Raw genomic sequence first — 115,343 nt, 5'->3', positions numbered from 1 at the left:
GACGTTCACCTTGTAATACGTGAATATCAACTGCTGGTTGGTTATCAGCTGCAGTAGAGAATACTTGAGATTTAGATGTTGGAATTGTTGTATTTCTTTCGATTAATACTGTAGATACGCCACCCATAGTTTCGATACCTAATGATAATGGTGTAACGTCAAGTAATACTACGTCTTTAACATCACCAGTGATTACGCCACCTTGAATTGCAGCACCCATAGCTACTACTTCATCAGGGTTAACACCTTTGTTAGGTTCTTTACCGATTTCTTTTTTGATTGCTTCTTGAACAGCTGGGATACGAGTTGACCCACCAACTAAGATAACTTCATCGATATCAGAATTAGATAATCCTGCATCTTTCATAGCTTGGCGAGTTGGACCCATTGTTCTTTCTACTAAATCGCTTGTTAATGATTCAAATTTAGCTCTTGAAAGTGTTGTTTCTAAGTGTAATGGACCATTTGCGCCACCAGAGATGAATGGTAATGAAATTTGAGTTGAAGATACGCCTGATAAGTCTTTTTTAGCTTTTTCAGCAGCATCTTTAAGACGTTGTAATGCCATTTTATCTTGTGATAAATCTATGCCATTTTCTTTTTTGAATTCTTCAACTAAATATTTAATGATAACGTCATCGAAATCGTCACCACCAAGTTTATTGTCACCTGCAGTTGCTAATACTTCGAATACACCGTCACCTAATTCAAGGATAGATACGTCGAAAGTACCACCACCAAGGTCAAATACTAATACTTTTTGATCAGTTTCAGTTTTATCTAAACCGTAAGCTAATGCTGCTGCAGTTGGTTCGTTAATAATACGTTCTACTTCTAAACCAGCGATTCTACCAGCATCTTTAGTTGCTTGACGTTCTGAGTCATTGAAATAAGCTGGAACTGTAATAACAGCTTTTGTTACTTTTTCACCTAAATAACTTTCAGCAGTTGATTTTAAGTTTTGCAAAATCATAGCTGAGATTTCTTGTGGTGTATATTCTTTATCTTCAACTTTTTCTTTATAATCAGTACCCATATGACGTTTAACTGATTGAATTGTATTTGGGTTAGTTACTGCTTGACGTTTAGCAACTTCACCAACTTGTGTTTCTCCATCTTTAAATGCAACAACTGATGGTGTTGTTCTGTTACCTTCTGGATTTTGGATTACTTTAGGTTCTCCACCTTCTAATACTGAAACTACTGAATTTGTTGTACCTAAGTCTATACCTATTACTTTACTCATAAGAATTATTCCTCCAATTTATTATTAATTAATCATCGAGTTCATTATTCGTTTACTTTAACCATTGCTGGTCTTAAAACACGATCTTTCAATTTATATCCTCTTTGTAACTCTTCAGTTACAACACCTGATTCAAAGTCAGGATTATTATCTTGCATAACTGCTTGATGTACATTTGGATCGAATGGTTGATTGTATGATTCGATTTCTTCTAAACCATTATCTTTTAATGATTTAAGTAAATCGTTATAAACCATGTCTACACCTTTTTTGAAAGTTAAGAAGTCTTCAGACTCACCTTCTTGTTTAAGTGCACGATCCATATTATCTAACGCAGGTAATACATCTGTAAGTACACGTTGTGCTTGATAATCTTTAGTAATGCTTACTTCTTGTTTCATTCTACGTTTATAGTTTTCAAACTCAGCATATAAACGTAAGTATTTTTCTTCTTCTTCATTTGCTTTTTGTTTAAGTTGTTCGAGTTCAGCTTCCGGAATTTCGACTACTTTATCTTGCTCAACCTCTTCAACATTCTCTTCAGTTTCATTTGCTTCTACTTCTTCAGTAGCGACAGATTGAGTTTGATCGTTTGTTTCATCGAATTGTTCATTTTGCTTTTCTTCCGTCATTTCATGCCCTCCATTTTCTTTCCTTATTTAAAAATGATTCAAAAGTTGAATCACTTTGTTATAATGCATTGCAGTTGGACCAATAACGGCTAAATGACCAGTTATATCACCAGAAATTTCATAATTGGTACTAATAATTGAAATACCATGTAAATCTTTATTAATTTCCTGTCCAATTTTGACACTTATCGAATCATTTGATGTTTCATTTAAAAATTGAGCGATACGTTCAGATTCAAGATACTTTAAAATCGATTGAATCATAGATACATTCGTTACATCTAACGCATCAATTAGGTGCATCTTACCACCTAGAAACATTTCTTCATTATGATCATTAATTTGCGTTAATAACGCTTGTTTAAAATTATTAATAAATTCATGATCAATGAATGACAACGATAATGATTCTAACGTTTTTATCATTGTAGTTAAAGTATTTTGCTTAAAATACTGGTTTAAGTAGTTCATAAATTTCTCAATCTGTAATTGATTTAAAGATTCATGAATTTGAATATGAACTTTCTCTACATAACCATCAGTAAATACAATGACGCCCATGAGATGAGTTGGGCTGACTCTCACAAAATGAATTTCAAATATAAATCTTGAAAATTTATTAGGTCCGAGTACTACAGTTGTATAATGTGATCGATTTGAAATTTCTAATGCTAACCATTTAAGCATTGCGTTTACATCATATTGATTTTTATCTTGAAAATGTTCAAACCAATTTAAGCTTTTCTTACTTTGAGATTTAGACTCAAGTAATTGATTAACATAATACTTAATTCCTTGTTCAGAAGGAATACGACCTGATGACGTATGCGTCTTCTCAAGAAGGTTCAAATCTTCTAATTGTTTCATTTCATTTCTAACTGTCGCTGGACTAATCGGCAATTGATGCCTTTCAATAATCGACTTAGAACCAATTGGTTGTCCTAACTCAACATAATCCTCAACAATTACATTCAAAATTTGTAATTGCCTCTCAGTAATCATGTCATCACCTCGATTAGCACTCTATCTTCCTAAGTGCTAATTATAATTTATCAAATTGGTCAAAGAAAGTCAACGTTAAAGCATTCAATTTTTATATCTTTTTTAAATACATATTTTTAGCTTAATAAAAACTTCTCAAACACTTCATTTCCGATTATTTGTCCGCGATTACTTAGGCGTAAATAGTCTTTCTCATCCAGTAGTAACTCTTGTTCGATGAGTTCTTTCACATGTTGACCAAATACATCTTCTATTGATTGGTCAAATTTATTCTGGAATTTAGTTTTGGACACACCTTTTGTCATTCTTAATCCAAGAAACATTTCTTCTTCCATTTGTTCTTTCAATGAAACTTCTGTACTTTGCAATACTGGCATTTTACCATTCATTAACTTCTTAATATATTGATTAACCGGATTAATATTTCCATAGCGCACACCATTAATATAGCCATGTGCACCTGCACCGAAACCATAATATTCTTCATTTTTCCAATATACTTTATTATGAAGAGATTCATGTCCTTCTTTCGAGAAGTTAGAGATTTCATATTGATTAAGGGTAGAGCCTGCTAATTTCTTTTTCAAATGTTGATACATTTCTTCACCTAAATCTTCATTAGGTAATTTTAAACGCCCTTTTCTATATAAATTGTAGAATTGTGTCTTTGGTTCAAGTATAAGTGCATAACTTGAAATATGATCTACATCAAGTGATAGTGCTTTATTGAGTGAATCATCAAATTGTTCTATTGTTTGACCAGGTAAGTGAAACATAAGATCTAAACTTACAGAAGGGATTTTATGTTTTCTAGATAAAGTAACTGCTTTTTCAATATCGTCACTATGATGAGTTCTTCCTAATACTTTTAACAATTCATCATCAAATGTTTGAACACCTAATGATAATCTATTCACACCATATTGTTTGAGTAATTTTATTTTTGCTTCTGTTAATTCATCTGGATTAGCTTCAAAAGTATATTCTTTTGTAATCACAAATAAATTGTTAATAGCTTGAAGTAATCTTTCAAGTTGTGCTTCAGATAATGCTGTTGGTGTACCTCCACCTACAAATACTGTCTCAACTTCTTTATCTTTTCTCGTTGACATCTCTTTTATCAAACAATCTAAGTACTCATCTACCGGCTGATTAGCAATATAGAACTTATTAAAATCACAATAAGTACAAATTCTCACACAGAAAGGTATATGAATATATACACTTTTTGCCATATAAACGCTCCTTTAAAAATAGAAACAGCTACATATTATGCAGCTGTTTCAAAATTATTCTTCATCCATTTTAAGCACGGCTAAGAATGCATCTTGTGGAATTTCCACATTACCTACTGATTTCATCTTAGCTTTACCTGCTTTTTGTTTTTCAAGTAACTTACGTTTACGGCTAATATCCCCACCGTAACATTTTGCTAAAACATTTTTACCCATAGATTTAATGTTTGTTCGAGCTACTATTTTATTACCAATTGCTGCTTGAACTGGTACTTCAAATTGTTGTCTAGGGATTAATGTTTTTAATTTATCTACTATTGCTTTACCTCTATCGTATGCAAACTCTTTATGGACGATAAAGCTTAATGCATCCACTTTATCTCCATTTAATAAAATATCCATTTTTACAAGTTTACTTTCTTGATACCCGATTAATTCATAATCAAATGATGCATAACCTTTCGTATTCGATTTCAACTGATCAAAGAAATCAAATACGACTTCAGATAATGGAATTTCATAAATAATATTTACACGAATATCATCTAAATAATCCATCGTCTTAAAGTTACCACGTTTTTTCTGACAGAGTTCCATTACAGCACCAACATAATCATTCGGAACCATCATTGTTGCTTTAACATATGGTTCATAAATTCTGTTGATTTTTTGTGGGTCTGGAAATTGTGACGGGTTATCAATTTGTAATTTTTCGCCATCTGTTAATTCACATTCATAAATAACTGATGGTGCAGTCGCAATAAGTTCAATATTAAATTCTCTTTCAATTCTTTCTTGAATAATTTCCATGTGTAGTAAACCTAAGAAGCCTGTTCTGAAACCAAAGCCTAATGCTTGAGAAGTTTCAGCTTCAAATTCTAAAGATGCATCATTAAGTTGAAGCTTTTCAAGCGCTTCTCTTAAATCATTATATTTACTATTATCGATTGGATATAATCCACAGAATACCATTGGATTCATCTTTTTATACCCTTTTAAAGGCTTCTCAGCAGGTCTGTCAGCTAAAGTGATTGTATCACCAACATTGGAATCTCCAACATTTTTAATTGAAGCTACAATGTATCCTACATCTCCGACAGATAACGTATCAACTGGAAGTTGTTTCGGTGTATTAATCCCCACTTCAGTAACTTCAAATGTCTTACCTGTAGACATCATTTGAATTTTGTCTCCAGCTTTAACTGAACCTTCAACAACACGTATAGAAGAAATTACACCTCTATAAGCATCAAAAGAAGAATCAAAAATAAGCGCTTGTAGTGGGTTATCTGGATCACCTTCTGGAGGTGGTACCATTTCTACAACTTTCTCTAATATGTCTTCAATTCCAATATTAGATTTAGCACTTGCAAGTACTGCATCACTTGCATCTAAACCAATTACATCTTCAATTTCTTGTTTAACACGCTCAGGTTCAGCTGCAGGTAAATCAATTTTATTGACAACAGGTATTAATTCTAAGTCGTTGTCTAAAGCTAAATATACGTTCGCTAACGTTTGTGCTTCGATACCTTGTGCAGCATCTACAACTAAAATCGCACCTTCACATGCTGCTAGTGATCTTGAAACTTCATATGTAAAATCGACATGCCCCGGTGTATCAATTAAATGTAAGATATATGTTTCCCCATCTTTAGCAGTATAATTTAATCTAACAGCATTAAGTTTGATTGTTATACCACGTTCTCTTTCAAGATCCATAGAATCTAATAATTGTTCTTTCATATCACGTGATTCTACACTTTTAGTATTTTCCAAAATTCTATCAGCTAACGTAGATTTACCATGGTCAATATGAGCAATGATAGAAAAGTTTCTAATTTTATTTTGGCGCTCTAGGCGTTTAGTTCTGTCCATTTGAACTCCAACTTTCTCGTTAATTTTACATGTATTAAATGTAAGTCGCATCTTTGATATGATACCGTCTTTATGAAATAAATGCAAACGTATTATCAAACTATCAATAAAGTGTTATGCTTTATAAGGAATGTGTAAATAATCATTGCACTTATGCCCTACATTTGATAAAATATTTTTTGTTGCAATCAAAAATTCTTTGATCACGGACAACATATTTAGGAGGTGACTCTCATGCCAAACATTAAATCTGCTATTAAACGCGTTGCTGTTACAGAAAAGAAAGACGCTGCTAACATTTCACAAAAAAATGATATGCGTTCAGCTGTTAAAGCTGCTAAAACTGCAATCGAAAACAATGCTGAAAACAAAGCTGAATTAGTTTCATTAGCTGTTAAAAAAGTTGATAAAGCTTCTAAAAACAATCTAATTCATTCAAATAAAGCTGATAGAATTAAATCAAGCTTAATGTCAAAAGCTAACTAATTATGTGAGAGCGTGACACAGAACATTCTGTGTCACGCCCTTTTTTTATGGAGTGAAAGACTGGCCATTACATCTTATATTTTTAAAATGAAAAGTTCTAGTATGAGCACTTTATCCATATATGAAGATTTCAATTGGTAATCTGTATCAGCACAAATATCGATAGTTGCTAATAATCGATCAAGTGATAGCTTTCTCGTAATACGAAGTGCCAGTTTAACCCTATATGGGTGTACACCAATCGTTTTAGCAATTTGTTGTTCGCTATAATGTTTACCAGCAAGAATTTTACATTGATAATACAAGCGATAATTACTTGTGATTAACGCTAAAAGCTTAATCGGCTCTTCTTTCATATTGATTAAGTCTTTCAGTAAATTAATAGATTTTTCTTTTTGACCTTTTTGAATATATTCCGTTAACAAAAATACATTCTGTTCTAGAGAACGACTTACAATTTCTTTAACGTCTTGTTTATTAATAACCGCTTCATCGCCAATAAATAACACCAATTTATCTAATTCTGCTTTAATAATGTTAAATTGTATACCTGTTAGTTCTAAAAATGCTATTAAAGCATCCTCTTTAATATCTTTATATTGTTCATGCAAATAAGATTTAATCCACTGTTTAATTTCTTGTTCGGTCATTTGGTCAATTTTATTAAGTCTTGCATTCTTCTTAACTGTTTTAACGAGTTTCTTTCTTTCATCTAATTTCTCATTAAACACATCAAATACGACTAACGTTTCACCATCATACTGTTCAATAAATTGAATTAATTGATCGGTATTTTGATTGATTTGAGTACTAACTTTTTCTCCTGTAAAAAGGTAAGCATTCTTAATATGTACGACTTTTTTGTCTGAGAGGAATGGTAAAGTTAATGATTCTTCTATCGCACTTGAAATAGGTGTTTCATATAAATCAAATTTAACATAGTTAAAATCGTCTCTTTCTCCATCTAAATATTGATTTATAATTTCGTCAGATTTTTTCTCAATAAGTGCATTTACTGCACCATAATTCAATACAATATTGTCTTCCAAAATAAGTCTCCCTCTCTTATAAAGTTCTAATTAAGTATAGCATTTTTAAGTTTAATATCATATAATGAAAGTAAGTATAGGAGGGAGTCATATGAACAGATTTGAAGGTGAAAATACTCAAGGGCGTAACAATGATGTTAAAGACTCTGGATTTGGATTTATAATTGGTTTCGTATTCTTAGCAGCAATTTATATTATTGCACAAGTATTCAGTCTACTACCAAACTAATATATCAAATCCATTTATATAAAGCTTACAAACGACTACTGTCGATTGTAAGCTTTTTTATTATGTTCTTGTAGTCCATTTGTCATAATCATATTATCTTTATTGATTTCAAATTGTACCATTCCGTAATCTTGTGTATTGAACACTTTACAATCGCTTTGTTTAAGTTTATTTACAATGGCTTCTTTTGGTAGCCCGTGCCTATTATGTCGACCAGAACTTATGACACAAATATGAGGCTTTGCTTTTAATAAAAAGCTATCACTTGTACTTGTTAAACTACCATGGTGTGCTACTTTTAAAATATTATAATTCCCTTTAAGTTGACTCAAAATACTATGCTCTACTTTTTCTGTTGCATCACCTGTTGTTAATATTGTTCTGCCAAACGTTGTGATCTCAGTAACGATTGATGTATCATTCTTATCTTCATAATTCAGACTATTTTGGTTAAAAAACTTATATGTCGATTCTCCAATCTTTAATTCATTCAAATTTGAACTATCTATAATTTGTGTGTTCGTTTGTTTAAGCTCTTCTAGCAAATGTTTTAATTCACGATTGTCCCAAGTCTTCTTGTTGATAATTAAATATTTAATCGATACTTTTTTACTTAAAGTAGCTAATTCTCCCATATGATCTGCATGTGGATGCGTGATGATTAAATAATCAATTTTTTGATAACCATTTTCTTTAAGTTCCGGCTCGATAATTGAATCTGTATAATTCGATATTTTACTTCTAGTTTGCCACGGTTTCTTCTTCAATTTATCTTTACCACCAGTATCAATCATCACAATTTGATTTACATCATGATGATAAGCAATCATAGCATCTCCTTGACCAATATCAAGAAATTTTAAAACAACCTCGTTGTGGTTAAAATGATATGTGATTGCAATGACTAACATTGTGAAAAGTAGTAAAGATTTTATATATTTCCTTTTAATAAATAACATTAACACTAAGACTACAATAACGAGAATGATAAAATATATCCATTCCGATAGATTTCTTACGATTAACTCATTTATGGGAATACGACTCATAACATCTATTAATTTAAAAGTTTGATTCATACAAATTTCTATTAACATTGTAAATAAATTAGGAACATTAGCAAAAGTGGCAAACATCAACATGAATAACATCACAAGTGGAAAAATAATTAATTCAAAAAGTGGAATAAAAAGAAAGTTTGTGATAAAACCTAGCCATTGAAAAGCATTAAAGTGAATCAGTAATATGACAAAGGAAGATAATTGAGATACGACATTAATCGTAATGATTTTGTGGATTGTATTGAAAGACTTTATAAGTGGTACACATAAAATGATAAACGTAGAGACGATATAAGATAATTGGAAACCAATATCGAAAATAATGTGAGGATTATAAATTGTATAAACAATGAAAGTGATAGATAGTATTTGTAAAGCGTCTATTTTTATGACTTTATTCAAAATCATATAAACCATTACTACCCCTACTGCTCTAAGAACACTCGGACTTAAACCAGTTAAAACAGCATATATTGGTAACATTATAAATATCATATTCTCGGCATGATGATATTTGATGTTCATTCTAAGTAATAATTTAAATAAAAATATATTTAACAATGCGACATGTGATCCACTTACAGCATATAAATGATATATACCTAATTTTTTAAGTTGATCTATTCTTTCTTCACTTAAATAACTTGTATCACCTAACGTGAGCGCAATAATATCATCAACACCATCTATATCAAGTTGTTTCATCTCATGAATTAAATTCGTTCGATATAGTTGAATACGTTCAATCATATTTAATGGTCGATTCGAACAAGTATTTAAAAATAAGTTTTCTATCTTAATAACACCTTTAATATCATGATTTTGCAAAAACTCAAAGTATTGAAATTTTAATGCGTTAGTATTAGGCAAAGTTGAATTAACAGAGTAAGTAATACGGCAATTTTTCAAATAAGGCATTTCCTTCAAAAATTTAAGCTTTTCTTTTTCACTTTTAATCGTATAAAAAGCTTTATATGTATGATTATGGATTTGCCCTTCAGCTTGAAAGCTGTCTCCATCAAGCGTTAACTTATCTCCAAACTGAATCATTTCAGTATAATTTTTATGATTTTTTGAAACATTAAATGATTCGTAATATTGCAATGGATCATTCGGATAAATTAAGCAACCTATAATAAAAAATATAAAGCTCATCACCAAAATTTTTAATGATTGCCATTTAATATAGCAACTTATAACTAAGATAATGAGCATGAATATACTTACATAAGGATGTACAAAGAAAATTAAACCGGACAATAAATAAAGTGCAAAATAAAACCACATCTTAAATATTAGTCCTTACTTCAAATATTTAATAATGTCTTCTGGATGGAAATTAATTTTTTCGTAGTGTACACCAGACTGTTCTAACAGTTGTATTGCATATGTATGATTATGATAATCGTCTGCATAATAAATTTGTTTAATACCAGCTTGTATAATTGATTTCGTACAGTTTAGACAAGGGAAATGTGTAACATAAATAGTTGCACCTTCAGAAGAAACTCCTAACTTAGCACATTGTATGATCGCATTCATTTCAGCATGAATGGTTCTAATACAATGACCGTCCACTACAAGACATCCATTATCTATACAATGTTCTTCTCCTGAAACAGACCCATTATATCCACCAGCAATCACTCTATTATCTTTAACGATTGTTGCACCGACAGATAATCTTTCACATGTTGACCTTAATGATAATAGATGACTTTGAGCCATAAAGTATTCTTTCCATTCAATTCTATCCATTACACATCGACCTACCTTTCATATATTCTTATTGTAAAATTTAACAAGTATAAATGCAATTCAATTTAAAACGATAAAATCTTTTAAACTTTCAACTGTTTTATCTCCGAATCCTTTTACCTTTTTTAAATCATCCACAGTTTTAAATTCTCCATTGGTTTCTCTATATTGAAGAATGGCATCTGCTTTACTCGGACCGATACCGGGTAACTTTTCAATTTCCGATTTATCTCCTGTATTAATATTGACTTCTACTTTATCATTTGTAGATTGGTTTGTATTAACACTAGGCACATGTTCGCCGTTTATTGGAACATATATATACATTTGATCTTTAAGTCTTTCTGATAAATTGATTTTAGACAAATCTGCATTATGCTTTGTTTGAGCTTTCTTTAATACATCATGCACGCGTTCCTTTGAAGACATTGTATATGTATTTGGAAAATTAACAGCTCCTTTCACATCTACTACTACGTTTCTATTAACATCTTTAGTAGATTTAGATTCATCTATCTTATCAACATCCTTCTCTTCTGAAGACCTTAGTTTAACTTCATTTGATGTATCTTGTTGATGAATGATAGCTTCATGATCATCATTACCAGTGAAAAGGCTATTACAAATGAAAAATAATACAACAATCATGATGATAGCAAGTTGGTAATTTTCTATTAACCAATCCTTACTTTTATGAATATATTTCAAAAAAACACCTCCTACATAATTAAACGTAGGAAGTGTTCTAAATTACTTTCGTGCAACTATAAAATGTCTATCGCCATTTTCATTAAATTGATCAATATTGAAATCAGTAAATACACTTTCAACTTTAAATCCAGCAAAATCTAAAAGTTGTTTATAAAGGTCGATTTCATATGTGACTTGATAATGTTCTTCATCGAATCGTTCATAAAGTCCATCTTCTCTTTCGATGAAAAATGACATTTGATGATATACACTGTTAGGTTCTTCACCAGCAATTGCTTGCCACGCTAAAGTTAATTGTTCTGTTTCATCAATATAGTTACGGTTATTAAATTGGTGATTCATCTTATATAGTGAGTGCACATCAAATATAAGTAATCCACCATCATTTAAAAATTGATTAACATAGTTAAATACTTGAAGAACTTCTTCAGGGTCTGTTATATAGTTCAAGCTGTCACAAAAGATGGTAATTACATTGTAACTTTGAGGTAAGTCCAAATCTCTCATATCTTGGCAATACCAATTAATATTAGGATTACGACTTTCAGCTACTTCTAACATCTCTTCACTTAAATCAAGACCACTTACGCGACCATATTCTAGTAATTGCTCTGTTAAGCGTCCTGTACCACAACCAATATCCAAAATATCGTTATCATTACCTGTAACATAATGACCAACAATCTGTTTCCATTTATCATATGGTTGATCTTCAGTTAGAAGGTCATAATAATGACTCATACGATTGTATGCCATTATTGTGCTACCTCATTTAGTGTAATAATTGGTGCGTCTTTATATAATCTTTCTAAGTCGTAGTAATCACGTTCTTCTCTATGGAATACGTGTACAACAACGTCACCTAAATCAATTAATACCCATCTAGCTTCATTAAAGCCTTCTAGTCTTTTCACTAATACTTCATTTATTTCAGCTTCATCTTTAACATTTCTTGCTATAGCTTGAACTTGTTTGTCACTATTACCATGACATACAACAAAATAATCAGCTATATCGCTAATACCTTTCATATCAATTGCAATAATATCTTCAGCACGTTTATCATCACATGCTAGTAACGTTTGTTTCATTAAATCATTTGAATTCATTTAACCATTCCTTTATTGTTCTGAATGCATATTATAATAATTTAAGCATTCTATAGTTTTTAAATGTACTGTTTTATCCTTATTAATTAAGTGTAACACTGTACGTTTTGATATTTCGTAAACTGCTTTATCCAAGTTGCGTTCTTTAAAGACAATATCTCTAATTTCATCTACACCTGGAGTTGTTCTTTTAGGTTCAATATAATCAGCTATAAAAATTATTTTTTCAGTCTTATTCATTTGTGCTCTACCAGTCGTATGACTATATATAGCGTAATAAATTTCTTCATCATTTATATCATATTGATCTTTAAGTCTTGCAGCAGCAACTGGTCCGTGTAATATTTCTGAGCCATAACTTAATAAATCTTGCCCTAGTTCATATTGCGTTACACTTTGATATAACGCTGAAAGTTCTTCATATTTACATAAATCATGCAGGATTCCTGCTAATTCAACTTTTTTAATATCACCATCAAAGATTTCTGCCATTTTCTTACCAGTTTCGGCTACTCTCATAGAGTGATTATATCTTTTTGATGGTAACGTTTCTTCAACCAATTTGACTGCTTTTTTAATTTTCATACAATCGTCCCCTTTTGATATATCTTTCAATTCGTGGCGTAACGAGCATCTTTATAGATTGACGATTTTTACATCTATTGCGAATGTCTGTTGAGCTTACATCAATTCTTGGAATGTGCAATGCTAACATTCCTTCTTTTACATCTTGTTTATCAACTTCTCTATTAACAACGACAAATGTTAACAATTCTTTTAATTCTGCAATGTTTCTCCATTTATGCAAATTCTCGTATTGATCTGAACCGATTACAAAATATATTTGATAATCAGGAAATTCTTGTTTAAATTCTTTAATCGTATCAAATGTGTAGCTCGTACCTTTTCTATTAAGTTCTCTCTCATCAACTTCACCGAATTGCAAATCTTCAATAGCTAATTCTAACATTTTCACACGTTCTGATTCTATTAAATAAGATTCGTTATGTTCTTTAAGTGGTGATTGATAACTTGGTAAGAAAATAAATTTATCAGGTTGAACAAATTGATATGCTTCACTTGCAACTAACATATGTCCAATATGAATTGGGTTAAATTGACCTCCATAAATCATGAGCTTTTTCATAATATTATGGTAGTTCTAATCTTTTATTTTCTTTAGATTCTTTATATAAGACAATAATATTACCGATAAGTTGTACGAGTTCAGCACCTGCTTGTTCAGCTATTGATTCAGCTACTTCTTTATGATCGTCCATATTATTTTGTAAGATATGAATTTTGATCAATTCTCTTTTTTCAAGTACGTCTTGCACTTGGTCTATCATATTGTCATTTAATCCGCCTTTACCAATTTGGAAAATTGGATCTAAATGATGCGCTTCTTTTCTTAAATATCTCTTTTGTTTACCTGTTAACATAATGATCTCCTTTTAAGTTCCTCTTGTACTTTATTTCTCATTGATTCTATATGAGCTTCTTGCCCAGTCCATATTTTAAAACTTTCTGCGCCTTGATAAACGAACATATCCAATCCGTTATAAATTGCAATACCTGCTTGTTCACATGCTTGCAGTAGCGGTGTCTTTTCAGGAATATAGATGATATCACAAACTAAACTATTTTTACATATCTTCTCCACAGGAATAATGAATTCACTATGCTGTGTATTCATGCCTACCGGTGTCGTATTAATAATAATATCAAATGTGTGAAGAACAAATTGAACATCTGTTAGACTTATTGCATTTATATCAATTTGCCAATTATCAAATCTAGACATCGTTCTATTTGCCACTGTTATTTTATGATTCGTAAACTTCTGCATTTCCGAAACAATACCTTTACTCGCACCACCAGCACCTAAAACTAAAATTTTTCGATCTTGAATGCTACCGTAATGTTCAATTAAACCTTTAACAAAACCAATACCATCCGTATTATAACCAATCCATTTATTATCTTGTATTAGAACGGTGTTAACAGCACCAATATGCTTAGCATTTGAAGATACTTCATCTAAATAAGGCAAGATGGATTCTTTATGCGGTATTGTAATATTAAAGCCGTCTAATGCTTTTTCATTTATGATTTCTTTAACATGTTTAAATTGTTCTGGTGGAATATCTAAAGCACCATATTCATCTTCCCTGCCTAATGCTTCAAAATTTGCTGCGTGCATAATCGGTGAAAGTGAATGGCTAATAGGATGTCCGATAACTCCAAACTTCATTTAATTCACCTCTTATAAAATAGATGTTCTTAATGTAACTTCGACTTCTTTTGGTGCAGTAACATGTATTTCTGCCCCTGCATCTACAGTTACAAATCCTAATCCTGAAATCATAACATCTTTTCTTTCAGATTCAGTTGTAATCTCAGTTGTTTTTAAGTTATCGAAGTTAAAGTTCGTTGGATCATATGGTGGTTTAAGAAGTTCACCAATTTGACGTTTCCATAAATCTTCAGCGTTTGATAACTTTGTTCTATGAATGTTTAAGTCGTTTGATACAAAACATGTTAAAGAACGTCTACCGCCACTTACATAATCTACTCTAACTAAGCCACCTAAGAATAAGCTTTGTTCTTCGTTTAATTGATAAACTTTAGGCTTAATTTCTTTTTTAGGCATTACAACTTTCAATTCTCTATCTGTAACGTAGTGCGTCATTTGATGACTTTGAATAATACCAGGTGTATCAAACATATATGAATCATCATCTAATGGAATATCAATCATATCTAATGTTGTACCAGGGAAATGACTCGTTGTAATAACTTCTTTTTCACCGACACTCTTTTCAATCAATCTATTGATTAATGTAGATTTACCAACGTTTGTTGTACCTACTACATAAACATCTTTACCTTCTCTAACTTTCTCGATAGTTGATAGTAAATCATCAATTCCTTGATTTTTATATGCAGAAATCAGTACAACTTCGTCAGGATTAAGTCCAAAATCTTTCGCACGATTTCTTAACCAAATTTCGACTCTTCTTTTATTAATGGCTTTAGGTAAGATATCCATTTTATTCGCAACAAGTACGACTTTTTTCTTACCTACTATATCTTTTAAGCGATGTATCATTGATCCTTCTAGATCAAATACATCCACAACATTGACGATTAGACCATCTTCATTGTGAAGAGATTTCAACATATTTAGAAAATCTTCACTTGTTAAATCAACATCTTGGACTTCATTATAATTTTTAAGTCTAAAACATCTTTTACAAATGACATCTTCTTTATTCAAGCTTGATTGTGGAACGTATCCAGCTTCATTCGGATTTTCAGATTGAAGTGTTGCACCACAACCAATACATTTAGCAAACTCTGTCAAATTTATTCCTCCCAGTTTATTAAACCTTTTCTCTTAAAGTAATTTAAAAATCTTCTTTCTATTAATCGATTGAATTTCGTCACAAAACCATCTGTCTTTTTCACAGGAACGACCATAATCGTATATAATCCGTTTCTATTTCCACCAAACACATCTGTTAACATTTGATCACCAATAACAACTACTTCAGACTTATTGACGTTCATTAATTTGGCTGCTTGTCTAAAAGCTTTACCACGTGGTTTACGTGCTTTAAAAATATAATCAATATTTAATGTTGATGAAAATGACGCAACACGTTCTTGATTATTATTAGAAACAATCGTAACTGTTATACCATTATCTTTCATATTTTCAAACCAATTTCTCACTTCATCAGTTGGATCTTTAACATCCCAACCAACTAATGTATTATCTAAGTCCGTGATAATTGCTTTTATATTTTTAGATTTTAAATGTTCAGGTTCTATATTAAAAACTGATTGAACATATTCATTTGGTAAAAAATATTTTGTAAATAATCCCATTATTACACCTCAATATTATCTTTTATTTTAACATAAATTATATTTACATTCCTTTTAGTTGAATACAAAATAAAAGTGTTGCAAATCACTTACGATTCGCAACACTAAATATTATTCTGTAATTTCACGGTCAGAAGATTTTTCAACTTCTGTATTCGCATAAATCACATAACCAACAAGTGCTGTAGCAATGACAGCGATAGCCATTAATATTAACATGAAACTGCCTCCTTATGCCACTCTATTTAATAATAATTTTACAATTTTACTAGAATTGACGCAAGCTACTTTTAAAAATTCTTCAAAAGTAACATCAGATTCTTTATCTGCTAAATCTGAAACAGCTCTTGTAACAATAATAGGCACATTATATTGGTAACAAGTTTGAGCAATTGCACCAGCTTCCATCTCTACGACACCCGCAGTAGGAAAGTTAGATTTAATCACTTTGCGTTGATCAATTGAGCCAATGAAACTATCACCTGTAGCAACTTCACCAACAATACCATTTAAATCAAGCTGTTCTATTGATGATTTAGCTAAGTCAATTAATTCCTTATCAGTTTCATAAAATTCTGGCATACTTGGTACTTGTCCCAATTTATAGCCAAATGCCGTTGCATTAACATCATGATAATAAACTTTATTACTAATAATGATATCACCAATATTTAATTCGCTATCAACAGAACCTGCTGAACCTGTATTAATGATTAAATCTGGTTTAAATTCATTGATAAGTAATGTTGCTGTAATTGCAGCATTTACTTTACCAATACCACTTTGTGCTAATACAACTTGTTTATCTTCTATATTACCTTTATAAAAAATAACATGTGCAATTTGGATTGTTTCTCTATTTTCAATAGATGACTTTAATATTTCTACTTCTTCTTCCATTGCTCCAATAATACCAATCATGCTTTATCACTCCATCATATTCATTCAATATTTATATTAACATAATTAGTATACTTTGAAATAAGTTTTTAACTATTCCACAAACTTTGTAAGCCTTGTAATGATAATACCCCTGCTATTAATGTTGTAAGAACAGCAACTATACCGAGTACAATCATCCATGTTGGATGTTTATAGTCACCAACGATACTTTTCTTCTTAGAAGCAATTAAAATTGTTCCTAAAGTTACTGGTAAAATCAAACCGTTCAATGCACCAGCAATAATCAATAATTTAACTGGCTTACCAATTGTTAAGAATACAATAGATGAAACGACTATGAAAATAATAATGACTAAGTTTCTATGATTTTTAATAGATGGGTGTAATGATTGAATGAATGTTGTACTTGTGTATGCACAGCCAATTACTGATGATAATGCTGCTGCAAATAATACAACACCAAATACTTGTTTACCGATAGGTCCTAATACATGTTCAAATACAGAAGCTGGTGGATTGTCTGGGTTTAAAGTGAACCCTGTAACAACAACACCAAGTACTGCTAAGAATAAAAATGTTCTCATAATACCCGTTGTTAATATACCTGAAATAGCAGCTCTATTTACAAATGGTATATAGCCTTTTCCAGTTATACCTGCTTCTAACAATCTATGAGCACCTGCAAATGTAATATAACCACCAACAGTTCCACCTACTAATGTGATGATAGGAACAATGAGTTTACTAATATCATCAGGTACAATCATTTTTTGTGCCGCTTCGACAACTGGTGGTTTTGTTAATACCATTACATAAGCAACAATAGCAATCATAAGTACACCTAATATTTGTGTAATAATATCTACGACTTTTTGTGCGTTTTTAACAACAAATATTAAAATCGCTAATACGCCTGTAATACCTGCACCAATTCTTACATCTAAACCGAATATCGCATTAAGTCCTAGCCCAGCACCTGCAACGTTACCGATGTTAAATGCTAGTCCACCAATAGCGATTAATATTGCGATAAATGTACCTAACCCCTTAAACACATCATTCGCGATATCTTGTCCACCTTTACCTACAACTGTGATAACACGCCAAATATTAATTTGTGCACCAATATCAATCAGTATAGATGCAAGAATTGCAAATGCAAAGCTTGCAAGAAATTGCTCAGTAAAAACTGCCGTTTGAGTTAAGAATGCTGGTCCAATAGATGAAGTAGCCATTAAGAATACTGCACCCCATAGAATTCTTCTATGCTTATTTGTTATTTCAAACGGTTGATTTAACTCCTCATACCCTTTATTTTGCTTCATACGCTTTCCTCCTATTTCATTGCAATAATTTCTATGCCTTCAGCTTTAAACTGTCGAATAATTTCTTGAACAAAATCTAAAGCATGTTGTCCGTCTCCATGTACACAGATTGTATCTGCTTCAATCGGAATTTCATTTCCATTTATCGTGATAACTTTAGATTCTTTAACCATTTTAATTACTTGTGCGACAGCTTGGTTTGTATCTTTTATAAGCGCGCCTTCTTTTTTTCTAGAAACTAGTTGGCCATTATCTTCGTATGCACGATCAGCAAATACTTCACTCTTATATGTTAAATTATGACGTTTACATGATTCGATCAATTCACTATTAGATAAACCAACAAATAATAATTGATTATCAAAATCTTTCACTGCTTTAACAATTGCATCGGCAATTTCTGGATCTTTAGCACCCATTTGATACAATGCGCCGTGTGGTTTAACATGGTGAATTTTTGTTTGATGTACTTTACAAAATCCAGCTAATGCACCTAATTGATAAATGACTAGATCATAAACTTCCTCTGGTGTAACATCTATGTTTCTACGACCAAATCCAATTAAATCTTGAAATCCTGGATGAGCACCAATATGTACATCATGTTGAACAGCCAATTTAACTGTTTCATTCATAACGTGTTGATCTCCTGCATGAAAACCACATGCTACATTTGCAGAAGTGATTAAAGGTAATATACTTTCATCATTACCAAGTTTATAGTTACCAAAGCTTTCTCCTAAATCACAATTCAAATCAACTTGTACCATAATACCATCTCCTTAAACGATTTTATGTTCATGTAGAAACTTAATTGTTATATCATTTTTAATATATGGTTCATAGCTCAACACGCGATATAAAAAGTCTAACGTTGTCGGAAAACCATCAATGACCGTTTCTTCTAACGTACCTTTCATTTTTTCAATTGCTTCAAGTCTATCTTCTCCTTTAACAAGTATTTTAGCGACTAATGAATCATAGTAAGGTGGAATTTGATAACCATCATATAACATACTGTCTACTCTCGTATTAAATCCATTAGGTAAATGTAATGCTTGAACAACACCTGCTGCTGGGCGGAATTGTTTTTCTGGATTTTCAGCATTAATACGACATTCAATCACATGCCCATCAAAATGGATATCCTCTTGTTTAATTGTTAACTTCTCACCATTAGCTACTAATATTTGTTGCTTTATTAAATCGACACCTGTTAATAATTCTGTAACTGTGTGTTCAACTTGAATACGTGTATTCATTTCTAAGAAATAATATCCGTCATCTGTTAATAAAAATTCAATCGTTCCAGCACTTTCATAATTACAAGCTTTAGCGGCTTTAACAGCATCAGCATGTAGTGAATTTCGCGTTTCTTGATCTAGTACTGCACAAGGTGCTTCTTCAATTAACTTCTGGTTCTTTCTTTGAATTGAACAATCACGTTCACCTAAATGAATCGCTTCACCATGTTTGCTCGCGAGTATTTGAACTTCCACATGTCTAGCTTCATCAATAAATGTTTCAATATACACACGTTTATCTCCAAAGTATTTTTCACCTTCAGATTGAGCTTCTTTAAAGAATTGTTCAAGTTGGTCAGGTTCTTGTACGATTCGAATACCTTTACCACCACCGCCACTAGCAGCTTTTAATACAAAAGGATACCCAACTTTTTGAGCAACTTCTTCTGCTTCTTTTACTGACTTTACTTCTCCAATAGAGCCAGGAATAATCGGTACGTTAGCGTTGTACATCGTTTCTCTAGCTTTTATTTTATCGCCCATTAAATCCATCGTGTTATAACTAGGTCCAATAAAGATAATATTTTCTTCATCTACTCTTTTTCTAAATGTCGTAGATTCTGATAAAAATCCATAACCAGGATGTATAGCATCTGCCTTACTCATCTTACAGGCTTCTAAAATGCGTTCAATATCTAAATAACTGTCACTTGATTGACTTGGCCCAATACAAATGGCTTCATCAGCTAATTGTACGTGTAAACTATCTTTATCTGCTTTGGAATAAATTGCGATTGTTGTAATATTCATCATTCTACATGTTCTAATAATTCTAACCGCAATTTCGCCTCTGTTTGCAATCAGTAAACGCTTAATCATAAAAATCCCCCTTATTTCAATGTGATAATCGTTTGTCCGTATTCAACAGGATCCCCATGATTAATTTGTATATCATTAACGATACCGTCATACTCACTTATAACTTCATTGAGCACTTTCATTGATTCGATATAACCGACAACTTGACCTTTTTTCACTTCATCTCCCACTTTAACAAGTGGATTTTGCAAAGTTTCTTCATCTTGTAAATAAAATGTTCCAAGAATTTCCGCTTCAATTGTATTGAGCTGTTCTTCTTGTTTTGAAGTTGGCGTGCTTTCTTCAACATTATTAACTGGCGTTGTAGTGACGATATTTGAAGTTGATTTTAAATCTAACTCAACTTCGACAGTTTCATCTTTATATTTCATATAATTTACTTGATTTTGTTTCATGAGTTTAATAAGTTCTTCTATCTTTTCAATATTCATGATTGATTCCCCTTTATAAGTTTTGCTATTTTTTTAGATTTAGTACGAATATTGCTTAAATCTTTATATTTTTTCAGTTTAATGTCATCTATATCTGCTTCTAATTGTTTAATATATGTTTGATATTCAAGTGTGGCATCTTTAAATGAAATCCATTTAAAAGTAATGCTATCATTTGCTTTTAATTGAGATAGCTTTTCTCTTCCTATAAAACTAACTGTAGCAATCTTTGTATAACCACCTATCGTCTGACGATCATTAAGCAATATAATAGGCTGTCCATTAATAGGAACTTGTACACTACCTGGTGCAATCGGTTCAGAAATAATATCTGCGTTATGCTTATGTACAAGTGGTTCATCCCCATTTAATCGATAACCCATACGATCTGACATTTCTGATATTGTATATGATTGATTAACAAGTTGAGAATGTGCTTCTGATGTAAATTCATCAAATTGTAGACCTTCCATAATTGGTATAATGTTTGCATCTTCTAATTGCTTGATATTAAACGTATTACCTATAATGTCATGGTTAATTGTTTTATCTTTGAATTTCAATACATCATTTCTGTTTAATGTTCTTCCATTCTTACCACCTATGCCACTTCTAGTATGTGTCGATACACTGTCTAATATCGGTTCAATATTTAAAGATTTATGAAAAGCTAAATAGCCTCTCGCCCCAGATGAAATAGTCTTTATATTGAGCACTTGCCCTTTTTCTACATAAATTGCTGTATTAACTGGTATTGTTTGATTATCAATCTGTATATCAGCATCATACGCAACAAATGCAACGATGTTCGGTTCTTCAAATTTCAATGTAGGTCCATTTAATGTCACTTCTAATACTGGTGCATTTTCATTATCCACTAAAGCATTCGCGATTCTGTATAAATATTGATTCATAACACCCGCTTCTGAAAATCCATCTTTTTCAAATTTTGATCGACCTATATCTTGAACAGTCGTAAACAAACCTGGTTTTATACATTTCATTTCAAATCACCTACTAACTGACGATAATCAAATGTGCCATTTGCAATTTCGTCTTCGATTCTTGTAAATTCTTCTTGATGAATAGCTTTAAAAGCAATATAGTCTCCAGCTTCATATAAAATCATAGGCTCTCGATTTAAGTTGAAAACATCTATTGGCGTGCGACCAATAATTTGCCATCCGCCTGGTGATGATTTCGGATAAAGTCCTGTTTGATTATTCGCAATTCCAACAGACCCTTGAACGATTTTGCTTCTCGGTGTTTCTTTTCTAGGTGTATGTATTTTCTTATTTAATCCTCCTAAAAATGGAAAGCCAGGTAAAAATCCAATTGCATAAATTAAATAATTTTCTTCCGTGTGTATTTGAATTACTTCTTCTTCAGTTAATTGTGCATGCTCAGCAACAATATTTAAGTCTGGTCCAAATTCACCACCATATAAAACTGGTAATGTTATCAATTTCTTTGAACGTGATGCATTTTCTTGATTAAGATTTAAATGATGTAAGTCTAATTCATGAAGGACTGTTTCGTATGTATAATATTTCGCATCAAATGCGACCATAATTGATTGATATGATGATGTCACACTTACAATAGCTGGATGCTGCAATGATTCGATATGTAATGCAATCGTCGAAATTTTACTCCTTATTTCTGGACTGATTTCATTTTGTTCATAAATCATAAAATGCGTCTCACTCACTTGCTTAATATCCAATTTTACCACCCCTTTGTTAACGCTTTTAATAATCAGATAATTAAATCAATTATACTTTATCATAATACCATGATTTATATATAAAAAAAAAGCTGTAAAAACGTTTGTTTCATACGTTTCTACAGCTTTTCTATTAAATTATTATACGATTAATCGATTTTTACGATTTTAACTTTCATTTCGTTACCATTTGGTAATGGAACATTCACTTCTTCGTTCAGTTTTTTACCAATTAAAGCTTTAGCAATTGGAGACTCATTAGAAATTTTACCTTCAAATGGATCTGCTTCTGCTGAACCTACAATTTTGTAGCTTTCTTCTTCGTTACCTGGAATTTCAGTAAATGTTACAGTTCTACCGATTTGAACGTCATTTTTTGAACCATTATCTTCAATAATTTGAGCATGACGAATCATGTTTTCAATTTTTTGAATTTCTTGTTCAATGAAACCTTGCTCATCTTTAGCTGCATCATATTCAGAGTTCTCAGATAAGTCACCGAAACTACGTGCTACTTTTATTTTTTCAACGACTTCTGGTCGCTTAACTGTTTTTAATTCTTCAAGTTCTTTTTCTAATTTGTTAAAACCTTCCTGTGTCATAGGAAATTCTTTTTGTGTTTCCATTCTTCCATCTTCCTTTACTTTATAATTATTTAAATATTTTTAACTAACGATTGAATTTTCGTAGTCATAATATCAATAGCTACCTTATTACTACCACCTTCAGGGATGATGATATCCGCATATTTCTTGGTTGGTTCAATAAACTGGATATGCATCGGTCTTACAACTGATAAGTATTGATCAATTACTGATTCCATCGTACGTCCTCTTTCTTTAATGTCTCTCGTTAAACGACGTAAAATTCTTAAATCAGCATCAGTATCAACATAAATCTTAACATCCATTAAATTACGTAAATCTTCATTTTCAAGCGCGAATATGCCTTCAAGTATAATAACATCTTTAGGTTCGAATCTAATCGTTTTATCGCTTCTCGTGTGATTTGAATAATCATACGTAGGAACTTCAATTGCATGTCCATCTTTAATTCTTGTTAAATCTTGTTTCAATCTTTCATTATCGAAAGCAAATGGATGATCATAGTTAGTCTTCAATCTATCTTCAAAAGACATATGTGATTGATCTTTATAATAGTAATCTTGTTCTATTAATGCAACACTATATCCATCTAAATTTTTCATAATTTCGGATGTTACAGAAGTCTTACCTGAACCAGAACCCCCTGCAATACCTATAATTGTAGTCTTTCCCATCAAACGATTCCCTTTCTCATCATGTTATTTGGATAAATCTGACGATCCACTTTTATTTGAATGACTTGAAGTGGATGTCTGGCTGCGTCAAGCTCTTCACCATTTTCATCATATATCTTATCAATTACTTGAGTGAAGTTTTCAATTTCAGGTCCAAAAAATTCAATTTCTTGCCCTGGTTTGAAATAATTTCTTTGTTGGATGGTAGCTATTTGTGATACTTCGTCATAGTCTAACACTAAACCACAAAAATCAAAAGGTGTTTTTTTATTTGATTCATGTCCAAACATTTGTTCTTCGTAATGTGGTACTCCTTCGAAGAACGCAGGCGCAGTATCTCTATTCGCACATTTATCTAATTCAATCAACCACCTAGGATCAATTTTAAAGTTTTCTGGATCCTCAGCATAGCGATCAATTACTTTACGATAAACAGATACAACGGTAGCAATATAATGAATAGATTTCATACGACCTTCAATTTTTAGAGAATCTATACCGATGTCCATCATTTTAGGTATAGATTCAATTAATTTCAAGTCTTTTGGACTCATTGCAAAAGGCGTGATCTCATTACCATCGAAATATAGCTCTAATTCTCCATCTTCTTCTACTGAAATTAAATCATAATCCCATCTACAACTTTGACAACAGCCACCTCTATTTGAGTCTCTTGCTGTCATATGATTACTTAATGTACATCTACCAGAATATGCAATACACATTGCACCGTGTATAAACGTTTCGATTTCAATATCAACTTTTTCTTTCATTTCGCGCATTTCTTCAGCACTCGTTTCACGAGCTAGAACGACTCTCTCAAGTCCCTCTTCTTTCCAATATTGAACTGCACGGTAATTTGATAAAGATTGCTGTGTACTTAAATGAATTTCTAAATTAGGTGCAACACGTTTACACGTTTCTATAATAAGTGGGTCGGCAACTATAATACCGTGCGCACCCGTTTCATTTAGATTTTTTAAATATGCTTCTAAACCAGGTATATTTTCATCATGTGCAAAAATATTTGTTGTGACATAAATTTTTGCGCCATATTTTGCTGCAAACTGGACGCCTTCTTTTATTTCTTCCATCGTAAAGTTATCAGCATTTGACCTTAAACCATATTCTTGTCCACCAAGGAACACTGCATCCGCACCATAATGAACAGCAATTTTGAGTTTTTCTAAATTTCCTGCAGGCGCTAGAAGTTCTGGTTTTTTTATCTTTGTTTGACGACTTGCGCCAATAGGTTCTAGAACTTTCATATATATCATTCCTTTAAAATAACTTAATAAACTGTTTGTTTGAACATAAATCCTTGATCCATTGGACGATGATCTTTTTGAACCTCTTCAATTGGTTCTACTAACATAAATTTTTCATCTTCATATAACTCTGGATCTTCGTTATATAAGTCAATCGCTTGTCTATATTGCTCAGTCGCGATATTAATATATTCTTCTGTTTGAAGGACGCCATCTATCTTAAACGCATCAATTTGTGCTTCTAGTAAGTCCTCTAAGTCTTCGATTAAGCAAATATCATTCGGACTCATAATGTGGGTACCATTATAATCTTCATAAATTGGATATTTATTACTTCTTTCTTCATCATATAAAAGCATGTCTTTATTTTCTTTACGGTTTTCAATTTTCATGACTTTATCTTGATACATAAAGTAATTACCAAGTAACTTTCTTTTAGACTGGAACATACAAGTCATGCCGTGTACTTGAACTTCTATTTCGACATTACTTTTTTCTTTAATTTCTAGTACTTCTTCAATACTTAACTCACGAGCCAACACCGCTCTAGCTGAACCTCTATCACCCCAATAATTACATTGAAAATGATTTGTCACGATTGTTTCAGCATTCCAATTTAAAGGTATAGGATTCTCACGATTTTTCATTGCCATAACGACTGCTGGATCGCCAAAAATGATTCTATCTGCTTTTAACTCATGTAACAGATCTATATAAGACTCCAAATCATCAATATGTTCATTATGGAAAATACCATTTACCGCTACGTATGCTTTTTTACCATGATCATGGATTAGCTTAATAGCTTCACGAAGTTCTGGCTCTTTAAATTCACCAGCAAGTCTTAATCCAAATTTTTCTTCACCAATGACAAATGCATCAGCACCTAATTTGATTAATTGTTCAATATGTTCAACGGACTTAGGTGTCACGAGTAATTCTGTCATTACAATTTCTCCTTTTTAGAAATGGCCATTCCATCACCAATATTTATCAATGTCGTTTTATATTTGTCATGATTCATTAACCAATCATTATATTTTTGAACTTTTTTAACCATTTGTTTGACGTTTCTGTTTCTGACAATTTCTATATCACTTACAAAACCATGGTATAAAATATTGTCTGTAATAATGATGCCGTCATCTTTAAGCAGTGGTTCATAAAGTTCAAAAAACTTTTGTGATTGTGCTTTAGCAGCATCAATAAAAATCATATCAAATGACTGGTCGGTTGGTAATAATTCAAAAGCTTCTAATGCATCGGAAAAGATAACATTTATTTGGCTTTCATAACCAAAGTCTTTAATATTTGAAATAGCTTGTTCATACATTTCTTCTTTTCTTTCAATCGTCCACACATTAATACTCGGATCACATGAAGCAAAATGCATCGCGCTATATCCAATTGCCGTTCCAATCTCTAGAATACTTTTCACATCTTTAATTCTAATTAATTGTTTAACAAACTCTGTGGAGATTTTGTCCATTATTGGAACATTATATTGTTCAGCATAATGCCTTAATTCATCTATATTTGATGAATTTTGAAACAACAATTGTTCGATATATTCTATATCTTTTTCCATGTCATTACTTCCTTACACTCGAATATAATAAAAAACCCAACTAGTCTCCTGACTAGTTAGTATGTATCAGTCATATCTACAATATGATTTCATAAACATTAGATATTTTACCATATTTTCGAATAAAAAGTAAGTATATATATATAAACAAGGGAGCGGGACAGAAATCTAATTTGTATAAAAAGATTTCGTAGTCCCGCCCCGGCAAGGATGACTAGAGTTGAAAAAAGCTTGTTACAAGCGCATTTCGGGTTCAGTCAGCTACTGCCAAAATGCTAAAAGAGACTGAAACATTACATTATGTCCCAGACTCTTGTTATATTAACTATCTCTATTCTTTTCTTGTTCTTTTAAGTTCTCTGCAAATAATATTTTACCCTTTTTGGTTGTTGTATAGTAAAAATAATCTGTTTCTGGTGGGTTAACCGTTGTTCTAGCTGTTTCATCAGATATATTACATATTGGACCTATAGGTAATCCTTTATGTGCATATGTGTTATATTTTGAATCATTTTTATAATCTTTATCTGATAATGCTTCAGTTGTCTCTTTTTTATTCGCATATCTTACTGTCGCATCTGAATTCAAAGCAATTTGTGGATTGTTTTCAATTCTGTTTAAAAGTAATGAAATATATCTCGATTTATCTGTCACGTTTTTCATTTCTGATTCTACAATAGATGATAATGTTAAATACTCATGGAAAGTAATCTTTTTTTCTTCATAGTTAGTCGTATATTTAAAGCCACCGTTTTCTTTATATATTTTATAAGTTGTATGGTATGTTTCATTCAACATTTCATTTGTAACGTCATCAATCGTCACATCTTTTTTTGAAAACTGATACGTACTTGGTGCTAAATACCCTTCTAATGGGTATCTTAAGTTTTTATTTAATACTTCGTCCGTTAACATATCGGGATATTTTTTTTGATATTTTTTCACAAAATCTTGATCTCTCATTTTCTTCAAAAAGCTTTCGCGACTAATAGAAGTATTCTCTTCTAAAATACCTGCAATTAATTCTATATTCGAACCTTCTTTTATATCATATTGTACTGCTGTTTTTAAATACACTTTGCCAGTTTCTAAACTTTTCGCAATATCTCTAGGTGACATTGAAGGAGAAAACTTATATTCCCCAGCTTGAAAACTAGAAATATTATTGAGTTTTAAATAATATTTGAAAATAGTAGCATTTCTAATTATTTTTTTATCGGATAACTCTTGGCTTAACATTTCAGTATTTGTGTTTGGATTAACATTGACAATAACTTGCTCATTGCTATCGGCGTTAACAGGTTTCACATTAATACCTACTACAATTAAGCCTATTAAAGTAATTAATATAAGTAATAAAAAGAGGATGCTTATGATTGTTAAACTAATATACTTAGATAATAATCTCGCATCTTTATATATACTATTTTTTTCCATATGTAACTCCTTATGTAAAATAAATACCCCTAATGATTATATCACATTAGGGGTAAAGTGTACTATTACATATTAAATTTTAAACATCGTCCATTTCAGTATTAACGATTTCTTCAATCATATCCCACTCTTCGTCAGTTTCAACTGGTAATAATTTACCACCTTCACCGTCGTCATTAGCTTCATTGATCATTGGTATTAATTCGATTTCTTCATCATCTGCTGTACCTTCTTCAGCTAAGATGATGTATTCTTTTTTGAATTCTGGGTGATAGAATTCTAATACTTTACGGTATAAGACTTCATTATTATTTTCGTCTATTAATGTTAATAATTCTTCCTCATTGTTAATTTCTAAATGTCCTTCGTGATTATGTTCAGTCATTATTCATTCTCCTCATCAATTATTTAATAGAATCTAGGTAACCCTGTAATATAAATACAGCTGCCATTTTGTCTATTACTTTTTTTCTTTTCTTTCGAGAAACATCTGCTTCTAATAATGTGCGTTCAGCACCAACTGTACTTAGTCTTTCATCCCACATTACCATTTTTAATTCTGGTCTTTCTTGTTGAAGTAAATCTTTGAATTGAATGGATGCCTCTCCGCGAGGACCAATAGAATTGTTCATATTTTTTGGCAATCCTATAATGACAGTATCAACATCATATTCATCAATGATTTTTATAAGTTGGTCAATTCCAAAATCTTCGTTTTCTTCGTTAATGCGGAGTGTATCTATACCTTGAGCTGTCCAACCCATCGCATCACTTACAGCTACACCTATTGTTTTACTACCGACGTCTAAACCTATTATCCTGTTTTTAAGCATTGAATTCATTTTCTTGCTTTAAATAGTGTGATACAAGCTCTTCCATAATATCATCTCTATCTAAACGTCTTATTTGATTTCTTGCTTCGTTGTGTCTAGGTATATAAGCTGGATCGCCAGAAAGTAAATAACCGACTATTTGATTTACTGGATTATAGCCTCTTTCTTCTAAAGTTCGATAAACATTTTGTAGTACTGTTTTGACATTTTCTTTTGGAAAATCATCATAGTTAAATTTCATAGTTTTATCAAAATTATTCATCTTTATTTACACTCCCTAACTCCATTAACTTAATATTAATTATATCATATTCTAATTACACGTAAAATTATAGCGTTTTAATGTAGTCTTTAACAAACTGTAATGCTTCTGTTACTTTAGATGGATCTGTTCCGCCGCCTTGAGCCATATCAGGGCGACCGCCACCTTTACCGTTTGTAATTTGAGCAGCTTCTCTAATAATGTCTCCAGCTTTAACTTTATCCGTTAAATCTTTTGGTACTGAAGAAACTAGTGAAACTTTATCTCCATTGACACTAGCTAATAATAGAACTGTATCTTGCATTTTAGATTTATAATCATCCATGATGGATCTTAATACTTTTGGATTTTCGGCTTCAACTAATTGTGAAAGTACTTTAATGCCATTAATTTCTTCAACACTGTCTTCAATATTACCTGATTTTAATTCAGTAATTGTTTTGTTCTTTTGTTGAACTTCTTTTTCTAAGTCTTTATTATGTTGTTGAATTTGTTCGATTTTTTCAATTGTTCTTGCTTGGTCCTTAATTTTGACATGTTGCATAACATCTTTAAGGATTGTTTCAGTTTCTTTTAATGTTTCATATGCTTTTCTACCTGTTACAGCTTCGATTCTTCGAACACCTGCACCTGTACCTGATTCTGAAACAATTTTGAAGATACCAATTTCACTTGTGTTACGTACGTGTATACCACCACATAACTCAATTGAGTATGATGACATTTCAACAACTCTTACAACATCACCATATTTTTCTCCGAATAATGCCATAGCGCCTTTTTCTTTAGCTTGTTCTATTGGCATTTCTTCGATTACTACAGGAATGTTTTGCCAAATTTTTTCGTTAACAATTTTTTCGATTGTTTCTAATTCTTCTTGTGTAACTTGGCCAAAGTGTGAGAAGTCAAATCGTAATCTATCACTTTCAACTAATGAACCGGCTTGATTAACATGCGTACCTAAAACTTCTTTTAAAGCTGCATGTAATAAGTGAGTTGCTGAGTGGTTTTTGATAATTGATTTACGATCATCTTTATTAACAATAGCTTCTACAGTTTCACCAATATGAACTTGTCCAAATGTCACATGTCCAGCATGTAAATTTTGACCATTAGGTGCTTTTATAACTTCTGTCACTTCAATTTCAAATTGATCATGACGAATTATACCTTTATCCGCTACTTGACCACCTGATACTGCATAAAATGGTGTTTCTCTTAAAATAAATTGGATGTTTTCTCCACTTTCAACTTCATCAACTAATTCATCATTAAATATAATATCTGTAATTTCTGTTTGTGCTTCTGTTACGTCATATCCAACGAATTTACTTGGTGTATTGATGCTGCCAAGCACTTCATTTTGAACTTGCATTGATTGCGTCTTTTGACGTGCAGCTCTCGCTCTTTCACGTTGTTGATGCATTTCATGTTCAAAACCTTTATTGTCAATTGTAACGCCTTCTTGTGCAGTGATTTCTTCAGTTAGCTCGATTGGGAAACCATACGTATCATATAATTTAAATGCATCTGATCCAGATAATACATTACCTTGCTGCTTAGCTGATGCCATCATTGTGTTTAAAATTGCTAAACCTTCTTCAAGTGTTTCATGGAAACGTTCTTCTTCAGATTTTACAACTTTTTTAATGAAATCACTTTGTGCTTTTACATTTGGGTAATAAGGTTCCATAATATCTGCTACGATATCAACTAATTTATATAAGAATGGTTCGTTAATATTAAGTGTTTGGCTAAAACGAACAGCTCTTCTAAGTAACCTTCTTAATACGTATCCTCTACCTTCATTTGCAGGTAACGCACCGTCACCAATCGCAAAACTGATTGTTCTAATATGGTCTGAAATAACTTTAAATGCGATATCTTGTTCTTTATTCTCTAAGTATTTTAATCCACTAACCGCTTCGACTTGTTCGATAATTGGAATAAATAAGTCTGTATCATAGTTCGTTGGCACATCTTGAGAAATAGATGTCATACGCTCAAGACCCATGCCTGTATCAATATTTTGATTTGGAAGTGGTGTATAAGTATGGTCAGCGTTATGGTTATATTCACTAAATACTAAATTCCACACTTCTAAATAACGTTCATTTTCTCCACCTGGATACATTTCTTCAGCTGGATCTTCTTTCCCATATGTGTCGCCTCTGTCGTAGAATATTTCAGTGTTAGGTCCAGATGGTCCTTCACCGATATCCCAGAAGTTACCTTCGATTCTAATAATTCTACTTTCTTCAAGTCCAATCAAGTCATGCCATAAATCATATGCTTCCGTATCTTCAGGATGAATCGTTACATATAATTTTTCTGGATCCATTGCCATCCATTTATCACTCGTTAAAAATTCCCAAGCATATTCAATTGCTTCACGTTTAAAGTAATCACCAATTGAAAAGTTTCCTAACATTTCAAAGAATGTATGGTGTCTTGCAGTAAAACCAACATTTTCAATATCATTTGTTCTAATTGCTTTTTGAGCATTTACAATTTTAGGATTTTTAGGGATTTCTCGACCATCAAAATATTTTTTTAATGTCGCAACACCTGAGTTTATCCATAATAAAGTATCGTCATCAATCGGCACTAAAGGTGCAGATGGTTCAACCATATGTCCTTTTTCAACAAAAAAGTCAATATACATTTGTCTGATTTCACTAGCTTTTAATTTTTTCATTGTCTTCACTCCTCAATTAAAATAAAAAAAACGCCCATCCCCTAAAAAAGGGACGAACGTATCGCGGTACCACCCTAGTTATGACTATAAGTCATCACTTTAAGTTTATTAAACTTTTATAAAAGAAGTAGCGTTCAATAATCATTGTCATGTTTCTCACCAACCAACATGTCTCTAAAACAACCAATTATTTACTCGGTTTCTTTTTTGTATTCTATTTGATTATAATCACTCGATTTTTAGATGTCAATTATTTCATAAAATCATATGGCGATTTATCATTCATATTAATCATCGGATCAATTTCAAACATATTATCTTCAGTTAAAATAATATGTTTCGTTTGTATAGTTTCTGTTTCAGACTCAGTATCCGTTTCAACATCAGTATCGAAATACATTTTTAATTTCGTATCAAACGATGTCATTCTCTCATGACCTAGTGTTTGGATACCTTGGTTAAAGGCTTGCTCTTCACCGCACACGACAAGTGACTGTTTCGCACGTGTTAGTCCAGTATATAGAATGTTTTTTTGTAACATTCTAAAGTATTGTCTGACGATAGGCATGATGACTATTGGGAATTCCGAGCCTTGTGATTTATGAATTGAACAGCAATAAGCATGTGTAATTTCTGATAAATCTTGTTTAGTGTATGTTATGTCATTCCCTTCATAATCCACAATGACAACATCTTTACCAAGTGCATTTTCTTCTGCTTTATAAACACCTGTTACTACACCAATATCACCATTAAATACATTATCATCTGGACGATTTATAAGTTGAAGTACTTTATCATTTTCACGATATTCAATATCTCCATATTGAAGAAATCTTGTATCTTTATCTTTCGGATTTAATATATCTTGCAATAATTCATTCAATTTATTAATACCAGCTGGTCCACGATATATTGGGGCTAGCACTTGAATATCTTGCATATTATACCCTTTATTAACCGCACCTTGTACAACCTTTTCTACGACTGTCGCAATTTGATTACTACTGCACGGAATAAATGAGCGGTCGTGATGTTTTTCATTGATAGAAACAGGCAATCCATTTTTTATTTTATGCGCTAAATCTATGATGGATGATCCTTCTTGTTGTCTATAAACTTCTGTTAAGTTCACTCTCGGTATCACTTTAGAATCAATTAAATCTTTAAAAATCTGACCTGGACCAACTGATGGTAATTGATCTTCGTCACCTACAAATATGATTTGGGCATAGTCAGGGACTGCTCTTAAAAATTGATACATTAACCATGTATCTACCATAGACATTTCATCTAGAATGATTAAATGGGCATGAATATCATTATCTAACACATCATCCGGTTGCGTATCTTTACTCCAACCAATTAATCTATGAATCGTCATCGCTTCTAGTCCTGTTGATTCACTTAAACGTTTTGCTGCTCGACCAGTCGGTGCTGCTAATACAATTGGAAAGTCTGTTCCTTCTTGATAATCATCATAATTTAAACTCACACCATGTATTTCAGAATACAACTCACAAATGCCTCGAATAACTGTTGTCTTACCTGTTCCAGGTCCACCTGTTAAAAGCATCATTTTATGATTAATGGCTGTTTCTAACGCTAATTTTTGTCCATCTGCATATGAAACATCATTCATATCTTCAATTTGACCAATATGTAATTGAAGATCACTTTTCTCAATTTCTTTAAGTTCATCTTGATGTTGATAAAGTCTATGAATGATTTGCACACTTTTCGCTTCTGAATAATAAAGTGAAGGTAAAAAACAATTATCATTTTCGATAATAAGTTTATTTTCCTCACTCATTTCTATAATGACACCATTAATCTGATCTTTATTTACAACTTCAGGTTGATTATGATTTAACAATTCATATGCACCGTTAACCAATATATCAACAGGTAAAAATGTGTGGCCATTCTGTAATGATTGCTGGTCTAAAAAGTAACTGACACCCGCTACAAGTCGATCATGATGATCTTTTGAAATTCCAACTTGTTCGGCTATTTGGTCAGCTCTTTGAAACCCTATACCATTTATATCCATCACCAAACGATATGGAGATTGTTTAATAATATTAAGTGTTTCTTCTTTATAAAATTGATAAATAGCCATCGCGAGTTTCGGACCGAAACCAAGTTCATTAAGTTTAATCATAATACGTTCAATGGCTTGATTCTCACGTATTGATTCTGCAATCGTATCTCTTTTTTGCTTGTTGAGTTTAGGTATTTCTTTAAGGACATCTGGGTCATCTATAATTTTCTGAAGTGCATCTTCACCTAGTTTGTCCACGATTGTTTCTGCTGTTTTCTTACCAATACCTTTAAATAAATCACTCGATAAGTAATGGATAACACCTTGTTTTGTTTGTGGTAATTCTTTTTCAAATGTTTCGGCTTGTAGTTGTTTACCGTATTTCGGATGGTTTATCACTTTACCTTTGAAAAGGTACGTTTCTCCTTCAACTATTTGAGGTAAGTAACCAACAATTGTGACTTCTTGATCAAAATCTTCATTTGAATCCATCACATCGACTTTAATAACGGTATAATAGTTATCACTGTTTTGAAAAAGAATTCTAATAACTTCACCTTTAACATGTGAAAGATCAAATAAAGATAAGTTTTCCAATGTTAGTCCTCCTCTTCTAATAATTGTTCAAACATGTTGATAGCATGACCACTTAATAAATGATCTGGTTGAATGTGGACCGCTTTTCTAAAATAAACAAGCGCTTCTTCAGCATTTTCATTTTTCATATATTTAGCCAAACCTAAATTGTATAATGCGTCTACATGTTTTGAATCTTTTTCTAATACTTTTTCAAGTTGCACAATGGCCTCATCAAACATTTCTAATTGGCATAATGTTAATCCGTATTGGAATCCAATTTCTACATCATCTTCATTTAGCTCATGAGCTCTCATTAAATACGGCAAAGCTTCAGTATGCGCACCTAATTCGTTGAAACTCATTCCTAACATAAAATTAGTATCAGCATCATTAAGCCCTCTTTTTATCGCATGTTGATATAACTTAATTGCTTCGTCAAAACGCTGTTGGTTGTAGTATAAATTTGCAAGACTATAATAAGCACCACCATGACTTTCGTTTATAGTAATGGCCTTTTGAAAGAATTTCTCAGCTCTTTCAATATCATTTGCTTCTGCTAATATTGTCCCTGCATTGATATAATTGGTTACTTCTTTCGGATCTTCTTCTATATTTTCAAATAAATGGGACAATGCTTCGTCGAATTTTTTATTTTGAATTAATTTAACAATTTGTTCTTCACTATGCATGTTGTGACTCCTTTAAATATCATTACTTGCTATTATAACAAAGATAAAAATAGACTGAGACATAAATTTATCTCAGTCTATATATTTTATACCATATAATCTAATTGCTTTTCTGTTTTATAAACTTCATCGATTGTTGCGCCACCTAAACAAACTTCACCGTCATATAATACGACAGCTTGACCAGGTGTAATTGCACGCACTGGTTCGTCAAATATCACTTTAATTTGATTGTCAGAAATTTTTTCTACAGTTACTTGTGTATCTTTTTGTCTATATCTAAATTTCGCTGAACATTTCACCGGTTGTGAAAAATCAAGATCATTTACAAATGAAATATCAGAAGCGATTAAATAGTCACTATATAATGCTTCGTGGTGGAAACCTTGTTCAACATATAGAATGTTTTCTTTTAAGTTTTTACCAACTACAAACCAAGGATCTCCGTCTCCACCAATACCAAGACCATGTCTTTGGCCAATTGTATAATACATTAAGCCACTATGTTCACCCATGTCAACACCGTCTAATGTTTGCATTTTACCGTTTTGAGCAGGTAAGTATTGAGATAAGAATGTTTTAAAGTTTTTCTCACCAATAAAACAAATACCAGTAGAGTCTTTCTTTTTAGCAGTTGCTAAGTTTTGTTCTTCAGCAATTCTTCTTACTTCACTTTTTTCTAATTCACCAATTGGGAACATCACTTTAGACAGTTGATCTTTTGTAAGTTGATTCAAGAAATAAGTTTGGTCTTTGTTGTTATCTACACCACGTAGCATTTCTACTTTATCACCATCACGATTGACACGTGCATAATGACCTGTAGCAACATAGTCCGCACCAAGTTTAAGTGCATGATTTAAAAATGCTTTAAATTTAATTTCTTTATTACACATTACATCTGGGTTAGGTGTTCTACCTTTTTTATATTCGTCTAAGAAATACGTAAATACTTTATCCCAATATTCTTGTTCAAAGTTAACTGCATAATAAGGTATATCTAATTGGTTACATACTTCAATGACATCATTATAGTCTTCAGTAGCTGTACATACACCATTTTCATCTGTGTCATCCCAATTTTTCATAAAAATTCCAACTACATCATAACCTTGTTCTTTTAATATATGTGCAGTTACCGAGCTATCTACGCCCCCGCTCATCCCAACGACAACGCGGGTAGATTGATTATTCATTTTCTTCCTCCTTAAATTGTTGATATATTTTCATTATCGTACTTACGATATAATTAATTTCTTCTTCAGTCGTTAATGAGCTGAAACTAAATCTTACAGATTGCTTCACTCTATTATCTTCACCAAACATTGCCTCTAGTACGTGTGATGGTAATGTTGAACCGGCTGTACATGCTGATCCACTTGAAACATATATATTTGCCATATCAAGTAACGTTAACATCGTTTCAACTTCAATAAATGGGAAATATAAATTTGTGATATGACCAGTCGTATCTGTCATACTACCATTCAATTCAAACGGAATTGCACGTTGTTGCAAGCCTACTATGAGCTTTTCTTTCAAGTTCATTAAATGGATATTACTTTCATTCATGTGTTCATAAGCGTCTTTCAGTGCTGTTGCCATACCACATATATATGGAACATTCTCTGTACCTGCTCTTCGCTTTACTTCTTGTTCGCCACCTTGTATAAACGTTTCGAACTGAACACCTTGTTTAACCAACAATGCACCTATTCCTTTTGGTCCGCCAAATTTATGTGCAGTTATACTTAACATATCAATTGGCATTTCATCAAATTCAATTGGCATATGACCGATAGCTTGAACAGCATCAACATGAAATACGATATCGGTATTTTCTATGACTTCTGCAATATCATACATAGGTTGAACTGTGCCGACTTCATTATTCACTAACATAATTGACACTAATGTCGTATCAGGTCGGATTGCTTGTCTCAAAGCATCAATATCGACAATACCTTCTGAATTTACATCTATATACGAAACATCGAAACCTTCACGTTCAAGTTCTTCAAAGACATGCAATACAGAATGATGCTCTATTCTACTCGTTATAATATGTTGACCTATATGTTTTCGTTTTCGTGCTATACCTTTTATTGCTGTATTATTAGACTCTGTTGCCCCACTAGTAAAAATAACTTCTTGAGGACTCGCACCTAATAATGTAGCAATCTCTCGTCTTGATTGATCTAAATACTTTCTACCGTCTCTCCCTATTGAATGAATAGATGACGGATTACCAAAGTGTTCAGATAATATTTCTGTTATTTTTTCAGTTACAACGGGCTTAACTGGAGTAGTTGCTGCATAATCTGCATATACTTTCATGTTGAACGTCCTTTCTTAGTTTTCAATGTACCTATTCTAGCACCATTTTTATGAAAAGACTAGAACTCTGTTTCACGATTTCTTTCATCTGTATATTGTTCTAATTCTTTTAAATGATGTTTCATAGATTCTGTATTAATAGGATCTTTGACTTGAACATTTTCATGCGTCATTTGATGATTTTTCATAGTCCAAGTCTGATCTTTAATTTGTGATTTAAAATAATTATCATGAGATACAATAAGGACCGAACCTTGAAATGATTGTATTAATTGAATGATTTTTTCTTGCATGCCAATATCGAAATAGTTTGTTGGCTCATCTAATATCATAATATGAGGATTTGAAAAATATAATTTTACAAATTGTAACCTACATTTTTCACCCATCGATAGTGTTTCAACAACATCATTTATCCTATCTTTATCAAAATAAAAGCTTGCTAATATGGTTCTTGCATCTGCTTCTTTCATTTCAGGAATTTCTAATATTTCATCTAAGACAGTATGATGCATATTTAAATTCTCAAAATCTTGAGAGAAATATCCAATTTCTAATTCTGGATGAACAGTTATATCACCTTTAGTTGGCTCTAGTTCACCGAGTATCAATTTGATTAAAGTTGATTTACCTGTACCATTTCTGCCTTCAACAATAACATTTTGATTTCGCTTAATATAGAATGATACATCATCGAATATTTTCCGGTTATCATAAGCAAACGAAACATGATTAAATTGAACTAAATAATGTGATTTAAAATTATGATGTTGTATTGAGAAAGTTTTCTCTTTTTTATGTGGATTTGGGATATGCTCTTGATCAAGTTTACGATTTAATTGTTGTTCTTTTGATTTAAACCGTTTCGCTAACTTACTTAATTGTTTTTGTTGATATGGGCTTCTCACAGAAGCACTTTGTTCTGCTTTTTGATACCATGCTTTATATTTTTTAATCGTTTCTTCAATGGCCGCTTGTTCTTTTTGATGTTTTTCATACTGTAGCTTTAATGTTTCATGCTCTATATCTTTTTGTTGTTTGTATTTATCGTATTTACCGATATACTTCTTAGCCCCATCAAGACTCAATTCTAATATAGCATCTGGCGTTTCATTTAAAAATGTTCGGTCATGAGATACAAATAATATAGCACGTTGTTCTTGTTTAAAAGCTTTCGTCAACCATTCCTTCATTTCTAAATCCATGTGGTTTGTTGGTTCATCGATTAATAGTAATGATGCTTTAGACATTTTCACTTTTAAAAATGATACTTTTGTTTGTTCTCCACCACTTAAAGTAGAAATTTTCTGTTCTAGTTGTTCCTCTTTTATTCCGAGCTTTTTTGCTTCTGTTACGATTTCACCTTCTATAATGTATCCATCTAATTCAATATATTTATTAATCATATCTGTATGATTAAGTTGCAATCTAATCTTTGCGATTTCAGGATATGATTCAATTATATAATCCATAACAGTCCAATCATAATAAGGTGTTAAATCTTGTTCCATCATCGCTGAATCAACTGATTGATCTTGATGAATGACTTTTAATAATGTTGATTTTCCAACACCATTAACACCAACGATTGCTAAATGTTCATGGTCCTCTATTGAAAAAGTCAACTCGGGTATTAATACTTTATGTTCAACTTCTAATGCTTTTTCTTCAAATAAAAATAGCATAATGTAGCCTCCTCTACCCATGTATTACACATGAAGACGCACCATTACACTATTCTCGGTTTGTAACGGCAACATCATATTATAGACATACTTATCCAATCATCATTGTGCAACACAATGGTTTTTTTACGTTATTTTCTATTAGCGCAAAAAATTATTGGATATCCATGCCTATTATTGATGCCACCTCTCTGTAAATTTGCATTTATTATAACTTTTAGTAACACAATAGTCAAATGTTGTTGAGCAATTAAATAGTACAACATAAATACAGTTGATATACTTCCAATATATAATTATGTAAGGAGCGTCACAAAATGAAATCAAAATTCCCAGTTTCTGCATTAAATCTAGTTCCACTTAGAAAAGGTGAAACGGAGCAAGATGCCATTAAGAATATGGTATCACTCGCTCAAAATGTAGAAAAATTAGGCTATGAACGTTATTGGATTGCTGAACATCATAATGCACCAAATTTAGTGAGTTCTGCAACTGCTCTACTCATTCAACATACACTTGAACATACAGAGTCTATTCAAGTTGGTTCTGGCGGCATCATGTTACCTAACCATGCACCTCTTATTGTTGCTGAGCAATTTGGAACAATGGCTACAATGTTTCCAAATAGATTAAATCTTGGCTTAGGGCGAGCACCAGGTACGGATATGATGACCGCTTCTGCACTAAGAAGAGATTCACATAAAGGTGTATATACATTTGGTGATGATATTAAACAATTACTACAATATTTCGGTCCTGAAGAACAACAATCATATGTAAGACCATATCCAGGCGTAGATACAAACATTCCGATTTATGTGTTAGGTTCTTCAACGGACTCTGCACATTTAGCTGCTCGATTAGGTTTACCATACGTCTTTGCAGCACACTTTGCACCAGATCAAATGTCTCAAGCAATCGAAATATATAGAGACTTATTTGAGCCATCAGAATATTTAAATGAACCTTATATGGCCGTTTGTTTAAATGTTATTGTCGGTGAAACTGACGAAGAAGCGACATATTTATCTTCAACAATGCACTTAATGTTTTTAAGCATTGTAAGAAATGCGCGCATGCCATTACAACCACCTACTGATCAACTTGAAAACATTTGGTCTCCACAGGAAAAATATATGGCACAATCTAAAACAAACACTTCTTTCATAGGTAGTGAAGAAACTGTAAAACAACAATTGATAGATTTCCAAAAGAAATACAATGTCGATGAAATTATGGCGGTAAGCTATATTTATGATTTAGATAAACAATATCAATCATATGAATCATTCAAGAAAATTGTAGATGATGTATACGGGGAAGCATAAAAAAACGATCATAAAGTGATAAGTTATCACTTTATGATCGTTTTTTTATTTTAAATTACTTTGTATAAATTGTTGAACGTTGCTGTTAAAAAGCACGCCACTGTTATGGCTATCTGGTACGCCACCATAATGTAAACCAATAACTTGGCTATTTGAATTAAAGATTGGTGAACCTGAATTACCACCATAAGTACTTAAGTCGTAAGATACGTCACTACCTGAAGCAGATAATACATTACCTTTACTTTCCCATAATGTCGCGATAGGTTTATCTCCTGGATAACCTGTTACCGTAATGTCATCTCCTTTTTTAACTGAAGATGTATCAGCGATTGTTGCTGCTTGAACAGCGTCACCAATAGATTGACCATTACTATTTTTACCCACTGTAACAACTGCTAAATCTTCACCGCCTGGCGCTACTTTATAATCAGTTGCTGTAAATGTACCAGCTGGGAAATTCCCATCGCCATTTGCTGCTGGTGAGAATTTTAATACAGAAGCATCACCATTAGTAGCATCTACAACGTGTTTATTTGTAAGAACGGTATTTTTACCGACAACAACACCTGATGCAATTGATGTACCTCCGATATCAGCGAATGCAATAGATTGATAATGTGCAGACGTTGTATTCGTAATTTGTGTACGATCATTTTTAGGTAATATAACTCTAGATGACGGACCATCTGTCTTTGCGTTAACTTCAAACGGTAATGCTATGAAACTTAATAATAAAACTGCTACTACACTTAATATGTATCGTTTTAAATTTTTCATATACTCTCCCCTTTGTTGTAGTGTACAACTATCTTAATATGAAAGTTATATCGAAGGGGAATATTACACTACTTAGCACATATTCATGCTTAACTGTTAAAATAACGGAATATTTTGTGCAGTTAGGCATGAATTCAATACAGTTAAGCAATAAAAAATAAGATAGCAATCTCCAATATTCGTCTTGAAGATTGCTATCCAATTTAATTTGTGAACTAGATATAGAACATATATCCTTCTAGTTCATCTTCATTTGTATAATTTGCTAAGTATTCTAGTGTTGTATTATCTAGAACTTCTTTTACAGCATCTCTAATACGAATCCACAATTGTTGTTGTGCAGGTGGCTCGTCTTCTATACCTTCAACAGGTGTAATTGGCCCTTCTAACAATCTAATCACATCACCAGCTGTAATTTCTGATGGTGCTTTTTGTAATTGATAGCCCCCTTTGGCACCTCTTACACTTTTAATAAGACCAGCATTACGTAGTGGTCCTACTAATTGTTCTAAATATAAATCACTTAAATTGTTTTCTTCAGCGATTGACTTTAAAGATGTACATCCTTGACCATAACGCTTAGTCAACGATATCATAAGTGTTAAGCCATATCGTCCTTTAGTAGAAATTTTCATGTACTACACCTCTTATTTTCTAAAAAAATATTATTAATTCATTTTATCATTTTTTGTACACTTTGAGTAATTAGAAAGGTTGATTCCAAATGAAAAACGAACCATTAGCTTATAGAATGCGTCCTCAAACGATAGATGATGTTATAAGCCAAGAACATTTAGTCGGTCCAAAAGCCATTATTAGAAGAATGGTTAACACTAAAAAGTTAACTTCTATGATTTTTTATGGACCTCCGGGAATTGGAAAAACGAGTATCGCCCAAGCTATCGCCGGGAGTACTCAATATAAATTTAGACAACTTAATGCTGTCACTAACACTAAAAAGGATATGCAACTTGTTGTTGAAGAAGCCAAAATGTCTGGACAAGTTATACTTTTACTAGACGAAATTCATCGATTAGATAAGGCAAAACAAGATTTCTTATTACCTCATTTAGAATCAGGCAAAATTGTACTTATTGGTGCAACGACGTCAAACCCATACCATGCTATCAATCCAGCTATACGAAGCAGAACGCAAATTTTTGAACTATATCCTCTAAACGAAGAAGATATTTTAATTGCTTTAAACAGAGCGATTGAAGATAAAGAAAATGGATTAGCCTCATATGCCCCTATTGTAGACAAAGACGCGTTAGAATATTTTGCAAAAGCAAGTTACGGTGATGTGAGAAGTGCATTAAATGCGCTAGAACTTGCTGTACTCAGTGCTGATATTCAAGATGATAAACGTCACGTCACAATTGAAGATGCGCAAGTTTGTATTCAAAAGAACGCTTTCCAACACGATAAAGATGGTGATCAACATTATGATGTTATGAGTGCATTCCAAAAATCTATTAGAGGTAGTGATGTCGACGCAGCGCTACATTATTTAGCTAGATTAATTGAAGCGGGAGATTTGCCAACTATTGCAAGACGCCTTCTTGTGATTAGCTATGAAGATATCGGTTTAGCTTCTCCAGGTGCTGCAGCTAGAACATTATCTGCTATTGAAGCGAGTGAACGACTTGGCTTTCCAGAAGCCCGTATACCTTTAAGCCAAGCAGTCATCGAACTTTGCTTATCACCTAAATCTAATTCAGCAATTGTATCTATTGATGAAGCTCTTTCAGACATTAGAAAAGGTAAAGCTGGTTTAGTTCCGAAACATTTGAAAGATGGACACTATCAAGGTGCAAAAGAATTAGGAAATGCAATTGGTTATAAATACCCACATAATTATGAAAATGGATATGTAGAACAACAATATTTACCTGATACTTTAAAAGGCAAACAATATTATCAACCTAAGCTTACATCTAAATCTGAACAAAAATTAGCAGAAATATATCGCAACTTAAAAAAATGAGGCTGGACGTATCCAGTCTCATTTTTTATTATCAAAGCTGCTAGCTATTTATCTTTGATTCTTTTTACTGGGATATCTTTCAAAATATCATTCACAACATAGCTTGCACAAATTAACCCAACAACGCTTGGTACAAAAGCATTAGATGATGGTGGCATTTGCGCCTTTCTAACTTTTGCGTTTTTATCGCCTACAACTTCTTTTACATCTTCTCTTATCATAATAGGACTTTCATCACTAAATACAACATTAATACCTTTATGAATGCCCATTTTTCTTAATTTTAGACGTATAATTTTTGCCATAGGATCAGTATGTGTTTTAGAAATATCAGCTATTTCAAATTTAGTAGGGTCTGTTTTGTTTGCAGCACCCATACTTGAGATAACATCGATACCTCTTTCTAAACACTCTTTCATAAGATGAACTTTATACATGATTGTATCACTAGCATCTACAAAATAATCAATGTCGTATTCATTAAATAAAGCTTCGTAAGTTTCTTCAGTATAGAACATATGCAATGAAGTGACTTTACAATCAGGATTAATTAATTTAATACGCTCTTCCATTAAATCTACTTTTGATTGACCAATTGTTGTTGTTAAAGCATGTAATTGTCTATTTACATTTGTGATATCTACATCATCTTTATCTATTAATATGATATGACCAATATTAGTTCTCGCTAATGCTTCAGCAGCAAATGAACCTACACCGCCTACACCAAGGACAACTACTGTTTTACTTTTTAATAAATCTAAGCCTTCTTTACCAATCGCTAATTCATTTCTTGAAAATTGATGCTTCATCATTATTTACTCCTTTACACAAAAATACGCAAGACATAAAGTCTTGCGTACCGATAGAATCCAATTGTGCCGTAATATTAAGTGCTAGATCATTTTGGCCTGCTATATACAGGTGGGTGCCCTGTTTCTTATTTTGCATGTCCTCCTTACGAGGCGTATGCGCTATTAAGAAAACCAATTAGGCTCCCTTGATCAAAAGTGTTAGGTCAAAATATAAAAAGCTTATTACGAACACTTCAGATGACTACCTTATAAATTTATTCTATCATACTTCTTCTAAATAACAAGTATTTATACTTTTAATTATTTTTCATCTAAATCAAGTTGCAAATGTAATTCATGTAACTGGCTCGTAGATACTTCACTTGGTGCATCCGTTAATAGACAAGAAGCACTTGCTGTTTTAGGGAATGCAATTGTATCTCTTAAGTTTGTTCTACCTGACAATAACATAACTAATCTGTCTAGACCTAATGCAATTCCGCCATGTGGTGGTGCACCATATTTGAACGCTTCAATTAAGAATCCAAATTGTTCTTGTGCTTGTTCTTCTGTAAATCCAAGCGCTTTAAACATTTTTTCTTGAAGTTCTGATTTATGAATTCTAATAGATCCTCCACCTAATTCAAAACCATTTAAAACAATATCATACGCATTGGCTTCAACATTTGTTGGATCATTTTCAAGCATTTCTTCATGTTCTTTTTTAGGTGCAGTAAATGGATGATGCGCTGCAACATAACGTTCTGATTCTTCATCGTATTCAAATAATGGCCAATCTGTTACCCATAAGAAATTATATTTATTTGGATCAATTAAACCACGATCTTTACCAAGTTTATTTCTTAACTGCGCTAAACTTGCTGCTACGACATCTTTTTTATCTGCTATAAATAATACTAAGTCTCCAGCTTTAGCTTCAGTTTGGTTTAATAATTCAGCTGTAATGTCTTCATCAAAGAATTTACTAATCGGACCATTTAAGCCTTCTTCTGTTACTTTAACCCACGCTAAACCTTTAGCACCATAAATACTTGCAAATGATTGTAATTGGTCGATATCTTTTCTAGAGTAGTCAGACGCACCATCTTCAACAACGATTGCTTTAACTTCTCCACCATTTTCAACTGCAGATTTAAATACTTTAAAGTCCATTTTTGAAGCAAGTTCTGATAAGTTAATCAGTTCCATACCAAATCTTGTATCTGGTTTATCAATTCCGTATCTTTCCATTGCTTCAGCGTATGTCATACGTGGAAATGGTGTTGTAATATCAATACCTTTTACATCTTTCATGATGCGTTTCATAAGACCTTCATTCATTTTGATAACGTCTTCTTGATCAACAAAGCTCATCTCGATATCGATTTGCGTAAATTCAGGTTGTCTATCCGCTCTTAAATCTTCGTCTCTAAAACATTTAACGATTTGATAGTATTTATCAAATCCACCAATCATTAATAATTGTTTAAATATTTGTGGAGATTGAGGTAAAGCATAGAACTCTCCATCATGTACACGAGATGGTACTAAATAGTCTCTTGCACCTTCTGGTGTAGATTTAGTTAATACAGGTGTTTCTACTTCGTAAAACTCAGCTTCATCTAAGTAATTTCTTACTGCACGTGTAATTTGATGTCTCATTTTAAATGTTTGAGCTAAACTTTCTCTTCTTAAGTCGATATAACGATATTTTAATCGTACATTTTCGTCAATATCATTCATATCTATTATTGAAAATGGCGGTGTTTCAGATTCATTTAAAATTGTAATTTCAGAAACTTGTACTTCGACTTTACCAGTCTTGATTTTGTCATTAATTGATTTTTCATCTCTTTTAGTTACTAAACCTTTAACTTGAATGACATATTCAGAACGGATTTTCTCAGCAACACTTAAAGCTTCTTGAGAGAAATCTGGGTTAAAAACGATTTGTACAACGCCTTCGCGGTCACGTAAATCAACAAATATTAAACCACCTAAGTCACGTCTTTTTTGTACCCAACCATTTAAAGTAACCGTTTGACCAATATATTCTTCAGTTATTTTACCAGCATATGTTGTTCTTTTTTCCATTATGATTCCACCTTTAAATAATTCTCTAATTCTGACAATGAAACAAGTGTCTTTTCACCAGTTTCCATATTCTTAACTTCTACTTCTTGTTTTTCTAATTCATTTTCACCTAATACAATCGTGTATCTCGCATTTAATCTATCCGCTTGTTTCATTTGACCTTTTAATTTACGTTGTAAATAGTCTTTATCACAACTAATACCAGCCATTCTTAATTGATTGATTAATTGAACTGAAAGTCTATCCGCTTCTTCACCCATTGTCGCGATAAATAAGTCGATTGAATCTTCTTCTTCGATTTCAATACCTTCAGCTTCAAGTGCTAGTAGCAAACGTTCAATACTTAATGCAAAACCTATACCTGTTTCTTTTGGACCATCAAGTAATTCTAGTAAGCCGTTATATCTACCGCCACCACATAAAGTAGTAATAGCACCAAATCCTTCAGCATTACTCATCACTTCGAATGCTGTGTGAGTGTAATAATCTAAACCACGCACTAAATTCGTATCTATTTCATACTCGATACCAAGTTCGTCTAATAAACTTTTAACATCTTCGAAATATTGTTTAGAATAGTCATTTAAGTATTCCGTAATTTTAGGTGCATTTTTAACAGCTTCTTTATCACGGTCTACTTTACAATCCAATATACGCATTGGATTTGTGTGTAATCTACTTTGACAATCGCTACAGAAAGTATCAATTACTGGTTCAAAATGCGCTTGTAATGCTTTCGTGTAATCAGCTCTTGATTCTGCATCACCAATACTATTGATGACTAATTTTAAGTCTTTCAATCCGAAAGATTTGTAAATGTGTACGAGCATTGAAATAATTTCAACATCAATAGAAGGATTTTCTGATCCAATCGCTTCTACACCAAATTGAACAAATTGACGATAACGCCCTTTTTGTTTTCTTTCATATCGGAACATTGGACCATTGTAATAAAGCTTTACAGGTTGATTTGGTTCACCTTGCATTTTGTTTTCGATGTAACTTCTAACAACACCTGCAGTACCTTCAGGTCGTAATGTAATGCTTCTATCACCTTTATCTTTAAAAGTATACATTTCTTTTTGTACAACATCTGTTGAATCACCAACACCTCTACTAAAAAGTTCAGTACTTTCAAATATTGGTGTTCTAATTTCTTTATAATTATATATTCTCATTAACTCATGTAATTTGTTCTCAATGTATTGCCATTTATAAGTATCTTTTGGTAATAAATCTTGTGTACCACGTGGTATATTAATCATAATATTTCCTCCTTTAAAATATAAAAAGTCCCTTGTATGCATATACATACAAGGGACGAATTATCCGTGTTGCCACCCTAATTAGTATTTAATGATTCATTAAATACTCACTTAACAACATTGTAACGGATGTTAACCGATCTTATTTTCGTAAGATTCCCTCTTCTTGTGTTCAAAAATATACGCAGTATTCATATAACTTTCAGCAAATGTTATACTCTCTGTTTCCTACTATAACGGTATACTATTCAAGAATAAACGGTATATAATCTATTTCATAATTTATATTAATATTAAACCCATAATCTGTAGTAGTCAATATCTAATTTGAAAAGTAAACTTTCAAACCGTCAACAATCCCTGTTTCTACAATGTGTCTATATTTTCTATCAACAATTAAATCTTCATCTGTAGGGTTACTAATATAACCTAACTCTAACAATACTGCAGGCATTTTAGTTTGACGAATCACTTGGAAGTTTTCGTTTCTTACGCCTCTATCAGATAGTATGGATTTTTGATTAATTGAAGTTTGTAACGTATCTGCAAATTCTTTTTGAGAATCATGATGGTAATAAACTGTTAAACCATGTGGTGCTGATGAATCTAACGCATCATTATGGATACTTATAAAGACATCTCCATCACCTTGTCTATCTTTTAATTTAACATATTCATCTTTTGTTCTCGTCATTTTCACTTTAGCGCCTTCAGTTTCAAGCATTTCTTTAAGCTCTTTTGCAGTTTTTAATGTAATGACTTTTTCGGTTACATCTTTATGTTTTGAACTCGATGCGCCTTGGTCACTTCCACCATGACCAGGATCTAATATAATCACTTTTCCTTTTAATGGTTTTAATACTGGATTAACATCTTCTTTAATATCAAGATTTGTATGCCAACCAGCAATCCAGCCTTTTTCATTTTGATCATTTTTGACTTCAAACCATTTTCCTTCTCTGTCTGTTATATCAAAACTATCTCCTTTTTTTACATCAAAGATAATTGGATAATAAGCGGCAGGTCCAGTTCTTAACTCACCATCTTCTTTCATAGATAGTGTTTTAGGTTCGTCCTCTTTAGGAATCAATAAATAAATAATAATGATTAACAAAACAATCAGTAAAATGGCAACACTGATGACAGGAACAGGCTTTATTCTCCTCTTTTTAAACCATAAATTAATTCGGTTCATTGAATGTTACCATCCTTACTTTCGAATATAATCGTAATTGGTCCATCATTGATTAATGACACATCCATATGTGCGCCAAACTCTCCTGTTTTCACGTTAATGTTATAAGATGCTAACTGTTCATTAAAATATTCATATATCTTTAATGCTTCATCTGGGCTTTTAGCATTCGTAAATCCAGGTCTATTCCCTTTTTTTACTGAAGCATATATTGTAAATTGTGATATCGACAAGATTTCACCACCGACTTGGTGTATATCTAAATTCATTTTACCTTCTTGATCTTCAAAAATTCTTGTCTTTGCTATTTTCTTAGCGATAACATCTGCATCTGCATAAGTTGATTCTTGTCCAACACCTACTAATAATAAGAATCCTTGTTGAATTTCATTTTGAGTATTTTCAGACGTTACTTTAGCTTGGCTTACTTTTTGTAGAACAACTTTCAAAAAAATTCACCTCTTAATTCCATACACGACTTACTGTATAAATATCGCCTAATTGTTTAATTCGATCAACAATTCTATATACGTCATTCACATTTTTAACCATTACGCTAATGTTAATAACTGCATTTTTATCTATATCAGCTTTACCTGAAACTTTTACTAATTGTACTTTAATTGCATTCACAACTTGAAGTACTTCGTTTAATAATCCATTTCTGTCGTAACCTGTAATTTCTAAATCTACTTGATAATTTTTTTGTTCATTTGTATTTTTAACCCATTCAACATCGATTAATCGTTCATTTTCATTAACGATGTTCGGGCAATCTTTACGATGAACTTTAACGCCATGACCTTTTGTAATATAGCCAATGATTTCATCACCAGGTATTGGATTACAACATTTTGAAAGTTTAATAAGCATGTTATCTAAACCTTCGACATAGACACCAGTATCTGTTCTAATATCTTGTTTAATTGGAATGGATTTATTGACTTCTTGCACTTGATTAAGCGATTGTTTCTTACGTTCAAGTCTTAGCTTTTCAGTAAGTCTGTTAACAGCTTGTAAGGCAGTTATGCCACCAAAACCAACTGCAGCATATAAGTCATCTTCATTTGAAAAATTATATTTTTCGTTAACAAGTTTAATGTTTTCAGCATTTAATACTTCATCTACATTGTATCCATGCTCTTTAATTTCCGCTTCAATCATAAATTTACCTTTTTCAATATTGGCAGAGCGGTCTTGTTTCTTAAAGAAACTGCGGATTTTACTTTTCGCACTTGAAGATCGGACGATTTTTAACCAATCTCGACTTGGCCCATATGAATGTTTACTCGTTCTAATCTCGACAATATCACCAGTAGATAACTTATAATCGATAGGAACGATTTTGCCGTTAACTTTCGCACCAATCATTTTATTACCTACTTCACTGTGAACAGCGTATGCAAAATCAATTGGAACTGCTCCATATGGTAATTCAACAACATCACTTTCAGGTGTAAAGACATACACTTTATCACTTTGAAGGTCATATTTTAATGATTCCATAAATTCTTCTGCATCAGGTGAAGTATTGTCAGTTTCAGCTATTTCCTGTAGCCAACTCATTTTTTGTAAATATTCTTCTGATTTATTGCTTAAATTTTTACCTTCTTTATATGCCCAGTGAGCTGCAACCCCATGTTCTGCAATTTCATGCATTTCAAATGTTCTGATTTGAATCTCTAAAGGATCTCCATTTGGACCAACGACTGTAGTATGCAGCGATTGATACATATTCTGTTTAGGCATCGCTATGTAATCTTTAAATCGACCAGGCATTGGTTTCCATAATGTATGGACAAGACCTAGCACAGCATAACAATCTTTGATTGAAGGGACAATCACTCTTATTGCAAGTAAGTCAAAAATTTGTTCGAATTGTTTTTTCTGTTTGACCATTTTTCTATAAATACTATAGATATGTTTAGGTCTACCACTTATGTCGCCAGAAATATTCATAACTTCCATTTCAGACTCTATATCTTTAATCGCATTCGCAATATATGTTTCTCGTTCGCTTCTTTTCTTTTTCATCAGATTAACAATTCTAAAATATTGAACACTATCAATATATCTTAATGAAATGTCTTCAAGTTCCCACTTAATTGTATTGATACCTAATCTATGCGCAAGTGGTGCATAGATTTCTAACGTTTCTTTAGCAATACGTTTTTGCTTTTCTTTAGGCATCGCTTTTAAAGTACGAACATTATGTAATCTATCTGCTAATTTAACTAATATAACTCGGACATCTTTAGCAATCGCTATAAATAATTTTCTATGATTTTCAGCTTGTTGCGTTTCTTTAGATTTATATTTAACTTTTTTTAATTTTGTAACACCATCTACAATTATAGCTACTTCTTCATTAAACATTTCTACCAAATCATCATACGTATAAGGTGTATCCTCAATTACATCATGAAGGAATCCAGCAACTATAGTTGGACCATCCAATTTCATTTCGGTTAAAATACCCGCTACCTGAATAGGATGCATGATATATGGCAAATTATTTTTTCTAATTTGTCCTTGATGTGCTTTAAAAGCCAAATCATAACTCTTTTCTACTAAACGATATGCATCTTCAGATAAGTAACTTTTAGCTTTATATAAAACATCATCAGCACTGTATGGATATTCTTTATTCATAGGGACACCACCTCTTCAAATAAAATTCTCTTGAATATTACTATTATAGCAATTTTCAATAGTAATATGCCACCGTTAATTATAATTATTAAAAATAAAATAGCCACAATGTGACTATTTTATTCATCGTATGAAATTAACGAAACAACATCGTAACCTTTTAATTTTTCAATGCCGTTTAAATATTTAAGTTCAATTAAAAATGCAATACCCACTACAATTCCACCTAATGATTCTACTAAGTGAATTGCCGCTTCAATTGTACCACCTGTTGCTAATAAATCATCAGTAATCAATACACGTTGACCAGGTTTGATTGCATCTTTGTGCATTGTTAACACATTTGACCCATACTCAAGATCATATTCATAACGAATCACTTCACGAGGTAATTTTCCTTCTTTACGTACTGGTGCAAAGCCAATACCCATTGCATATGACACAGGACAACCAATAATAAATCCTCTTGCTTCTGGTCCTACTACGACATCAACTTGTTTGTCTTGAGCATATTGTACGATTTGGTCAGTGGCATATTTGTATGCTTCACCATTATCCATAATTGTCGTGATATCTTTAAAGTTAACACCTTGTTTTGGCCAATCTTGTACTTCTGAAACGTATTGTTTTAAATCCATTATACTTCCTCCTCAACATCACTTAACAATGAATGTATCCAATTGATTAATGATTGGCTATCATTGTACAACAATGTCTTTTCTATTTCTATTTGTTGTTTTCTTGCTTGATATAACGGTGCGTTTTGTATGTCATTTTTTCCCGCATCTTGATTTATTTCAATTATACCATGATTCATTGTAATAAAGTTTAACTCATAAAAGCAATTCAAAATGAATTTCAATTGATCAGGTTTAATTTTTAAAGCTTCACATAATTTCATACCATCATTTTGAATATTGGTTGATTGATTCATATATAAAGCTTTATAAGCTTGCTTGAACTTTTCATCACTTGGAATACCTTCAAAGTATGAATTGGTTTGCCCTTTAAATACTAAATAATATTTTTCGGCTTTAATATTAGATAAAGTTTGTTTGAATGTTTCTAAATCTTGTGGTAAATCTCTCAGCACACACGTTTCGACTTCATTTGGATACGTATCACCATAATGTATATATTGCTCATTTATTTTCTCGGATGAAGGGTTAATCACAAACAGTGCATTGTCTTGATCAATTTTTAACAAGTCCTGTTTATTTTTACTTCTATAATCAAAAATAGCATGATCATTACTCAACGCTAAATCTTTAAGAATAATTTGTGGAGATTGATGTCCATTCCATTCATTAACATTTAAACTACCTGCAACATTAATTGTCGTATCATTTGAAATATCATGAATGAGATGTCCAGCATTCCAATGTAAAGCTGCAATATTTTTGTCTGTTAATGTTAATTTAAGATGTTTATTTCCTTGACCAATACCTTTAACAGATTTGACCGGAACATTACTAATTGAAAATAGTGGCGCTAATAAATCTGTACCAAAAGGTCTTAATCTTTCTAAATCAAATATGTTCTCAACCGTAATATCTGAAGTTTCTATTTCTGCATCAACGATTAACTGCGGTAATAATTTTTTACCTTCTGTTATTTTGTGCATATCTTGATTCAAAGCTTTCTTCAATGGTTCAATCGCGTCAATATCTAATGTCATACCAGCCGCCATATGATGGCCACCAAATTTACGAATCAAATCGCTATGGTTTGTTAGAAATTCAAACATTGAAACTTGTTCAATACTTCTAGCAGAACCTTTCGCGTGATTTTGCTCTATATCCACATTTAATACAATTGTTGGTAAATGATACTTCTCAACTATTCTTGAAGCCACAATACCTAATACACCTTCATTCCAATCTTCTTTTGCAAGTATTAGAAATTGGGCATTTTGTTGCATTTCAATTTCAGCTAGCTCCATTGCTTCATTCGTAATATTTTCAACAATTGCTTTACGTTCTGTATTAAATTGGTCCACTTCTTCAGCTAAGAACATCGCTTCATCGTCATCATCGCTCATAAGCAATTCTCCAGCTAATCGAGCATCATCTAATCTACCAACTGCGTTCAGACGAGGTCCGATAATAAAGCCGACTGTTTGTTCACTTACTTCATCCGTAAAATCAGCTACGGACAATAAACTTTTTATCCCTGGTAAAGGTTGTTCATTCAAAATGCGCAACCCTTGTTTAACCATATATCTATTTTCATCCGTTAAACTCACTAAGTCGGCAATCGTACCGATAGCAACTAAACCTAAGAACGCATCTGGTATATCTGTTTTAAGTGCTTTAGAAAGTTTATATGAAACACCCACTCCAGCTAAATATTTAAATGGATAATTAAAATCAGGGTGCATAGGGTGAACAATCGCATATGCATTCGGCTTTGTTTCGCCAAATTCATGATGGTCTGTCACAATCACATCAATACCAAGTTCATTGGCAATATCAATTTCATGATGACCTTGAATACCATTATCCACTGTAATGATAAGAGACACACCTTCATCATGTGCATTTCTAAATGCCGCTTCACTCGGTCCATATCCTTCAGTAAATCTATTAGGAATATACCAACCTACAGTAGCTCCCATTGACTCTAAAGTCTTGACGAGAATCGTTGTAGATGTAACTCCATCTGCATCATAATCACCATATACTAATATTCTTTCATCATTTTCAATAGCTTTATGTATTCTCGAAGTTGCCTTTTCCATATCACTTAGTAACATCGGATCGTGGAATAACACTTCATTAGATAATAAACTTTCAATTTGCTCTTCAGACGTATAGCCTTTTGAAATTAAAGTTTTTTCTAAAAGTGGTGAAATTTTATATTTTTTTATGATTTGTGGATCAATATTTTGATTGAGCTCTGATTTTTTCCATTGATAACAAGCTTTAGTCATATCAAATCTCCTCATTTCTACTCAAAACATTATACATGAAATATCGTACTTTCTCTACTAAACAAATAAAACATAAGCAAAGAGTCAGGTTGTAAAAAGATTCAGCGGTTAGTTACACTTCGACCTACTTTTGTTACTAACTGCCTCCTTAGTTACAATTCGACCGACTTTTGTTACTATGGGCACGCTTAGTTACATTTCCCCGTACTTTTGTAATCATGACCCCTAAGTTAAACCTTTATCATTTACTCTAAACAAAAAAGCACCTGCCCTTTTACTAAGGACAGGTACACGATTTATTAAACTAATATTTTTTCATCGTTTGATTTTTTCTCAGTATATACAACTAATTTACCATTTTCTGATTTTTTAAGTTGTCGTTTTTTCAAGATACCCCATAAAGGTACTGCGACGAATACTGATGAGAACACACCGGATACTAAACCGATTAATAGTGCTAATGAGAAGTTGAAAATACTTGATGAACCAAGTATTAATAATGCGACAACTACTATAACAACTGTTAATACGGTATTGATTGATCTTGTCATCGTTTGTCTAATAGATGAGTTAACAATCATATCAATAGTTTCTGGTTTCGTTATCACTTTCACTTTACGTAAATTTTCCCTTACGCGGTCAAATGTAACGATCGTGTCATTAATTGAATAACCAATTATTGTTAGAACTGCTGCAATGAATGTAATATCCACTTCGAGTCTGAATAAACTGAATACAGCTACAATCATAAACACGTCATGTAATAATGCAAGCACTGCAGTTGTACCCATTCTCCATTCAAATCTAAAGGATACGTATAAAACAATTCCTAGTGCTGCATAAAGCATTGCTTTTAATGCGTTTCCAGCTAACTCTTGACCAACAACTGGTGAAACCGTACTTACGTTTGGATCATGACCCAATGATTTACCAAAGTCAGATTTAACTTTTTGTATTTCAGATTTGTTTAATGCATCTTTAAATTGTACAGTTGCCATTTTGTTTCCAGTTCCACTTGTTGTAACTTGTGATGGTTCTAATCCCATATCTTTAAACTGTTTTGAAACTTGTTCAGTCTTGATAGTTTGATCAGATTGTAAGTCAACACGTGTACCACTAGTGAAATCAATACCTAAATTTAATCTAAATATTGATACGATGATGGCACCAACAATTATCGTAATAATACTAAATGTTAATAATGGTTTAGCAAGTTTTACGAAATTAATTTTGTCATAGACTGTTCTTAAATCATGAACATCTAATCTTTCACTAATATCATGTCTATCTTTCTTAGAAACACCAAACCAATTATATTTTTTCTTGAAGTAGTTTGAGTTTACTAATAATGCTAATAATATTCTTGTGAAGAATACTGAAGTTACGAAACTCATAAGAATCGCAAGTAATAACATTGTTGCGAAACCTTTTACTGAACTTTCACCAAATACGAATAATACGAGCGCTGCTAAAATTGTTGTTAAGTTAGCATCTAATATTGTAATAAATGAAGAACCAGAACCTTTTTTAAAGGATTGTTGTAGTGTCCTTCCTATCCGCAATTCATCTTTTATCCGTTCGTACATGATGATGTTAGCATCAACGGCCATACCTACACCTAATACTAAGGCAGCAAGTCCGGGCAATGTTAATACCCCTGAAATAAAGTTAAATGCTACTAATGTTAAGTAAACATAAGCACTTAATGTAATGACAGCTACAACACCAGGTAATCGGTAGTAAATGAGCATGAATAAGAATATAATACCTACACCTATTGAAGAAGCAAGTACTGTTTCATCTAATGCATCTTTACCGAATTGTGCACCTACTGATGTAGAATAAACTTCATCTAATTTAACAGGTAGTGAACCTGAGTTTAATAAATCTGCAATTTGTTTTGCTTCTTTAACACCTTTTTCACCATTGAATCCACCAGAAATTTCAACATTTTCTGAATTGATTGGTTGGCTTACAGTTGCTGCAGAAATATATTTCGGTTCTTTACCTTCTTGTTCTTTCTTAGCTTCTTTAGCGTAACTGTCTCCTTTTTCATAGTCCATCCAAATGACCATTAAATTAGGATTCATTTTAGAAACTTTTTCAGTTACTTCTTTGAACTTTTTAGCATCTTTTAGTTTAAGAGTAACGGCTACTTCGTTTGTATTGTCTTTAAAGCCTTGCTTAGCGCCACCTTGAACTAAATCTTTACCAGATAGTAAAACTCTATCCTTTGCATCTCTGATCGTTAAATTCGCTTGTGTAGAAAGTACTTCACGAGCTTCATTCTGGTCTTTAATACCAGCTAATTGAACTCGAATTCGATTACCTTCTTCAACTTGAATTTTCGGCTCAGAAACACCTAATACGTTTACACGTGACTCTAAAGTCTTTGCAGTAGATTTAACCGCATCATTATCAATCTTATCACCTTTGTCTAAAGGATTAACTTGATATAAAACTTCAAAACCACCTTGTAAGTCTAGACCTAAATTTACATTCTTTGTTATATCTTTTGTTGTTGATCCTATTAAGCTAAAAACCAACACTGCAAGAAGTAAAAAGGCTATAATTCTACTCCGCTTTTTCACGATAACACCTCTTACATATTTTTAATTCACTATATATGTTATAGCATACATCAACTATAGTTGAATAGCCATAACATTCATGTATGAAAAAAAGACATGGATAACCATGTCTTTTAACATTAAATATGATACATAATATTAAACCAATTTCCTTAAAAAGTAAACTGTTTTATGAAGGGTCTACTTGTTTAATAGCTGGTTTTTCAAATGTAATTTCGTGTCCTTTATCGTTAACAGAAACAACAACGATAGACTCATCTACTGCTCTAACAGTACCTTTGATACCGCCGATTGAAGTTACTTTTTGACCAACTTCTAAACGGTTTAATAATTCACGATGTTCTTTTGCACGCTTTTGTTGTGGTCTAATCATTAAGAACCAAACAAGCGCAAAAATTAAGATAATAGGTAATAATTGTACTAATACTTCCATATTCAATCTCCTTTAAAAGTTTTTGGGGTTATCTACATTTAGTCCATACTGCTCGAAAAATTCATCTTTGAAATCAAGTAATCGATCTTCTCTTATTGCTTGGCGAATGTTCTCCATAAGTTTTAATAAGAAATACAAATTATGATATGTAGTAAGACGAATTCCAAATGTTTCATCTGCTTTAATCAGATGACGCAAATATGCTTTAGTATAGTTTCTACATGTATAACAATCACACTCTGGATCAAGCGGAGATAAATCTTGCTGATATTTAGCATTTTTTATAACGACTCTACCTTGAGATGTCATACAAGTACCGTTTCTAGCTATACGTGTAGGTAATACGCAATCAAACATATCGATGCCCCTAATAGAACATTCGATTAATGCGTCTGGAGAACCAACTCCCATTAAATATCTTGGTTTATTAAATGGCATTAATGGCGCTGTATGTTCAACCATTCTGTACATGACAGGTTTAGGTTCACCAACAGACAAACCACCAATAGCATAGCCAGGAAAATCAAGTGAAACGAGGTCTTTAGCACTTTGCTCTCTAAGATCCTTATATTCTCCACCTTGGATAATACCAAATAAAGCTTGATCTTCAGGGCGACGATGAGCTTCTAGACATCTTTCCGCCCATCTTGATGTTCTCTCAATTGAATTTTTTACATATTCATATTCAGATGGCATTGGAGGGCATTCATCAAACGCCATCATAATATCTGAACCAAGATCATTTTGAATATGCATCGCTTTTTCAGGACTTAAGAACAATTTAGAACCATTTAAATGATGTCTAAAATGTACACCTTCTTCTTCGATTTTTCTCATATCACTTAAACTGAATACTTGAAAACCTCCAGAATCAGTAAGTATAGGTCCATCCCAATTCATAAACTTATGTAATCCACCCACTTTAGAAATGATATCACTTCCAGGTTGTAACCACAAATGATAGGTATTACTAAGTATAATTTTTGCTTCCATCTGTTTAAGTTCTTCAGGGCTCATTGTCTTAACTGTTGCTTTAGTTCCAACAGGCATGAACATAGGCGTTTCAAATGAACCATGAGGTGTATGCACAATCCCTAGTCTTGCACCTGATTGCTTACAAGTCTTAATGTGCTCGTATGTTACTGCAGGCATAATGTTGCTCCTTTTCTATATTAAAATCATTGCATCTCCGAAACTAAAAAATCTATACTTTTCTTCAACTGCATGTTTATATGCATTTAAAATATGTTCTCTAGTCGATAGTGCGGATACTAGCATGATGAGAGTTGATTTTGGTAAATGGAAATTGGTAATTAAACCATCTATCGCTTTAAACTCATATCCCGGATAAATAAATATGTCAGTCCAACCACTTTCTTCAACAAATTGGTCATTTTTAGAACGAATTGTCTCTAGTGTTCTTGTAGACGTTGTACCTACAGATATTATTTTATGACCACTTGCTTTTACACAGTTTAATAATTCAGCCGTTTCAGCAGTCATTTGGTAGTATTCTGAGTGCATTTCATGATCATCTATATTATCTACACTGACTGGTCTAAATGTACCCAAACCAACATGTAACGTAATAAATGCAATGTGTACACCTTTATCAGCAATTTCTTGTAATAAATGTTCAGTGAAGTGTAAACCTGCTGTAGGCGCAGCTGCAGACCCAACTGCTTTAGCATAAACTGTTTGATATCTATCTTGGTCGTCTAATCGTTCTTTAATATATGGTGGTAAAGGCATTTCACCAAGCTCATCTAATCTTTCTTGTAAGATACCTTCGTATGAAAGTTTCATAATGCGTCCACCTTGATCAAGTTCTTTGATACAAGTCGCAATGATTTTACCTTCTCCAAATGAAACAGATTGACCAACTCTTATACGTTTAGCTGGTTTAATTAATACTTCCCATTCATTATCTTCTTGTTGCGTTAGCATCAGCATTTCTACTTTTGCACCAGTTTCTTCTTTTAAGCCAAACAATCTTGCTGGCATGACTTTCGTATCATTTAATACTAAACAGTCACCTGGTGAAAGTTGATTGACAACTTCTTTAAACGTTAAATCTTCTAATTCACCTGTAGCTTTATTACATTTTAATAACCTACTGCTCTCTCTATCTAACAGTGGTGTTTGTGCAATTAATGATTCAGGTAAATCAAAATCGAAATCTTCAATATTCACAAACTTTGCCTCTTTCCTAATCCATTTTAATGTCGAAGTGATCATAACTTAAAGCAGTAGCACGACGACCTCTTGGCGTTCTTTCTATAAACCCTTTTTGGATGAGATAAGGTTCATAAACGTCTTCAAGTGTTACACGTTCTTCACCTATCGTGGCTGCTATCGCATCTAATCCAACTGGACCACCTTTATAATTATTCAGGATACAGTGCATAATTTTATAATCTATATGGTCGAGTCCTTCTTCATCTACTTGTAGTAAATCTAAAGCATGCTTTGTAATATCCATAGAAATAGCTTCGTCACCTTCTACTTGAGCAAAGTCACGCACTCTACGTAATAAACGATTGGCTATACGAGGTGTTCCTCTACTACGTTTCGATAATTCAACTGTACTATTTTGATCAATATCTACTTCAAATACTTCAGCAGTACGTTTTATGATTTCTTGCAAACTATTATCATCGTAATATTCTAATCTAAGGTGCACACCAAAACGATCTCTCAAAGGTGCTGAAAGGCTCCCTACACGTGTTGTTGCACCTACTAGCGTAAACGGTGGTAAATCAATTCTAATACTTCTAGCTTCTTCACCTTTACCAACGACGATATCTAAGAAGAAATCTTCCATAGCAGGGTATAACACTTCTTCAACAACTCTGCTTAATCGGTGTATCTCATCAATGAAAAGTACATCCCCAGGTTGTAACGCAGAAAGTATGGCTGCTAAATCGCCAGGCCTTTCAATAGAAGGTCCACTTGCAGTTCTTAAATTAACATTCATCTCATTAGATATAATATGAGCTAAAGTCGTCTTCCCTAAACCAGGTGGACCATAAAGTAAACAATGATCTAAAGGTTCTTCCCTTAACTTAGCCGCTTTAATAAATATATCTAAGTTTGATTTAATATTATTTTGACCAATATATTGATTTAAAGTATCTGGTCTTAATGAAAGTTCACTTTGGAAATCATCTTCGTGTCCATGTTCATCCATTAATCGCTCATCCAAAAAATCACCTCATTTACTGAATAAGTAATGCTAAACCTCTTTTAACACAAGCATCTACTGAATCAAATGATTCTTTTTCTAGGTTCTTCTTAACTTTTGTAATTTCTCGTCTAGAGTAACCTAATGCTTCTAAAGCTAACAATGCTTCTTCTAATACATCTTGACCGGCATCTTTACTTTCTGGGAATAACTCAGACTCTTCAGTGATAACTAATTTCCCTTTTAAATCAAGAATAATTTGTCTTGCTGTTTTTTTACCGATACCAGGAAACTTTGTCAAATATGATTCATTTTCATTTTCTATAGCAATTGCTACTTCATTAGGCGTGCTTGTCGCTAAAATTGCTAATGCTGACTTCGGTCCAATACCTGTTACTTTAATTAAGCTTAAAAACATATCCTTTTCTTCTAGATTCACAAATCCATATAATAATTGGGCATCTTCACGCACAATTAATTGTGTATATACTTGCGTTTCTTTATCTAATTGAGATTGAAAACGATATGAGTTTGGTGTTTGAATTTCATAACCTATACCATTTGCCTCAACTACAATATGAGAAGGATATAATTGTGAAACGATTCCTTTTATATATGCATACATTTAGACAACTTCCTTTACATACTCATTCCGATAACTTCTACTTCATCAACATACGGACTTTCTTTAATTGCATCCATTAACTCTTCTAATGATAACTCAATATTTGCAGCATTAAGAGAAATTGTAATCGTTGCTCTATCCTTTATTGGTAGACTTTGATGGATGGTAAGAACAGAACCATTAACTTCAGCAATTTTATTCAAGACAGTTGCGAGCATACCAACTTCATCTTGCACATATAAAATTAATGTAATATTTCTGGTCTGTTCTTCTAATCTATCAATTGGAAATATTGTATCTTTATATTTATAAAAAGCACTTCTAGATAAATTAAATTCTTTAACTGCATCATAAATCGTTAAATTATTATGTTTTAATAATGCATTTTTAACTTTGATTGTCTTTTGCACTGACTCTGGCAAAACATCTTCTCTGATTAAATAAAACCTTTTTGTTGATTCATTTGATTTTTTCAATTGGAACACGCCCTATTCGACAAATTCAAATTCTCCACCTAAAATTCTTACAATATCACCATTTGATGCACCACGTTCTCTTAAGGCATCATCAATACCCATTGAACGCATTTGTCTTGCAAATCTTCTAACAGCTGCATCACGATTAAAGTCTGTCATTTTGAATAATCTTTCAATCGAATTACCTGATACAACATAGGCACCATCGTCATCTCTCGTAATAACAAAATGATCTCGTGATTTCTCGTGTTTATATACAACACGATGTACACCAGTTTCTTCTTCGACTGAATCGAAGTCCATTCCTTCAGTTTCATCTAATAAATCAGCAATTTGATATAGTAGTTTATCAACGTTATGACGTGTAACTGTACTAATAGGAATAATATTAACATCTTCTTGCAGTTGTTCTTTGAACATTTCTAATTGTGTTTCTGAATCTGGTAAATCCATTTTATTCGCAACGACAATTTGTGGTCTTCTAGAAAGATTTTCATTATATGATTTTAATTCTTGATTAATTGTAACATAATCTTCATATGGGTCTCTGCCTTCCATTCCACTCATATCTATTATATGAACAATTACTCTTGTACGTTCAATATGTCTTAAGAATTGATGACCTAAACCTACACCTTCAGAAGCACCTTCAATTAAACCTGGTAAATCTGCCATTACAAATCCTCTACCATCATTTGTTTGGACAACGCCTAAATTAGGTTTAATTGTCGTAAAGTGATAAGCACCGATTTTTGGTTTTGCTTTGGAAACGATAGATAATAATGTTGATTTACCAACGCTTGGATAACCTACTAAACCTACATCCGCCATAAGTTTAAGTTCTAACATGACTTCAAGTTCTTCACCAGGTTCACCATTTTCACAGAAATCTGGTGCTGGATTACTTGCTGAAGCAAATCTTGAGTTACCTCTACCACCACGGCCACCTTTAGCAACTGTAGCACGTTGACCATGTTCAACAAGGTCAGCTAGAATCTCTTCATTTTCAGCATTTTTAATAATTGTACCAGGTGGTACTTTTAATACTAAGTCGTCTGATCCACGACCATGCATGTTACTACTTTGTCCATTCTCACCTTTATCAGCTTTAAATTTTCTTTGAAATCTAAAGTCTAATAAAGTACGTAAACCTTCATCTACCTCAAATACGACTGAAGCACCTTTACCACCGTCGCCACCTGCTGGTCCACCAAATGGAACATACTTTTCACGACGAAAAGCTACTAAACCGTTTCCGCCATCACCAGCTTTTAACGATATTTTGACCTGATCTATAAACATGTTTACACCTCTATTTCTTTTAAGTTAATAAAAAATTCTAATTCTATATAATTTTGACTTTCTGATAAAATTTCAACGTTATATTTAGAAAATGATTGTTCAATTTGATTAAAGTCCTTATTAGTTGGACTTAAGCAAACAAGCATTGTGACAAATTCTTCTTCTACTGTAAGACTAATATAAATATTTTTTTCATCCATATCGTTAATCACAACAGCTTTCAAATCATTAAATATATTAGTTAAAGTATCATCAGTTCTTTCTAAGTTCTTTTGATAATAATCGATATTTGAGTTATCAATTTCAAATGTCCATTTAGAGCCTGACAAAGATAGTTTGTATTCAAATACATTATGAACAAATTTTCTACACGGTGCATTTAAAAACAACTGTTCTTGCTTGAGATTTTTGTACAATTCATCAATTAATAAATCAACCTCTTCATGTTTTCCTAACTGTTTATATGTATATAACAATTGGAACTGATTCACAAAATCATGTCTAGACTTTAAATACACATCTAAATTATTCATTCCATCACCTTTATTATCGTTATTCATAACACTCATTATAACATTTTCGTATTATGAATAAAAAAAGAAACTGCAATTCTGAATAGCTTCTTTATATATAAACCACACTATGCATTCTTATTTAAATAACTGCCAACATAATGATTGAGGCTGGGACAATTATATATGTCCCAGCCTCATCTAAATATAAAGATTATTCAGCAGCTGCGTATACAGATACTTTCTTTTTGTCACGACCAAAACGTTCGAATTTAACAACGCCGTCGATTTTAGCGAATAATGTATCGTCTCCACCGCGACCTACGTTTTCACCAGCGAAAACTTTAGTTCCACGTTGACGATAAAGAATAGAACCACCAGTAACGAATTGACCGTCAGCACGTTTAGCACCTAAACGTTTTGATTCAGAGTCACGACCGTTCTTTGTAGAACCTACCCCTTTTTTCGATGCGAAAAATTGTAAGTTTAATTTTAACATGAGTTACACCTCACTTGTAATTTAGTTTAATATATTGCCCATATTCTTCTTCGATTGTTTTCAAAGAAACGATAAGGCCTTGTAATAATATTTGCGCTTGTTCATTTTCTAAGTTTACACTACGTATATGAAAATATCCACCGTCGTCACTGTAATCTATATCAGGCGACTCATCAGTTAATCCAATGATAGCATTTGTTGTACCAAAGACAACTGCTGAAGCACCGGCACAGACTAAGTCTTTACCGTATTCACCTGAATCAGCATGTCCAGACATTTCAATATCTGTAACTTGCCCTTCTTGATTCAAACTAACATCTACATTAATCATAAATTATGCGTTGATTTTTTCGATTGTTAATTTAGTGTAAGGTTGACGATGACCTTGTTTACGTTTGTAGTTTTTCTTAGCTTTGTATTTGAATACAGTGATTTTTTTACCGCGTCCTTGTTTTTCAACTTTAGCAGTAACTGAAGCACCTTCAACAACAGGTGATCCAACTTTAACTGAATCTCCACCTACAAATAATACTTGGTCAAATGTGAATGAATCACCTTCATTTACGTCTAATTTCTCAACCCAAATTGTTTGACCTTCTTCTACTTTAACTTGCTTTCCGCCAGTTTCAATTATAGCAAACATACTTGCACCTCCTAATTTTTTAAGTCACGCCATTCATAGGTGACATACGTACTTTAAGACCTATGATCGAGCGGTTGTATGTAGCTAGAAACTACTCAACTTCAATAGATTACCACCTACAGCTATTGATGTCAATATTCTTTCATTAATTCGTATTTCTTTCTAATAATTTTAATACAAATGGGAATATGATGATTAAGCATATCAAATTAAATATGACAGTTGGTATTAATCTAAATAGAATAATTTGACCAATATTAATAGAAACAATACCTAAAAATCCATAAAAAACCATTACCCATATTTCAAGTAATACAACTGATGATATTAAGAGTATAACCATCATTAAAATGTCTCTATAAAATACTTTAAATAGTTTATCCATCATAATTACAAAAGTTGCATATCCAAATGTATAGACACCGTATATACCGCCATAATAAATATCTGTAAAAATACCTGTTACGATTGCTAAAATAATAGCAACTTTAGGATTTTTGTATACAGCAATTATTAGTAAGTACAAAAATGTTAATCGAGGCACGATTATAAATGTCTCATTAAATAAATTTAACGGTGATAAACGTGTTAATAATGAATCTAAATAAAATAATAAGACACCAATTAAAGGAATAACGTAAAATCTCATTATTCCTCACCACTTTCATCAGATGAAGGTATCGTTTCTGGATCACGTTTAGCAACATATACATGGTTTAAGTCTTTAATATTTGTAGATGTCTTAATGTAAGCGACTTTAGATAATCCATATTCATCATTTTCTACTTTTTCTACTTTACCTACTAATATACCTTTAGGAAGTTGGTCACCTAAACCATTTGTTACAACTTTAGAGCCTTTTTTGATGCTGTATTTATTATCGATATCACTAATAACAAGTAAATCTTTATTTTCATCATATCGATTAATCATACCAAAGATATTTTCATCGTCTTGTTGAATATCTACTGAAAGCTTACTCGTTTTAACACTTGTAGATATTAACTCAACTTGTGAAGAAAATTGATTTGCTTTTTTAATTCTACCTACTAAACCTTCACTCGTAATGACAGCCATATTTTCTTTCATGCCGCTCTTTTTACCTTTATCAATGATGACTGTATTCATCCATTGATCCGGACTTCTACCGATTATAGTAGCTGATATTGGATTGAATTGCGAAATATCTTTCATATCCAATTCTTTTTTTAAGGCTTTGTTTTCTTTTTCTAATCTCGCTTTATCAGCTTTGATTTGATCTGTACTTTTTACTTCTTCTTTTAATTTATCAACGTCTTCGTCTGAAGTGAAAATTCCAGAGAAGAAGTCAGAAACAAAAGTAACTGGATAAGATACGATTCTTCCACCAAACGATGATGTATCACTCGCATATTGTTCACTAAGCGATGCAGATTGTGCTCTCACTGAATAACCAACAATTACAATTAATAAAACCATAGAAATTAGAAAAATCATTATTTTATTATTTTTAAAAAAATTCGACAATCCAAACACCTCTTAATCTTCAAATGACTCATTAACAATGATATTACTATTTTAGCTTACACAGCACTTTAAATAAAGTAAGAGACTGCCGAAATAAAAATTTAATATGCAGTTTTAGGTAATAATTCTATATTTGAGTGCATTGCACTTAAATCATTCATTAAATCTTGCTCTGTTTGATATACGTACATCTTGGGTTCACCAAATTTATACAAGATATACTCTGTTCCTCTTTGCCCTGCAACATAGTTGTCGTCATATCCCATACGTTCTAGTCCTGAAACATCCATGAATTCACTTTTATTAATCCAATTAAATGCTTGTTTAGTTTGACCTAACGGTACATTTTGCAACAATGGATTATCTTCAATTTTATAAGTTGCATTTGCATGTTGTGGAGACATTTCTTCAGTTGTTTGTTCATTACTGTGATCAAACGGGTTTAAATCACTCAATGCTGGTACATTTCTATATACAATAACAATGATAATGACAATTGCTAATAACGCTAATAAATTTCTAATTAATCTAAATAACCATCTCAAAATTATAGACACCTCTCATTCATTTATATTATACGAAAATTGTTTGAATATCATCATCGGGCTTTAGACCTAAACCTTTAATCATTCTGTAGTCTGATGTAATTACTTGCTCTATTCTATATAATGAATTCAAGAGGTGATAAATTTGGAATTAATATATATATTTTTAGCTATCTTGTTTTTAATTATCTTTTTTAGATTTTTCGTTGGACTATTAAGAGTTGTAATAAAATTAGCAATCATCGCTTTAGTTATTTACTTCATATATCAAGGCGTACTTTACTTTATGTGACCGCAATGATGAGTTTAAAAAATATAAAACAATGGCCTGGGAAATTGTATCCCAGGCCATTAGTTTGTTTAACTCGATTAATCTGTTAAAGACTGCATTTGATACATTTTGTAATATTGTCCTTCTAATTTAATTAACTCATCATGATTGCCTTTTTCAATGATGCGTCCTTTATCAAGAACAATAATTTGATCAGCATTCTTAATCGTTGAAAGTCGGTGTGCAATAATAAATGATGTTCTTCCTTTAGACAACACAGTCATTGCTTTTTGTATGATTTCTTCCGTTTCAGAATCAATACTTGAAGTCGCTTCATCTAAAATCAAAATTTCTGGATCAAATGCCAGTGCTCTCGCAAATGATATAATTTGTCGTTGACCAGAACTTAATGTTCGACCTCTTTCTATAACTGGCTCATCAATACCTTTTTTGAAGTGTTCTAACACTCTATCTCCACCTACTGCATTTAAACTTTCAACAGCTTTTTCTCTCGTTACTTTAGGGTCGTCTAATGTAATGTTGGATAAAATAGTCCCTGTATATAAGTATGGGTCTTGTAATACAATGCCCATATGTTTACGCATATCTCTTTTGTCCGTTTTAATGGTCGGTATACCATCAATTTCAATCGTTCCATCAGTAGGATCATAGAATCTGAAAAGTAAATTCATAATAGAACTTTTCCCTGACCCTGTATGTCCAACCAATGCAATTGTTTGTCCTTTATCGACTTCTAAATTGATATTTTCCAATACGTATTCACCTTCATTATAAGCAAACGATACATCGTTAAAATGAACATGACCTTCTATTTTTTCAGGCAACTGAATTTTATGTTCTGGCATCTTTTCTTCAGACACATTCATCATTTCAAATACTCTCACGCAAGAAACTCTTGCTTGTTCTAATTGTCCCAATACATTTAATACACCAAACAAAGGATCAAACAATCTTGTTATATAATTTACAAGAATATATAACGTACCAACTGAAATTGCGACAGAAGAATTTAGAAATTGTGTTCCAAATACGACAATCAACATTAAAAACACAATACTTCTAATCGTACTCAACAAGTTATGTTCTGTCAGCGAATCAAATTGTATGATTTTTTTATAATTGTTTAAATACGCTTGATTCATTTCATCAAAATCATTCATAATTTGTTTTTCTTGTTTAAATGCTTGAATGATATTCATACCATTTATAGATTCATTGATAAGTGCATTCATATCACTGTTTTTTTCTCGAATTACATAGTTGTATTTACCCGTTACTTTTTTGTACCACAATAACCAAAGTATTACGAAAGGTATTGTAATCAGTGCGATGAGTCCAATTTTTGTATTAATAAAGAATATCGCAATAATGACACCTATCATCGTGATAAAAGCCGAAATAAAGTTTGGTAATATAACAGTGAATAGTTCGAGTATCATTTGTGTATCATTCGTGATTCTTGCTACTACTTTTCCTGCTGGTAAATTATCAAAGTATTTTATCGGTAACTTTTGTACGTGTTCAAAAAGTTTAATTCTTAACTCTTTAATAACATCTGAGCCAGCACGTTGAAGAACGAGTGTTTGAAAATAACTTAATATCGCATGAATGAGTGACACTACAAAAAACAAACTCAATAATAGTAGCACTGGTCGTAGTTGTATAATTTGTGAAGCAGATGTTTTAACATAATGATCAATAATATACATAGCAACCAATGGCCCTAATAATTCGAATCCCACTGCTCCAATTAAAATAACAATACCAATGATGAATCTTTTCTTATATTTACTAACAAATGGAAAGAGTTGATTTACAATACTCACTTGCTATACACCTCCTTCAACCGTTGTCTTTCAAATTGAGATTTGTACCAACCATTCTTTTGAAGTAATTGGTCATGCGTACCTGACTCTGTTATTTCTCCATGGTCCATTACAACAATTTGATTAGCATGTTTAACACCAGATAATCGATGTGTCGCAATAATAGTTGTTTTGCCTTGTCTATATTTTTGTATATTTTGTATAATTTTCTTTTCTGTTTTTGCATCAACAGCAGATAGTGCATCGTCTAAAATTAATATTTTAGGATCCATAATCAATGCTCTAGCAATTGCTATTCTTTGCTTTTGACCTCCAGAAATTGCTATGCCTTTTTCTCCTACTAATGTTTCTAAACCTTGTGGTAAACGTTCGATATCTTTTTCAAAGTATGCTAATTTGATTGCTTCTTTGATATCATTATCAGTAGCATCTGATTTACCAAATCTAATGTTATCTCTAATAGATCTAGAGAATAAAATGTTTTCTTGAGATACATAACCAATTAAACTTCTTAAATCACTTTTTGAAATTTGATTAATATTAGTATCTCCAAGTACGATTTCTCCATCACCAGTAGGATATTCTTTCAAAATTTGTTTGATTAACGTTGTCTTACCAGAACCAGTTGCACCGACAATACCTAAAGTTTCACCTTTACCTAGTATGATATTGATGTTGTTCAAGTTAATGGATTCACTCGATGGATATTTAAACACAACAGAATTCATACCTATATCATGTGAAGGCATGCCTTTATTTTCTACATCAAGTACTGTTTCCGCTTCATTTAACGTTTCTTCAACACGATCTATAGACGCATTACCTCTTTGCATGATATTAATCAAAATGCCAACTGAAAACATTGGCCATACGAGCATATTTAAATATACGGTGAATGAAATCAGACCACCAATTGTCATTTCACCACTGTTAACAAGAAAAGCTCCATAACCTATTCCGATAACTTGACTCATAGCAGTGATAATAATCGTTATTGGTTGAAAAAACGCATCCATTTTTTCAACATTCATAAATTTTTCTACGACACTTTCAGTCATATTTTTGAAATCTTTGTTGAGTTTATCTTCTTGTACATACGCTCTTGTAACACGTACACCTTCAATAGACTCAAGAACACTGTCATTCATATCACCAAACGATTTTTGTGAAACTAAATAGCGTTTATGAATTCTTTTACCTAATTCAATTTCTAATATGGCTAGTAAAGGTAATGGAATCAGTGCAAATAGTGTAAGCTTCCATGATACTGTAATACCCATCGTTAATATTATCGTTCCCATAAATGTTGTAGAATCAATTAAAGTTAAAATCCCTATCCCTGCAGTATTTCTAATTTGATTCAAATCGTTTGTAGACTTTGCCATCAAATCTCCAGTTCGATTTTTCTCAAAAAATGTTGGACTCATTGATAAAAATTTTTGCATCAGTTTACGTCTCATAATTGATTCAAGTATTTGAGAACCTGAAAAAATTAAAGTTCTCCAAATATAATTCACAATATAAGACAAAATTAATACAATTATAAAAATAATCACTAATTGATGATATATTTGTTCAGTTAAAGAACGGTCACTTATCTTATCTATAGTCTGCCCTACTATCCAAGGTGGCAGTACTTCTACAACGTTCGCAATTAATAACAGAATAATTGCAATCGAATATCTCTTCCAATGATCTTTAAAAAACCACATTAACTTTTTAATTGCTTGAAACATGTTGTCCCCCCTTAACCCCTATCATTAAACACAAAAAAGCACACGCATCCTTAAAGAAAGCGTGTGCTTAAATTACATTCTAAAGGAAGTGAATATACTACTCCCTAATGCTTCATATTTAACGTAGGGGTAGTGATGTATGATGTTGTTTGTTTATAAAATCTTCTTCTGATGTTTCTCATAAGTCACTACCTCCTCTCTCATAAATTTAAGTTAATGATAGCCTTTTCAAAAATTAATGTCAATATAATATCCGAAAATTTACAATTTTATTTATTTGTTTAATATTTTGTTTAAAATGAATAATGTAATTGAAACGAGAATACCCCAAGCAATTCCTGCAACAATTGAACCAAGTATTAAATTAATTGAAAGTGCAGAACCGTCTTTAGTTAAAGTAAGAATAATGGAAGCTAAGAATACACCAATGATGCCTAACACCAACGTGATGCCATAGTCTTTTCTAACAATTGGTCGCTTTTTCTTACGTTGAAATAAAGAAATAATAAATAGTAACGGTAATACGACAAATAAGAACGTTATGATTTGCAAAATAAAAACTCCTGACTCATTTTTAATTACATTATAACATTGAATCATTCAGTTATATTATTAATTTCTAAGTCTTCACGCATGATATAGTCATTTTCAAATATGCTAATAAATTCTCCATCACCAATGATAATATGATCTAATAAATCGATACCCATTAAATCACAACAATATAATATTCGCTTTGTCGTTTTAATATCTTCTAATGATGGTGTCGGATCACCACTTGGATGATTATGTGCAATGACAATTGAAGCAGCAGAATGCTTAACTGCCTCTCTCAATAAATCTCTCGGATGAACAACCGCCATATTTAATGAACCAATAAAAATCGATTGTTCATGTATAATTTGATTCTTTGTATTTAATAATAAAGCAACAAAGTGTTCTTGCTTTAAATATCTTAATTTTTCCATTAAATAATCTGCAACATCTTGTGGTTCATTGATTTCTACTTTGTCGAGAACGGTATTGCTATGCATTCTTTTAGCTAATTCAATAACTGCTAAAATTGTAATGGCTTTAGATTCACCAATGCCATTAACAGAAAGCAATTCAGACAATGTTAAATGTCTTAGCTCTCTTGTATTTTCAACTAAATTTAATACTTTATTCGCACATTCTAGACTGGAATATTGTTTGCTTCCTGAATTAATAATAATCGCCAACAATTCTCTATTTGTTAATTTATCCGGACCATATGATTTCAGTCTTTCTCTCGGTTTATCTTCATGTTGTAAATCTTTAATTTTAATAACCATAGTTGCCTCCTAAAAAATAATCATTAAGTTGAGTTTGGAATAATTGTACAAATATAACTGCAAGTGTCATAAAAGGAACGAGTGGTACTTTTTGAATTTTGTTTCTAGTGGTACATACATAAAGTGTGATCAATACACCCGCAAATATAAAAGTAAACATAAAACATAATATAAAATGTGATACCGGCAAAATTAAACTGAGTAACGAAAACAATTTAATATCTCCATAACCTAGCCCTCCCCTTGATATGAAATATAAGATGTGCAAAATTAATATGATAAACAGTGCGTAAAAAAATTGTTCTCGCGTTATTCCAAATAAATAAACACTACATACTAACATAATGATGAGCATATGATTCGGTATGACAAAATGATGGAAATCATAAATAGATAAAGGTATTAAAAATATAATTAAGAAGTAATACAAAAGAGGATTTAATTGAACTACTGAAAGAATGGGAATCAGAAATAGTATGCCTAAAAGGACTTCACAAACTAATAAAATTATTGGAATGCGCTTCTTACAATAACGACATTTACCGTGTAATGCTACATAACTTACAATGGGTAATAAATCTATCGGTTTAAGTGATGTATGACATGATTCACAAACTGAACGTTTCGTTAATAAATGAAAACCCACATTTTTCACACCCGTAAGTTGATACATATAACTTGCAATGATTGCACCGAATATAAACATTTTGAACATACTTTTTAGCTCCTTTTTGATATATATTAATATACCAAATGTGACCACAATATTTATAATCGCATATTGTTAGTAAATAGCTCTAATACTTTTTAACTCTTTATAAATCCATTAAAAAAACTTGAAAAACATCTAAAGATAGCATGTGTTTTTCAAGTTTTGTAAAATTTAATAACCTAGGGCTAATGCAATAATAATACCAACTAAGCAGATAACAACCCACAGTAATAATAACTTCCAAATAAATTTAACCCAAGTTGTGTATGAGATTCCTGCTACAGCTAATCCTCCCATTAACGAAGCTGATGTTGGGAATATACTATTACTCACTGCATCACCATATTGGAAGGCAAGTACTGCCATTTGTCTATTGATATTCAATAAATCAGAAATAGGCACCATTAATGGCATAGTCGTCATCGCTTGACCAGAACCAGAAGGGATAAAGAAATTCAGGACCATTTGTATGATAAACATCATCCCTACCGTAATACTTGCTGGTAAATCTTGAATTGTATTTGTTAAATAATAAACTATTGTGTCGATAATTTTACCATTTTCTAATACAACGACGATTGCTTTAGCGAAACCAACAATTAATGCCCCAAATAAAATAGATTGCATACCCTCGATTAAAGCATCGAAAGTACCATTAAAACCTAAACCAGCAATAAAACCTGCCAATAATCCTACAAGCAAGAAATTAGCACTCATTTCATTAAATGACCAACCAAATGTAAAAATGCCAAATACGTTAAAACATATTGCACTGACTAATAAAATTAAACAAAACATTTGTCGCTTTGTAAATCTACCAATCTCTTCTTGTGGTTCTGTTTGATTCTTTTCTTGTTGTTCTAACTCGTATACTAAACTTTTCTTTGGATTCTTTTTAACTTTTCGAGCGTAAAACATAACGTATGCAATACCAACAATTAATACACAAATATAAATAATCGTTCTAAATTCCCATCCAGAAAAAAGCGGAATTTCTGCAATCTGTTGAGCAACTCCAACTGTAAATGGGTTGAGCATTCCACCCAGAAAGCCAGCAGCAGCGCCCATGATAATCATTGCAGCACCTGTCATTGCATCATATCCAACTGCTCTAGCAATCGCTATACCGATTGGAACAAAGATAATTGTCTCTTCAGCTAAACCTATCGAGAAACCAAGCAATGAAAAAATAAACATCGTTAGTGGAATCATTAACTTACCGTTTTTACCAAGCTTGTTCATTGCAGCATTGACGCCATTGGTAATGGCACCTGTCTTATGAATAATGCCAAATGCACCACCAACTAAAAATATGTAAAAGATAATATCAGCACCACTGATTAATCCTTCAGGTATAGATCTAAATATTTCTAAAAATCCAGAAGGTTCACTATCTACTAAATGATATGTACCTGAAACAACCTCTTTCCGATCATTAACAGACTTCCTGTCAAATTCCCCAGAAGGTATCACATATGTCAGTAAACAACTCATAGCAATAATGAAAAGCAATATAGCATATGTATGAGGATTCTTGAACCTTATAAATTTTCCAACTATATCTTTCAAATTAATCCCCCCTATTTATAAGTACCATCATACACTATTATCAGAAAATATTGAATATTATATAAAAATCTATGATTTTGTTCGTGCATGCTTGCCTAGGGTATGGTTCGAGCCTGTAGTCTCTCACTCATACAATTCCCTCAGGCGTCAGCACGTTACAAAATCGTTAAAAATAATCTGAGAACTTATCCGCGAAAAGCATGGGCATAAAAAAATGAGTTTGGGACATAATTCCTAACTCAAATTAAATAACACCTCATTTACTGATTTATTCAGTAAAAATGAGGTGTTTTTATGATTTTTGGCTTAATTTGTGAAGGCGTGTTTATAGTATGGTGCCCATAGTAACAAAAGTCAACGGAAGTGTAACTAAGGATGTCCATAGTAACAAAAGTCAGCGGAAGTGTAACTAAGGATACCCATAGTAACAAAAGTCAGCGGAAGTGTAACTAAGGATACCCATAGTAACAAAACGACACTCGTTAAAGATATATAAGAAAAGAGACTGGGACATAATGTAATGTCTCAGTCTCTTTTATCATATTGGCAGTAGATGTCTGAATTGTAAATGCGCTTGTACCAAGCTTTTTTCAACTCTAGTCATCCTTGCCAGGACAAAGAAATCTTTTTATACAAATTAGATTTCTGTCCCACTCCCACTCTATATTAATCTTTAAATAATTTTCTTACTTCGCTAATAAAGTATAAACTTCCTGTTACAACGAGTAATTCTCCGTCGTACTGTTCAATAAATTGAGGATAGTCTTGAACTTTTTCAATATGGTGATGCTCTAAATAATCGTATACTGCATCAATTGGTAATGCTTTTGGAAAATCAAATGTTGTCACATAAAATCTATTGGCTATTTCTTCTATGCTACTCATCATTTTCCCTATTGGCTTACCATCTATCGCTGCAAATAATACATCGATTTTTTTGTCAGAATAGTATTGTTTTAATGTATCTACTAATGCATCAATACTTTCTTTATTATGTGCACCGTCTATTAAAATAAGTGGTTCTTCTTGAACTTTTTCAATTCGACCTGACCATGTTGTATGTTCTATCGCTTCAATCATTGTATTAAAGTTTAATTGAATCATACCTCTTTGATACATTTCAATAAGTGTTGTAATCGCAAGTGCAGCATTTTCATGCTGATGTTGGCCTATCATTTTTAGTTGAATGTTTTCTAATTCATAACTACCATATCGATACGTAAATTCAGTATCATCTGACAGTACATGAAAATCTCGATCTAGTTCTAGACCTTTATTGTAATTTTTCTCAACTACTTCTCTAACGAAATGTAAGGCATCTTTAGGCTTAATGGCATATACAAGCGGAACACTTGGTTTAATGACACCAGCTTTTTCTCTTGCAATATCCATATACGTATCGCCTAAAATATTAGTATGATCTAAACCGATACTTGTTAACACCGTCATTATTGGTTGAAATACATTCGTTGAATCATTTAAAGCACCTAATCCCGCTTCAATGATGACAAAGTCTACAGGATGTACTGTACCAAAATATACAAACATCATTAATGTAATAATTTCAAATTCAGTAGCTGGACCTAATTCAGTTTCAGATTCAAGTCGTTCAGATATTGGTTTAACTATCTGAACTAACTCAACCAATTCATCATCTGTGATTGGTGTTCCATTAATACTGATTCTTTCATTGAAAGTGACTATAAATGGCGATGTGAAAGTACCAATTTCATAGTTATTAGCTACTAGGGCTTCTCTTAAATAACTGACAGTTGAACCTTTACCATTTGTACCGACTACGTGAACTGCTTGAATCTTTTCTTCAGGATTACCTAATTTGTCGAGCATCCACTTCATTCTTTTAACGCCTGGTTTAATACCGAACTTCGTGCGTTCATGTATCCAGTGTAAACTATCTAAATAATTCATAAGATTTCCTAGCCTTTCAGTTGTTCAATTCTTGCTAATACACCATCATATTTTTCTTGATAATTAACTTTTTTATCTTTTTCTTCGTTAATAATCTTTTCAGGTGCATTTGCAACGAATTTTTCATTGCTTAATTTTTTATTAACACGATCTAATTCTTTTTGCCATTTTTGAAGTTCTTGTTCAAGTCTTTCTATTTCTTTATCCATGTCAATTAAACCTTCTAAAGGTAATACAACTGTCGCACCAAATACAACTTCAGTCATCGCTTTTTCTGGAATATCAACTTTTGTATCAATCACTAACTCACTTGGATTACAGAAACGCATTAAATAATCTTTATTGTCTAAAAGTTGTTTTTTCACTTTTTCATCTTTAGCTTCAATGTGAATTGGTACTTCTTTAGACATTGGTGTATTCACTTCACGACGTGCTTGTCTTACAGATTTAATGATTTCAACTAATAGTTGCATAGATACTTTACTATTTTCATTTGATAATTCTGGTCTTACTTCAGGCCATGAAGCTTGAATAATTGTTTCACCTTCATGTGGTAATGCTTGCCAAATATGTTCGGTTACGAATGGCATTAATGGATGAAGCATACGCATTGTTTGATCTAACGTATAAGCTAATACTGAACGTGTCATTTGTTTTTTAGCTTCGTCCTCACCATTCATTGGTATTTTACTCATTTCGATATACCAATCACAGAATTCATCCCAAATGAAGTTATATAATACACGACCAACTTCACCGAATTCATATTTATCACTTAAATCCGTAACGTTCGCAATTGTTTCATTTAATCGTGTAAGAATCCATTCATCTGCAACAGATTTTTCACCAGATAAGTCTATATCTTCAAATTTGAAATCTTCACCGATATTCATAATGCTGAAACGTGACGCATTCCAAATTTTATTGATAAAGTTCCATACCGCTTCAACTTTTTCAGTAGAATAACGTAAGTCATGACCTGGAGATGAACCAGTAGCTAAGAAGTATCTTAAACTATCTGCACCATATTCATCAATTACATCCATTGGATCAACACCGTTACCAAGTGATTTACTCATTTTACGGCCATCTTCAGCTCTTACTAATCCGTGTAATAAAACGTCATTGAATGGCTTTTTACCTGTAAATTCTAAACCTTGGAAAATCATTCTTGATACCCAGAAGAAAATAATATCATAACCTGTTACTAACGTATTAGTTGGATAGTAACGTTTGAAATCTTCATTGTTTTCATCTGGCCAACCTAATGTTGAGAATGGCCATAATGCAGAACTAAACCATGTATCTAGGACATCTTCATCTTGAGTCCAGTTCTCGATATCTGCTGGTGGTTCTTCACCAACGTATGTTTCGCCTGTTTCATTATGGTACCATGCTGGGATTTGATGACCCCACCATAATTGTCTTGAAATTGTCCAGTCACGAATGTTTTCCATCCATCTATTGAATGTTCCTTCAAAACGATCTGGTACAAAATTAATACGACCATCTGTATCTTGATTGTCTAATGCTTGTTTAGCTAATGGTTCCATTTTAACAAACCATTGTGTAGATAAATAAGGTTCTACTACTGCGCCACTTCTTTCTGAGTGACCAACAGAATGAACATGTTCTTCGATTTTGATTAATTCGCCAGTTTCTTTTAAGTCTTCGATTAATTGTTTACGGCATTCAAAACGATCTAAACCATTATATTTACCTGCTAGCTCATTCATTGTACCGTTTTCATTCATAACATTAATTTTTTCTAGTTGATGTCTTTCACCAATTTCGAAGTCATTAGGGTCATGAGCTGGTGTAACTTTCATTGCACCACTACCAAATTCAATATCAACATAGTCATCACCAATAATCGGTAATTCACGACCAATAATCGGTAATATAACTGATTTACCAATTAAATGTTTGTAACGATCATCATTTGGGTTAACAACGATTGCTGTATCACCTAACATCGTTTCAGGACGTGTCGTTGCAATTCCAATTGCGCCTTCTCCGTCTTTAAAAGGATATTTAATATGATAGAAATGACCTGTAATATCTTCGTGAATAACTTCAATATCAGAAATAGCTGTTTTAGTTTGTGGATCCCAGTTAATAATTCTTTCACCACGATAGATAAGACCTTTGTTATACATATCAACAAACACTTTTTTAACTGCTTGAGATAAGCCTTCATCTAATGTAAAACGTTCACGACTATAGTCTAAACCTAATCCTAATTTAGCCCATTGAGCTCTAATAAAGTCAGCATATTCTTCTTTCCATGACCAAGCATGTTCAAGGAATTTTTCTCTTCCTAAATCATGTCTTGTTAAACCTTGTTCTCTTAATTTACCTTCAACTTTAGCTTGTGTCGCAATACCTGCGTGGTCCATACCTGGTAAATACAATGTGTCATAACCTTGCATTCTTTTCATTCTTGTTAAAATATCTTGTAAAGTTGTATCCCATGCATGACCTAAATGCAACTTCCCTGTTACGTTTGGTGGTGGAATAACAATTGTGTATGTTTCCTTCTCTTTATTTTCACTTGGCTTAAAATAATTATGATCTAACCAAAATTGATAACGGCCTTCTTCAACCTTTTTAGGGTTATACTTAGGTTCCATTTCCATTAAAATCACTCCCTTTATAATATAAAAAACCCGTCCTAATAAATAGGACGGGTTAAACCGTGGTACCACCTAAATTCAATATAATCACTTATATTGCACTCTAACGATTATCGCTCGCACACGCATTAACCTACTTAGTTTCAATTAATGTTCAATTTAAGGCTACCTTCAACCATCATTAATATGCATTTACACCAACCATGCACTCTCTATCATTAATCAATGATTTACTCTTCCTTGATAAATATTCGATTACTCTAATAATATAAGCAGAATCCATATAAGTCAATATTGATTCATTTTAATTTCCATATTTTCTAGTTCGTGCTGTTAAGAAAATTTTAATTAATGGCGCAACAATCAGTAGAATAAAGAATATCCTAAATATGTGATAACTTGATATCATGGCGACATCACCGCCTGTTTCTAATGCTACCACGATGATTTGAGCCATACCACCAGGTGCTGCACTTAAGAATAAATCGTTTATATTGTCGTCTATAAATAACTCAAATACAAAAACAAGTACAAATGCGCCAATAATGAGCGATACATTTTGAAATGCTATAGCAAAAATTGTCTTTCTCGTTAAATTATTGATTAAATCTGATATTTGAACACCTATTCTTATACCGAATAATACTTGTGCAACGACAATGATCGGATAATCTAATGAGAAGATTTGCCCAGTATATAAATTCCATACTAATAATACAAATATCGGTGCAAGTAATTGCGGCACTGGTACTTTCAATTTATAGAATATAAAGTATAAAGCGATGATACCGATTAGTAGCACAAATATACCTGTGAAATCTAGCGATGTAAATATAGATGGCGCCTTTTCAATTTGTCCTGACGCGGTACCATCATTACCATAAATAGATGAAATAATTGGAACTAATATTACGACAAACATGATTCGAGATGTTTGTGTAAGTGTAACAATTAACAAATCTGCTTTTTTATTTTCTTCAGCCATAATAACCATCTGACTTAAAGCACCTGGAATTGCACTTAACAAGGCCGTTTCGAAAGTAACATTTGCAATTTTTCTAAACGCTATTGATACAATTAACGCAAGTATTAAGATACAAACTGACATTAAGATAATTTGTATCCATTCATCTTTAATATCATGAAGGACGTTAGGCGTAAATGTAGAACCCATCTGTACACCTAATATTAGTAACCCGATATTACCTAACCATGTTGGCCATTTAATCGTTCTTTTCAACACTTTAATCACAATTAAACTCGCAAATATAGGTCCAAACAACCACGGTAATATCATGTGAATACTTTGTAACACTAAACCGAGTATAATTGCTAACAAACTAACGAGTACAATGTTCCATTTATTTCTATTCATGATTTAACACCTCAAAAAAATTATATCATTTATGTTTCTATAATTTGAGGTAAGTTTTATTCGTTCGTTATTCTTTCTAAAGCAATGTCAAAAGCTTGTATTGTTTTTTCAATATCTTCTTTAGTATGTGCTGTGGATAAGAATGTTCCTTCAAATTGTGAAGGTGGTAAGAATACGCCCTCTTGAGCCATTTCTCTATACATTTTACTAAATAATGCTAAGTCTGATGAATTTGCTTCATCGAAGTTAGTTACTGGTCCTTCATTTAAGAAATACCCGATCATTGAACCTGCACGATTAACCGTAATCGGAACAGCGTGTTTTGCAAATACTTCTTTCAGACCTTTTTCAAGTAAATCTCCAAGTTCGTTGAAGTATTGATAGCTTTCTTCAGTTAATTCACTTAGTGTTGCATAACCACTTGTCATTGCTAATGGATTACCTGAAAGTGTACCAGCTTGATATACATTACCGACTGGTGCTATTTCTTCCATAATTTCTCTCTTACCACCGAATGCGCCAACTGGTAGTCCACCACCTATAACTTTACCTAAACATGTTAAATCTGGTGTCACACCAAAGTAGCCTTGTGCACAGTTATAGCCAACTCTAAATCCAGTCATGACTTCATCGAAAATAAGTAATGAGCCATATTCTTTCGTAATATCACGTAATCCTTCTAAGAAGCCTTCAACAGGTGGCACGACGCCCATGTTACCAGCTACTGGCTCAACTATGACGCCAGCAATATCTTCACCAAAGTGTTCAAATGCAACTTTTACTGCTTCAATATCGTTATATGGAACAGTAACAGTGTTTTTAGCTGTGCCTTCTGGTACACCAGGAGAATCTGGTAAACCTAAAGTCGCAACGCCAGAACCTGCTTTAATTAATAATGAATCACTATGACCGTGATAACAGCCTTCAAATTTCAATATTTTATTTCTACCAGTGTAACCTCTAGCAAGACGTAAAGCGGCTAATGTCGCTTCTGTACCTGAAGAAACCATTCTCACCATTTCAATAGATGGCACACGTTCAATAACAAGTTTTGCCATTTTATTTTCAAGTTCAGTTGATGCACCGAATGAAGTTCCTTTATCAACTGCTTCATGTAATGCAGCTTTTACTTTTTCATGTGTATGACCTAGAATTAATGGTCCCCAACTTAACACGTAATCAATGTATTCATTGCCATCTACATCATAAATTTTAGATCCTTGTCCGTGGTCCATAAAAATCGGTGGTGTATCTACTGATTTAAAAGCACGTACTGGACTATTTACGCCACCTGGCATTAAATTTACAGCTTCATCATAGGCATTTATTGAACGTTCATATCTCATATTAGTAGTCTCCTCCATCTAAATATTTACAAATATCTTTAGCAAAATAAGTAATAATCATGTCAGCACCAGCACGTTTCATTGACGTCATTTGTTCCATCACGATTTTTTCTTCATCTATCCAGCCATTTAATGCAGCTGCTTTTGTCATACTGTATTCTCCACTTACATTGTATGCAACAATTGGTAAGTCTGAGCGATTACGAACATCTCTAATGATATCTAAATAGCTTAGAGCTGGTTTGACAATCATCATGTCGCAACCTTCTTTAATATCACTTTCTAATTCTCTGAAGGCTTCTAATCGATTACTTGGATCCATTTGATAAGTCTTACGATCTCCAAATGAAGGTGCCCCTTCTGCTGCTTCTCTAAATGGGCCATAGAAGCTAGATGCGTATTTAATACCATAACTCATAATAGGAATATTTATAAATCCTGCTTGATCTAAGCCTTCTCTAATTTCAGTAACAAATCCGTCCATCATATTACTTGGCGCAATAATATCTGCACCAGCTTTAGCTTGTGATACAGCTGTTTTAACAAGTAATTCTAATGATTGATCATTATCTACATCTTTTGTTTCTTCGTTTATTACACCGCAATGTCCGTGGTCTGTATATTCACATAAACACGTATCCGCCACAACTAACATATCTGGGAATTTACTTTTAGATAATCGTGTTGCTTTTTGTATAATACCATCATCAATAAAAGCACCTGTTCCACAAGCATCTTTCTCATTAGGTATACCAAAGAACATAACACCTCTAATGCCTAAATCATAAGCTTCATTTAGCTCTTGTTCTAATAAGTTTAAACTTAATTGATAAATACCTGGCATTGAAGATATTTCATTTTTAATATTATCTTCTTCAATTACAAAAATCGGATATATTAAATCTGATTTATGAACATACGTTTCTTTCACCATATTTCTCATTACTTGAGATGATCTAAGTCTTCTATGTCTATCAAATTTCATGATTTTACCTCTTTCAAAATTGTATTTATCATGCCTTCTAATGTGTATTCTTCTGCTACTTTAGAAGGTTGATGATATGTATTTAACTTTCGCTCTGTTATAGCACCAATTGCATAAACTTCAACTGAGTTAGGAATTCGATGATAGTTATCAAAATAACTAGAAACAGCTGATGAACTTGAAAAAGTAACATGCGTTACTTCTTGCTGTTGTATCAGTTCATGTACTTTTCCAACATTTTCTATATTTGTAACAGGCTCATATAGATGCAGTACTTGTACTTGATTATCCCATTTCATAAGTTCTTTCGCTAGTTTATCTCTTGCTTGTTTACTACACGGGATTAATATAGATTGATTTGTGAACTGATCTTTAAATTCATGTAATAAACCTTCTTGAGTAAATGAATCTGGCATTAAATCTACTGGAATATTGTACTGATCTGCTACTTTTTTTGTTTTTGTACCGATAACTGCTATACGATCAACTTCTATTTGATTTAAATATGGTTCAAATATTTTGATCGCATTTACAGACGTAAAAATAAGCCAATCATAGTGTGGTTTTAAACAAGATTGTTCAAATTTGATAGGAACAATATCAATGAACGGATAATGACGAATATCGACATCTTCACGTTGAACAGTTCTTGTACTTGTAACCACAATGATTGGCTTCATGTTAACGACTCCTTATTATGCTTCTTCATTCAATTTCTTAATAATTTCATATGCACCTTGTGCTTTTAATTCTTCAGAAACTTGTTTACCTATTTTTACAGGGTCAGTTCCTTTTATTGTTGATTCATATCTTTCTTTACCGTCTGGTGACATGATTAAACCTGTAAATGAAATTTCATCATTTTCAAGTATTGCATAGCCAGCTATTGGCACTTTACAACTGCCATCCATTTCATTTAAGAATGTTCTTTCACACGTTACACATGTTTCTACATTCTCATCATGAACAGATTTAAGAATATCTAATAATTCTTGATCATCACTTCTACATTCGATACCCAGTGCACCTTGCCCTATAGCAGGTACCATCGTATCTTCTTGTAAATATTCAGTAACGATATCATCACTCCAGCCCATACGTTTTAATCCAGCTGCAGCAAGTATAATCGCATCGAAGTCTTCAGTTTCTAATTTATTTAAGCGTGTATCAATATTTCCACGAATCCACTTAATTTCTAAATGAGGATATTTTGCTAATAATTGCGCTCCACGTCTTAATGAACTTGTACCAACAATACTACCTGGTTTCAATTCCGCAAGTTTAACGTGGTTATTTGCGATATATGCATCAAATGGATTTTCACGTTCTGGAATACATCCTAGTGTTAATTCATCAGGCAATTCACTTGGAACATCTTTTAAGGAATGAATAGCAAAGTCAATTTCATGATTGAATAATGCTTGTTGTATTTCCTTAACGAATAATCCTTTACCACCGACTTTAGATAATTGAACATCAACAATCTTGTCACCTTTAGTAACAATTTCTTTAATTTCAATATCTAATTCTGGGTATTTTTCTTTTAATTTATCTATAAATTGCTGACTCTGCGTCATAGCTAATTTACTTTTTCTAGAACCTACAATAATTTTACGCATAATTTCCTCCACCATTGTTTAGTTAAACCATTGATGAAATCCTGAAAATTTTGAGACCACCAAATAATTTATCATACACACGAGAAACATCATAATATTTGCTATAACTAACGTTTTTGTGTTGATTGATTTTCTTACTCTTAAAAATAAATAAATACCATAAAGTAGTAAGACTATTAATGAACCGATTACTTTACTATCAATCCAAATTTCACTACCAATTATAATAAGTCCCCATTGAATGCCAAGTATTAAACTAATTAATAAGACTAAAAATCCTACTAATGTAAATCTGAACACATTTTGTTCTAATTGGTCAATACTGCCCATTCTAAAGAACTTTTGATTAAATTTTTTCTCTTTTAAATTTTTTCTTTGTAACAAATACAAAATTGCATGTGATGTACTCAATGCAAAAAGAACATAGCTTAAAATAGCTAAAGAAATATGTATTAAAAGTAATTCATTCATTATATTTGCTGCAGTATTTTCTGTGTCATACTGTTCAGGTCTAAATGTATGAATAACTAGAAATACAAACCCAATCAAATTGATAATAAAGACTGTTAAATCTGTGGATTTAAAATAATTTAAAACTAATGAAACAGTGATAATCATCCATGTATAAAAATAAAATCCTTCGAAAATCGTTAGTACAGGGAATTGTTTAGTTGTAACAATATACATGCACAAAAAGATTGTTTGAAAAATCCAAACAATCCCTAGCGTATAATACCCAAACTTTCTAACTTTAGAATTCTTTTGAATAAAGTCATAAAAATAGCACCCTAAACAAATCATGTAAATAATTAATACTATTTCATGCAAACGTACAGAAATTACATCTTGCATAGCATCACCATTATTTTGTATTAAGATTCAACTGTTTTAGGAGACAATTGATCTTGTTTTAATTCTTTCTTAGTTTCATTTATTCGCTCAACTTCACTTGAAATATTGAAGATTTCTTGGAATAATTCTAATTTTTCTTTTGATTTTTTGTCCGTTGATAATTCTTTTGCTTGTGTAATCGGATCTTTTAATAGTTGATTGACGATACTTTTCATATGTTTAGAAATAACTTTACGCTCTCTGTCAGTCATATCAGGTAACTTTCTTTCTACACTCATCATAGTATCTTGTTGTATATGTGATGCTTTATCTCTTAATGCCGTAATAATTGGCACAACACCTAGCATATTTACCCATTCTTCATGTTTATCAATTTCTTTAGCAATTAATAATTCAATTTCACGTGCTGCTTGTTCACGTTCTGCTAAATTAGCATCAACCAGTCCGTTTAAATCATCTACATCGTAATTAAACATTAATTCTAAATCATTTACTTCTGGGTCTATATCTCGAGGTACCGCAATATCAATTAATACTAACGGTTTATTTCTTCTAAAACGCTCTACATCACGCATCATATCTTTAGTTAATACATAATGTTCCGCACTTGTTGAACTAATCACAATATCCGCTTCCATTAATGAACATTGTAATTCATTGATGCTTTTCGCTACACCTTTATACTGCATCGCAAGTGATTCTGCTTTTGCTACTGTACGATTTAAAACAGTAATGTCATTAACACCACTACCATTTAAATTTGCAACAGCTAACTCAGCCATTTCCCCAGCACCAATGATTAATGCTTTCTTATTATCTAATTTACCTAAAACCTTTTTAGATAATTCGACAGCTGCATAAGATACTGAAACAGCATTTGACGCAATATCAGTCTCATGATGCGCACGCTTAGCTAAAGTAATTGCTTGTTTAAATAGACGGTTAAACATAGTTCCAGTTGTAACCTCTGTTTGCGCAATTTGAAATGCGTCTTTCATTTGACCTAAGATTTGAGTCTCTCCTAGAACCATAGAATCTAATCCTGAAGTCACTCTAAATAAATGTTCCACTGCATCATTCTCAGTTAAAACATTTGTATATTGTTTAATTGTATCTAATGATTGATCAAACCAGTCTGCTAAAAATGACTGAATATAATATTTACCAGTGTGGATTTGATCTACAACAGCATATACTTCAGTTCTATTACAAGTCGATAAGATTACACATTCTAATATAGATTTTTGATTGTTTAGTGTTACAAGCGCATTCTCAATTTCTTGATCATTAAAAGCTAGTTTTTCACGCATTGCAACATCTGCAGTCTTATAGTTTACGCTTACTACAACAACATGCACTTCTAACGCCCCCATTAATTTATGTCCAATGTCTAAATTATAACATTTCTAATCTAGAAATGTGAGTAATTTGTTTAAATAAATTGTGACAATAATGCCCAAATATTGTCTGTCTTATCTTTGTTTAAAGATGAGTAGCTAATCAATTTATCTTCAGGATCTAATTCTAAGGTTTGTCTAATGATTTTTAAATGCTTTTGTACTTTACCTTTAGGAATTTTATCCTCTTTAGTCGCAATGACGATAGTTGGTATTTCAAAATGCTTCAGATAGTTATACATCAACACATCATCTTGAGTTGGTTTATGTCTAATATCAACTAATTGAATCACACATCTTAATGCTTCTCTAGTTGTTAAATACTGCTCAATCATTTTACCAAACTGTTCTCTTTGTTTTTTACTAACTTTAGCATATCCATAACCTGGTACATCTACAAAGATAAGTTGCTCATCGATATTAAAGAAATTTAATGTCTGTGTCTTACCTGGTTTCGATGAAGTTCTTGCAACTTTTTTTCTTGAAATTAACGTATTAATAAATGTTGATTTACCAACATTTGAACGTCCGCTAAGTGCTATTTCTGGCAAACCAGTCTCAGGATATTGTTTCGGATCTACTGCACTGATTATAATATCTACATTATTCGGATTAATTTTCATCGTTTTCTCCTACAAGTTTGTTTCTTTTATTATATCTTATCTTGCTTATATTTTAAACACAGTAACGTTAGCTAAATCAAATCACTTTTAAACATTAAATAAGGCTGAGACAGTTAATAACATGTCTCAGCCTTGGTAATCATATGTGATTATGCTGATGTTTTTTCATCGTTGATTAAATTACCTTCACTATCATATAAGTTTGGTAATTTATAATCTCTAATTGTATCTTCAGTAATAACAACTTTACTTACATCAGAGCTAGATGGAATATCAAACATAATATCGATTAAAGCTTCTTCAATAATTGAACGAAGTCCACGTGCACCTGTTTTACGTTCTATTGCTAATTCACTAATAGCCGTAAGTGCTTGTTCATCAAATTGTAGTTCAACATCATCTAATTCAAGCATCTTAGTATATTGTTTAACTAACGCATTCTTAGGTTGCGTTAAAATATTTTTCAATGCATCAACATCTAATGTTTCAAGGTTAGCTACAATTGGAATTCTACCAATAAATTCAGGAATTAAACCATAAGACTGTAAATCCTCTGGTCTAATTTGTGATAGTAATGATTCTTCGTCACTAATTTCATCACCTGAGCTACTAAAGCCGATAACTTTTTCACCAAGTCTACGTTTAATAACTTCATCAATACCATCGAAGGCACCACCAAGGATAAATAGAATATTTGTTGTATCTATTTGAATAAACTCTTGGTTTGGATGCTTTCTTCCACCTTGTGGCGGTACACTTGCTGTCGTACCTTCTAAAATCTTAAGCAACGCTTGTTGTACACCTTCACCAGATACGTCACGCGTAATTGAAGTATTCTCTGATTTACGTGCAATCTTATCAATTTCATCCACGTAAATGATACCTTTTTCAGCACTTTCAACATCGAAATCTGCTGCTTGGATTAATCTTAATAATATATTTTCAACGTCTTCACCAACGTAACCTGCTTCAGTTAAACTTGTTGCATCTGCAATTGCAAATGGTACATTTAATGATTTAGCTAACGTTTGTGCAAGCAATGTTTTACCACTACCAGTAGGTCCGATTAATGCGATATTACTTTTCTGTAATTCAACACCATCTTCGCTTTCAGAAGGTTGTTGTACACGTTTATAATGATTATAAACAGCTACAGCTAATGATTTTTTCGCATTTTCTTGACCGATAACATAATCATTTAATTGTTCCATAATTTCTTTAGGTGTAGGAACATCAGTAAACTGTTCTGGTTCTTGTGACTTTAATTCTTCCTCTACAATTTCAGAACACAATTCTATACATTCATTACAAATATATACGCCACTACCAGCAACAAGTTTTTTAACTTGATCCTGTTCTTTACCACAGAAAGAACATTTTAAGTTTTCTTCACCATCGTTAAATTTAAACATTTTTACACCCCTATTCTTTTTAGACTATACTAAATGTTTTTTACTTTTTCAAATTAAACGGACTAAAAAAGAATAGTAGCAGAAATATTCTGCTACTATAATTACTTTAATACCGAATAATTATTATTCTCCAGCTGATTCAGCTACTAATAAATCGATAACTTTTTGGATTTTAAGGTCATTAACTAAAATATCGTTATTACCTAAAGTTGCTTTAATATCTTCAACAGATAATCCAAATTGTTCGCTCATTTTAGCGAATTCAGCTTCAACATCTGCATCAGAAACTTCGATATTCTCTGCATCAGCAATAGCTCTTAAAGTTAAATTAGTTTTAACGCGTTTTTCAGCATCTTCTTTCATTTGTGCTTTAAGTTCTTCTTCTGATTGACCTGAGAATTGATAGTATAACTCAAGGTTTAAACCTTGTTGAGAAATACGTTGTTCAAATTCTTGCATCATACGATCTAATTCTGTATTAACCATAGCTTCAGGAATATCAACTTTTGCATTGTCAGTAGCTTTTGTAATAGCTTCTTCTTTTTCAGTTGCTTCTGCTTGATTAACTTTAGCTTCTTCTAAGTCTTTACGTAATTTTTCTTTATATTCATCAACTGTGCTAACTGATTCGTCAAGTTCTTGCGCTAACTCGTCATCTAATTCTGGAATTTCTTTAGATTTTACTTCGTTAACTTCACATTTGAATGTAGCTTCTTTACCAGCTAATTCTTCAGCGTGGTATTCTTCTGGGAATGTGACAACAACATCTTTGCTATCGTTAGCTTTAAGACCGATTAATTGTTCTTCAAATCCAGGGATGAATGATCCAGAACCAATTTCAAGATCATAACCTTCTGCTTGACCACCTTCGAAAGCTTCACCATCAACATAACCATCAAAGTTAATGTTAACAACGTCTCCTTCAGCGATTTCGCCTTCTTTAACTGTTAATTCAGCTTGACGGCTTACTGCATTTTCAATTGCTTGATTGAATTCTTCGTCAGTTACTTCACGATCTTGTTTCTCGATTGAAAGACCTTTATAGTCTCCTAATTCAACTTCTGGTTCAACTGTTACAGTTGCTTCAAAGATAAGTTCTTTACCTTTTTCCATTTGTGTAACGTCGATTTCTGGACGATCAACTGGGTTGATTTCTGCCTCTTCTACTGCATTACCGTATGCTTCAGGTAAAATGAAATCTAAAGCGTCTTGGTATAATGATTCAACACCAAATCTTTGTTCAAATAATGGTCTAGGCATTTTACCTTTACGGAAACCAGGCACATTAATTTGTTTAACAACTTTTTTGAATGCTTTGTCTAATCCTTTATCTACTTCTTCTTTAGGAACCGTAACAGTTAATAAACCTTGGTTACCTTCTTTCTTTTCCCATGTTGCTGTCATGAATAAAAACCTCCGTGATTATCCTAATTTTATAAATTTTCAACTCTTTAATTATAACATAGCTTTCTAATGTTTCAACTATAGTGTTTATATTCATTGTAATTTTTGAATGACTTCAATGAACATGTCCCAATCTTGTTGAGTCACACTTTCGTAGTTAGCGTCTATATTAAAACGTTCTGATAAAAGTTTCAAGTAACATGCAACTAAAACATCATCATTTATATCATTTAGTGTAATTGGATACATAATAATAGCATGTTGATTTAATAAACTTTTAGCTAACTCTATAGATGAAGGGCTATCAATTTCAAGTTGATCAATTACTTTAGGAATGATATTTTGTGTAAAATTTGTTCTTTCTATACCTGGTAATTCTGTTGGTATAACTGTAATAGTCTCATCTATTTTATCGAATTTAACTTCGGCTGACCATTCACTTAATCTTAAATATTCTAATATTAAACTTTGTACATTAGGATGCAATAATTCATTCTCAATTATTTGAGCTAAAGTTAAATTAAATATCCCTAAGTGATGATCTATTAAGTCAATAAGCAGGTTAATTTGTCCTTCAAATTGTGTTTCTTGAAATGCTCTCAATACCTCTGAAGCTTTCAATTGCCTTTGGTTTAACTTTTCTTTAGCCATATCTTGAATAGGTAGCAATGCCATTCTAGTAGCATGTTCGATATTTTCATCTTTAATTTGATTAATAATTTCAACTACCGTTTGATATTGTTCTAAAAAGTATAAACTTTCTACAAAATATATAACTATTTTATCATATAATGGATGACCTTGATTCAGCAATATACTTGCTTCTTCTCTCAATTCAAGATAGTAACCGCAAGATTTTAAGACTTCACATTTCTTTATTGATAGGTCATCATCCATCTTAAAATGTTGCTCATACGTCTCAAACAATTCATATGCTTCATCAAATTGTTCATTTCGGATCGCAAGATTAATATTGTTAACCAGTTGTTTTTTTAATTTTGGAAATGGAATAATTTCACTCAAGGTTACTCACCTCTTCTGTATATACCATCTATAATAAGACTACTCCATGTTTCGTAATTCTTATGATTTAACAATTCTGATTGATCAGCCCACTTGATTTTCAACGTGTCTGTTTCGACTGCTTCAACGCTAGATTTATTAACCTTTAATTTAAAAACAACACCAATATGAACTTTTCCAACTTCATCTTGATCATCGTTTATAAATCCAATTAACTCCATATTTGCTACATCTTGTTTATTTAAACCAACTTCTTCTTCAAGTTCTCTTGCAGCATTCTCTCTGATGACCTCTTCAACTGTTACAGCTTCAGGGACATCATTCATATGACCGCCTACTCCAATTGAACTTAAACCATGTAATCGGCTTTCGCCACCACCAGTTAATCTTTCATATACAAGTACTTCGTCGTCCTCATTTTCTAATATGCAATATGAAATAAGTTGTTTATATGAAGGATCTTCTTCCATATCTCCACGACGTTTTGTTTCAAATTGACTAATTGTTTCATAAATATATTTAGTTTCTTCATCTTGAATAGATTTAAACCCATCAAATTGATAAGCTTCGTTTTTAAATATTAATTTACGTGGTACAACTGTAATCATTTCATCAAATTTAGACATAATAAACTCCTTATTCTTATTTCTACACTATTTTACCAAAGCGAATTTGAAGCGTAAAGAAGACGAATCTTCTACTTTATTATTTCATAAAAAAAGCCATCAATAAAGTTAATAACTTTATTGACAGCTTATACAACAATGAAATGCAATTATTTAGCTAAAGCGTCTTTAGCTTTAGTAGCTAATTCAGCAAATGCTTTTTCGTCTGAAATAGCGATTTCAGAAAGCATTTTACGGTTAATTTCAATACCAGCTACTTTAAGACCATTCATTAAACGGCTATAGCTGATGTCGTTTTGACGAGCTGCTGCATTAATACGTGCAATCCATAATTTACGGAATTCACGTTTTTTCTGACGACGGTCACGGTAAGCGTAGTTACCAGATTTCATAACTTGTTGCTTAGCAACTTTATATAATGTATGTTTTGAACCAAAGTAACCTTTAGATAATTTTAAAACTTTTTTACGACGAGCTCTCGTCACTGTTCCACCTTTAACACGTGGCATGATAATTCCTCCTTAAAATGGACCATTAGTCCGCTATGTTTATTATTTTACGTACGTTAACATTTGTTTAACTCGTTTAGTATCTGATTTAGAAACTAATGAAGCTTTACGCAATTTACGTTTTGCTTTTGTAGATTTGTTTGCGAATAAGTGTGAAGTGAACGCTCTAGAACGTTTTAATTGACCTGAACCAGTTCTTTTAACACGTTTTGCTGCTCCACGATGAGTTTTCATTTTAGGCATTGAGATTTCCTCCTATAATTTCGGTTTATTTGTCGTTTGAAATCGGCGCTAACATTAAGAACATTGAACGCCCTTCCATTTTAGGTCTTTGTTCAACTGTTGCTATGTCTTTACAAGATTCTGCAAAGCGTTCTAACACACGTTGACCAATTTCTTTATGCGTGATTGCACGACCTCTAAATCTAATAGATACTTTAACTTTATCTTCTTTAGATAAGAATTTTTGAGCATGTTTCAATTTAGTTTCGAAGTCATGTTCTTCGATAGTTGGACTTAATCGAATTTCTTTAACATTGACTACTTTTTGTTTCTTACGCATTTCTTTTTCTTTCTTCTGCTGTTCGAATTTGTATTTACCGTAATCCATAATTCTTGCAACAGGTGGTTTAGCATTAGGCGCTACGATTACAACGTCTAAATCTACTCTTTCAGCCATTTCAAGGGCTTCATATTTAGATTTAACACCAATTTGCTCACCATCTTGGCCAATAAGGCGAAGTTCTTTTGCACGAATTTTGTCGTTTACTTGAGTCTGATCTTTAGCTATGGTTGACACCTCCTAGAATTTTACGAAGTCGTCCAAGAAAAAAAGAACGAATGCATAATGCACCCGTTCTCATCCATAAACTTTAAAGGTTTATTGTACCTGCTAACTGCTTTACGCGTCACTACAGGTGAGAAGCGGGTATGCTTCTACTTGGTCCGTTTCGTATTCAACAAAACTTATCTTACCAATTATAAACCCTTATGTCAATGTTTATTTAATATTCTTTTCAAATTCTTTCATATCCACATCTTGACTTAAGTCAACTTTATCAAGTGGAATCATTTTAGTTCTGTATTTTAGTTTATGAAAAATATAAAACGCTAAAAATACAGGAATACCCATATAAGTAATAAAGAATCTTCTTGGTTCGAATTCACCAGTTTGGATGAAATCAACATCTTGCCCAACGATTACAATTGCACATAATACAAAAGCAAACAATGGACCAAATGGGAACCATTTAGCTTTATATTTTAATTTTGTCTTATCATAATCTTGTAGATCAAATGCTCTTCTAAATCTATAATGACTGATTGCGATTCCTAACCATGCAATAAAGCCAGTCATACCTGAAGCAGCAATAATATATTCATATGCGCCACCACTTAAATGCTCAATTGCAAATATAAGAACAACAACTACTGCTGTTGCAAATAATGCTGTGTAAGGTACACCTGATTTATTTGTTTTTGAAAATACTGGTGAAGCTAATTTATCTTTACTCATTGAAAATAGCATTCTAACTGAAGCATACATACCAGAGTTACCTGCTGATAATACTGAAGTTAAAATGACAGCATTCATAAATGAAGCTGCAAATGCTAAACCAGCATTCTCAAATACAAGAGTAAATGGTGATTTCGCAATTTCGTCTCCACCCATTAAGTTTGGATTTGTATAAGGAATAATCATACCAATTACAAAGATTGCTAAAATATAAAATAATAAAATTCTCCAGAATACTTGTTTAATCGCTTTAGGTACTGCTCTTTCAGGATTTTCAGATTCTCCAGCTGTAATACCAATCAACTCGGTACCTTGGAATGAGAATCCTGCAACTAAGAATACACCTAATACAAGTAAGAAAGTATTAACATTCGAGTCACCTAAGAACGGTGCGTCACCTGCTACAAAGTTATCGAAACCTAAGTATTCGCCACCTAATAAGCCGAATATCGTTAATAAACCTACACCAATGAAAATAATAACTGTCGCTACTTTAATAAATGCAAACCAGTATTCACTTTCCCCGTATACTCTAACTGAAAGTGCATTAAGGCCAAATATAATAACCATAAAAATGACACTCCATAACCATGATGGAACGATTTCTAGTGGTTCCCAATAACTCACAACTTGAGATGCAATTGTGATATCAGCTGCAACTGTGATAACCCAGTTAAACCAATAGTTCCATCCTAAAGCAAATCCTAGTGATGGATCGACAAATCGTGTTGCGTAAGTACTAAAAGAACCAGAGACTGGTAAATAAGTTGCCATTTCTCCTAATGATGTCATAAGGAAGAAGACCATCAAGCCAACTATTGCATATGCTAGTAATGCACCACCCGGTCCAGCATCTCTAATCGCTCCGCCAGAAGTCATAAATAAACCTGTACCAATACAACCACCGATGGCTATCATAGAGATATGTCTATCTTTGAGTTTCCTTTGAATATTGTTCGTTGATTTTTCTTGATTCATTGCTATTTCCTTTCTCCATTCCACAATCGAGCCACTAAAAAAGTCGCATATCTCAAGAGATATGCGACCGATATATGAACATTCCATACAAATTGGTAGCACATCACTTAGTGTGACAGTCCAGTATCTATTAAACACTGGCCCAACAAATCATATTATGGATATGATTTGTTTCGGCGATGCACCCTTTCGTTATTTCAACATACGCGCCATTACGCTTCTGAATAATTACTCTTGAGCATCGCAACCTCTAACTCATTACTGAGGAATATTTAATTAAATTTCACTATTAAAACTATACCCGATGATTCCAGAAATTTCAATAGGCTATTACTTTTTTAGTCGAATTTCATCCACAATATTCCAGATAAACTCGTCTTTTTCAACTGTTTTTGAATCTTTTGATCCGTATTGACGTACATTTACTTCTTGGTTTTCAACTTCTTTATCACCAACAACGATTTGGTACGGTATTTTTTGCATTTGAGCTTCACGAATTTTATATCCCATTTTCTCGTTACGGTCATCAATATGAACACGTACACCTTGAGATTTCAATTCATCATTTAATGCTCTTGCATAATCGTAATGTAAGTCAACATTTACAGGTATAATTTCCACTTGTCTTGGTGCTAACCAAAGTGGGAATGCACCTTTAGTTTCTTCTATTAAGAATGCAGTAAATCTTTCCATTGTAGAAATAACGCCCCTATGAATAACAACTGGACGATGTTCTTCACCATCATTACCAATGTAAGTTAAATCAAATTTTTGTGGTAATAAGAAGTCTAATTGCGCAGTAGATAAAGTTTCTTCTTTACCCATTGCTGTTTTAACTTGAACGTCTAATTTAGGACCATAGAATGCCGCTTCACCGATTGCTTCTTCGTATGGTAATGCCATTTCATCGATTACTTCTTTAAGAACTGCTTGCGCTTTATTCCACATTTCGTCATCATCGAAGTATTTTTCTTTATCTTCAGGATCACGATAACTTAATCTGAATGTATAGTCCTCGAATCCGAAATCTTTATACACATCAAGAATCATATTAACAACGCGTTTAAATTCTTCTTTAATTTGGTCTGGACGAACAAAGATATGTGCGTCATTTAAAGTCATACCTCTTACACGTTGTAATCCAGATACTGCACCACTTGCTTCATATCTATGCATCATACCTAATTCTGCTATACGAATTGGTAACTCTCTATATGAATGACGACTATTTTTATAAATCATCATGTGATGTGGACAGTTCATAGGTCTAAGCACAAGTTCTTCATTGCCTAAATCCATTGTAGGGAACATATCTTCGTGATAGTGATCCCAATGTCCAGATTTCTTATAGAATTCTACATTAGCCATAATTGGTGTATAAACGTGGTCATAACCCATAGCGACTTCTTTATCTACAATATAACGTTCTAATTCACGTCTAATAGTTGCGCCATTTGGTAACCATAAAGGTAAGCCAGCACCTACATCTTGATTAGTTGTAAATAATTCTAATTCTCTACCGATTTTACGGTGATCACGTTCTTTTCTTTCTTCTAATACTTTCAAGTATGCTTTTAAGTCTTTTTTATCAAAGAATGCTGTTCCATAAATACGTTGCAACATCTTATTGTTTGAGTCACCTCTCCAATAAGCACCTGCAGTAGATAATAATTTGAATTCTTTAATTTTTGAAGTTGAAGGCACATGTACACCGCGACATAAATCTGTAAATTCACCTTGAGAATAAAGTGTTACATTTTCATCTTCAGGAATAGCATCAATTAATTCTAATTTATATTCATCATTTTTAAAGAATGCTTTCGCTTCATCTCGACTTACAACTTTACGTTCAATTTTAAAGTTTTCATTCACAATTTGTTTCATTTCTTTTTCGATTGTTTCAAAGTCGTCACTAGAAATTTTATGTTCTGTATCTACATCGTAGTAGAACCCACCTTCGATTACAGGACCTACGCCAAACTTCACATCACCATATAACCTTTGTAAAGCTTGTGCCATTAAATGTGCAGTTGAATGTCTTAACACTTCCAAAGCTTCATCGCTTCCAGGTGTAACAATTTCAATTTCCCCATCATTTTCTAAAGGTCTTGTTAAATCTACTAATTGTCCATTAAATTTACCTGCTACAGCTTTCTTTCTTAAACCTGGACTAATGGATTGTGCGATTTCTTCAGTAGTTGTGCCTTGTTCAAACCCTTTCACATTACCATCCGGAAACTTAATATTTATCTCACTCATAACGACTTCCTCCTCTTTTTTATTAAAGAACACAAAAAAGAGACCTCATCCAAAGGGACGAAATCTCTCGCGGTACCACCCTCATTAACGCACTTAACGTATAAGTACGATAACTCTACATAAGATAACGGTCTTGAGCCGAATGTGGATTAACACATCATGTATTGAGGGAGTAACTATTTATATTGCATTATCTCAATTTCAGCTCAATGAGACTCTCTGTGAATGCTTTATAGACGTCATGTCCTCTAAATTTGTATATTCATTTACGATAATTCAATTATACAACTCTACTGTAAAATATCAAGCTAAAATTAAGCGCGATAGTTTTTACCATCTAATTCATATGGTTCAGAGATTGTTTTGATGCGTTCCATAATTCGACTAGCTTTTGTAATCTCTGCACCTTGTCGTGTTTTGCTCAAATGGAATTCTAATTCATCAAAGTTAAAATTCGAACTAAAGAATGTCGGTAATTTATGGACCATTCTATAATGCAATAATGGACCCAATATTTCATCACGAACCCATGGCGTCAGTTCTTCAGCACCGATATCATCTAGCATCAACACTTTAGCTTCACGTGCCGCTTCAAATCGACTACTGAACGATCCATCATTAAATCCATTTTTAAGCACTCTAATAAATTCAGGTAAATATATAATCGTTGAAGGTTGCTTTTTAACTTTTAACTGATTCGAAATTGCACCTAATATATACGATTTACCCGTTCCGAATGGACCATGTATATATAGCCCTTTAACTTCTTCACCTGCTACAATTTTATTACAAATATCCATAGCTTTCTTAATGATTTGCATACGAGACTCATTTTCGATGTATATATCTTTAATTGTCGCTTTCAACGTTTCTTCTGGCATTTGGAATGATGTAACTAAACTTGATTCAAACCTTTGTTCATCGTATTCGATTTTGTTCGGACAAGGTAAGTATCTCGTTTTGATATGGTCATTCTCAATGTATAGTTCAGGTACATGACCTTTCACAAAGTTGATACAAGTGCCATAACTACCACATTTCTCACAACATTTCGATTGATCTTTATACGCTTGTAATTGATCTAAATCTCTATCAATCATTTCGTTCGTTAATTCAGATTGATGTTCTTCTAAAAATGCCTTTACCTCTTTATGAGACAATGTATCTTTTTTAATTTTTTCTAATCGTTTTTGAAAATCTTTATTTTGTTTTAAATGTTGTCCAAGTGGTTCCATTATTGATCACCTTCTTTCCAAAAAGCTTCCATTTCTTTTTGAAGCGCTTGTTTTCTTTTTTCAAACGCAGCATCAGATTCATGATCATTTTGTATTTCTTCTTTAGTTGATTCAGAAGATTTTTGTTTTAATAACCATTCTGGTGTTTTTTCAATTGATTTTAATTTATAAGGGTTATTTGCATTATTTTTACGTTCTTTTTTCTTCTCAGCTTTTTGTTTATCAAGATTTTTAACATAATGATAGGCTTCTTCAGCTGAGGATAATTTAAGTTTCTTCCAATTCGAAGCAATTTCTTCAATATACGATTTCGGTAATTGCATATTATTTTTAAACATTACATACTCTAACAAGATGTTAATAACACCGTATGGTAATTTTTCGCGTGTAATAATATCTTCAACAGTTCTCTTTTGTGCAATTGTCGGTTCAGACTGCGTAAATGATGATAACACTTCTATTGGACTTGTCGTATCCAACAGTTCAAACCAAGACAACAAAGAGTTCACTTCACCGTTTTCAGAATGTATATTTGTTTTAGGTTTTTCTTTTTTTAAATCTAATGTTGGCAGTTCACCTTCATGTTCTATTTGATAGATTGTACGTGCATGTTTTCTTAAATCTTGTAATGAAATCGTTTGGTTTTCTGTAATGGATTTTAAGATAATAGACTTCATTTCAACCGGTGTAATACCATATAAAGTAGCAATTTGTATGATTACTTCTTTTGTCTGTTTACTTAAAATTTCTTTAGAAATAAAATGATTACTCAATAATAATTCTAACATTTCAAAATCAAATTGAACGTCTGACAAATCGAGGCCTTTACTTTTATATTCGGGTCGAATATTGATATCATCTTGTTGTTCAACATTCGTCAACTTTGGCACTTTAAAGACATCAGTAAAGCTCTTTGTTACTTCATGAAAGCCTTCTGTTGTCACACTGTCATCTTTATATCTATTTTTTAACCTAATATATCTCGCCTTACCAATTTGTTGATATAAAAATACAGATAATAAAGGATCATTAAAGAATTGCTCTGCTGTAGCAGGTTGCTCTAATTGATAAATAAATGATTGAGCTTCTTGATTCGTCTTAAAATACGTCTTGAGTAAGCCAATACCTTCTAACAAGTCTAAAGCATCTCTAAAGCTAGACAGATTAATTCTTAAATCATTCATAATTGTATAATGATTATACGCTTCTGTTTCATGATGATAATTAAACTGCGATAAATATAAATAAACACCAATTGCATCAGTTCCAATTAATGGCGTATATAAACTAACTAATATATCTTGATGTACATGTGTATAATTATAATTCGATTTAACATAGAAGCCATCACTTGGCTTGATACCACTAAAATATTCCGCCATTAATACTCACCTTACTTTCGGTCTTTCAATATGCCTTGCATAGACTTTAATAATTGATCGACATCTTTAAATTCTCTATATACTGACGCAAATCTTACATAAGATACTTGATCGACATCCATTAAATGTTCCATAACTTTTTCACCGATATCATTTGAAGATACTTCTGTATTACCTTCAGATCTTAATTCCTTTTCAACTTGATTTGTGATTTCTTCTAATTTTTGATAAGCAACTGGTCTTTTTTCACAAGAACGTACTAAACCGTTTAATATTTTATCTCTATTAAATGTTTGTCTTGCGCCGTCTTTTTTTACGACGATTAAAGGTGTGAGCTCTACCCTTTCAAAAGTTGTGAAACGAAATCCACATGATTCACATTCTCTTCGTCTTCTAATTGCCACTAAATCATCCGCGTGTCTAGAATCTACAACTTTAGAATTTTCATATTTACAGTTTGGACATCTCATTCGTTTCACCCCTCATATACTTATTACATAGGTTGATTATACAGTAGTTTGTTATTTTTTTAAACGCTCACTACTTTTCAAAATGCACTTATAGATACTTAACAGTATTATTATTCAATAAAAAACGTAATGCGGTATTTAATTTACCACATTACGTTTTAAATGTAACTTATATCACTTATGAAATTTTTTGTTCTCTCACTTCTGAAAGTATTTGAGCAATTTGTTCTGCAAGTTCAACAACTCTCATTGAGTAGCCCCATTCATTGTCATACCAAGCGAGTACTTTCACTTTATTATCTGCAATGACCATTGTAGATTGTTCGTCAACGATTGCTGAATGTGGATTCGTTTTGAAATCAATTGAAACAAGTGGTTCATCATTAATATCCATTATCCCTTTTAATGGTCCATTACTAGCTTGACGTAATGCTGCATTTACTTCTTCAACTGTTACATTTTGTTTTAAATCTACAACTAAATCAACAAGTGAAACATTAGAAGTTGGAACTCTTAATGCCATTCCATGCATTTTCCCTTCTAATTCAGGGAGTACAAGTGACAATGCTTTTGCTGCACCTGTTGAAGTTGGAATGATACTATCCGTACAAGAACGTGCTCTTCTCAAATCTTTATGAGGATTGTCTAAGTTCTTTTGGTCATTTGTAAATGCATGTACAGTTGTCATTAAACCATTTTCGATTCCAAATGTATCATTTAAAACTTTGGCTACCGGGCTTAAACAATTCGTTGTACAAGATGCATTTGAAACAATATCAAAATCATTTAAATCAAGTGCATCATCATTTACACCTCTAACAATTGTTTTAACATGGCCACCTTTAGATGGTCCTGTTAAAATAACTTTCTTAGCGCCAGCGTCAATATGTGCAATAGCTTTATCTCCATGATTAAATTTACCAGTTGCTTCTATAACAATATCAATTCCTAAAGTTCCCCACGGTAATAATTTAGGATCTCTTTCAGATACAAGTAAAATTTTATGACCATCAATGATGATGCCATCTTCAACTGCTTTAATTTCTCCATCTAATTTGCCATGTGTAGAATCATACTTAATTAAATGAGCAATTGTTTCTGGTGGATATGAAGCATTAATAGCCACAATATTTAAATCATTTGATTTAAGTGCACCTCTTAAGACCATTCTTCCAATTCTTCCTAAACCATTAATTGCGATATTTTTCTTCATAGTCGAGAACTCCTTTTAATGTGATATACTATTTATTGCAATTAGTATATCACATTAAAAGTTTGTTGAAAACGTTTTCTATTATCTTTTTCTTAAATAAATTAAAAAAGTAGATGAATAACAAATGCTATCCATCCACTTTCATATCAAGCTTATTTAATTTTAAAGATTTAATGCCTTACTTTTAAGTAAATCATTAATATTATGACGTAAGTCGTCTAAAGTTCCATTGTTATCAATAATACAATCAGCTAATGTTTTCTTTTCATCTATTGGTATTTGTGATTGAATTCTTGCTTCTGCTTCTTCATCACTTAACTGATTACGTTCTTTAAGACGTAATATTTGAGTTTCTTGATTTGTATAAACTAACCAAGTTTCATCGACTGTATTTTGCAGTTTGTTCTCAAACAATAACGGAATATCCATTATGACATTTTTACCATTACTTAATGCCTCTTCTTTTTCTTTATCCATTATTGTTCTTACTATCGGATGAATAATATTGTTTAGTTTTTCTCGCATTGTTGGATCTTTGAATACGATAGATCCAACATATTGTCTATTCATTTCACCATCTATAATTGCTTCTTCTCCAAATACTTCTTTAACTTGTTGTAAACCATCGCTTCCTTTTTCGACTGCTTTTCGACTAGCTACATCGGCATCTACTATACAAAATCCTTTATCTTTTAAAATATGAGATACTGTAGACTTTCCAGTTGCAATACCTCCAGTTAAACCTATTACTTTCGCCATTTTTACACCTACTTTTGACAATTTGGACAATAGTGCGTGTTTCTTGTGGCAATGACTTTTTGTAATACTTGCCCACCACATTGGCCGCACACTTTTTTACCATATATTCTATGCTTTTCTTGCATTGTCCCTTTTTCACCATCTGCATTGTAGTAATCAGATATACTTGAACCACCGTTATCGATACCCTCTTTTAACACGTTAACCACTTCATCAAAGACCACTTTACACTCTTTTAAAGTTAAGTCTTTCACTGGTCTCATTGGAAGAACACCTGCTCTTAGCAAAGCTTCACAAGCATAAATGTTACCGCAACCTGAAATAACTGTATGGTCCAATATCGCGACTTTAATTGGTTTATTTATAAATTTATTTGACATTACTTTATTTAAGTAATGTTGGTAAGCTTCTTCAACAAACGGTTCTGGTGCAATCTTTAAGACTGAAGGATATTCACTTAAATCTTCTAATGCTCTTAATTCACCGAACCTTCTAATATCTGTGTAAATAAGCTGTAATCCGTTATCTAATTCAAATATGACGTGCCAATGCTTCCTATGGTTATCAACTTCAATATGATTTAATTCTGGAACTGTAAAGAATGCCCCCGTCATACCAAAGTGACACATAATAACATTGCTATTTTCACCGTTATCTATTTCCATAAAAATATATTTACTTCTACGATATACACTTATAATCTTGTAATGCTCAGTACGTTCTTTGAATAAAGCTAAAGAACTACCTTTAATAATTGTTTCTTTACCTGTCGATTTGCCCAATTCAACTTTTTCTGAAAAAGTTACTTTTTGTATTGTGGCACCGACAATTTTAGGTTCTATCACTTTTTTAACACTTTCTACTTCTGGTAACTCTGGCATATATGATCTTCTTTCCTTTTATTATTTAGCATCATACCAAGTTTGTCCTGAACTAGATTCTACACTTAATGGTACAGATAACTCGAGTGCATTATCCATAATATCTTCTACAAACGGTTGGAATGCTTCTAATTCATCTTCTGGAACTTCAAATATTAATTCATCGTGTACTTGTAATAATAATTTAGCTTTAAAATCTTTATCTTTCATCTTATTCGCAAATTGTACCATTGCTAATTTAATAATATCCGCTGCACTACCTTGAATTGGTGTATTCATAGCTGTTCTCTCAGCAAAACTTCTTAAATTAAAGTTACGATTTGTTATGTCTGGTGTATATCTTCTTCTGTGAAGTAGCGTTTCTACATAACCTTTTTGTTTAGCATCTTGTACGATTGTATCCATGTATTCTTTTACTTTAGGGAAACTATCTAAGTAATCATCAATAAATTGTTTGGCAGCCTTTCTTGTAATACCTAAACTTTGACTTAAACCATAGTCGCTAATACCATATACAATACCAAAGTTAACTGCTTTTGCTTGTCTTCTCATATTTGACGTTACTTCATCTTTACTCACATTAAACACACGCATTGCAGTTGTCGTATGGATATCTTCATTAGCAGTAAATGCCTCTTTCATATGTTCGTCGCCTGTAATATCTGCTAATACACGTAATTCAATTTGAGAATAGTCAGCAGCAAATATTACGTGATTCTCTTTACTTGGTCTAAATGCTTTTCTAATTTTTCTACCTTCTTCTAATCTTATAGGTATATTTTGTAAATTAGGATCAACTGAACTCAAACGACCCGTTTGAGCTAATGTTTGATTAAATCTCGTATGAATCTTCCCTTCAGACGTAATCATTTTTTGTAATCCTTCAATATAAGTAGACTGAAGTTTAGCTAGCTGTCTATAGACTAATATATCTTCAATAATTGGATGTTCATTACGCAATTGTTCTAACACATCAACTGCAGTTGAATAACCTGTCTTTGTCTTTTTAATAATTGGTAGTTTTAAATCTTCAAATAATACGACACCTAACTGCTTTGGTGAATTAATATTGAATTCCGAACCAGCAAGATGATGAATTTGTTCAATCAATTTATCGATACGTACTTTCAAATCTTCTTGCATTTCAACTAAAGTATCTTTATCAACCGTTATGCCGATATATTCCATTTCAGCTAATACACGTGCTAACGGTAATTCCAAGTCATCGTGTAGACTTAATTGATCTTTTTCATCTAGTAATTGAATCATTTTATCTTTTGTTTCATAAACTGCCGTTACCTTTTTAGCGATACTTTCAAAAAGCATATCTTGTTCAGGGACGTGCAACTTTTTACCTTTGCCATATATACTTTCATCATTCGGTACATAATAAATGCCAAATTCTGATACGACTGAGTATACATCATCAATCGTTCTAGAAGGATCTAAAATATAACTCGCTAACATTGTATCGAACTGAATACCATTTATTTCGATACCTAACCTTTTACATAATATAATCGTCTTTTTAGCGTCATATGTTGCAAACGTTACTTGATCATTTTCAAGCCATTGTTGTAATTTTTTATGCTCTTTTAAAACATCAGGAGAAACAACATATGTTTCGTCATTTGCATGAATAGCAAATCCAAGTATATCTGCTTTTAAATAGTTTGCTTCGTTCGTTTCAAAATGAATAGCCGCTTCAGTCACACTATCAAAATCAAAGTCATCAATATGAGTTGAGTATTCAATCTCACGGTCATCTGTTGCTTCAGCACTTGCATCCATTTGATCAAGCAATTGTTTGAATTCTAATGTCTTAAATAACTTTATTTTCTCGTCATTACTTTGATCTGTAAGTTTCAACTCATCTATTGTAACTTCAATAGGAGACTCACGATTAATCGTAGCAAGCTCTTTACTTAACTTGGCATTGTCTTCGTTATCTATTAATTTTTCTTTCATTTTTGATTTCTTTAACTCATCAATGTTTTCATATACACCTTCTACAGTTTCAAACTGTTTCAGTAATTTAATTGCTGTCTTTTCACCAATTCCAGGCACACCTGGTATATTATCTGACTTATCACCCATAAGCCCTTTCATATCAATAATTTGGTTAGGTACTAAACCGTCATATTTTTCAGCGATAAATTCAGGTGTGTAATGATCAATATCTGTTACACCTTTTTTAGTATAATAAATCGTTACATTTTCACTTGCTAACTGAGTTAAATCTCGGTCACCCGTAATAATAATTGTCTTAATATTTTTCTCATCCGCTTCACGAGATAATGTACCGATAATATCATCTGCTTCATAATTTTCTAATTCATAATGTTTAATATGATAACTTTCCACAAGTTGTCGGATATATGGTAATTGGCTTCTTAATTCATCCGGCGTCTTCTCACGACCACCTTTATATTCACTGTACATATTATTTCTGAAAGTTGTTTTTCCAGCATCAAAAGCAACCATAAAATGAGTTGGCTCTTCTTCTTTGATTATTTTATCTAAAATCATTGTAAAACCATATATAGCATTCGTATAAACGCCAGCTTTATTTGTTAATAAAGGCAAAGCAAAAAATGCCCTAAATGATAAACTATTACCATCAATCAGTACCAATTTTTCCACGATAAGATACCTCCATCTTTATATTGATTATATTTTATCATATCTCACTATATAATAAGATTGTTTCGCATAAATAAAACGTTATCATAGTGTAATGATATAAATAGTTAAACCGATATTTAATTTTTCACAAAAAAAAGCGAAATACACAATGTATTTCGCATAATCATCAAAATGAAGGGGTCTATGTTTATTCTATCTCGTCATGATTAATTCAATATGAATAAATTGTAAAGATTATATAAAGATTACTTATTAAAGAGTTTTACAATAAAGTTAGATCCTTTTCCAACTTCTGATTCTACTTTGATTTGCCCATTATGTGCTTCTACAATATGTTTAGTAATGGATAAACCAAGTCCTGTTCCTCCTGAATCTCTACTACGCGCTTTATCAACACGATAAAATCTTTCAAAAATTCGTTTTTGTTCATCTTTAGATATACCTATACCATTATCTTTCACAGAAATGATTTGACCATCATCTACTTCTTTAATCGTTATAATAACTTCACTAGATTTCGGTGAATAACTAATGGCGTTCGTTAATAAATTAATCAATACTTGTGTTAATTTATCTTTATCTCCGTATCCATATACTTCTTTATCGATATGATTTGTAATGTGAATGTCTTTTTTAGAAGCAACATTTGATACTGTGTTAATCGAATGTTCGCCAATTTCTGTTAATGATATTTGTTCTTTCGGTATCTCGCTATTTTGTTCGATTTTTGATAACTCGAGCAAATCTTGAACAAGTGATTGAATTCGATTAGATTCTTCTAACATGATATTTAGGAACATATCTAACGATTCAGGATTATTTTTTGCACCATCTAATAATGTTTCTGCAAATCCTTTTATCGATGTGATTGGTGTTCTTAATTCATGAGATACATTTGCCACAAAATCTTTTCTCATATGTTCTAATTTCTTCAACTTCGTTATATCATGCATAACGACAACTAAACCTAATAGATTTCGTTTTTTTCGAGATAATACTGGAATTGCAGATACTTCAAAAAACTTATTATGAACATCATTGATATACATTTCAATTTGTTCAAACATAGGTTTTTCTAATTTTAAAGCTTCGTTCATCATCTGTATGATCTCAACATTAGGCATTACTTCTTTAAATAACTGCCCTTCAGCATGACTATTTCTGTCAAACAAGTCATGATACGTCTTATTCGCTATTACAATAACACCTTCTCTATCTAACATTAATATTGCACTTGGAATATTTTCTAAAGTCGTTTCCAATCGATTACGTTGCAATTTCTGTTCATTATTTAAATTATCTAATGTTCTAGCAAGTTCATTCGTATTAACAAAAAGTTCTTTCGTTTCTTTCACATTACTTTCTGGCACTCTAACACGATATTTTCCAGAAGCCAATAATTTAGTAGCATATGTCACTTCTTTAATAGGATGTATATAAGAAGTGTTAATATATCGAACGACAAAATAGATTAAAGGTAATGTAAAACATAAGACTAATAATAAATATTTCCAAATATCTTTTTGAATAATCTCTATCGTATCTGTATGTTTAGCAATGACAACTGTATAATCACCATATGTTCTTGCATACATCACTTCAGATTCTGACTTATCTACTGCAAAATATTCATCAAAGGCCTTTGCATCAGATATAGCTTGCTTTTTATTTTGATTAAATATATTTGTATCTTTTTCACTTGATCGATATAACACACGTCCATCTTTTTGCAGTAAAATATCTTGATCAAACACACTCAAAATATCTTTAATATTTTCTGGATTATTTTTTGCAATATCGTATACTTTTTTGGATTCAGTCTTTAATAATTTTTGCTGTTGTTTAGAAATTAAATCGTAACTAGAATTATGAAGGAAAAACCCTAATATAAGAAAACTTACAACAGTAACCGTTGTAAGTATAATTAGTAATTTATTATAGAACTTAATCATTATTCTTTGGTCTTTCTAACTTATAGCCTAAACCTCTCACCGTTTTAATGAATTGAGGTTGCTTAGGGTTTTCTTCAAGTTTATCCCTCAAATGACTAATGTGCACGTCTACTATTCTAGAGTCTCCAGCAAATTCATAATTCCAAACAGAATTCAACATATGTTCTCTAGTTATCACACGACCTTGTCTTTCAATAAGGTAAAGTAAAAGTTCGAATTCTTTTGGTGTCAATTCTAATAATTCATCATTTCTGTACACTTCAAAGAAGTCGGGCCTAATTCTAATTGCACCTAAAATAATATCTTCATCTTCTTCTAAGTTTTTATTTTCAACTTGCCCAACACGTCTTAATATAGCTTTAACACGTGCTACAACTTCACGAGGTGAAAATGGTTTAGTCATATAATCATCTGCACCTAATTCTAGACCTAACACTCTATCAAATTCATCGTCTTTAGCTGTAAGCATAAGAATTGGAACTTGGTTTTTATCTGATCGAATCGTTTTACAAACTTCAATTCCATCTTTCTCAGGTAACATTACATCTAATACTACTAAATCTGGTTTCTCTTCATTTACTTTCTCTAACGCTTGAACTCCATCATAAGCTACAATTACTTGGTAACCAGCTTGTTCTATATTATATTTAAGCAATGTAACGATAGATTGCTCATCGTCTACTACCAATACTTTTTGTGACATTCAAGGTCCTCCTTAAGCGATTTAATATAATTATAACTTAAATTATTAAAAAAATAATGGTTATTTAGAGAACTTTACAAAAAGTTAACACTATCTAAATAAAAGAGACGCATTCAAAGCAGAATGCGCCTTTCAACTGTTATTTTATTGTAAAATATTCTTTACTGTTTCAACAGACTGAGCAGATTCATCAAGTAATTGCTTTTCTTCATCAGTTAAGTCTAACTCGATGATTTTTTCAATACCATTAGATCCTAATACAGTTGGTACACCTAAATAAATGTCTTGATAACCATATTCACCTTCTAAATAAGCAATTGAAGGTAATACTCTCTTTTGATCTTTTAATATTGCTTCTGTCATTTCAATTAAAGCTGCTCCTGGTGCATAGTATGCCGAACCATTACCAAGTAAGTTAACGATCTCAGCTCCACCTTTTCTTGTTCTATCAACAATTTCAGCAATTTTTTCTTCAGATAATAACTTTTCTAAAGGTACGCCACCAGCTGCTGAGTATCTAATAAGTGGAACCATTGTATCTCCATGACCACCTAATACAAATCCTGTTACATCTTTAACAGAAAGATCTAATGCTTCAGCAACAAATGTTCTAAATCTAGCAGTATCTAATACGCCAGATTGACCAATCACGCGCTCTTTCGGAAATCCTGATTCTTTATACACTGTATAAGTCATTGCATCAACTGGATTTGTTAAGACTAAGATAACGCAATTAGGTGAATATTTAACAATTTCTTTTGTTACGGATTTCATAACATTTTGATTTGTTTGTACTAAATCATCACGTGACATTCCAGGCTTTCTTGCAATACCCGCTGTAATAATGACAACATCTGAATCTTTTGTATCTTCATAATTAGCAGTACCTGTTACTTTTGAATCAAAACCTAATACCGGTGCACTTTCTGCAATATCTAACGCTTTACCTTTTGTTGGGTTTTCAGATTGAGGCATATCAACAAGTACAATATCACCTAACTCTTTTTGAGCTGCTATAAATGCAGCTGTAGCGCCAGTAAATCCTGCTCCAATGATTGAAATTTTCTTTCTTGCCATATTGTTCATCTCCTTATAATAAAAGGAAGGTTAATAAATAACCTTCCTCAAATAACATCCTATTATGGTAAATTTTTAATTAATTCATCAGCGAATTCTGAAGATTTAACTTCAGTTGCGCCATCCATTAAACGAGCAAAGTCATATGTTACTACTTTAGAAGCAATTGTAGCTTCAACAGATTGTGTTACTTTGTCAGCAGCTTCTTGCCAACCCAAGTGTTCTAACATTAATACACCACTTAATAATACTGATGAAGGGTTAACTTTATCTAAACCAGCATATTTAGGAGCTGTACCGTGTGTCGCTTCGAAAATTGCATGTCCTGTTTCGTAGTTAATGTTTGCACCAGGTGCAATACCAATACCACCAACTTGAGCTGCTAATGCATCTGAAATATAGTCACCGTTTAAGTTCATTGTAGCTACTACATCAAATTCAGCAGGACGTGTTAAAATTTGTTGTAAGAAGATATCAGCGATAGAGTCTTTAATAATTAATTTACCTTCAGCCTCTGCATCTGATTGTGCTTTATTAGCAGCATCTTTACCTTCCTCTTCAACAATTTTATCATATTGTTGCCAAGTGAATACGCGATCTCCGAATTCACGTTCAGCTAAATCGTAACCCCATTTTTTGAATGCACCTTCAGTGAATTTCATGATGTTACCTTTATGAACTAACGTAACATTTCTACGATTATTATCGAACGCATAGTTAATTGCTGCTCTTACTAATCTTTCAGTACCTTCTTTAGAAACTGGTTTAATACCGATACCTGAAGTTTCAGGGAATCTGATATTTTTAGCACCCATTTCATTTTGTAAGAAGTCTATAACTTTTTTAGCTTCATCTGAACCTTCTTGGAATTCAATACCAGCATAAATATCTTCAGTATTTTCACGGAAAATAACCATATCTGTATCTTCAGGACGTTTAACTGGTGAAGGAACACCTTTAAACCAACGTACTGGACGTAGACAAGTGAATAAATCTAACTCTTGACGTAAAGCAACGTTTAATGAACGAATACCGCCACCAATTGGTGTAGTTAATGGACCTTTAATTGCTATTAAATATTCTTTAATCGTTTCTAAAGTTTCATTTGGTAACCATTCACCAGTTTCATCGAATGCTTTTTGACCTGCTAATACTTCTTTCCATTCGATTTGTTTTTCGCCATTGTATGCTTTTTCTACAGCTGCATCTAATACTCTACTTGCTGCATTCCAGATATCTGGTCCGATTCCATCACCGATAATAAATGGGATGATTGGATTATTTGGAACATTTAAAACGCCTTGATTTGTTGTAATTTTTTCTGCTGTCATTATATGATTCCTCCATCTAAATTTGTTAGTTATATTATATTAATTAAATTAACGGTTTTCAATTGGTTCATATTTACGATCACGTTCACCAGTATATTCAGCTCTTGGTCTCATAATTCTATTTGTTCTGTATTGTTCAAGAATATGAGCTGTCCAACCTGACATACGGCTAATTGCGAAAATTGGTGTGAATAAATCGTGATCAATACCCATGCTGTGATATACAGTTGCACTGTAGAAGTCAACGTTAGGTAATAATCCTTTTTCTTCTTTCATAATTTCAGCAATTCTTAAAGAAATTTCAAACAGTTCTTTTTGACCTGTTTCGTCTGTAATACGACGACTCATTTCTTTTAAGTACTTCGCTCTCGGATCACCATTTTTATATACTCTGTGTCCGAAGCCCATAATTTTTTCTTTGTTTGCGATTTTATCTTTAATGTAATCATCTGTTTTGTCGACAGTACCAATTTCAGTTAACATTTTCATAACTTGTTCGTTAGCACCACCATGTAATGGACCTTTCAATGCGCCAGCTGCTGCTGTCACACCTGAATACATATCAGATAAAGTCGAAACTGTTACACGTGCTGTAAATGTTGAAGCATTAAATTCATGGTCAGCGTGTAAAATTAACGCTTTGTTAAAACCTTCTACCTCAACATCAGTTGGAACTTCACCTCTTAACATATATAGGAAGTTTGCTGCATATGTTAAATCTTTTTTAGGTTTTACAACTTCTTTACCTTGTCTTACGCGAGAGAATGCTGCTACTAAAGATGCAACTTTCGCTTGAATTCTAATTGCACGTTCATAGTTCATTTCTTCATCAAATTTTTCAGCGTCTGGATCGAAATGTGCTAAATATGATAATGAAGTACGTAATCCAGTCATTGGATGAACTTTATCAGTCGCATAATCTTCGAAATGTGTATACATTCTAGGGTTTAAAGTCATATATCCTAGTAGTTTCTCATTTAGTTCTGCTAATTCCTCTTTGTTTGGTAATCTTAAATTCCATAGTAAAAACATGACTTCTTCAAATAAAGCATTTTCAGTTAGATCATCTATTTCATAACCTGCATAAGTTAATTGATTATCTATGATTGAACTAATTTGAGTTTCAGAAGCAATGATGCCCTCTAACCCTTTTGCTACTTGTGCCATAATAATATCCCCCTTACTAAATAATTGCCCATATATGTAATGGCTTTCATCTATCATTATATATAATTTCTTACGATTTGTGAATGCGAAGGACTTTTAAACTTTAAATTCTTTAGTAATTTTAGATGAATAAAAATAAACAGTTGTAATTTTATATTTTTTATAATATTGCTATAGTAAATAAAATATATCTCAAAAACGTGAACACATAAGGATTTACGAGTTAGTAATACCCTATCATTTTAATCAGAATAGGTCATTTCATCGTTCATCCATTCATTTTTATTATTATTATATATGATAAAAATAATAAATCATGATAACAGGTATCAAACAGCTGTTAGACATTCATTTTTTAATTGCTATTTTCTTACAGTAAGCGCATAATAATAACATAAAAGTTTGTTTATGAAAGAGGGATAAAGTTTATATGGCTAACAATTTACAAAGGGAATTAAGCAATAGGCATGTACAACTTATTGCGATAGGTGGTGCTATAGGTACAGGCTTATTCTTAGGTGCTGGCGAAACAATTAGTTCAGCAGGCCCTTCAATACTGCTGACCTATATTATTATTGGTTTAATTTTATTTCTGTTTATGAGAGCTCTAGGGGAAATATTACTCTCAAACACAGATTTTCATTCTTTTGCAGATGTCACGCATACATATATCGGACCATTCGCAGGATATATAACAGGATGGACTTACTGGTTCTGTTGGATTGTCACTGGTATGGCTGAAGTAACTGCAGTAGCAAAATACATAAGTTTTTGGTTTCCTGACATACCAACATGGATTACAGCATTATTTACAATACTCATATTAATGACAATGAATTTAATGACTGCTAAACTATTTGGTGAATTAGAGTTCTGGTTCTCTATTATTAAAATTACAACGATTGTAGCATTAATCGTTGTCGGTATTATCATGATCGTAATGGCATATGAAACACCATACGGTACAGCTTCATTAACACATATTTGGGACCATGATGGTATTTTCCCAAATGGTATGAATGGTTTCTTCTTATCATTCCAAATGGCAGCTTTCTCATTTGTAGGTATTGAATTAATCGGTGTTACTGCTGGTGAAACGAAAGATCCACATAAGACAATACCAAGAGCGATTAACAGTGTACCAATTAGAATTATGCTTTTCTATGTAGGTTCACTTATTATCATCATGTCTATTACACCTTGGGACAAAATCGACCCTGCCGAAAGTCCATTCGTAAAATTATTTGGACTGATTGGTATTCCAATCGCAGCAGCAATTATCAACTTTGTTGTTTTAACAGCTGCAGCATCATCTTGTAATAGTGGTATTTTCTCAAATAGTAGAATGCTTTATGGTTTATCACAAAATGGACAAGCAAACAAAAGTTTCGGTCAAACAAACAAAACTGGTGTCCCTTATAAAGCAACACTATTTAGTTGTTTCTTATTAATGATTTCAGTACTTTTAAACTACGTGATTAAAGATGCTGGTGAAGTATTTAAATATGTAACATCTGTATCAACCGTACTTTTCTTAGTAGTATGGTCATTAATTGTTGTTGCTTATATTAGATATCGTAAAATATCACCAGAATTAAACAAAGCATCTAATTTCAAATTACCTGGTGGTGTTCCGGTAGCATGGATTACATTAATATTCTTTATTTTCGTATTCGTGTTATTAATGACAAATAAAGTCACATTAATCGCTATATTAATTACACCAATTTGGTTTATCATTTTGACAATCATGTACTTTAATCAAAAACGTAAAGTATTTAAATAAAGTAAATAAAAACATCTCATTTACTAAATAAATCAGTAAATGAGATGTTTTTTTGACCCTTTTTAGTTTACTTATTTATATATTATAACGACCCCAGTATTTGCACCTTTGGACTAAACTGCTTATAACAGTATATGCGCATTCATAAATAAAAAAAGAGACTAGGAAATCATATCCCAGTCTCTTTTTTATTTATTATAATACGTTAGCATATCCTTCGAACACTTTGTGTTGTTTTGGATCTAATGTGATTAATGTACCATCTGCTATTTTTTCGCGAGCGCCTTCAACACCAACGATTGTTGCAACGCCTAAGTTAAGACCTACAACTGCTGCGTGTGAAGTTAATCCGCCTTCTTCTGTTACAATTCCTTTAGCATTTTCTAAATATGGAACCATATCAGCATCTGTTGATTGTGTAACAACGATTGATTCACTTAAATCTTTACCTTTTAAGTCGTCAGCAGTATTTGCCACTACAGCTTTACCTACTGTTGAATGATGACCGATTCCTTGACCTTTAGCCAATTCATCACCTACTAAATGAATCTTCATTAAGTTAGTTGTACCTGTTTCACCTGTTGGTACACCTGCAGTAATAATGATTAAATCACCATTATCAACTAAACCTGTGTTAACAGCTGTTGAAACAGCATTATTTAATAATTCATCAGTTGTTTGTTTACCTTTTTTCACAACTGGTAATACGCCCCATACTAATGTCATATGACGTGCAGTTGTTTCATTAGGTGTAACTGCAATAATGTGTGAATGTGGTCTATATTTAGAGATTGTTTGAGCTGTAGCACCACTTTCAGTTGCTGCAACGATTGATTCTACGTTTAAGTTTAAAGCTGTATGTGCAACTGATACACCGATTGCATTAACTAAATTCGTATCGATCATTTTTGAACGATCAGATAATAATTTTTTGTAATCTTGAGCATCTTCGGCAGCTACTGCGATATTTTGCATTGTACGTACTGCTTCTTCTGGATATAATCCTGCTGCAGTTTCACCAGATAACATCACTGCATCTGTACCATCGTAAATTGCGTTCGCTACGTCACTTGCTTCTGCTCTTGTACAACGTGGGTTTCTTTGCATTGAATCTAACATTTGTGTTGCTGTAATAACTGGTTTACCTAATTTATTACATTTTTGGATTAATTGTTTTTGTACCATTGGAACTGCTTCTGGTAAAATTTCAACACCCATATCACCACGTGCAACCATTAAACCATCTGAAACTTGAAGAATTTCATCGATATTTTCAATACCTTCTTCATTTTCAATTTTAGGAATAATTTTAATAACGTTATTTTCTTTTTCTTCTAAAATTGCACGGATATCTAATACATCTGATGGACGTCTTACGAAACTAGCTGCAATAAAGTCTACACCTTCTTCGATACCGAAGCGGATATCACTAGCGTCTTTATCAGTAATACCAGGAAGGTTTACTTTAACACCCGGTAAGTTAACACCTTTTTTATTTTTTAATTCGCCAGTGTTTTGGACGTCACAGTGAACTTCACCTTTAGCGATATCTACTGATTTAACTGTAAGTTCAATTAAACCATCATCAAGTAAAATTGTTGATCCGACTTCTACATCTTCAGCTAATTTTTCGTAAGTAACTGAGAACGCTTCTTTAGTACCTTCTACTTCAGTTGTTTTAACTGTTACTTCACTACCTTTAGTAAGCTCAATTAAACCATCTTTCATGTTATGTGTTCTAATTTCAGGACCTTTAGTATCTAATAAGATACCAATATTTTTATTTAATTTAGAACTTACTTTTCTAATTGTATCTATACGACCTTTATGTTCTTCATGACTTCCATGTGAAAAGTTTAATCTAGCAACGTTCATGCCTGCAAGCATTAATTTTTCTAACATTTCTTCTGATTCTGATGCTGGACCTATCGTACATACAATTTTTGTCTTTCTCATATTAAAAT

107 protein-coding genes, 1 other RNA gene, 1 riboswitch and 4 other annotated features (1 of these 113 running past the window's edge) are annotated in these 115,343 nt (G+C 32.2%); of the genes, 5 read left to right on the top strand and 103 right to left on the bottom strand.

Features of this window, described 5'->3' with window-relative positions; all coding sequences use genetic code 11:
* The 5 genes from dnaK to lepA all read right to left on the bottom strand — a co-directional run.
* A protein-coding gene (gene dnaK, locus CD035_RS12870; protein ID WP_048539686.1) for a molecular chaperone DnaK crosses the window boundary here: on the bottom strand, positions 1-1,246 show its 5' portion. The gene continues 590 nt to the left of window position 1, outside the view; 1,246 of the gene's 1,836 nt are visible here — the first part of the coding sequence; its start codon is at positions 1,244-1,246; the stop codon falls past the left edge of the window.
* 44 nt (positions 1,247-1,290) lie between these two features.
* Positions 1,291-1,878, bottom strand: a complete 588-nt coding sequence (gene grpE / locus CD035_RS12865) for a nucleotide exchange factor GrpE (RefSeq protein ID WP_048539685.1) — start codon at positions 1,876-1,878, stop codon at positions 1,291-1,293.
* Between the two features lie 27 nt (positions 1,879-1,905).
* On the bottom strand, positions 1,906-2,880 hold the full coding sequence (hrcA, locus tag CD035_RS12860) for a heat-inducible transcriptional repressor HrcA (protein ID WP_048539684.1): 975 nt from the start codon (positions 2,878-2,880) through the stop codon (positions 1,906-1,908).
* Between the two features lie 116 nt (positions 2,881-2,996).
* Positions 2,997-4,115: a radical SAM family heme chaperone HemW gene (hemW, locus tag CD035_RS12855; protein WP_048539683.1), complete on the bottom strand. Its 1,119-nt coding sequence runs from the start codon at positions 4,113-4,115 to the stop codon at positions 2,997-2,999.
* A gap of 54 nt (positions 4,116-4,169) precedes the next feature.
* A complete protein-coding gene (lepA, locus tag CD035_RS12850) occupies positions 4,170-5,993 on the bottom strand; it encodes a translation elongation factor 4 (RefSeq protein WP_048539682.1) in 1,824 nt (607 codons plus the stop codon).
* A gap of 234 nt (positions 5,994-6,227) precedes the next feature.
* On the opposite strand from lepA, the gene rpsT reads away from it, so the two are divergent.
* Positions 6,228-6,479 carry a 30S ribosomal protein S20 gene (gene rpsT / locus CD035_RS12845; RefSeq protein WP_025904213.1) on the top strand — a complete coding sequence of 84 codons (252 nt, stop codon included), beginning with the start codon at positions 6,228-6,230 and terminating at the stop codon, positions 6,477-6,479.
* 74 nt (positions 6,480-6,553) lie between these two features.
* On the opposite strand, the gene holA is transcribed toward rpsT, so the two are convergent.
* Positions 6,554-7,528: a DNA polymerase III subunit delta gene (gene holA, locus CD035_RS12840; protein WP_048539681.1), complete on the bottom strand. Its 975-nt coding sequence runs from the start codon at positions 7,526-7,528 to the stop codon at positions 6,554-6,556.
* A 91-nt stretch (positions 7,529-7,619) separates the two neighbouring features.
* Between holA and CD035_RS12835 the strand changes: the two genes are divergently transcribed.
* Positions 7,620-7,757 carry a YqzM family protein gene (locus CD035_RS12835; protein WP_075577996.1) on the top strand — a complete coding sequence of 46 codons (138 nt, stop codon included), beginning with the start codon at positions 7,620-7,622 and terminating at the stop codon, positions 7,755-7,757.
* Positions 7,758-7,792: 35 nt separating this feature from the next.
* On the opposite strand, the gene CD035_RS12830 is transcribed toward CD035_RS12835, so the two are convergent.
* The 33 genes from CD035_RS12830 to sal(A) form a co-directional block, all read right to left on the bottom strand.
* The gene (locus tag CD035_RS12830) at positions 7,793-10,105 is read right to left on the bottom strand and encodes a DNA internalization-related competence protein ComEC/Rec2 (protein ID WP_048539680.1); all 2,313 of its coding nucleotides are present in this window, start codon (positions 10,103-10,105) and stop codon (positions 7,793-7,795) included.
* 15 nt (positions 10,106-10,120) lie between these two features.
* Entirely contained in the window at positions 10,121-10,576 is a 456-nt protein-coding gene (locus CD035_RS12825; protein WP_037588364.1) for a ComE operon protein 2, read from the bottom strand.
* A 60-nt stretch (positions 10,577-10,636) separates the two neighbouring features.
* Positions 10,637-11,284 (bottom strand): helix-hairpin-helix domain-containing protein, encoded by a 648-nt coding sequence (locus CD035_RS12820; RefSeq protein ID WP_103354280.1) that lies wholly within the window; start codon positions 11,282-11,284, stop codon positions 10,637-10,639.
* 42 nt (positions 11,285-11,326) lie between these two features.
* On the bottom strand, positions 11,327-12,043 hold the full coding sequence (locus CD035_RS12815) for a class I SAM-dependent DNA methyltransferase (RefSeq protein ID WP_048539679.1): 717 nt from the start codon (positions 12,041-12,043) through the stop codon (positions 11,327-11,329).
* Positions 12,043-12,396 carry a ribosome silencing factor gene (gene rsfS, locus CD035_RS12810; RefSeq protein ID WP_048539678.1) on the bottom strand — a complete coding sequence of 118 codons (354 nt, stop codon included), beginning with the start codon at positions 12,394-12,396 and terminating at the stop codon, positions 12,043-12,045. Before rsfS ends, CD035_RS12815 begins: the two co-directional genes overlap by 1 nt.
* Before the next feature lie 12 nt (positions 12,397-12,408).
* The gene (gene yqeK / locus CD035_RS12805) at positions 12,409-12,981 is read right to left on the bottom strand and encodes a bis(5'-nucleosyl)-tetraphosphatase (symmetrical) YqeK (RefSeq protein ID WP_048539677.1); all 573 of its coding nucleotides are present in this window, start codon (positions 12,979-12,981) and stop codon (positions 12,409-12,411) included.
* Positions 12,971-13,531: a nicotinate (nicotinamide) nucleotide adenylyltransferase gene (gene nadD, locus CD035_RS12800; RefSeq protein WP_173400392.1), complete on the bottom strand. Its 561-nt coding sequence runs from the start codon at positions 13,529-13,531 to the stop codon at positions 12,971-12,973. Before nadD ends, yqeK begins: the two co-directional genes overlap by 11 nt.
* A gap of 16 nt (positions 13,532-13,547) precedes the next feature.
* Positions 13,548-13,838: a ribosome assembly RNA-binding protein YhbY gene (yhbY, locus tag CD035_RS12795; RefSeq protein WP_048539676.1), complete on the bottom strand. Its 291-nt coding sequence runs from the start codon at positions 13,836-13,838 to the stop codon at positions 13,548-13,550.
* Positions 13,832-14,650 (bottom strand): shikimate dehydrogenase, encoded by an 819-nt coding sequence (gene aroE / locus CD035_RS12790; RefSeq protein WP_048539675.1) that lies wholly within the window; start codon positions 14,648-14,650, stop codon positions 13,832-13,834. The genes yhbY and aroE overlap by 7 nt, the downstream gene beginning before the upstream one ends.
* Before the next feature lie 12 nt (positions 14,651-14,662).
* A complete protein-coding gene (gene yqeH / locus CD035_RS12785; RefSeq protein WP_048539674.1) occupies positions 14,663-15,763 on the bottom strand; it encodes a ribosome biogenesis GTPase YqeH in 1,101 nt (366 codons plus the stop codon).
* Between the two features lie 2 nt (positions 15,764-15,765).
* Positions 15,766-16,290, bottom strand: coding sequence for a YqeG family HAD IIIA-type phosphatase (locus CD035_RS12780; protein ID WP_025904225.1), 525 nt, complete (start codon positions 16,288-16,290; stop codon positions 15,766-15,768).
* Positions 16,291-16,521: 231 nt separating this feature from the next.
* Positions 16,522-17,211, bottom strand: a complete 690-nt coding sequence (locus CD035_RS12775) for a 5'-methylthioadenosine/adenosylhomocysteine nucleosidase (protein ID WP_048539673.1) — start codon at positions 17,209-17,211, stop codon at positions 16,522-16,524.
* A 68-nt stretch (positions 17,212-17,279) separates the two neighbouring features.
* A complete protein-coding gene (locus CD035_RS12770) occupies positions 17,280-18,518 on the bottom strand; it encodes an NRAMP family divalent metal transporter (RefSeq protein ID WP_048539672.1) in 1,239 nt (412 codons plus the stop codon).
* Between the two features lie 11 nt (positions 18,519-18,529).
* Complete coding sequence (pxpA, locus tag CD035_RS12765) at positions 18,530-19,288, bottom strand: 5-oxoprolinase subunit PxpA (RefSeq protein WP_048539671.1); 759 nt, start codon at positions 19,286-19,288, stop codon at positions 18,530-18,532.
* 12 nt (positions 19,289-19,300) lie between these two features.
* On the bottom strand, positions 19,301-20,638 hold the full coding sequence (accC, locus tag CD035_RS12760; RefSeq protein ID WP_229412557.1) for an acetyl-CoA carboxylase biotin carboxylase subunit: 1,338 nt from the start codon (positions 20,636-20,638) through the stop codon (positions 19,301-19,303).
* A gap of 14 nt (positions 20,639-20,652) precedes the next feature.
* Positions 20,653-21,072, bottom strand: a complete 420-nt coding sequence (locus tag CD035_RS12755) for an acetyl-CoA carboxylase biotin carboxyl carrier protein (RefSeq protein WP_048539669.1) — start codon at positions 21,070-21,072, stop codon at positions 20,653-20,655.
* The gene (locus CD035_RS12750) at positions 21,069-22,076 is read right to left on the bottom strand and encodes a 5-oxoprolinase subunit C family protein (protein WP_048539668.1); all 1,008 of its coding nucleotides are present in this window, start codon (positions 22,074-22,076) and stop codon (positions 21,069-21,071) included. The genes CD035_RS12755 and CD035_RS12750 overlap by 4 nt, the downstream gene beginning before the upstream one ends.
* Positions 22,073-22,798, bottom strand: a complete 726-nt coding sequence (gene pxpB / locus CD035_RS12745) for a 5-oxoprolinase subunit PxpB (protein ID WP_048539667.1) — start codon at positions 22,796-22,798, stop codon at positions 22,073-22,075. Before pxpB ends, CD035_RS12750 begins: the two co-directional genes overlap by 4 nt.
* Positions 22,799-22,947: 149 nt before the next feature.
* Positions 22,948-23,424 (bottom strand): transcription elongation factor GreA, encoded by a 477-nt coding sequence (gene greA / locus CD035_RS12740; protein WP_025904231.1) that lies wholly within the window; start codon positions 23,422-23,424, stop codon positions 22,948-22,950.
* Positions 23,425-23,453: 29 nt separating this feature from the next.
* Positions 23,454-24,077 carry a uridine kinase gene (udk, locus tag CD035_RS12735; RefSeq protein WP_025904232.1) on the bottom strand — a complete coding sequence of 208 codons (624 nt, stop codon included), beginning with the start codon at positions 24,075-24,077 and terminating at the stop codon, positions 23,454-23,456.
* A complete protein-coding gene (locus CD035_RS12730; protein WP_048539666.1) occupies positions 24,077-25,345 on the bottom strand; it encodes a peptidase U32 family protein in 1,269 nt (422 codons plus the stop codon). Before CD035_RS12730 ends, udk begins: the two co-directional genes overlap by 1 nt.
* Before the next feature lie 23 nt (positions 25,346-25,368).
* Positions 25,369-26,292 (bottom strand): peptidase U32 family protein, encoded by a 924-nt coding sequence (locus CD035_RS12725; RefSeq protein ID WP_048539665.1) that lies wholly within the window; start codon positions 26,290-26,292, stop codon positions 25,369-25,371.
* Complete coding sequence (locus CD035_RS12720) at positions 26,292-26,933, bottom strand: O-methyltransferase (protein WP_048539664.1); 642 nt, start codon at positions 26,931-26,933, stop codon at positions 26,292-26,294. Before CD035_RS12720 ends, CD035_RS12725 begins: the two co-directional genes overlap by 1 nt.
* A gap of 321 nt (positions 26,934-27,254) precedes the next feature.
* Positions 27,255-28,370: an endolytic transglycosylase MltG gene (gene mltG, locus CD035_RS12715; RefSeq protein WP_048539663.1), complete on the bottom strand. Its 1,116-nt coding sequence runs from the start codon at positions 28,368-28,370 to the stop codon at positions 27,255-27,257.
* Between the two features lie 79 nt (positions 28,371-28,449).
* Positions 28,450-28,755, bottom strand: coding sequence for a DUF1292 domain-containing protein (locus CD035_RS12710; protein WP_025904237.1), 306 nt, complete (start codon positions 28,753-28,755; stop codon positions 28,450-28,452).
* Positions 28,756-28,774: 19 nt separating this feature from the next.
* Complete coding sequence (ruvX, locus tag CD035_RS12705; RefSeq protein ID WP_025904238.1) at positions 28,775-29,203, bottom strand: Holliday junction resolvase RuvX; 429 nt, start codon at positions 29,201-29,203, stop codon at positions 28,775-28,777.
* Entirely contained in the window at positions 29,196-29,465 is a 270-nt protein-coding gene (locus tag CD035_RS12700) for an IreB family regulatory phosphoprotein (RefSeq protein ID WP_037588397.1), read from the bottom strand. The genes ruvX and CD035_RS12700 overlap by 8 nt, the downstream gene beginning before the upstream one ends.
* Before the next feature lie 67 nt (positions 29,466-29,532).
* Positions 29,533-32,163, bottom strand: coding sequence for an alanine--tRNA ligase (alaS, locus tag CD035_RS12695; protein ID WP_048539662.1), 2,631 nt, complete (start codon positions 32,161-32,163; stop codon positions 29,533-29,535).
* A gap of 45 nt (positions 32,164-32,208) precedes the next feature.
* Positions 32,209-32,374, bottom strand: a binding site (T-box leader).
* A 39-nt stretch (positions 32,375-32,413) separates the two neighbouring features.
* Positions 32,414-34,804: an SF1B family DNA helicase RecD2 gene (gene recD2, locus CD035_RS12690; protein WP_048539661.1), complete on the bottom strand. Its 2,391-nt coding sequence runs from the start codon at positions 34,802-34,804 to the stop codon at positions 32,414-32,416.
* Between the two features lie 2 nt (positions 34,805-34,806).
* On the bottom strand, positions 34,807-35,475 hold the full coding sequence (locus tag CD035_RS12685; protein ID WP_048539660.1) for a tetratricopeptide repeat protein: 669 nt from the start codon (positions 35,473-35,475) through the stop codon (positions 34,807-34,809).
* Positions 35,476-35,561: 86 nt separating this feature from the next.
* Positions 35,562-36,671, bottom strand: coding sequence for a tRNA 2-thiouridine(34) synthase MnmA (gene mnmA / locus CD035_RS12680; protein ID WP_048539659.1), 1,110 nt, complete (start codon positions 36,669-36,671; stop codon positions 35,562-35,564).
* Positions 36,664-37,812, bottom strand: a complete 1,149-nt coding sequence (locus CD035_RS12675) for a cysteine desulfurase family protein (RefSeq protein WP_048539658.1) — start codon at positions 37,810-37,812, stop codon at positions 36,664-36,666. The genes mnmA and CD035_RS12675 overlap by 8 nt, the downstream gene beginning before the upstream one ends.
* A 59-nt stretch (positions 37,813-37,871) precedes the next feature.
* The gene (sal(A), locus tag CD035_RS12670) at positions 37,872-39,497 is read right to left on the bottom strand and encodes an ABC-F type ribosomal protection protein Sal(A) (protein WP_048539657.1); all 1,626 of its coding nucleotides are present in this window, start codon (positions 39,495-39,497) and stop codon (positions 37,872-37,874) included.
* A 317-nt stretch (positions 39,498-39,814) separates the two neighbouring features.
* On the opposite strand from sal(A), the gene CD035_RS12665 reads away from it, so the two are divergent.
* Positions 39,815-40,825, top strand: a complete 1,011-nt coding sequence (locus CD035_RS12665; RefSeq protein WP_048539656.1) for an LLM class flavin-dependent oxidoreductase — start codon at positions 39,815-39,817, stop codon at positions 40,823-40,825.
* 45 nt (positions 40,826-40,870) lie between these two features.
* Here CD035_RS12665 and CD035_RS12660 read toward each other — a convergent pair whose 3' ends face one another.
* Together CD035_RS12660 and cymR are read right to left on the bottom strand one after the other, a co-directional pair.
* Complete coding sequence (locus tag CD035_RS12660) at positions 40,871-41,605, bottom strand: trypsin-like serine peptidase (protein WP_048539655.1); 735 nt, start codon at positions 41,603-41,605, stop codon at positions 40,871-40,873.
* A 215-nt stretch (positions 41,606-41,820) separates the two neighbouring features.
* Positions 41,821-42,240, bottom strand: a complete 420-nt coding sequence (cymR, locus tag CD035_RS12655) for a cysteine metabolism transcriptional regulator CymR (RefSeq protein WP_025904248.1) — start codon at positions 42,238-42,240, stop codon at positions 41,821-41,823.
* A gap of 89 nt (positions 42,241-42,329) precedes the next feature.
* Between cymR and CD035_RS12650 the strand changes: the two genes are divergently transcribed.
* Positions 42,330-43,592 (top strand): replication-associated recombination protein A, encoded by a 1,263-nt coding sequence (locus tag CD035_RS12650; RefSeq protein ID WP_048539654.1) that lies wholly within the window; start codon positions 42,330-42,332, stop codon positions 43,590-43,592.
* 44 nt (positions 43,593-43,636) lie between these two features.
* Here the strand turns inward: CD035_RS12650 and CD035_RS12645 are convergent, their stop codons facing one another.
* The 61 genes from CD035_RS12645 to CD035_RS12345 all read right to left on the bottom strand — a co-directional run bounded on the left by CD035_RS12645 (position 43,637) and on the right by CD035_RS12345 (position 111,593).
* Positions 43,637-44,404, bottom strand: coding sequence for a tRNA threonylcarbamoyladenosine dehydratase (locus CD035_RS12645; RefSeq protein WP_048539653.1), 768 nt, complete (start codon positions 44,402-44,404; stop codon positions 43,637-43,639).
* Positions 44,405-44,457: 53 nt separating this feature from the next.
* Positions 44,458-44,650, bottom strand: a non-coding RNA gene (gene ssrS, locus CD035_RS12640) — 6S RNA.
* A 57-nt stretch (positions 44,651-44,707) separates the two neighbouring features.
* A complete protein-coding gene (aspS, locus tag CD035_RS12635) occupies positions 44,708-46,480 on the bottom strand; it encodes an aspartate--tRNA ligase (protein WP_048539652.1) in 1,773 nt (590 codons plus the stop codon).
* The gene (hisS, locus tag CD035_RS12630; protein WP_048539651.1) at positions 46,480-47,745 is read right to left on the bottom strand and encodes a histidine--tRNA ligase; all 1,266 of its coding nucleotides are present in this window, start codon (positions 47,743-47,745) and stop codon (positions 46,480-46,482) included. The genes aspS and hisS overlap by 1 nt, the downstream gene beginning before the upstream one ends.
* Positions 47,746-48,067: 322 nt before the next feature.
* Complete coding sequence (locus CD035_RS12625; protein WP_048539650.1) at positions 48,068-48,940, bottom strand: N-acetylmuramoyl-L-alanine amidase; 873 nt, start codon at positions 48,938-48,940, stop codon at positions 48,068-48,070.
* Complete coding sequence (dtd, locus tag CD035_RS12620; RefSeq protein ID WP_048539649.1) at positions 48,937-49,389, bottom strand: D-aminoacyl-tRNA deacylase; 453 nt, start codon at positions 49,387-49,389, stop codon at positions 48,937-48,939. The genes CD035_RS12625 and dtd overlap by 4 nt, the downstream gene beginning before the upstream one ends.
* 13 nt (positions 49,390-49,402) lie before the next feature.
* Positions 49,403-51,592, bottom strand: coding sequence for a RelA/SpoT family protein (locus CD035_RS12615; RefSeq protein WP_025904255.1), 2,190 nt, complete (start codon positions 51,590-51,592; stop codon positions 49,403-49,405).
* Between the two features lie 119 nt (positions 51,593-51,711).
* Entirely contained in the window at positions 51,712-52,230 is a 519-nt protein-coding gene (locus CD035_RS12610) for an adenine phosphoribosyltransferase (RefSeq protein WP_025904256.1), read from the bottom strand.
* Entirely contained in the window at positions 52,230-54,524 is a 2,295-nt protein-coding gene (recJ, locus tag CD035_RS12605; protein ID WP_048539648.1) for a single-stranded-DNA-specific exonuclease RecJ, read from the bottom strand. The genes CD035_RS12610 and recJ overlap by 1 nt, the downstream gene beginning before the upstream one ends.
* Before the next feature lie 299 nt (positions 54,525-54,823).
* The gene (gene secDF, locus CD035_RS12600; RefSeq protein ID WP_048539647.1) at positions 54,824-57,115 is read right to left on the bottom strand and encodes a protein translocase subunit SecDF; all 2,292 of its coding nucleotides are present in this window, start codon (positions 57,113-57,115) and stop codon (positions 54,824-54,826) included.
* A 169-nt stretch (positions 57,116-57,284) separates the two neighbouring features.
* Complete coding sequence (gene yajC, locus CD035_RS12595) at positions 57,285-57,548, bottom strand: preprotein translocase subunit YajC (RefSeq protein WP_025904259.1); 264 nt, start codon at positions 57,546-57,548, stop codon at positions 57,285-57,287.
* A gap of 12 nt (positions 57,549-57,560) precedes the next feature.
* Positions 57,561-58,700, bottom strand: a complete 1,140-nt coding sequence (tgt, locus tag CD035_RS12590; protein ID WP_048539646.1) for a tRNA guanosine(34) transglycosylase Tgt — start codon at positions 58,698-58,700, stop codon at positions 57,561-57,563.
* Positions 58,701-58,715: 15 nt separating this feature from the next.
* Positions 58,716-59,741 carry a tRNA preQ1(34) S-adenosylmethionine ribosyltransferase-isomerase QueA gene (gene queA / locus CD035_RS12585; protein WP_048539645.1) on the bottom strand — a complete coding sequence of 342 codons (1,026 nt, stop codon included), beginning with the start codon at positions 59,739-59,741 and terminating at the stop codon, positions 58,716-58,718.
* Positions 59,742-59,757: 16 nt separating this feature from the next.
* Positions 59,758-60,738, bottom strand: coding sequence for a Holliday junction branch migration DNA helicase RuvB (ruvB, locus tag CD035_RS12580; RefSeq protein ID WP_372587809.1), 981 nt, complete (start codon positions 60,736-60,738; stop codon positions 59,758-59,760).
* Between the two features lie 28 nt (positions 60,739-60,766).
* Positions 60,767-61,357, bottom strand: a complete 591-nt coding sequence (gene ruvA / locus CD035_RS12575; RefSeq protein ID WP_048539643.1) for a Holliday junction branch migration protein RuvA — start codon at positions 61,355-61,357, stop codon at positions 60,767-60,769.
* 14 nt (positions 61,358-61,371) lie between these two features.
* Entirely contained in the window at positions 61,372-61,833 is a 462-nt protein-coding gene (locus tag CD035_RS12570) for an ACT domain-containing protein (RefSeq protein ID WP_048539642.1), read from the bottom strand.
* 12 nt (positions 61,834-61,845) lie between these two features.
* On the bottom strand, positions 61,846-63,135 hold the full coding sequence (gene obgE / locus CD035_RS12565; RefSeq protein ID WP_048539641.1) for a GTPase ObgE: 1,290 nt from the start codon (positions 63,133-63,135) through the stop codon (positions 61,846-61,848).
* Between the two features lie 2 nt (positions 63,136-63,137).
* Entirely contained in the window at positions 63,138-63,668 is a 531-nt protein-coding gene (locus tag CD035_RS12560; RefSeq protein WP_048539813.1) for a Spo0B domain-containing protein, read from the bottom strand.
* A 193-nt stretch (positions 63,669-63,861) separates the two neighbouring features.
* Positions 63,862-64,146, bottom strand: coding sequence for a 50S ribosomal protein L27 (rpmA, locus tag CD035_RS12555; RefSeq protein WP_025904267.1), 285 nt, complete (start codon positions 64,144-64,146; stop codon positions 63,862-63,864).
* A 10-nt stretch (positions 64,147-64,156) separates the two neighbouring features.
* Positions 64,157-64,477: a ribosomal-processing cysteine protease Prp gene (locus CD035_RS12550; protein ID WP_037588433.1), complete on the bottom strand. Its 321-nt coding sequence runs from the start codon at positions 64,475-64,477 to the stop codon at positions 64,157-64,159.
* Between the two features lie 3 nt (positions 64,478-64,480).
* On the bottom strand, positions 64,481-64,789 hold the full coding sequence (rplU, locus tag CD035_RS12545; RefSeq protein ID WP_016911517.1) for a 50S ribosomal protein L21: 309 nt from the start codon (positions 64,787-64,789) through the stop codon (positions 64,481-64,483).
* Between the two features lie 12 nt (positions 64,790-64,801).
* Positions 64,802-64,875 (bottom strand) — a sequence feature (ribosomal protein L21 leader region).
* Between the two features lie 59 nt (positions 64,876-64,934).
* Positions 64,935-65,438 (bottom strand): rod shape-determining protein MreD, encoded by a 504-nt coding sequence (gene mreD / locus CD035_RS12540; RefSeq protein ID WP_048539640.1) that lies wholly within the window; start codon positions 65,436-65,438, stop codon positions 64,935-64,937.
* Complete coding sequence (gene mreC, locus CD035_RS12535) at positions 65,438-66,295, bottom strand: rod shape-determining protein MreC (RefSeq protein WP_048539639.1); 858 nt, start codon at positions 66,293-66,295, stop codon at positions 65,438-65,440. The genes mreD and mreC overlap by 1 nt, the downstream gene beginning before the upstream one ends.
* Before the next feature lie 101 nt (positions 66,296-66,396).
* Positions 66,397-66,840: a DUF4930 family protein gene (locus tag CD035_RS12530; RefSeq protein ID WP_048539638.1), complete on the bottom strand. Its 444-nt coding sequence runs from the start codon at positions 66,838-66,840 to the stop codon at positions 66,397-66,399.
* A 369-nt stretch (positions 66,841-67,209) separates the two neighbouring features.
* Positions 67,210-68,958 carry an ABC transporter ATP-binding protein gene (locus tag CD035_RS12525; RefSeq protein ID WP_048539637.1) on the bottom strand — a complete coding sequence of 583 codons (1,749 nt, stop codon included), beginning with the start codon at positions 68,956-68,958 and terminating at the stop codon, positions 67,210-67,212.
* Complete coding sequence (locus CD035_RS12520) at positions 68,955-70,694, bottom strand: ABC transporter ATP-binding protein (protein ID WP_048539636.1); 1,740 nt, start codon at positions 70,692-70,694, stop codon at positions 68,955-68,957. Before CD035_RS12520 ends, CD035_RS12525 begins: the two co-directional genes overlap by 4 nt.
* 273 nt (positions 70,695-70,967) lie before the next feature.
* Positions 70,968-71,246, bottom strand: a complete 279-nt coding sequence (locus CD035_RS12515) for a hypothetical protein (RefSeq protein WP_048539635.1) — start codon at positions 71,244-71,246, stop codon at positions 70,968-70,970.
* Between the two features lie 44 nt (positions 71,247-71,290).
* Entirely contained in the window at positions 71,291-72,007 is a 717-nt protein-coding gene (gene radC, locus CD035_RS12510; protein WP_037588446.1) for a RadC family protein, read from the bottom strand.
* Positions 71,997-72,722, bottom strand: a complete 726-nt coding sequence (locus CD035_RS12505) for a prepilin peptidase (protein ID WP_048539634.1) — start codon at positions 72,720-72,722, stop codon at positions 71,997-71,999. The genes radC and CD035_RS12505 overlap by 11 nt, the downstream gene beginning before the upstream one ends.
* A gap of 168 nt (positions 72,723-72,890) precedes the next feature.
* Positions 72,891-74,288, bottom strand: coding sequence for a YfcC family protein (locus tag CD035_RS12500; RefSeq protein WP_048539633.1), 1,398 nt, complete (start codon positions 74,286-74,288; stop codon positions 72,891-72,893).
* Positions 74,289-74,954: 666 nt separating this feature from the next.
* On the bottom strand, positions 74,955-76,217 hold the full coding sequence (locus CD035_RS12495) for a bifunctional folylpolyglutamate synthase/dihydrofolate synthase (RefSeq protein WP_048539632.1): 1,263 nt from the start codon (positions 76,215-76,217) through the stop codon (positions 74,955-74,957).
* Positions 76,218-76,225: 8 nt separating this feature from the next.
* Positions 76,226-78,856 (bottom strand): valine--tRNA ligase, encoded by a 2,631-nt coding sequence (locus CD035_RS12490; RefSeq protein ID WP_048539631.1) that lies wholly within the window; start codon positions 78,854-78,856, stop codon positions 76,226-76,228.
* Positions 78,857-78,896: 40 nt separating this feature from the next.
* Positions 78,897-79,109, bottom strand: a binding site (T-box leader).
* 48 nt (positions 79,110-79,157) lie between these two features.
* The gene (locus CD035_RS12485) at positions 79,158-80,228 is read right to left on the bottom strand and encodes an AbrB family transcriptional regulator (protein ID WP_048539630.1); all 1,071 of its coding nucleotides are present in this window, start codon (positions 80,226-80,228) and stop codon (positions 79,158-79,160) included.
* Positions 80,229-80,284: 56 nt separating this feature from the next.
* Positions 80,285-81,574 (bottom strand): glutamate-1-semialdehyde 2,1-aminomutase, encoded by a 1,290-nt coding sequence (hemL, locus tag CD035_RS12480; RefSeq protein ID WP_048539629.1) that lies wholly within the window; start codon positions 81,572-81,574, stop codon positions 80,285-80,287.
* A gap of 1 nt (position 81,575) precedes the next feature.
* Entirely contained in the window at positions 81,576-82,559 is a 984-nt protein-coding gene (gene hemB, locus CD035_RS12475; protein ID WP_048539628.1) for a porphobilinogen synthase, read from the bottom strand.
* Positions 82,556-83,239, bottom strand: a complete 684-nt coding sequence (locus tag CD035_RS12470; protein ID WP_048539627.1) for a uroporphyrinogen-III synthase — start codon at positions 83,237-83,239, stop codon at positions 82,556-82,558. Before CD035_RS12470 ends, hemB begins: the two co-directional genes overlap by 4 nt.
* Positions 83,240-83,254: 15 nt before the next feature.
* A complete protein-coding gene (gene hemC, locus CD035_RS12465) occupies positions 83,255-84,178 on the bottom strand; it encodes a hydroxymethylbilane synthase (RefSeq protein WP_048539626.1) in 924 nt (307 codons plus the stop codon).
* A gap of 18 nt (positions 84,179-84,196) precedes the next feature.
* Entirely contained in the window at positions 84,197-85,030 is an 834-nt protein-coding gene (locus CD035_RS12460; RefSeq protein ID WP_048539625.1) for a cytochrome C assembly family protein, read from the bottom strand.
* Positions 85,031-85,050: 20 nt separating this feature from the next.
* Positions 85,051-86,388 carry a glutamyl-tRNA reductase gene (hemA, locus tag CD035_RS12455; RefSeq protein WP_048539624.1) on the bottom strand — a complete coding sequence of 446 codons (1,338 nt, stop codon included), beginning with the start codon at positions 86,386-86,388 and terminating at the stop codon, positions 85,051-85,053.
* A gap of 74 nt (positions 86,389-86,462) precedes the next feature.
* Positions 86,463-87,050: a ribosome biogenesis GTP-binding protein YihA/YsxC gene (gene yihA, locus CD035_RS12450; RefSeq protein WP_025904289.1), complete on the bottom strand. Its 588-nt coding sequence runs from the start codon at positions 87,048-87,050 to the stop codon at positions 86,463-86,465.
* Between the two features lie 149 nt (positions 87,051-87,199).
* Positions 87,200-88,462 carry an ATP-dependent Clp protease ATP-binding subunit ClpX gene (gene clpX / locus CD035_RS12445; RefSeq protein WP_048539623.1) on the bottom strand — a complete coding sequence of 421 codons (1,263 nt, stop codon included), beginning with the start codon at positions 88,460-88,462 and terminating at the stop codon, positions 87,200-87,202.
* 123 nt (positions 88,463-88,585) lie between these two features.
* Complete coding sequence (gene tig, locus CD035_RS12440) at positions 88,586-89,866, bottom strand: trigger factor (protein WP_048539622.1); 1,281 nt, start codon at positions 89,864-89,866, stop codon at positions 88,586-88,588.
* 93 nt (positions 89,867-89,959) lie between these two features.
* Complete coding sequence (locus tag CD035_RS12435; protein ID WP_048539621.1) at positions 89,960-90,889, bottom strand: hypothetical protein; 930 nt, start codon at positions 90,887-90,889, stop codon at positions 89,960-89,962.
* Between the two features lie 2 nt (positions 90,890-90,891).
* Complete coding sequence (locus CD035_RS12430) at positions 90,892-91,515, bottom strand: NUDIX domain-containing protein (protein ID WP_048539620.1); 624 nt, start codon at positions 91,513-91,515, stop codon at positions 90,892-90,894.
* 149 nt (positions 91,516-91,664) lie between these two features.
* Positions 91,665-92,024, bottom strand: coding sequence for a 50S ribosomal protein L20 (gene rplT / locus CD035_RS12425; RefSeq protein ID WP_025904294.1), 360 nt, complete (start codon positions 92,022-92,024; stop codon positions 91,665-91,667).
* A 42-nt stretch (positions 92,025-92,066) separates the two neighbouring features.
* The gene (rpmI, locus tag CD035_RS12420; protein WP_016910907.1) at positions 92,067-92,267 is read right to left on the bottom strand and encodes a 50S ribosomal protein L35; all 201 of its coding nucleotides are present in this window, start codon (positions 92,265-92,267) and stop codon (positions 92,067-92,069) included.
* Positions 92,268-92,292: 25 nt separating this feature from the next.
* Positions 92,293-92,823: a translation initiation factor IF-3 gene (gene infC / locus CD035_RS12415; protein ID WP_025904295.1), complete on the bottom strand. Its 531-nt coding sequence runs from the start codon at positions 92,821-92,823 to the stop codon at positions 92,293-92,295.
* Between the two features lie 23 nt (positions 92,824-92,846).
* Positions 92,847-92,972 (bottom strand) — a sequence feature (ribosomal protein L20 leader region).
* Positions 92,973-93,024: 52 nt separating this feature from the next.
* Positions 93,025-94,518 carry an amino acid permease gene (locus CD035_RS12410; RefSeq protein ID WP_048539812.1) on the bottom strand — a complete coding sequence of 498 codons (1,494 nt, stop codon included), beginning with the start codon at positions 94,516-94,518 and terminating at the stop codon, positions 93,025-93,027.
* An 88-nt stretch (positions 94,519-94,606) separates the two neighbouring features.
* Positions 94,607-94,779: riboswitch (Lysine riboswitch) on the bottom strand.
* 69 nt (positions 94,780-94,848) lie between these two features.
* Positions 94,849-96,777 (bottom strand): threonine--tRNA ligase, encoded by a 1,929-nt coding sequence (thrS, locus tag CD035_RS12405; protein WP_048539619.1) that lies wholly within the window; start codon positions 96,775-96,777, stop codon positions 94,849-94,851.
* Positions 96,778-97,091: 314 nt separating this feature from the next.
* Positions 97,092-98,012, bottom strand: a complete 921-nt coding sequence (gene dnaI / locus CD035_RS12400) for a primosomal protein DnaI (RefSeq protein ID WP_048539618.1) — start codon at positions 98,010-98,012, stop codon at positions 97,092-97,094.
* The gene (locus CD035_RS12395) at positions 98,012-99,394 is read right to left on the bottom strand and encodes a replication initiation and membrane attachment family protein (RefSeq protein ID WP_048539617.1); all 1,383 of its coding nucleotides are present in this window, start codon (positions 99,392-99,394) and stop codon (positions 98,012-98,014) included. The genes dnaI and CD035_RS12395 overlap by 1 nt, the downstream gene beginning before the upstream one ends.
* Before the next feature lie 11 nt (positions 99,395-99,405).
* Entirely contained in the window at positions 99,406-99,864 is a 459-nt protein-coding gene (gene nrdR, locus CD035_RS12390; RefSeq protein WP_025904300.1) for a transcriptional regulator NrdR, read from the bottom strand.
* 178 nt (positions 99,865-100,042) lie between these two features.
* Entirely contained in the window at positions 100,043-101,077 is a 1,035-nt protein-coding gene (locus tag CD035_RS12385) for a glyceraldehyde-3-phosphate dehydrogenase (protein WP_048539616.1), read from the bottom strand.
* Between the two features lie 162 nt (positions 101,078-101,239).
* Positions 101,240-101,836: a dephospho-CoA kinase gene (coaE, locus tag CD035_RS12380; RefSeq protein ID WP_048539615.1), complete on the bottom strand. Its 597-nt coding sequence runs from the start codon at positions 101,834-101,836 to the stop codon at positions 101,240-101,242.
* Between the two features lie 8 nt (positions 101,837-101,844).
* On the bottom strand, positions 101,845-102,717 hold the full coding sequence (mutM, locus tag CD035_RS12375) for a DNA-formamidopyrimidine glycosylase (RefSeq protein ID WP_048539614.1): 873 nt from the start codon (positions 102,715-102,717) through the stop codon (positions 101,845-101,847).
* 21 nt (positions 102,718-102,738) lie between these two features.
* On the bottom strand, positions 102,739-105,360 hold the full coding sequence (gene polA, locus CD035_RS12370) for a DNA polymerase I (RefSeq protein ID WP_048539613.1): 2,622 nt from the start codon (positions 105,358-105,360) through the stop codon (positions 102,739-102,741).
* Between the two features lie 248 nt (positions 105,361-105,608).
* Complete coding sequence (pnpS, locus tag CD035_RS12365) at positions 105,609-107,315, bottom strand: two-component system histidine kinase PnpS (protein ID WP_048539612.1); 1,707 nt, start codon at positions 107,313-107,315, stop codon at positions 105,609-105,611.
* A complete protein-coding gene (locus tag CD035_RS12360) occupies positions 107,308-108,018 on the bottom strand; it encodes a response regulator transcription factor (RefSeq protein ID WP_048539611.1) in 711 nt (236 codons plus the stop codon). Before CD035_RS12360 ends, pnpS begins: the two co-directional genes overlap by 8 nt.
* Positions 108,019-108,162: 144 nt before the next feature.
* Positions 108,163-109,095, bottom strand: a complete 933-nt coding sequence (gene mdh, locus CD035_RS12355) for a malate dehydrogenase (protein WP_048539610.1) — start codon at positions 109,093-109,095, stop codon at positions 108,163-108,165.
* Between the two features lie 62 nt (positions 109,096-109,157).
* Complete coding sequence (gene icd / locus CD035_RS12350; RefSeq protein WP_048539609.1) at positions 109,158-110,426, bottom strand: NADP-dependent isocitrate dehydrogenase; 1,269 nt, start codon at positions 110,424-110,426, stop codon at positions 109,158-109,160.
* Between the two features lie 48 nt (positions 110,427-110,474).
* Positions 110,475-111,593: a citrate synthase gene (locus tag CD035_RS12345; RefSeq protein WP_048539608.1), complete on the bottom strand. Its 1,119-nt coding sequence runs from the start codon at positions 111,591-111,593 to the stop codon at positions 110,475-110,477.
* A gap of 430 nt (positions 111,594-112,023) precedes the next feature.
* On the opposite strand from CD035_RS12345, the gene CD035_RS12340 reads away from it, so the two are divergent.
* Positions 112,024-113,379 (top strand): amino acid permease, encoded by a 1,356-nt coding sequence (locus tag CD035_RS12340; RefSeq protein ID WP_048539607.1) that lies wholly within the window; start codon positions 112,024-112,026, stop codon positions 113,377-113,379.
* A gap of 195 nt (positions 113,380-113,574) precedes the next feature.
* Here the strand turns inward: CD035_RS12340 and pyk are convergent, their stop codons facing one another.
* Entirely contained in the window at positions 113,575-115,335 is a 1,761-nt protein-coding gene (pyk, locus tag CD035_RS12335; protein WP_048539606.1) for a pyruvate kinase, read from the bottom strand.
* Positions 115,336-115,343: the final 8 nt, after the last annotated feature.

Origin of the sequence: Mammaliicoccus sciuri, from assembly GCF_002901825.1 — a bacterium.
Classification (GTDB): domain Bacteria; phylum Bacillota; class Bacilli; order Staphylococcales; family Staphylococcaceae; genus Mammaliicoccus; species Mammaliicoccus sciuri.
The sequence above is the reverse complement of the archived record's forward strand: the minus strand, read 5'-3'. Positions and strand labels throughout refer to the sequence as shown.

What these genes read in the sequence shown, in the direction of transcription:
- grpE (WP_048539685.1), bottom strand. Translation starts at nt 1,878, where the DNA reads ATGACGGAAGAAAAGCAAAATGAACAATTCGATGAAACAAACGATCAA.
- hrcA (WP_048539684.1), bottom strand. Translation starts at nt 2,880, where the DNA reads ATGATTACTGAGAGGCAATTACAAATTTTGAATGTAATTGTTGAGGAT.
- hemW (WP_048539683.1), bottom strand. Translation starts at nt 4,115, where the DNA reads ATGGCAAAAAGTGTATATATTCATATACCTTTCTGTGTGAGAATTTGT.
- lepA (WP_048539682.1), bottom strand. Translation starts at nt 5,993, where the DNA reads ATGGACAGAACTAAACGCCTAGAGCGCCAAAATAAAATTAGAAACTTT.
- rpsT (WP_025904213.1), top strand. Translation starts at nt 6,228, where the DNA reads ATGCCAAACATTAAATCTGCTATTAAACGCGTTGCTGTTACAGAAAAG.
- CD035_RS12835 (WP_075577996.1), top strand. Translation starts at nt 7,620, where the DNA reads ATGAACAGATTTGAAGGTGAAAATACTCAAGGGCGTAACAATGATGTT.
- CD035_RS12830 (WP_048539680.1), bottom strand. Translation starts at nt 10,105, where the DNA reads ATGTGGTTTTATTTTGCACTTTATTTATTGTCCGGTTTAATTTTCTTT.
- CD035_RS12825 (WP_037588364.1), bottom strand. Translation starts at nt 10,576, where the DNA reads ATGGATAGAATTGAATGGAAAGAATACTTTATGGCTCAAAGTCATCTA.
- CD035_RS12815 (WP_048539679.1), bottom strand. Translation starts at nt 12,043, where the DNA reads ATGGCATACAATCGTATGAGTCATTATTATGACCTTCTAACTGAAGAT.
- rsfS (WP_048539678.1), bottom strand. Translation starts at nt 12,396, where the DNA reads ATGAATTCAAATGATTTAATGAAACAAACGTTACTAGCATGTGATGAT.
- yqeK (WP_048539677.1), bottom strand. Translation starts at nt 12,981, where the DNA reads ATGAAAATTAAAAAAGCAGTCAAATTGGTTGAAGAAACGTTACCATCA.
- nadD (WP_173400392.1), bottom strand. Translation starts at nt 13,531, where the DNA reads ATGATTTATGGAGGTCAATTTAACCCAATTCATATTGGACATATGTTA.
- yhbY (WP_048539676.1), bottom strand. Translation starts at nt 13,838, where the DNA reads ATGTTAACAGGTAAACAAAAGAGATATTTAAGAAAAGAAGCGCATCAT.
- aroE (WP_048539675.1), bottom strand. Translation starts at nt 14,650, where the DNA reads ATGAAGTTTGGAGTTATCGGACATCCTATTAGCCATTCACTTTCACCG.
- CD035_RS12780 (WP_025904225.1), bottom strand. Translation starts at nt 16,290, where the DNA reads ATGGGATTATTTACAAAATATTTTTTACCAAATGAATATGTTCAATCA.
- CD035_RS12775 (WP_048539673.1), bottom strand. Translation starts at nt 17,211, where the DNA reads ATGATTGGTATTATTGGAGCAATGGAAGAAGAAGTAGAAATATTAAAG.
- CD035_RS12770 (WP_048539672.1), bottom strand. Translation starts at nt 18,518, where the DNA reads ATGAAGCAAAATAAAGGGTATGAGGAGTTAAATCAACCGTTTGAAATA.
- pxpA (WP_048539671.1), bottom strand. Translation starts at nt 19,288, where the DNA reads ATGGTACAAGTTGATTTGAATTGTGATTTAGGAGAAAGCTTTGGTAAC.
- CD035_RS12755 (WP_048539669.1), bottom strand. Translation starts at nt 21,072, where the DNA reads ATGAATATTGAAAAGATAGAAGAACTTATTAAACTCATGAAACAAAAT.
- CD035_RS12750 (WP_048539668.1), bottom strand. Translation starts at nt 22,076, where the DNA reads ATGAAATGTATAAAACCAGGTTTGTTTACGACTGTTCAAGATATAGGT.
- greA (WP_025904231.1), bottom strand. Translation starts at nt 23,424, where the DNA reads ATGGAAACACAAAAAGAATTTCCTATGACACAGGAAGGTTTTAACAAA.
- udk (WP_025904232.1), bottom strand. Translation starts at nt 24,077, where the DNA reads ATGGGAAAGACTACAATTATAGGTATTGCAGGGGGTTCTGGTTCAGGT.
- CD035_RS12730 (WP_048539666.1), bottom strand. Translation starts at nt 25,345, where the DNA reads ATGAAAGTTCTAGAACCTATTGGCGCAAGTCGTCAAACAAAGATAAAA.
- CD035_RS12725 (WP_048539665.1), bottom strand. Translation starts at nt 26,292, where the DNA reads ATGACAGAATTACTCGTGACACCTAAGTCCGTTGAACATATTGAACAA.
- CD035_RS12720 (WP_048539664.1), bottom strand. Translation starts at nt 26,933, where the DNA reads ATGGAAAAAGATATAGAATATATCGAACAATTGTTGTTTCAAAATTCA.
- mltG (WP_048539663.1), bottom strand. Translation starts at nt 28,370, where the DNA reads ATGGAAAAAAATAGTATATATAAAGATGCGAGATTATTATCTAAGTAT.
- CD035_RS12710 (WP_025904237.1), bottom strand. Translation starts at nt 28,755, where the DNA reads ATGACTGAACATAATCACGAAGGACATTTAGAAATTAACAATGAGGAA.
- ruvX (WP_025904238.1), bottom strand. Translation starts at nt 29,203, where the DNA reads ATGCTTAAAAACAGGATAATAGGTTTAGACGTCGGTAGTAAAACAATA.
- CD035_RS12700 (WP_037588397.1), bottom strand. Translation starts at nt 29,465, where the DNA reads ATGAATAATTTTGATAAAACTATGAAATTTAACTATGATGATTTTCCA.
- alaS (WP_048539662.1), bottom strand. Translation starts at nt 32,163, where the DNA reads ATGAAAAAATTAAAAGCTAGTGAAATCAGACAAATGTATATTGACTTT.
- CD035_RS12685 (WP_048539660.1), bottom strand. Translation starts at nt 35,475, where the DNA reads ATGCATAGTGAAGAACAAATTGTTAAATTAATTCAAAATAAAAAATTC.
- mnmA (WP_048539659.1), bottom strand. Translation starts at nt 36,671, where the DNA reads ATGAATAATCAATCTACCCGCGTTGTCGTTGGGATGAGCGGGGGCGTA.
- CD035_RS12675 (WP_048539658.1), bottom strand. Translation starts at nt 37,812, where the DNA reads ATGAAAGTATATGCAGATTATGCAGCAACTACTCCAGTTAAGCCCGTT.
- CD035_RS12665 (WP_048539656.1), top strand. Translation starts at nt 39,815, where the DNA reads ATGAAATCAAAATTCCCAGTTTCTGCATTAAATCTAGTTCCACTTAGA.
- CD035_RS12660 (WP_048539655.1), bottom strand. Translation starts at nt 41,605, where the DNA reads ATGAAAAATTTAAAACGATACATATTAAGTGTAGTAGCAGTTTTATTA.
- cymR (WP_025904248.1), bottom strand. Translation starts at nt 42,240, where the DNA reads ATGAAAATTTCTACTAAAGGACGATATGGCTTAACACTTATGATATCG.
- CD035_RS12650 (WP_048539654.1), top strand. Translation starts at nt 42,330, where the DNA reads ATGAAAAACGAACCATTAGCTTATAGAATGCGTCCTCAAACGATAGAT.
- CD035_RS12645 (WP_048539653.1), bottom strand. Translation starts at nt 44,404, where the DNA reads ATGAAGCATCAATTTTCAAGAAATGAATTAGCGATTGGTAAAGAAGGC.
- aspS (WP_048539652.1), bottom strand. Translation starts at nt 46,480, where the DNA reads ATGGAAAAAAGAACAACATATGCTGGTAAAATAACTGAAGAATATATT.
- hisS (WP_048539651.1), bottom strand. Translation starts at nt 47,745, where the DNA reads ATGATTAATATACCACGTGGTACACAAGATTTATTACCAAAAGATACT.
- CD035_RS12625 (WP_048539650.1), bottom strand. Translation starts at nt 48,940, where the DNA reads ATGAACCGAATTAATTTATGGTTTAAAAAGAGGAGAATAAAGCCTGTT.
- CD035_RS12615 (WP_025904255.1), bottom strand. Translation starts at nt 51,592, where the DNA reads ATGAATAAAGAATATCCATACAGTGCTGATGATGTTTTATATAAAGCT.
- CD035_RS12610 (WP_025904256.1), bottom strand. Translation starts at nt 52,230, where the DNA reads ATGGATTTAAAACAATACGTTTCAGAAGTACAAGATTGGCCAAAACAA.
- recJ (WP_048539648.1), bottom strand. Translation starts at nt 54,524, where the DNA reads ATGACTAAAGCTTGTTATCAATGGAAAAAATCAGAGCTCAATCAAAAT.
- yajC (WP_025904259.1), bottom strand. Translation starts at nt 57,548, where the DNA reads ATGGAAGTATTAGTACAATTATTACCTATTATCTTAATTTTTGCGCTT.
- tgt (WP_048539646.1), bottom strand. Translation starts at nt 58,700, where the DNA reads ATGCCTGCAGTAACATACGAGCACATTAAGACTTGTAAGCAATCAGGT.
- ruvB (WP_372587809.1), bottom strand. Translation starts at nt 60,738, where the DNA reads ATGGATGAACATGGACACGAAGATGATTTCCAAAGTGAACTTTCATTA.
- ruvA (WP_048539643.1), bottom strand. Translation starts at nt 61,357, where the DNA reads ATGTATGCATATATAAAAGGAATCGTTTCACAATTATATCCTTCTCAT.
- obgE (WP_048539641.1), bottom strand. Translation starts at nt 63,135, where the DNA reads ATGTTTATAGATCAGGTCAAAATATCGTTAAAAGCTGGTGATGGCGGA.
- CD035_RS12560 (WP_048539813.1), bottom strand. Translation starts at nt 63,668, where the DNA reads ATGAATAATTTAGATGTGTATTTAAAGTCTAGACATGATTTTGTGAAT.
- rpmA (WP_025904267.1), bottom strand. Translation starts at nt 64,146, where the DNA reads ATGTTAAAATTAAACTTACAATTTTTCGCATCGAAAAAAGGGGTAGGT.
- CD035_RS12550 (WP_037588433.1), bottom strand. Translation starts at nt 64,477, where the DNA reads ATGATTAATGTAGATGTTAGTTTGAATCAAGAAGGGCAAGTTACAGAT.
- rplU (WP_016911517.1), bottom strand. Translation starts at nt 64,789, where the DNA reads ATGTTTGCTATAATTGAAACTGGCGGAAAGCAAGTTAAAGTAGAAGAA.
- mreD (WP_048539640.1), bottom strand. Translation starts at nt 65,438, where the DNA reads ATGAGATTTTACGTTATTCCTTTAATTGGTGTCTTATTATTTTATTTA.
- CD035_RS12520 (WP_048539636.1), bottom strand. Translation starts at nt 70,694, where the DNA reads ATGTTTCAAGCAATTAAAAAGTTAATGTGGTTTTTTAAAGATCATTGG.
- radC (WP_037588446.1), bottom strand. Translation starts at nt 72,007, where the DNA reads ATGGTTATTAAAATTAAAGATTTACAACATGAAGATAAACCGAGAGAA.
- CD035_RS12505 (WP_048539634.1), bottom strand. Translation starts at nt 72,722, where the DNA reads ATGTTCAAAATGTTTATATTCGGTGCAATCATTGCAAGTTATATGTAT.
- CD035_RS12495 (WP_048539632.1), bottom strand. Translation starts at nt 76,217, where the DNA reads ATGAATTATTTAGATAGTTTACACTGGATACATGAACGCACGAAGTTC.
- CD035_RS12490 (WP_048539631.1), bottom strand. Translation starts at nt 78,856, where the DNA reads ATGGAAATGGAACCTAAGTATAACCCTAAAAAGGTTGAAGAAGGCCGT.
- CD035_RS12485 (WP_048539630.1), bottom strand. Translation starts at nt 80,228, where the DNA reads ATGAATAGAAATAAATGGAACATTGTACTCGTTAGTTTGTTAGCAATT.
- hemL (WP_048539629.1), bottom strand. Translation starts at nt 81,574, where the DNA reads ATGAGATATGAACGTTCAATAAATGCCTATGATGAAGCTGTAAATTTA.
- hemB (WP_048539628.1), bottom strand. Translation starts at nt 82,559, where the DNA reads ATGAAATTTGATAGACATAGAAGACTTAGATCATCTCAAGTAATGAGA.
- CD035_RS12470 (WP_048539627.1), bottom strand. Translation starts at nt 83,239, where the DNA reads ATGAAGCCAATCATTGTGGTTACAAGTACAAGAACTGTTCAACGTGAA.
- hemC (WP_048539626.1), bottom strand. Translation starts at nt 84,178, where the DNA reads ATGCGTAAAATTATTGTAGGTTCTAGAAAAAGTAAATTAGCTATGACG.
- CD035_RS12460 (WP_048539625.1), bottom strand. Translation starts at nt 85,030, where the DNA reads ATGCAAGATGTAATTTCTGTACGTTTGCATGAAATAGTATTAATTATT.
- yihA (WP_025904289.1), bottom strand. Translation starts at nt 87,050, where the DNA reads ATGAAAATTAATCCGAATAATGTAGATATTATAATCAGTGCAGTAGAT.
- clpX (WP_048539623.1), bottom strand. Translation starts at nt 88,462, where the DNA reads ATGTTTAAATTTAACGATGGTGAAGAAAACTTAAAATGTTCTTTCTGT.
- tig (WP_048539622.1), bottom strand. Translation starts at nt 89,866, where the DNA reads ATGACAGCAACATGGGAAAAGAAAGAAGGTAACCAAGGTTTATTAACT.
- CD035_RS12430 (WP_048539620.1), bottom strand. Translation starts at nt 91,515, where the DNA reads ATGTCTAAATTTGATGAAATGATTACAGTTGTACCACGTAAATTAATA.
- rplT (WP_025904294.1), bottom strand. Translation starts at nt 92,024, where the DNA reads ATGCCACGTGTTAAAGGTGGAACAGTGACGAGAGCTCGTCGTAAAAAA.
- rpmI (WP_016910907.1), bottom strand. Translation starts at nt 92,267, where the DNA reads ATGCCTAAAATGAAAACTCATCGTGGAGCAGCAAAACGTGTTAAAAGA.
- CD035_RS12410 (WP_048539812.1), bottom strand. Translation starts at nt 94,518, where the DNA reads ATGAATCAAGAAAAATCAACGAACAATATTCAAAGGAAACTCAAAGAT.
- thrS (WP_048539619.1), bottom strand. Translation starts at nt 96,777, where the DNA reads ATGAGTGAGATAAATATTAAGTTTCCGGATGGTAATGTGAAAGGGTTT.
- dnaI (WP_048539618.1), bottom strand. Translation starts at nt 98,012, where the DNA reads ATGGAACCACTTGGACAACATTTAAAACAAAATAAAGATTTTCAAAAA.
- CD035_RS12395 (WP_048539617.1), bottom strand. Translation starts at nt 99,394, where the DNA reads ATGGCGGAATATTTTAGTGGTATCAAGCCAAGTGATGGCTTCTATGTT.
- nrdR (WP_025904300.1), bottom strand. Translation starts at nt 99,864, where the DNA reads ATGAGATGTCCAAACTGTAAATATGAAAATTCTAAAGTTGTAGATTCT.
- CD035_RS12385 (WP_048539616.1), bottom strand. Translation starts at nt 101,077, where the DNA reads ATGAAGAAAAATATCGCAATTAATGGTTTAGGAAGAATTGGAAGAATG.
- coaE (WP_048539615.1), bottom strand. Translation starts at nt 101,836, where the DNA reads ATGGCGAAAGTAATAGGTTTAACTGGAGGTATTGCAACTGGAAAGTCT.
- mutM (WP_048539614.1), bottom strand. Translation starts at nt 102,717, where the DNA reads ATGCCAGAGTTACCAGAAGTAGAAAGTGTTAAAAAAGTGATAGAACCT.
- pnpS (WP_048539612.1), bottom strand. Translation starts at nt 107,315, where the DNA reads ATGATTAAGTTCTATAATAAATTACTAATTATACTTACAACGGTTACT.
- CD035_RS12360 (WP_048539611.1), bottom strand. Translation starts at nt 108,018, where the DNA reads ATGTCACAAAAAGTATTGGTAGTAGACGATGAGCAATCTATCGTTACA.
- mdh (WP_048539610.1), bottom strand. Translation starts at nt 109,095, where the DNA reads ATGGCAAGAAAGAAAATTTCAATCATTGGAGCAGGATTTACTGGCGCT.
- icd (WP_048539609.1), bottom strand. Translation starts at nt 110,426, where the DNA reads ATGACAGCAGAAAAAATTACAACAAATCAAGGCGTTTTAAATGTTCCA.
- CD035_RS12345 (WP_048539608.1), bottom strand. Translation starts at nt 111,593, where the DNA reads ATGGCACAAGTAGCAAAAGGGTTAGAGGGCATCATTGCTTCTGAAACT.
- CD035_RS12340 (WP_048539607.1), top strand. Translation starts at nt 112,024, where the DNA reads ATGGCTAACAATTTACAAAGGGAATTAAGCAATAGGCATGTACAACTT.
- pyk (WP_048539606.1), bottom strand. Translation starts at nt 115,335, where the DNA reads ATGAGAAAGACAAAAATTGTATGTACGATAGGTCCAGCATCAGAATCA.